We start from the raw sequence: 115,343 nt of genomic DNA, 5'->3' as shown, positions 1-115,343 counted from the left end.
TAAAGGTTATGAAGGTTAAAGAGCTTATATACAGTGAACAAGTAAAAGATATTACTGAAGGAGTTAAGAAAGTTGGGATAAGTAGAAGTGCTTATTATAAATATAGGGATGCAATATACCCAATGAATGAGCCTATTAATAGCAGAAAAGTTATATTAAATATATTGCTTTCTCATGAAGCAGGAGCCTTATCTAGAGTATTAGATCTTATAGCTGAATATAAGGGAAATATACTTACGATAAATCAAGATATACCTATAAATTTAACTGCCAATGTAACAATAACTGTGGATGTATCCAATATAACTATAAAAGCAAAAACCTTACTTGAAAGTATAGATGCGCTTCCTAATGTTGTTAAAACCAGAGTTTTGTTTGTAGAATAGTATGCTATAATTAAGTTAAGTATTAAAGAGGCAAAGGAGATAAGTTATGAAGGCAGAAGTTTTTATAAAAAATAGAGAGAATTTATTTAAAGCTGTGGAAGAAAATAGTGCGGTAATATTATTTGCAGGAAAAGCACCTAAAAAAACAGCTGATGAAGCATATAGCTTTACACCTAATAGAAATTTTTATTATTTAACTGGAATAGATGAAGAAGAAATAACTTTAATATTGGTAAAAAAGAAGGATGAGCAAAGAACAATATTATTTGTAAAAGAACCAGACTTAGAAATGGAAAAATGGGTTGGGAAAAGTATAAGAGCGAATGAAGCAAAAGAAAAAGGTGGATTTACAGAAGTTCTATATACTAAAGAATTTGAAGGAACTATACATGGACTTATATTTAAAGAAGAAATAGAGAAAGTATATTTTGATTTAGAAAAAGATGGTTTTTCTGAAAGAGAAACTTTAGTTGAAGAGTTTGCAAGAAATCTAAAGAATAAATATCCTCAAGTTTCAGTAAAAAATATATACAACAGTATAGCAGAACTTAGACTTGTAAAGTCTAGTGAAGAAGTAGAAAACATGCAAAAAGCTATAGATATTACCATTGAAGGGGTAGAAGATTTAATGAAGAATTCTAAACCAGGTATGATGGAATATGAACTTGAAGCATATTATGATTTTAATTGTAAGAGAAGAGGCGCAACAGACGCTGCATTTAAAACAATAGCAGCTGCTGGAGTTAATGCTACAATACTTCACTATGTTGATAATAATTCTATAATTAATGATGGCGACTTAATATTATTTGATTTAGGTTCACAATATGAATATTATAATGCAGACATAACAAGAACTTTTCCTGCAAATGGTAAGTTTACAGAAAGACAAAAACAAGTTTATGAAGCTGTACTTAGAGTAAACAAAAAGGTAATAGATGAGATTAAACCAGGCATTAATTGGGGAGACATAAACACTAAAGCTACAGATTGGGTTGCAGAAGAATGTATAGCTTTAGGATTAATAGACGATAAAAAAGATGTAAGAAAATACTATTGGCATTCTATAGGTCACAGCCTAGGATTAGATACTCATGATGTGGGTAAAAGAAATGTGGAGCTAAAACCTGGAATGGTATATACAGTAGAACCTGGGATTTATATAGCAGAAGAGGGGATAGGCGTAAGAATAGAAGACGATATATTAGTTACTGAAGATGGGAATGAAATATTAACTAAGGCAATGATTAAAGAAGTTAGTGAAATAGAAGAATTCTTCAGAAATCGTTAATTATTAAGTGTTTATTAATATTAGAGTAATATTAGAATTAAATGGTATAATAATATTAATAAGAATGTATGGGAGATGATTTAAATGATAAATGATCTTAAGAAATTGTTGTTAGCTGGAGTGGGTGCCGTAGCTACAACTTATGAAAAAGCATCTGAGGTTGTAGATGAGTTAGTTGAAAAAGGTAGATTAACTGTAGATGAAGGTAAAGAGCTTTCAGAAGAATTAAAAAGAAACTTCACTACAAAAGCTACAGAAAAAATCAATGAAATAAAGTCAGTAAACAAAGAGAGTTTAGAAAAGGTTATTTCAGAACTTGGATATGTTAAAAAAGAAGAGATAGATAAACTAAAAGTAAGAATAGAGTTTTTAGAAAATAAACTAGATCAAATGTAGACTAAAGGGTTTCCCTTTAGTCTATTTATTAATTATTGCTTAGTGACAGGGAAACAGGAGTGATTTATTTGAACAGAAGCACTTTTAATAGGTTTAGAGAGATAATTAGAGTACTTACCTATTATGGTTTTGGGTATTTTGTTGAAGAAAAAATACTAAATAAAAAACAGAAGGTTGAAAACTTTAGAAAAGCTTTTGAAGATTTAGGACCAACTTTCATAAAAATAGGGCAGATACTTAGTACTAGACCAGATATTATTTCAGAAGAATATATTGAAGAATTAAAAAAACTTCAAAATGATGTGGTTAAGGTTCCTATAGAGGATATTAAAAGAACTTTTCAAGAGGAACTAGGAAGAGATATAAATGAATGTTTTTTAGAATTTAATGAAGAACCTATAGCTTCTGCATCTGTTTCTCAAGTTCATGAAGGAGTTTTAAAAAGCGGAGTAAAGGTTGTAATAAAAGTTCAAAGACCAAACATAAAAGAACTTATGAGCCAAGACATGAGGATTTTAATGAGGCTTGCTAGAATGGCAAAAGGAAAGTTTAAAGAAACTTTAATTGATCCAATGGAAGCTTTAAAAGAAATACAGAACATTACAGAAAAAGAATTAGATTTTAGGATAGAAAAAGACAATTTAAAGAGATTTGAGAGAAATAATAGAGATGTAGTACCACTTCATGTTCCAGAAGTTTATGATGAATATTCAACTGCTAGAATTTTAATTATGGAGAAAATAGAAGGGTATAAGATAACAGATAAATATAGCTTAATTCAAGATAACTATGAACTAGAAGACATATCTAAAAAATTGGTATCTATATATTTTAAGCATATTTTTAAGGATGGTTTTTTCCACGGTGATCCCCATCCAGGTAATATTCTAGTATCTGACAACAAAATTTGCTTTATAGATTTTGGGATAATGGGAGAAATAAGCCCTTACCTAAGAGAATGGTTTAATAAGGTAATAATAGCTTTAGCTAAAAAAGATATAAATAAGCTAGTTGACTTTATATTAGCAATAGGAATAAAAAATGGAACTATTAATAAAAGCAACTTGTATGAAGATATAGAAGGGTTTTTAGATGTTTATTTAGGTACTTCATTAAAAAATATAAAAATATCTAGGATGCTTCAAGAAATAATGGCTATATCATCTAAAAACAATATTTTAATGCCAACAGACTTAGTAATATTAGCTAAAAGCATGGTAATATTTGAAGGGGTGATTGCAGAGTTATCTCCTGATTTAGACATATTAACTATGGTTATAGCTATAATGGGAAATGATAGTAAATTATTTTTCTTAAATGATTTAAGCAAAGAAGACATAGCATTAAAACTTTATAAATTCATTGAAAGTTCTATAGAGCTCCCCGAAAAAGCTGTTAGTTTTATGGATAGTGTAAAAGGCGGAAGGTCAAAGATTAATCTCCAGATAAATGACTTAGATAAATCAATGGATAGATTCAGTAAAATGGTGAATAGAATGGTGTTTTCCATGATAATCTCAGCTATGATAGTAGGTTCATCACTAATAATAGATTATAATGGGGCACCGCAATTTCATGGGGTATCAGTAATAGGTTTATTTGGATTTTTTATAGCTGCTATATTAGGAGTTTGGCTTGTTATAAGCATAATAAGATCTGGAAATATCTAAAATAATTCTTGATAAAATTTTTACTACAATGTATAATTCAATAAAAGTGAATATTTTAGAGATAGAGGCGCAAGGTTTAAAAGTATCTTCATGGAGCTAAGCACAGAGAAGTGAAGGGAAAGGAAACATTGCCGAAGTGTGTAGTTAATGCTTTAAAACTATACAACTGGTCTTATATAGAATATATATAAGATTGTCACAAATAATGTTTGTGGAGTGCTATCCAATGGAAACTGTTATTGATATTTTTCAGTACACACAGAGCCTTGGATTACTCCAAGGCTCTTTTTTATTCTTTAAAATATTGGGGAACACTTTTAGATAATAACAGCCTTAATTAATAAACATAAAAGAAAAGATGTGCAAGTGAAAAATAAAAAACTTGCATTTGTAAATAGAAATATATTTACATTACAACATTTTATGTTAGAATTGAAATTAGGCGGTAAATAAAAATTCATTTGGGGGTATATTTAATGTATAAAATTCCTAGTTCTATGATGACGCAACATCCAGATAACGTAGATACTTATGTATCTATACAACAAGAACCACAAGAAGCAATTGACGGTCTTACATTTCAGGAGAAAGGTGGACTTGGAATAAATGAGATAATGATTGACTTTGAAGGTAAGTTAACACCATATCATCAAACTTCTCAGGTGGCCTTAGGATTAATCTCTAATGGGATAACTCCAGGAAAGGATGTAGCTATAACGCCAAGAATTCCTAATGCGAATAAGGAATCAGTATTTAGACAATTAATGAGTATAATGTCAATAGTTGAAACTAATGTTCAAGCCTACCAACATACAGGAGTGCAGGCTATAAAAGAAGTTGTAGTACCTATGGTTGAGACTGGAGCAGAGGTTTGCCAATTCCAAGATAGAGTAAACTCTGTTATTGAACTTGGAAACAAAAACTATGATGTTAAATTTGATTTGAATAGTATAAGAATAATTCCACTAGTAGAAGGGGTTCCTTCATTAGTAAATATAGATACTATATTTGATGAGTTTTATCATACCTCAGAAGATAAAGGTGATAAGCTTGAATCTTTAAGGTTTATGCTAGCACGTTCAGATTCTGCTATGTCCTATGGATTAATATCAGGAGTATTATCTGTAGTACTTGCAATAGATACAGCTTATAAGTGGGGTAAAGAGCATGGAGTAGATGTATATCCAATCTTAGGTTGCGGTTCACTTCCATTTAGAGGACACTTTACTAACGATAATGTTGAAAGTATGATTAAAACTTACTCAGGTATTAAGACCTTTACACTACAATCAGCTTTAAGATATGACCATGGAAGAGATAAAGCAAAAGAAGTAGTAAACAAATTAAATGATAATATAGATAAATCAGTTCATAGAAACTTTAATCAAGAAGATATAGAACTTATGAAAGAATTCATAGGAATATTTTCAAAATATTATCTTCAAACCTTCTTAAAAATAATAAACACAGTAAGCTTTGTATCAGACTTTATCCCTAAAAACAGAGATAGACTTACTAAGAGTAAAACTGGGTTAGACTATACAAGGGATCTTCCAGAAATAGATAAAATAGCAAACTGGGTTAAAGATGAGAAATTAAAAAATGAATTATTATCAATAGACCTCAACGTAGAATATTCAGTGCCAAGAGCCATTTCTTACACTGGAGCTATGTACACTCTAGGAATACCACCAGAATTCGTAGGAATGGGTAGAGGTCTTAGAGAAATAAAAGAAAAGTATGGACAAGAAGGGATAGATAAACTAAAAGAATTCTATCCTCAAATAAAAAAAGACTTTAGATTTGCAGCTTTATTTGCTAATCCTAAAGTTTCAAAAAGAATAATAGATGAATCTGCAAGATTAGAATATGCGGAGGATCTAGAATTAGTAAATGAAATATTAGACTTAGGTATTGATTTTGAATACCTAAATGATAATGAATTCTACCATACATTACTTAAAACAACTCGTCCAATCATAATGCATCTAATAGGTTCAGAAGAAGATTTATTAGAAAACAAAACAGAAGAACTTAAGATTCTAAATGAGTGGATTATAAGAATGGGTAAATTAAGAGGAAGTATGGGTTAATAGAGAAATATGTAGGGCCTCGTTAACAGTGTTAACGAGGTTTTTTATATCTATGAATTAACAATAACTATAGCTATTTCCCCAGCACCAACTACTGCAACACGGTCATTATCTAGAATAGTTCCTAAGTTTACTGTATCGTTTATGTTATCAAATTTTTTAAAGAAGGTTTGATTACCATTAGCATCAATTATAGATAGACTTACAGAGGTGTTTTGGCTCACAAGTGTAGCTGTGGCCTTAATTTGTATATCATTTGTAATATCATATACCCCCTCTTTGTAAGTGTTTGATTCAGAAATTATTTTTGGTGTTTCAGTAAAATTCATAAAAGTTGATAAAATAATTGGTATTAATAAAGTTAGTTTCATAATATGCACCTCACTTTATATAGTTTCTTTAAGTTTTGATAGAAATATTCATGGATTAGTTTAGGAGTTTATTTTTCTTGAAAAAAGAACATATGTTTGCTATGCTTATAATAGCATATGTCATAGAAAGGAAAAGATACTAATGTTAACTATGAAGCAGAAAAAGGTCTTAGATATAATAAATGAGTATATAGAGAAAAATAAAATTTCACCTACAATTAGAGAGATTCAAGAGCTAGTTGGACTAAAGTCTACTTCTACTATCCACGAATATATTAAGAGACTAGAGAAAAAAGGGTATATATCCAGAATAGATGCATCACCAAGAAGTATTAAGGTTGAAAAGAGGGATTAGTAGATGAAAAATGTAATTTATTTTTCAGGAGAAGATGTAGAAGTAAATGGGATAGAAACTAAAATGTACTTACACTATAGGATAGACAAAGAAAATTTATATCACATAAATAAGGGGTTAGAGTTAAGCAAAGATGAAGCTATGGATTTAAGTATATATGATTATGGAAGGATGATATATAATCAATTAACAGGTACGATAACCATAGAATTAGATAAATATGAACAGAATTTTGATTACAAAGTAATTGAGACCTTATGGGCTAGAGATAAATTTTTTAGAGTTATTGCAGATATTGAATCTTAAAAGAATGGGAGCAAAATAAAAAGAGACTATTGAATTAGCAGACTAAAATTCTGTTATCCGATAGTCTTTTTTTAAAATACTATTTTCTAATGAATTAATTTAAGATTAAAATGTACAATAGCACTTTTTAATTATCTTCATCCAAATCCCCATCCGTATCTAAGGTTGGATTAAAATATTTATTAACTAAAACAGCTATAACAATTCCGATAGCAGTATCTATAATTCTATTTATTGCATAAAGATAGGTTACGCCACCTCTAATATTTATCATTATAGCTAGAAAAACAACACAACTAATAGATATAGAGGGCTGCTTTTTTAATATTACTCCCGTATATATTACAATTACTATTCCAAGGCTTATTAAAACAGATGTTGGAATAGGAATATAAGGTTCAATAAAAATGAAAATTATTCCGTGTAAACCACCAATCAAAGTTCCAATTAATCTATTTTTTCCTGCAAGCACAGAATTTTTAACAGAATCTCCTGTACAAATAACAGCAGCTATACAAGCATAAAAGGGAAGTTCTCTATTTAAAATCTCAAATAATAAAATACATGCTAATACAGAGAGAGCAGTTTTGAGATTTCTAAGTCCTATTTTAGGCAATTTATTTATCTTAAAGTTCATATTTACCTCCTAAAAAAGAAAATCATTAGTTACAAAGTTATAGTTAAATAATACTATAAATCCATATTAAAATACACCCTTGGGCTAAAGTGAAATCATAATGTTATAATATACTTAATGAATTTATTGGAAGTTAAAGAGGGTATATTGATGTTTAAAATAGGTGAGTTTTCAAAACTAACACAGGTTTCCATAAGAATGCTTAGATATTATGATGAAATAGGTATATTAAAACCAGCAGAAATAGATAGGGTTTCTTCTTATAGATTATACTCAATAGAACAGATACCTAAAGTTAATAAGATAATATTTCTAAGAGACTTAGGTTTTAGTATTGCTGAAATTACAACGGCTATTAATAAATGGGATGATAATTTTATAGCTAATGAGTTGCAACAGAAACAAAAAGAAATAATGGACATCATTGAGGTAGAGAGGGATAAACTGTCCAAAATTGAAATAGCCATGGAAGATATAAAAAAAGAAAAAATCCATATTAACTATAGTGTTTCAATTAAGAATATTCCTAGTTATAAGGTACTCTCCTTAAGGAAAGTTGTCCCAAACTATTATTCAGAAGGCGATATGTGGATTGAAATGTCTAACTTTGCAAAAGAAAACAATATATCAATATCTGAGAATACTTTTTCAATTTATCATGATACTGAATATAAAGAAAAAGAAGTAGATATTGAACTTTGTGCAGTTGTTGAAAAGTTTAGAGAAGATAAAGGTGGATTTGTATATAGACATACTGAAAAAGTTCCATTAATGGCTTCTACTATGGTATATGGAGATTTTAAAAACATTGGTAAAGCATACCTTTCTTTTGGGAATTGGCTTCAAGAACATAAAAAATATAAAATGACAGGAGAAAGTAGACAAATAGTCCATAGAGGTCCATGGAATGAGGAAAATCCTAAGGATTACTTAATAGAAATTCAAATCGCATTAGAAGAAAAAATATAAGTGTTTTTTATTGACTCTCACATAATGGTAGGTTATACACTGAACTTGTGATATAAATAAACATTATTTGGGAGGTATATATTATGAAATTATTTGAAGTGAATTCTATTGGGAAGGTTAAAGTAGGAGAAGAGGGGACATTTATAGAACTTGGCAAACAGTATGTTGAAGGGCTAAAAGCCTTAGAGGGATTTAGTCATATTGATGTTATATGGTGGTTTAGTGATTTTGATAATAAGGAAGCAAGATCCACTATTGAAACACAAAAACCTTATAAAAAATCACCAGACATTATGGGAGTATTCTCAACTAGATCCCCCCTTAGACCTAATCCGATTGCATTAACTGTAGTTAGTATTTTAAGCATTGACTATGAAAAAGGAATTATTAGAATTCCATATATTGATGCCTATGATGAAACTCCAGTTATAGACATAAAACCTTATACTCCAAGCCTTGATAGAGTAGAATCTCCAGAAGTACCTAAGTGGTGCTCGCACTGGCCAAAAAGTTTAGAAGAATCAGCATACTTTAACTGGGAAGAGGAGTTTAATTTTAAATAGCAATAAAATGTTAAGGGTTCAACCAAAAGGTTGAGCCTTTAATTATGTTTTGGTATGTAGAAATCGAGTGACAATATATGTAACAATATAGATTATTTAGGACAAATATGATAAAATTAGTAAAAAAAACTAATATAGAAATGAGGGGTATAATGGGGAATAAAAAGATTGAGATTTCTATATGTGATGATGAATCTATAATTCAAAATGCCGTTAAAAAGTTATGTGAAAAGTATTTGGATGAACATAATATGGATTATAGAATAGAGCTGTTTGATAATGGGACAAGGCTTATAAATTATGAAGGGGATGTAAATATATTATTTTTAGATGTTGAAATGCCTGGCATAAATGGGTTCCAGGTAGCAAAAGAGCTGAATAACAAACACAATAATATATTTATCATTTTTATAACGAGCCATTCAAACATGATTAAGGAAGCCTTTAAGGTTAAAGCTTTTAGATATCTTTATAAACCCTTAGATCATGAAGAATTTTTTGAGGCAATAGAAGAAGCCATAAAAGAATTTACTGAATCACAGAGCATTATCCTAAAACAGAGAGAAGAGAGTATTTTAATAGAGAAAAAAGATATTCTTTATATAGAATCATTGGGGGAAGGTTCAGCTATATATGTTAGAGACAATAGTTATGTAACTCCAAATTCTCTAAAAAAATGGAGAGAAGAATTAGGTGATAGACATTTCTTTCAATGTCATAAATCCTTTATAGTTAACTTTCAGAATGTAATAAAAATAGAGAATGGACATTTTCTATTAAAAAATAATAAGGAGACACCTGTATCTATTAGGAATAGAAAGGTAGCTAAAGATAGGTTTATTGAATATATTAGTCAAAATGCTAGATATGTTTAGGGAGATACAGCATGGGGAATTTTTATTGGATTATTTTATACATATTAGATTTTATAAAATTATATTTGATTATAGTTAAAATAATGGGTTATGAACATAAGAAAAATAATAAGATATTTATTGGGGGATTTCTAGGAACCATATTGGCAGTAACCTTTGCTAAATATTATGGGTTAGATACATGGATAACTTATATAGTTGGAACAATTGATATGATTACAATGACAGTATACTTAAAAAACTATAAGAATGTTTTTTTAGTAATTCTAATATTTCAAATAATATCTGTTATTGACCCATTGTTTGGAGGTATATATGCTTTATTAACAGGATATAGTGTAGAATTTATTTTAGATAATCGTATTCTTAATTCTTTAGTTAGTTTAATAAGTCTTGTTTTTTATTTAGTATTATATGGTGTAAAGAAGATGATTAAAATGGAAAGATTGGTTATTAGTAAAAGGTTCATAGGAGTCTTGTTGCTGGGTGTTATAGGAGTAGGCTTATATTTAGTACCAGTGCAAGCGTTAGGCTTAATGCATAAAAATGATACAATAAAAACATTCACTATAATAGGTATAAGTTTAAGTGGAATAGCTTTTATAACTATATGTGTATACTTAATAATATTAGATAAAAATAATAAATATTATCAAGAGTCTCTAATTATAAATGAGAAGTTGTTGGAGCAACAAAAAGATTATTACTCTATGTTAATTGAAAAAGATAAAGATACAAAGAGATTTAGACATGACATAACAAATCACTTTTATTGTATGAAGATATTGTTTGAGGACAAAAAGTATGATGAACTTTATTCTTATATGAATGATATTCAGGGCGCTATAGATAAGTTAAGTAATAGTACACAGACTGGTAATGATATAGTTAATATTGTAGTAGTCGATGTGTTAGGTAACAAAGTCAATAATGATATAAAGCTAAAGTGGAGAGGAAGGCTTCCCGATAAATTAAAAGTATCCAATATGGATTTATGTATTATTTTTTCTAATCTTCTTAAAAATTCAGTAGAAGCATTAAAAAAAATATCAGAGAATATAGAGAAAAAAATAGAAGTTGAGATAAAACAATTAGAAAATAACATTATAATTAAAGTAAAAAATCCTATTAGTGGAAAAGTTAATATAATTGATAACAAATTAAAAACTTCTAAATTAGATAAAAACAATCATGGGTTTGGTAGTTTAAATATTAAAGAAGCAGTAAATAAATATGGGGGGAATATTAAGTATAACATTTCGAAGGAAAACTTTTTAGTTGAAATTATATTTAGTGATATAATAAATTAACGTTTATCGTATTTTATTCGACGATTAACAGAAGAAATAAAAAAGCAATCTATGTGTATGGTATAAATTACACATAGATTGCTTTTTTATTATAAGGTAGGTGGAGAGAATGAGTACTATGAGCACAATGGGAATGAGTTGGATTTGGCATTTAATCAAAGGTTTAGGGTTATAAAATATCTTGAATGTATCGTCAAATTTATTAAATAACATTTTAGAATAGAAATTTAATATAGGTTATTAAGTAAGAGAGTAATACTAAACTAGAATATAAACAGTGTATGAATATTGATGTAAGTTAGTGTTTGATATTAAATTAATTCATAATAAGATACAGATAAGTCAAAACAGAAATATGAAAACCATATATTTTCAGATGAAATATAATTTGAGTAAAAATATATAAATTTATATAAATATTTAAATCAGCAAATTTAACCTAGTATAAAAGTATTCACATAATATTTGGGTCGCTAATGAACCCAAAAGGAGGTCTAAATGGAACAAAATATTTTATTGTCGTTAATAATTTCTCCTTTTAATGCTTTTGAAAAGATTATGAAATCAAATAAATATAAATTGATTTTTATACTGATAGTTAGTATATATTTTATAGAAGCTGTGTTTATATCTAAAGATTCACTTTTAAAAGCTGATTTAGGTAAAATAAATGCTAGTTTAGAATCAGAAGAAGTAGTAATTGTTTTTTCAATAATTTCAGCAACAATAGGTATTTTTACTTTTTTAGGAAACATACTTGTATCATCTATAATATATAATGTTGCTGGAAAGCTACTTGATTTTCAAATAGGTCTTAAAAAATTTTTTCTAGTAAGTATTATTTCGCAGATTAGTATATTATTTGGTAGAGCTTTGGATTTGTGCATCAAGAATTATAGTGGCATACCAATAACAAGTCTTGGACAAGTTGTATCGAAAATAGGTTTTAATTCAGATATCACACAACTATTAGCCAATATAGATGTTTTTTATATTTGGAATTTAAGTCTAATTACGATAGGTGTATCAGTGTTTTCAAAAAAAAGCATAAAAGATTCTTTAATGCTTGTAATTATAACTAATATTATAATTTTTTTAATAAGCCTATTAATTACAATAATATAAGGTATATAAAATCTTTTAGATTTTAATATAAATATCTTTGAAAGGAGGTAAAAAATCATGGTATCATTAATTTTAGGACAAATCACTGCCCTTACTGCTATGACGACTGCAGAAGCTACAATTGTTGTTAAAGCTATAGATGCGGGGATGGGTGTTGTTGCTGCATTAGGTATAGTTCTTGGTGGCGGAGTATCTGGTCTTCTTGTTGGAGCAATAAGAAAGGCTATAATGAAAGGCGTTGCGACAAAAGCACTAATAGCTCTATAAAATAATTAAGTAAGGAATTAGAGAAAAATAAGTATTGTTATTTTTCTCTAATTCCGGTATTTTTGTATTTCATAGCTATTTAGGGAGGAAATTAATTGAGAAAATTTTCTAAATTATTTATATGTAGCGGTATACTATATTTTATTGGAGTTTCATTAGGTATACTAATGGGGCTAAGTGTGAAACAAACAAGCACTGATATAGTTAATCAACCCAATATATTACCTAGTATATACTTTGCTATAGAGTTGATGAAGCATAATGGAATGGTAGCCATAATTGTTATGTTGGGAATATTCACATTTGCTGTCCCCACAGTAATACTTTTAGTTTCAAACGGATTCTCATTAGGTTATATTATAGCTAGAAATTATGTTAGAGGCGTATCAGTAGTGCAAATATGTTTAAGAATTTTACCTCATGGTACTACTGAGATAATTGCATTTATAGTTGCAGGAGTCATAGGGTTACAAGGGGTTACTTTTTATTTTAGCAAATTTAAGAAAATAAAATTTAATTTAAAGCTAGTTGCTGTAGTAAGTTTTTTAGTAGTTATATCAGCATTAATTGAAGGAATAGTAACGCCAATTTTAATAAATAGCTAAAATAAGGAGAATATTATGATAGTGAAGTGGATAAAATGGAAATTTTATATAAGACAAAAAGAAAGGTATAAGAACTCTCACTTTTCTTTTTTTAAAAAGAACTATAGTTTTTTTATGTTGGCGAGCATATTATTAAAAATAGTATCATTTTTCGGTATATATTCTATAGTTACCCTTTTGATGCCAGAGGCAATTAGAATTGTTAAGGTTAATATTTTATTGAACTTTTTATATATTATAATTATAGCGACTTCTATTTGGGAAGGAGTACTTTCATCTAACTATTATTTTTACTCTATAGACAGTAAATGGTTAGGTAGTAATGTGTTAAAAAATGAGACTATTATAAAAGTGATAGTTTATTTAGAAAATACAATATTCAAAATGGGAGATACAGTTATTTTAATATTTTCTATAATATTTCCAATATATTATTCAATATATCAGAGTTTTTTGATATCATTTTCTGTTTGTTTGTTGATTGTTCTAATATATTTATTTATTGCTATAGAAGTTGCATTTTTACATAATGGGTATGTATTATCTAAAGAAAAGTATATGAATTTAAATCTGCAACTATTAATATCGATTATATCTAAATTATTATTTGTTGTTATTACATTTATAATAGGATCTAAGCTATATAAATATATAAATTATATTTTCCTTATGATAAATCAAAATAACATAAATTATTATAACCTAATAAAAAGAGACATTTTACGGACCTATTCACATAATATTATGTCAATAATTGATAGTCAGTGGATAAACCATAAAAATATTTTTATATTACTAAGTGTATTGGCTATAAAAATTTTTATAATAATTGTTATTAGTAAGAAGCAATACAAAAGCAAGGTATCATCTACAGGAAACTATTTCACAGTTGCAGAGAAGATTTGTATGTATGCAAGCAGAAGAGGTATATTAAAAGATAAGATACTTATTGCATATATAAAAATATTTTTCAGAAATATTTTTACACAAAGAAATATTTCATGTATATTTGGCAATTTAAGTTATTGGATTACTGTTAGTTTTGTAAGTTCATTAATCATTAATACTGACAATGAAGTTATGTATTATTGCTTGATTGTATTATATTTATTTATTCCCATATATAATTTAGGATTCAATATGTTTGAAAAGTTAAGTCCAACAATTTCCTTAGAAAGTGATGGTAAAAAAATTTATATCCAATTATTGGCTGGGCAGAGTTTATGGAGAGTACTAAATAGAAAGATTAAATTGTTTTTGTGTATAATGATACCAATTATTTTTATAGGCGATTTGCTTATGTATATTTTAACTAAGATAAGTATCGTAGCATTGTTTTTAATATTTATGGGGCATGTTATGGTGATAATACTATCTTCACATCTATATTATCTACCTAGTGTGATTGCGCCACATTTTAATTTCACCAATATACAGGAACTAAATAGATATAAAGATAAGGAATTAATAAGTAACAATATTAATGCGTTTGTTAAACTATTCTTAAACACTTTAATTTTGGCGCCGTTAATATTATTTGTTACCAATAATATTGGTACAAATCAGTTCTTTATTATACAAGGGGCTACAATAATTTTGGTATGTATAATAGGTACTTTTGCGTTACGTGTTATTTTAAGGAAATTCCTCAAGAACAGTAAAATGCTAAATTCCCTATTTTAGATTGATTAAATAATTGCAAAAGGAGATTGTTTTAGTGCTTGATATTTTAGAAGTAAAAAATGTTACAAAAAAAATTGACGATAAAGTCATATTAGATAATATTTCTTTTAGCCTTCCTAAGGGCAAAATAATGGGATTTGTAGGACCTAATGGTGCTGGCAAAACCTCTACATTAAAAGTAATTTCAGGCTTGTCAAATTATGATAGTGGAGAAATAACTTTTTATAACAAAAAAATTGATGAAGCTAAAAAAGGTGAAATTATTTTTGTACAAGATGATCCTTTAATATATGAAGAGCTGACTGGCTATGAATATTTACATTTTATTATTGATTTATTCGATTTAAAAATAGAGAAAAAGGAACTAAATAAGCTAATAATAGATTTAATGTTTGAAGATTCTGTAGATAAAGAAATTAGAACATATTCATTAGGTATGAAGAAAAAAATAGCTCTGTTAGGAGTTCTGATAATAAATCCAAGACTTCTACTATTAGATGAATACCTTTCAGGAATAGATCCTATTAATTTATATGTAATAAAAAATACATTAAGAAACTTCACTGAAAGTGGAAACTCTATTTTTATATCCACCCATCAATTAGAGTTAGCAGAGAAATTTTGTGATATAATTATTAGCATAGAAGATGGAAAAATACTCGATAAATATATTGATATGGAAAGTATTTTGAAGGAAAATGGTTCATTAGAAGATTATTTTGTATCAAGTTTTAAAGGAGTGAGTAAATGAAAAGTGATATTGTAAAAAATATAGCTATCCTCGTTGGATTTGTGGGGTTGATAATTTGTAGCATTATAGTAAAAGCGTATATAGCGACATTAGTACTAATCATTTCTGGAGTAGTTTATTTTAGTATAAGCTCAAAATATTTATAAAAAATGAGTACTAAAATACAGGTGATTTATATCAAAAAATAGATATCAAACAACAAACTTCAATCTAAAAGATTCTTGAGCACAGATGTGGTATTTTAAATGACGTTATCTATTAGAGATTCCCTATCTAGAACTTTCGAACGTGTTTTAATCTAACAATAAATTTAAAAAAGATAAAAAGGGTTTAGTAAAGAAATGCTGAGCCTTAAAGTTTTATCATACCTTAATATCAAATGTATTTTTATTTTTCGCGGTTAAACTATCTGAGTAGAAGGATATGAAAGAGCCAGTTTTTCTAAATTTCGTCCTAAAGGGCTCAGTTAGGATGGCTGGGCACAGACATGCTACCTAAAAAGTGAATTATTCTCATGATAATTGAGAGATATTAATTGGATCTTTTAGTATATATATTTAGAGATTAAGGTTAATAACCACAGAGTTGCCATAAAGCAACTCTTATTTTTATACGATTAAGTAAGTTGCTGTATGATAAGAGGCCTCCTAGATTTATGGTATATATAATTTTTATAATAGTGGCACTACTTACAGCATTTATAGTATGGTCTACCAAGTCGGTAAAGACCTATGTAGTAAAAGGGCAGGGACTTATAACTACTAATGACAAGTTCAACATAATGAGTAAAGTATCTGGAGAAATAAAGGAAGTATATATAGAAGAAGGAAAAGAAGTTAAAGAGGGAGATATACTTCTAGTAATGAATGCTCCAGATGCAAAATATCAGATAGAGCAGGCACAAGGACAGATAGATTTATTAAATAAAAGAATAGAACTTCTTAAAAGGGCTGAAAAAGATTCTACTAATCTATCTAACAGTTTTAATAAAAACAATTCTGAGGAATTAGAATTTTTTAATAGATTACAAAATAATTATGCTAAGAGAAAAGACTATGATATTAATGAAGAAGATTTAAAGAAACAACAGTATACTGAGGATCAAATAAAACAATATAAAGATCAAGCTAAAACAAAACTTAATCAGCTTTATTATGAAACTATATTAAGCTTTACCACAGAAAAACAACAGTTGGAATTAGAAAAAAGTAAGTTAGAAACACAGAAAGCTGCTATAGATAATTCCACTAATGAGTATAAGTTACTTTCGCCTATAACAGGAAAAGTACATTTAAATACCCCACTTAATAAGGGAATGGTTCTTCAAGGAGGAAATCTTTTAGGAACTATAGCAAATGAAGAAAGTGAAAAAATAGTAGAAACCTTAATACCAGGAACAGACAGACCTAGAGTAAAGGTAGGAGATGAAGTATCCATGGCAGTAGGAGGACTAAATCAAGCAGAATACGGAACCGTAAAAGGTGAAGTAATAAGTATAGATGAAGATGCTACCATAGATAATGAAAAAGGAAACATATACTTTAAACTCAAGGTTAAACCAGAAAAAACCTACCTAGAAGATAAAAAAGGACAAGAAGTTAAGCTAACCTTAGGAATGGTAACAGAAACAAGGGTCAAATATGAAAAAATAACATATATGAAATACTTTATTGAACAGATAGGAATTAAATTAAGTTAGCAATTAGAAGTTGATGTAGTTGACTACAGTTAGCTCGAGATGGCTGGAAAAATTATAGAAACTTTTAATATAAATAATAATAAATTTGTGATAAAATGGGAGGAATAGAAAATGAACGCATTTGTTTTAAGAAGAGAATATGAATTACAATTACCAAACAACTTTGTGGATGTTGACATAGAGGAAATGGAGTATGTTGATGGAGGATCAACTGCTATGTCAACAGGAAGTGCAAAAAATTTGAAAGTTCTAGCTGGAACTTTGATGGCTAGTTGGTTTTCACTAGCAGGTGGATATACTTATGCGGCAGCTGTATCAGTAGCTAGTGCTCTTGGGATTGGAGCTGGAGTAATAGCAGGAATTGGCGCTTCATATTGTGCATTTGCAGGAAATGAATATCGTCAGGCATATAATTATTTTTCTTCAAAAAATCAAATTGTTACTAAAAGATATCAAATGACAACCACCTTCTTCTTGGGAGTTGTAACAGGCGTATCTTATGGAGTAGCATAGAATTAATTCGAAACTAATGGGATTAAATTATATTATAAAAACAGTCACTCTATTATAAAATAAATTTTATAATAGAGAGTGACTGTTTTAATAAATATAGAACAGGGTTATTTTAGTGTATTGAAAGGAGGAAATGTAATAATGAAAAAAATAATGTGGTTAGGGTTTCTCTTAGAAGCAATCGCCTTAGTAACAATTATATTATGTTTAATATTTCAAAAGCCAATACTAGAAGGAGGTTATATAGTATTTGTATTAGGGATGTTAACATGTATAATATCATCATTCTTTGTTAGAAGAGAAAATATAAAAGAAAACTATGATAAGCAAAACTTAAGTTTTAATAAGAAGAATTTATTTACCTGTGCAATATTATTAATACCTCTAATTATTCTTCTTATAATTACTAGAATTACTCATTAGATGTTAGTGATTTAGATATAAGATTAATAACTTAGAAATCTAGAATGAAAATGCTGGTCTACGTAGACTAGCTCGTGAATCGTAGGAGACTAATTATGTTGATTGAGTGAGAGATATCGATAATTTGTAATAAAATAGCGAATTAATTTGGCAGAAATATCCTCTCGAAGGTACTTGCTTAGGATATGTGTGTTTAGATATGCTATATTCAGAGTTTTTACAAAGCCTACACTTTATTGTTTCAGCAAGTGAATAGCAGCGACTAACATAGACAAATTCCCCATAGTAATTGAAAGATATCTATGGTTCTTTTATTATAAATACTTAAAACTTAAGATTAGTAATCACAGGGGTTGCCACAAAGCAACTCTTATTTTTACACGATTAAGAATGATTTTAATACGTTTACCACATAAGAAACATAAATGATAATTGATATGATATCATAAAGGAAATCAACTAAGGTTTTTATAGACAAAAATGAGCGCATTTGTTTTAAACAGAAATTAAGCACTACTGCCCTGTAGAGACTTCTTTTCAAGTCTCATAAGAATCCTTTTAACTGCTGACATGTAGAGACTTCTTCCCAAGTCTCATTAAATTCCTTCATTACAATTACTAAGTAGCTTTGTAGATATGGACAGAGATGAGATGGAGTATGTTGATGGGGGTTGGTCAATGAATCAGGTAGTGAAGAACATTACTGGACTAATCGCTGTATTTAGTATAGGATATGCTGGATCAGCATTGCAAAAATTTGCAGCAGCCAATAGAGGACTATCATTCTCACAATTTTCATATAGTGTAGCTGGGACTGTGTCTTCAGTTATATCTAGTGGGTTTACTGTTTTAATGTGGGCTCTTGATCCTGGGTCTGCTATATGTGAAATGATGTGCCAAAGAGCTGGTTATCCAAAAGATAATTATTGGGTACCTATTAACTAGAAATAAGAATATGTTAAAACTTTAAAATTTTAAATTTAAGTTCGACTTAATTATGATGAAATAAAACTACTATTGCAATTGGTATAAGTGTAGAAATTTATTAGAATATGATTTTTATATTTTAAAGGTTGACCTGTCAAGTGCATATAATGGTGTTGAACCTAAAATTATATAGAAAGTACTTTTGGGTGTACGTAACATGTTTGGTGAAGTTAGTAAATTTCCGATAGGAGGGGTAATTTGAGTTATTTGCAACCATTTATAGTAGCTATGGCAACTTTTTTATTTATGGATATAATATTTAGAAGGATGGATATAACAAGTAAATTATCTAATAAATTAATAAAAGAAAAGAACTTTAAAATTACAATTATAATAAGTATGGTTTTATTTGCAGTAGTTATGGAATTTGGTATAGATTTATCAAATCAAATATTTAGTGGAAGAAACTATATTAGTTTAATTTTTAGAGGTTTAGATATTTTTATAATCAAAGAGCTTTTTGCGATTTTATCTGAAAAAAGATTTAGACGATTTTAGGTTAGAGTATAATTTTAGTAGGCAGAGATGATGAAAAATACTATATAAATAAGAGGCTGTAAAGTTTTTTGTGTATTCTATTACTCTTCTTGAAAATAATTTCAGATTTTAGATTATCGACAAAGCTATATTTTTATCGAAAGATGGATATTTATAAGGTTTAAATTATTTATCCTATATGTATATTATTTCCAACTCTAAATAGCTTTGTAGATATGGACAGAGAGGATAGCAAGTAAGTAGCAAGCGCCTTACTATGTTGCCCGGGCACAGACATGCTTTCTTAAAGAAAGTAAATTATTCCGATAATAATTGAGAGATATTAATTGAATCTTTTAGTATATATATTTAGAGCTTAAGCTTAATAACCACAGGGGTTGCCACAAAGCAACTCTTATTTTTATACGATTAAACATATATTATCTACGTTTATTGCAGAAGTAACATAAGTGACAAAGTACATGATAAAATAATTTCAGAGAGTATTGGTTTAGAAAATAGGATTTAGATTAATAATTATTTTGATAGGAATGAATGAGAAGATGATTTATGTATCTTCTATAAGCAAATTGGCACTAAATTTTATAATACTAATTTTAGGAGTAGGTATTGTAATTATAAATCTAAAGATGCTGGTTGGTAAAAGTGAAGCATGAAGATAAATAAAAAATATATTTAATTATTGGAATTATATTAGGATTAATAGTTAAAAAAATTACTGGGAACTTCTTAATTGCATTAGGAGTCCTATTTTTAGTGATTGCTATATACTGATTTATAAACTATATAATTACAAGTAACCAAAAACGTAAAAAATAGTGAGAGTGAAAAGTAGAGATAGGCATAATTATGTACATAATAAGGGGTATTAAAGTATATGATAAGTAGTTTTTTAGATAATAATTATACTTTTTCATTAATGATTCCAATCTGGTACATTATGATATTTGTTTTAGTTTTTACTAAAGCTTATTATGATAAAAGTATAGCAAAGTTAGTTAGCATAATTGTAAGTATAATAATATTAGCAATAGTATGTTCATTATATATGTTTAATTTTAGTGAAACATATATAATGAACTGGATTTTTAAACCTATAGTCCCATTTATATTAATGTTATATTTACCTATGGAGAGAAAATTAATAGAAAGTTTGGATAAGAAAGATAAGTTTAGATTTTCTATAAGTATAATAATTGGTTTAGCGATAATGCTTATACCAGGTTCAAGGTGGTATACATTATTAATAAGTAATATTGAGCATAGAGAGGTTATAATATCAGAAGCATTAGTATATTTTTGTGGTGTAATAACGATATTTTTAAATAAATATGCTATTAATAAAATTTCAAAGATTAAGAAATGGGATATTAGGTTAAATAATCGGTAAACTTTTAAGTGAAAAACTTAAGTTGTTATAGTGAGGGACTATTTGTTATTGGGCAAGACTGGAGGTTAAGTAGTGGGTTGGATATTATTGATATTGTTGATCATATGCTTTATTGCGATATTTGGGCTTACATTTAAAAGTAACAAAAAATTAGATTTATATGAAGATAGCGATAAAATGATTGTAGAAACTAAAAAATTTCTACATATATTTATGATATTATCAGGGATTGGTACTATAATTGTTTTTATAATGATTGCATTGAGTTTTTTTACTAGCATCAATATGGAATAATTCAAATAACATTTATTTCTGGCATAGATTCTATAATATTTTCGCTTAAGTGATGTAAAGGAGATTATCATGAAGAGTAAGAGTTTAAATAAATTAGACCTGCTAATAATGTTAGTATTCATTTTTATACTAAGTTTTACATTATATATACGTCACCCTAATTTTGTAGAGTACTATTGGGTATTGTATATAGTTGCTGCTGTGTTAGCTGTATATATAGCCATTAGATTATATAATATGAAAAAGTAGTTAAGAGTTGCCACAAAGCAACTCTTATTTTTATACGATTAAACATATATTATCTATGTTTATTGCAGAAATAACATAAGTGACAAAGTACATGGTAAAATAATTTCAGAGAGTATTGGTTTAGAAAATAGGATTTGACTTTTAAAGGAGTATCAATATGGAGAAGTTGAGCAGAGTATTGGATATTTTTATTATTGTAATTAGTAGTATTGTAAATATACTATGCATGATTGCCATAACTAAAAATCCAGTATATGGACTAGCAAGTATTATAATACTATATTCTATATTTTATAAAGCAAAAATATTTAAAAATGAAATTTAAGATGGAGACATTTGCAATGGCACTTGTAATTCCATTATTAATACTAAGTGTTTTGATTGCAAAATATAGAGGGTAATGGTAGCTTTAATAATTCTTAAAATATATTTAGAATTATTTTTATAGAAGTTACAGTAATTCCAATATAAAAATTATTCTTATCACTCACCTTTATTAAGTATCATTAGATTTCCCAATTGATTTTCAGGAATATATAGATATCTATATAACTATATATAGTGTTTATGGGGCTTCAGGGATTTTATCAGTAAAAGTAATCGAAGTTTTACGATAATTATTTCTGTTTTTCTTTTTTAACGATTAATCGTAAATTTAATACGTTCACTACATAAGTAACTGAAAATACAAAGAACATGATAAAATATATTAAAGTTTGAAATAAGTCATGAGGTTGAGAAAAGATGGACACAGAGTATTTATAATTTTAAGAAAGAGAATTTTAAAGACGCGTATTCAATTTTATTAGTTGCAGGAATGGTAATAGGAATAATTTTCTTTATATTTTGGGTATTAGATATAAAAATATCTTTAAACATGATGGAAAAATATGAAGCATATTGGAATTCAATTACCATAGTTATTATGATAGTGAAATTAATTTTTGCATGGATAAGTTGAGTATTAGCTCAGTAAGTAGAAACGGAGAAAATATGAATAAGAAGATAAAGATATTAGCTATATTGAATATAATCAGTTACGTAGTAATGGGATTATTAACTTACATAACGATTACTGATTTGGGTAGGTACTTAGGTAATGAATTTAAATTTGTTTTAGGAAACATGCCTTTAGTATTAATTGTATGTACATCATTTATACTTGTAACAGACACATTTAAAGAGCTTAAAATTATTAAGATGGAAGCTATAGTGGATTGGGTTGTAAGAATAGCAGCCTTTGGAATTACCTTGATAAATACGGACAAGTACTATATAAAATTTCTAATATTAGTATCACTAGTAATTAACATTGTTATTGAATACAAAATGAATAAGAAATTAATAAACACTCATCAAGAGTTTGTTAAAGATGAACTTGTTTTGAGCGATGAAGAGAAGAAAAACTTTAGGAATTTTGCTTTAGCAATAAACTCAGGAATGTTTTCTATATTTGTCTTTGTAGGTGGAGCTTTGTTTTTACCTATTACTAAAAACATGGAAGGGACAACAAAGTTGAGTTTTGTACCTGTTGTTGTTTCGTTATTAGTATTTAGATGGTTTATAAAAACCGCTCATAAAAATTACGGGGCTTATTTTCTAGATAAAGAAAAAGGTAAAAGCATCTTTAAAAGAGATATTATATTTGTATCTATAGGATATCTAATATGTTTGATTCTCTCCTTTGTTCCTATGACTCAAGAGTTATATTCTCTAGTAACCTTTATTGGTATACTGTTTATGCTTCCTTATATAGAAACTATGCGAAGGAAATCTTTAAGATTAAGGGTTATAAGGGGTAGTTTAGATAGAGAAGTCTTTAATAGTTTACTATTGGGTGATGAAGAAGATTGATAATAAAGAATAGGTAATTAACAGAATAGTTGAGGGGCACATAGTGCCCCTTTTAATAATTAACTATTTAAGTCGTTTATTTCTTCTTTTGAAAGACCAGTAACAGAAACTATTTGATCTAATGGTAATCCGATGGTTAAGAGATTTTTAGCTGTTTCCAATTTAGCTTCCCTAATTCCTTCAATTTTGCCTTCTTTAAGTCCTTCTTTTCTAGCTTCTTCTCGAGCGCCTTCAAGCATTGATCTTTCATCAAGTATTTTTTTCATTCTAAGTTCTGCTAATCTAACCGTTTCTGGGTCATTACTTAAAGAGTCCAATACTTTAATAGCTTTGGATATTACAGGATCTTCTGTTAAGGTATTATCTTTTGGATTAGTTAAAAAAGTCAGCCATTTATGTAGATTAGTATCAATATTATTCTTATGATCTGCGGTATAATCTTTTTTATCACTCATTTTATAACTTCCCTTCATTAATATTATACCCAATTCTGTCTAATATTGCACTTATATAATTAAGGATAATGGATTTAGTATATTACAAAAGGGTTCAGCAAAAAATGCTGAGCCCTAATATTTTGTCAAATTTTGATATCGAAGGTTTTTTTGTTTTTCTCTGTTAAACTAGCTGAGTAGAATGATACAAATGATCCATTTTTACTCAAGAAAATATTCTCTTGTAAAATAACTGAAACTAATTCATATACTTCTTCATTAGTTAAATCACTTCTAACATCAGCAATAGTTATATTTGCCTTATCTCCACTTTCTGTTACGAAAGTTAAACTTAACGAGTAGTCCATGTTTTCACCACCTTTATAACAAATTTATTCATACTAATCCTCCTTGGATAATATAGAAAGCTCATCTAGCATATAGTCTTTGGTATCTGGAGCTAGTACCTTAGAAAGAGCTTCTGCAACTGCAAATATAGATTCATCTTTTGCATCGAGCTTAACATTGGATAAGGTCTTTTTTCTAAAGGTAGGTTTTCCATTTCCATCTGTACCAGATTGAATCTCTATTATTAAAGATTTTGTTTTAAGCTTTTTGTTAATGGACATTTCTGTATTCTCCTTTCAAAATAATTTGTTACATATATAACATATGAAAATAACAAAGAAACTGTGTGCAAAATACATATAATTTAAAATAAAGTGATGAAATATGTTAGATAAAGGCAGATTGTGGGAATAAGTAGATTAAGTTTAGAAGTTAAGAGGGATTGATGGAGCTTGGGAAGAATGAAATGAATCTAATGGAGCTGAGGGACGCTCCTACAGTATAAAAGTGTACAGATTAAAAGTAAGAAGGAATTTGATGGAGCTGAGGTACGCTCCTACAGTGCAGAAGTGATAAGGAATTGATGGAGCATTCCTGCGGAATCTCCTACAGTGCAGAAGTGCATACTTAATTATCTAAGTAAATAATTATCTAAGTAGATAATTAGATAATTGAATAATTAGATAAACAGGTAATTAGATAATTAAGTAATTAAGTAATTAGATACGCATATAATTAGGTAATTAGATAAACAGATAATTAGGTAATTATCTATGCACATAAGGGATTGGGGAGTAATAAAATAATTAGTAGATATTTAGGGGGTTACTATGAAGAGAAATATGGTTAGTAAGGAAAAAAACAATGAATATGAGGAAGTAATAAAGGATGAAAAGAAGGAATATCCTAAGGCTGGATTATTTACTGAAGGAGAAGTAACTGACGAGGTTATAGTAAAAAAGTTTGATATCGAGAATCTTTTGAATGATAAAAATATAGAAATTTCTAATGACGAGAAGGTTAGGACTACAGAAGAGGAGAAAATTCCTAACAATAGTTTGGAAAAGAAAAAGAGAGAAGCTTTTACGATTCAAAAGACGTTTACTATGAGAGAATCAACTGCAAAAATGTTAGTGAAGCTTAAGCTTGAACATCCTAATATAAATGTTAGGGTAAATGTTATTTTAGATAGGGCGGTTAGATATTATTATAAAAATGTTACGGAAAATGAACTATCCCAAGTGGGAGAAATATAATGATATTGATGATTTAAAAGGGGGTATATATAAATTGATTGATAATAATGAAGAGAAAGTTAGAAAAACCTATATAATAAAGGCATCAACTGTAAAGATGCTAAACGAACTAAAAGTAAATCACCCAAATGTTAATGTAAGAATTAGTAAATTAGTAGATGAGGCTATAAGACATTATTATGAACACATGAAGGAGAAAGAGGAGTGTTTAGAATAAGTTGTTTAAGCGGGTTTATATATTTAGAAGCTATGCACTATATATTTTTATTAGTGCATAGCTTTATTTATAAGGAAATTTAATTTTTTTATAGAATTAAAATATTAGAGATAAAAAATATGCATAGTTAATGACAGTTATTGAGGGATTAGAACGAACTATAGATAGGAGCTTCAATTTTGAAATTATTATGGAGGAGATATGGTAAATGAGATAAATGAAAAGGAAATTATAGAGGGAATTTTAAAAGGGGATAAAGAGAGACTAGATGAACTTATAAGCTTATATGGAAAGTTAGTTTATTATATTGCTAATAGTATACTTACTGAGTCACATGAGAAAAGATATATAGATGAGTGTTATGATGATGTTTTTATATCTCTATGGTTTAACATGGATTGTTTTGATAATGAGAGAGGTAGCCTAAAATCTTGGATTGTTTCTATAACTAAATATAAAGCAATAGATATTAAGAGAAAGATATCAAACCATAATAAGACTTTTGAATATAAAGATGAAATCACTCATATTGAAAATGATTTGTCTTTAGAGAATATAGAAAATAATGAATTAATAGAGCATCTTTTAAACACTTTAGATGATAAGGATAGAGAAATATTCTTGAAACGATATTTAAAAGGATTTTCTATAGACGAAATAGCTCAAGAATTAGGATATTCTAAAGACTATATTTATACACGGATATCTAGAGCCAGAAAGAAAATGAAAAAGATAGCAGGTGATATAAATGGATAGTAGGGAGATTTTAAAGGCACTAAATTCAATTGATTATAGTGAAGAGGAGTTAAAAGATTTAGAACATGAGGCAATGAAGGAGAAAAATAGAGTTTCTGTAGAATTGTATAAAATAAAAAATGATGTAATTTTAAGAAAGGTTACATTACTAGAGTTAGAGAAGAAGGTAAAAGCACAGCTTTCTAGTGATGAAGAAATAAAATATAAAATTATAGTATTACAAGGTTATTTAGAAAAGGATGTTCATATTAGATATGCAGGTGGCTTAGGGACTCCAGCTATAGTATATTTAGGGGTATTTGTTACCGATAAGAGAGTGTTTATATATAATTTAAGTAATTTTTATAAACTAATGGAGGGTGAATATATTAAGGATATAGGAAGTTTAAAAGGGTTCCTTGATGCTTGGGAGGAGTATGGCACTATAGGTTTAAAATTCAATGATGGCAGTGAATTTATGTTAAGGCCTGTAGGGGAATATAATACTAAGCTATTTTTAGAAATAATAAGGTATTTAAAGGAAGAGAGCAATTCGAATTTTCAGGATTTTAAGAGAGCTAAAATGGGCATAGTTGGATGGGTGTTATTTATTATTTTATTTATATTAATGTTTTCAGTTGCTTTTGGTGCTATAAAGGAAGCACTAAATAAAATTCCTTGATAATATAGGTATAGAGATATTAGACATTAAGGAAAATGGTGAGTTAGACCTTAAAATAGAAGAGCATTTTAAAGGATAGATTAGATAATATTTTTAAAAAGCAGAGTACGATAAGTTTTGGGCGTGCTCTGTTTTTTTCTTTTAAATATTTCTAACAATTATAGTGAGCGTTTAATATATTTAAACACTTAATATATTTGTTAAACACTAAGCAAATATACTGGAGAAAAAAGCCAATATAGCCATTATTAGTGTTTTGGCATGGGTATTGCGAGAGTTAAATATATAAAATAAAACAATATATTCATTTTGTAGGATATTTTAAAAATCATACTTGAAAGGGGTAATTTTATGAAATTTTTTAACAATCTAAAAATGGCACCTAAAATAGTAGCATTATTTATCACTGTGGCTATGTTCATAATTATTGTAGGATTTATAGGAATCAATAGTATGAGAGGGATAAATGATAATGCTTTAGCTATGTATAATAAAAATCTTAAATCCGTTGAAATGATTGAAGATTTAAGAGAAAAGATAGCTGATTTAAGAGCTAATACTATAATATTAGTATATCAAGATGATAAAGTAGAAACTGATGTGGAACTGGAAAATAAAATTATTAAGTTAATAGATGAAAGTAATGAAATTTTAGGTGAATATGAAAAAAGTTTTTTAGATAATCAAGATGAAAGAGATTTTTTTAGTAATCTCCAAAAAGATACTAGTACATATTATGATGGTCTAAAGACAGTTATAAAATATAATAAAGAAGAAAATAAGGAAGCTACAACTAAATCAATGGGAGAGTTAGCGGCTATAAGAGAGAGAACATATAGTAATCTAGATGAACTTGTAAACCACAACGTTGAAGAGGCTAAAGAAGCTAATGATAAAAATATGGATCAATTTACATATGCTACGAATATGAGTATAGGTGTAACTGTAATTGGTTTTATAGCAGCTATAATAATCGGTATAAGTATATCCTTATCTATTGCAAAGAGATTAACCAAGGTGGTTAATTTTGCTAAGGCTTTGGAAAATGGAGATTTAACCAATGAGATAATTGTAAGTTCACGAGATGAAATAGGAGAAATGGGTGAATCTTTAAATAAAGCAAAGGATAGTACTAAGTTACTAATTTCTGAAATAATGAATGGCTCTGAGGAAATTAGTTCTGGAAGTGAGGAATTGTCTGCTGTTAATGAAGTGACAGAAGCGATAGTAGATGCAGCCAAAGCTTCTCAAAGACAAGCTGAAATATCTCAAAATTTAAATGAACTATCACAAAAATTTACTATTTAGGTAAAAATGAATTTAAGTTTTGAAGTATTAAAAACAGAGGCTGATAAAGGTAGTTATTTAATTTATGAATATATTGATGATTTTATAAGTTTAATTATGAAAAATGAAGACGAAGTCTGTTTTTTAGAAACAGATGATAGGGATATTAATATCATAAGCAGTAGAGACACAATACATATAATATTTAATAGTATTAATGAAGGTTACAATATAAATAGCGATGAAATATTCTATAGACTAAATAAAATTTTAGATAAATATAAAAATAGGTTTCAAAAGCAAGTAATTACTTTTTGTGGTGAAGATGCATTAAATCATATTGAAGATATCATTAAGATAATAAATAGATTTAATCCTAAAGGTAGTAATATTGAATTTAATATTATGGGTAATGGTGTTTTACTAACAGATAGTGTAGTAGATGCTGTTATAACTACAAATGTTGAGGTTTATGTTGCTTTGGATGAAGAGGATTGTTATTATGAGCAAGTTAAAGATAATTTATTGAGATATAAAAAGAGATATTTAAGTAATAATAACATTAAAATAATGACCTCTTATGATTTTCATACTGATTTAGTGAAGATGAGTGATTTTTATGAAGAGAGTGGTTTATATGTAGCAATATTAAAAGAGAGATTTTTATATAATGAAACTAAGTCAGAAAAAATTTCCCAGGAGCTTATAGATAAATATTTAGAGGAGCATAAAATATTAGGAGGTAAATATAATAGAAATAATTTAAATGGGAGTTATTGCTCAAGCTTTTTAAAATTATTTTTTGGATAATAGATTTATTGAAAAGATTTTGAAAGAAAATGATTAAATCTAGTAAACTATTAATAAATATTGACAGAAAATTGATTTTAGAATAATATTATAATTAAATGCGAGGAAAAGAAGAGTAATAATATGGAAGGTTTATAGAGAACTGGGGTAGGTGAAAGCCAGTAGCTGAAAGTATTATGAAGATGGTCTTGGAGCGGGTTTTCTGAGCCTTAGGGTTAGGAGGATACGGTGGCAACCGTTATATTGCAAAGTATATTAAGTACTTAATGAGGTGCTATTTGGTAACAATGGCATAAAATAGAGTGGTAACACGTATAATACGTCTCTATATAGGGGATACCCTATGTAGAGGCTTTTTTTATTTATAAATTTTTATGTTTTTAATTTTTTAGGAGGAAGATTTTTATGTGCGAGAAAAAACCATATTATATCACTACACCAATATATTATCCATCTGCTAATTTACATATAGGTAATACTTATACAACAGTAGCAGCAGATGCATTAGCAAGATTTAAGAGATTAACTGATTATGATGTTATGTTCTTAACTGGTACAGATGAACATGGACAAAAGATTCAGCTTAAGGCAGAGGAGAAGGGTGTAACTCCAAAGGAATTTGTAGATGAAATAGTGGCTGGAATAAAGGATCTTTGGGAGCTTATGAATATCAGTTATGATAAATTTATAAGAACTACTGATGATTATCACATAAAGGCTGTACAGGATATATTTAAAAAACTTTACGATCAAGGAGACATATATAAGGATTCTTATGAAGGTTGGTATTGTACACCTTGTGAGTCTTTCTGGACTGAAACTCAATTAGTTAATGGAAATTGTCCAGACTGCGGAAGACCAGTTGAAAAGGCTAAGGAAGAAGCATATTTCTTTAAAATGAGTAAATATGCAGATAGATTAATAAAACACATAGAGGATAATCCACATTTCATTCAACCTGAATCAAGAAAAAATGAAATGTTAAATAATTTCTTAAAACCAGGGCTTCAAGATTTATGTGTATCAAGAACAAGCTTTAACTGGGGAATTCCAGTTACTTTTGACGAAAAACATGTAGTTTATGTTTGGATTGATGCTTTATCTAACTATATTACAGCTTTAGGTTATGGAAGTGAAGATAATACAGAGCTTTACAAAAAGTACTGGCCAGCAGATGTTCATTTAATAGGTAAGGATATATTAAGATTCCACACTATTTATTGGCCAATTATGCTTATGGCTTTAGATGTTCCATTACCTAAACAGGTATTTGGTCATGGATGGCTTTTAGTTGATGGCGGTAAGATGTCTAAATCTAAAGGAAATGTAGTAGATCCAGTAGTTTTAGTTAACGAATTTGGGGTTGATGCTGTAAGATACTACTTATTAAGAGAGATTCCTTTTGGCGCTGATGGATTATTTAATAATGAAATATTTATAAAGAAGATAAATTCAGACCTTTGTAATGATTTAGGTAATCTTTTATCTAGAACTGTAGCTATGATTGAAAAATATTTTGGAGGAATGATTCCAGCACCTCTTGATAAAGAAGATGTTGATGATGAGCTTATTAAATTAGCGTTAGAAACTCCTATAAAAGTTGAGAGAGCTATAGATAATCTTAAGATTCCAGAAGCTTTAGAAGAAGTTTGGGAACTTGTAGGTAGAGCTAATAAATATATAGATGAAACAACTCCATGGATATTAGCTAAAGATGAAAGCAAAAAGGATAGATTAGGTACTGTATTATATAACTTATCTGAAAGTTTAAGATTTATAGCTGTACTTATATCACCATTTTTACCTGATACAGCTAACAAGATAAATGAGCAGATTAATACAGAAGTAACTACTTGGAACTCTTTATCAGCCTTTGATGGAACAGCTGCTGGAGCTAAGGTAGTTAAGGGAAATAACTTATTCCCAAGAATAGATGTTGAAGCTAAGCTTAAAGAGCTTGAAGCTTTAAAACCACAACCAGTTGTAGAAGAAGTTAAAGAAACTATGAAACCTATTAAAGAGGAAATAACTATAGAAGACTTTGAAAAAGTAGATTTAAGAGTAGTTAAGGTATTAAGTGCGGAAGCTATAAAAGGGGCTAAGAAGTTATTAAAACTTAAAGTAGATTTAAATGGTGAGGAAAGACAGGTAGTGTCAGGAATAGCTAAGTATTATAAACCAGAAGATTTAGTTGGAAAGTATGTAGTACTTGTTGCTAATTTAAAACCTGTTAAATTAAGAGGAGAATTATCACAAGGTATGCTTTTAGCTGCTTCAAGTGATGATGATGCTCAATTATTTTTAGTAAATCCAGGTGAACTGCCAACTGGAAGTGAAGTTAGATAACCTTTAAAAATTAAAGGGGAAGGTTGTTGCAAATTAATTTGTGATGACCTTCTTTTTACATGAGGGTTAAAAGTTAAGAGAGAATAGTTAAGAGTTGTTGTAGAAATTCAGCACAGCTGAATTTCTTCATTTACTATTCACTTTTAACTATTAATTATTAACTCCTAAAAGTTACTAGAAAGCGAGGGGCAATATGAAAGTAGTAATAGGTAATGCATGGCCTTATGCAAATGGATCATTACATGTTGGGAGATTATCTTCTTTAATGCCAGGTGATATTTTGGCAAGATACCATAGACTAATGGGTGATGAAGTTATTTTTGTATCTGGAAGTGACTGTAACGGTACTCCTATATTAATTAAGGCAAAGGAAGAGGGAACAACTCCAGAGGTAATATCTGAAAAGTATCATAAAGAATTTAAGGAATGTTTTGAGAAGTTAGGTTTTTCCTATGATTTATTTGGAAAGACTAGCTCAGAACATCATCATGAAACTGTTAAGAAGTTTATTTTAGAACTTTATAATAATAAATTTATCTATGAGAAATTAGTTACTCAATATTATTGTGAGGAATGTGGGGAATTTTTAATAGATAAGCTTATTGAAGGTACATGTCCACATTGTCATGGAGCAGCTAGGGGAGATCAATGTGAAGAGTGTGCAGAAATATTAGATCCAGAGGACCTTATAGATAAGAAGTGTAAAAACTGTGGCAAGGAACCAGAAGTTAAGGAGATTAAGCACTTATTTTTCTCTTTATCAAAGTTTGAAAATGATGTAAGAAGGATATGGATAAAGCAAGATGGTTGGAGAGATAATGCTATAAAGTTAACTAAGAGATATTTAGATGAAGGTCTTAGAGATAGGGCAGTAACTAGAAATATTTCTTGGGGAGTTGATGTTCCTTTAGAGGGATATGAGGATAAGAGGATATATGTTTGGATAGAGGCTGTTATGTCCTATATTACAGCTAGTATAAAGGTATGTGAAGAAAGAGGAGAGGATTGGAGAGAATACTGGGAAGATGAAGATTCGAGAGTATACTTTATCCATGGAAAAGATAATATTCCTTTCCACACTGTAATATTCCCTGCCTTATTAAGTGGAATAGGCATTAAAAATCCTAACTTAAGAATGATTTCTTCAGAATACATGAACCTTGAAGGTAAAAAGTTTTCAACTACTAAAAATTGGGCAGTATGGATGCCTTATATGATAGAAAATTATAACCCCGATGCTATAAGATATTATTTAACTATAAATGGGCCAGAGAAAAAAGATTCTGATTTTTCATGGAGGGGATTTATAAATTCAACTAATAATGATCTTCTCGGAAGTTTTGGGAATTTTGTCAACAGGTCTTTAGTATTTATCCACAAATACTTTGATGGAAGTCTACCTAATTGTGGATTAAATCCTAGATGGAAAAAAGATTTTTTTGATTTATATGTAGAGGTTGGAGATAAAATCGAGGCAGGAGAGTTTAAGGATGCCTTAGAGGATATATTTATATTCATCAAAAAAGTAAATAAGTTTTTTGATGATGAAAAACCGTGGATTACTGTAGAGAAAGATAAAAATAAGTGTATAGAAACTTTATACACCTGTGTTCAAATAATAGCTAATTTATCTAATCTACTTGAACCTTTTATTCCATACTCTTGTGATAAGATAAAGGGTTTTTTAGGAATTGAGGAGAGAACTTGGAGTTTTATTGAGATTAAAAATCCTAAAATAGGAGACTTAGAAATACTTTTTGAAAGAATTGATAAGAAAAAGGCTGTGGAAGAGGTTATAAAACTTAAAGAAGAAAAAATATAAAAAGAAAAGACCCTTGTTTATCTTAGTCAAAGGGGGACGAGATAACAACAAGGGCCTTTTACATGATGGTTTTTAGGGGTAAATAATAATGCTTTAACAACTTTACAAGATTAAGTATATAGAACCAATATGTCAGTTCTATGACAAAATACGAAACAAATTATAAACATTATTAAAAAGAAATTAATTAAGCATTATCTTTTATTTCTTCTAAATCTAAAATAATTATTTTAGATCTGTCATAATCAATTAATCCATCTTTCTTCATATTAATAAGCTCACGAGACAAGGATGGACGTTGAACCCCTAATTTATCAGCCCAATCTTTTTTAGACATATTTAGGTTTATCTCTAAGGACTTATCTTTTTTATATAATGATAAAATATAATTACATATCATCTGCCTTAAGGACTTCATACTTACTTGCTTAAGTTTGGAACTTAAAGCCATTGCTTTATTGGATAAGATTCTTAAAAAAATTACAAGAAACTCATGATTTTTTTGAAGCAAGGTCTCCACATAAGATTTATGTATATGTAAAACTGTGGATGAATTTTTACAAACAACTGACATGGGATAAAAGTGTCTATCTCCAAAAAGAAGATTTTCTCCAAAAACATTTCCCTTCTCTAAACTGGCAACTATTAATATATTGCCATCAGCATCAAGCTTTTGGATTTCTATAACACCGTCTAACACCACACTAAGATAATCACAAGATTCATCCTGCATAAATAAAATATCTCCAGCTGAATATGTTTTAGTTGAATTATTTTTAGCATTAAACAATTCAGAGGCTTCATCATCAGAAAAAGATTTAAATAACTTACACATTCTAATTCCTTCAAGAGCATGAGAATTATTCATAAAAAACACCGCCTTTAAATTATTATCCTTAATATTTATTGAAAAAGCAATATGGTAAATTTATAATGAGATTTAGTATAGACTACATATATTATCAGGAGGAGATAAAATGAATTTAGTAATAAGTATAGTAATAGGAGCAGTAATCGGATATATAACCAACTGGTTAGCTATAAAGATGCTTTTTAGACCATATACGGAAAAAAGAATTGGCAGGTTTAAATTACCCTTTACACCAGGACTTATACCAAAGGAAAGAGATAGAATAGCAAAAAGTGTTGGAGATACTGTTGGTCGTCATCTGGTAACTGGAGAAAATATGATGGAAGCTATGGAATCTCAAGAGATGAAAAGCTATTTACATGATATATTTATAAAAAAAGTTAAGACTGCAAGAGAATCTAATAAAAATATAAAAACATTAGGACAAGAATTATTAGAAGGAAAATATGAGACTTTTACATATTCTATAAAAGAAAAATCATCTACATATTTAATTGACAAAATTTCAAGCGAAGATATGATTGATAAAGTAACTAAAGAAATACAACTAGTATTAAAAGATATGCTCAAAAAAAGTCCTGTAGATGTTTTTAATAAACTTCCTATAAAAGATATATTAGATAAAACTTTGAAGTCTGAAGCTTTGAAAAATGATATAGGTACTGTATTAAACTATGGTATAGATAGTTTAGGACAAGAAGGTAAAACATTAAATGACGTAATACCAAAAGGATTTTTTCAAGGGATAGAAGTGTATACATATAATGAAAGAAATGAAATTTCTTTTTATTTAAGACGTTTATTAAGACAGGAAGAAGCTGCTAATAAAATAAAAGATATAATAGAGAAAAATGTTATTAGTAATATGAATCCTTTAGTTTCTATGTTTATGAGTACTGAGTCTCTTTATGCAAAATTTACTACTATAGTAGATGATTATTTAAATAAAGAAGAAAATAAACAAGAAATAGCTATGATGATTGGAAATATGATAAAAAACTTTGGCAACAAAGAAATAAGTTCTATGGTTCAAGGAATACCTCAGCACGCTAAAGATGAAATAATAAAAGATTTACAGAAAAAAATAGTAGATTTATTAAATGGAGAAGAGTTTACTAATAAAATAATAAACTTTACAAATGGAAAGTTAGAAAAATTCACTACTATAGATGAGTTATTAACCTTCTTTAATCCAGATTATGAATCTAAAATATCCATAGAAGTTAAAGGCGCAATTAAGGCTTTAGTAAATAGTGAATCCTTAAAGGAAAAAGTACAAGAAATTATAGATGAATTGGTGGTTTCTGTAGAAAATAAAAGATTAAAAGAAGTAATGCCAGAGGGTAATAATGAGAGCTTAGATGCCATATTTAACAAACTTCAAGAGTTAGCAGGAAATCTTTTAAAAAGCAGTGGAGGAGATTTTATAGAGAAGCTAAATATAGCTAAAATAGTTGAGAAGCAAATAATGTCTTTCCCTGTTGAATATGCAGAGGAATTGATTATAGAAATTGCCAATAAAGAACTTAAAGCTATTACTTGGCTGGGCGCTTTACTCGGTGGAATTATGGGGATTCTAGCCCCTGTATTATCAACCTTGTTTAAATAATATTACATTATGTGAATAAAATGTAAAAAATATGCAATAATTTATAGATAAGAGGTGGAAGTATTGGGTAACAAATATAACATAATAGATTCTCATGCTCATTATGATGATGAGTCTTTTAATGAGGATAGAGATGCAGTAATAAAACAGATACAAGAAAATGGAGTAACGGGAGTTTTGAATTGTGGTTCTTCTTATGAGGGGTTAGTTGGCTCCTATGAATTAGCCAATAAATATGAGTTTTTTTATGCGGCTTTAGGAATCCATCCATCTAACGCTAATGAGCTAACTGATGAGGTAATAGACTTCATAAGAGAGAAAAGCAAAAATCCTAAAGTTAAGGCCATAGGCGAAATAGGACTGGATTATTATTGGGAAGAAAATCCGCCTAGAGAGGTTCAAAAAAAGGTGTTCAGACAACAGATGAAGTTAGCTGAAGAACTGAATTTACCTGTAGTAATTCATGACAGAGATGCACATGGAGATACTTTAGATATACTAAAAGAATTTCCAAAGGTTACAGGGGTAGTACATTGTTTTTCTGGTAGTGTGGAATTTGCAAGAGAATGTTTAAAATTAGGATATTACATAGGTTTTACTGGAGTAGTAACCTTCAAAAATGCTAAAAAGATTCTTGAAGTAGCAAAAGATGTACCTTTAGATAGAATGTTAGTAGAAACGGATTGTCCATATATGGCACCAACACCTTATAGAGGAAAACGAAACAAATCAGACTATATAGAGTATATAATAGAAAAATTAGCAGAAATCAAGGAAATCGACCCTTTTGAGGCAAATAAGAAGATTAATGATAATATAATAAGGTTGTTTAATATGGTAAAATAAGGTAAAATAATTCTTGCAAGTTTATTTTGGTGGTTTACAACAAAGGATAGTTAAGAATTAGGATAAGAGTCAGAAAACATATTCCCAGTAGTGACTGTTAATGGATTAAAGCTATCATTCAATATAATTATAACTTATGCCAAGTGAGCATTTCGTAACAGTTACAAAAAATGCAGGAGATGTCAATTTGACAAGCTTTAATATTTTGTTTATAATGCAAAAGACACTCTTGCCAAAGGAGGGAATAAAATGGTAGAAAAATTCAAACAGCATTTTAAAAGAGTTTTTTCTAATGGTCCTAAGGCAAAAATCGTGTTGTGTTCAATAGTAACATCAGTGCTAATACTTACAATTTACAACATGAGAACGACAGTGATTGTTCGAATAGATAATGAAGAACAAAGAATAGTGACATACAAAGGGACTGTTAAAGGGGCGTTGCAAAGTAACGACATAACTCTAGGTGAAAAGGATAAGGTATCCCCTCAATTAGAAGATAGAATTAATGATGATGATATCATTTCAATTAAAAGAGCTGTGCCTATTGAGGTCTATGTAGATGGTGAGACCCTAGAGATACAAACTGCAGAGAGCAACATAGAGGATATGCTAGAAGCTGAAAACATCACTCTTAATGAGGATGACAAGTTAAGCATTTCAGCAGATACCCTAATAACAGAAGATTTAAAACTTAAAGTAACAAGAGTGGAAACAAAAGATATTGTTGAAACTCAGGCATTAGATTATCAAACTGTTGTTAAAAATGATGATAGTATGGATAAGGGGATGTCAAAAGTTGTTCAGGAGGGTACTCAAGGAGAAAAAGAAGTTACAGTAAAGGTGATATATGAAGATGGCGTAGAAGTTGAGAGAAAAGTTGTTGGTGAAAAGATAACTAAGGAACCTACTAGTAAAGTGGTTCATCAGGGAACTCTTAGCTACGTTGCTCTCTCCAGAGGTGGAGATTCCAAACTTTACTATAAACAAGCTCTTTCTGTTAAAGCGAGTGCTTATGCTGGTGATGGTATAACTGCAACAGGAACAGTGCCTAAGAGAAATCCATCTGGATTGAGTACTATAGCTGTTGACCCAAGGGTCATTCCTTTAGGAACAAAGGTCTATGTTGAAGGCTATGGTTACGCAGTTGCAGAGGATACAGGCGGTGCAATAAAGAATAACAAAATAGATATTTTTATGAATTCCACAAGAGAGTGTTATCAATGGGGAGTAAGAACAGTTAATCTTTATGTTGTAGCCTATCCAGGACAGTGGTAAAATAAGAAGGTGACTCAGATAATGAGTCATCTTTTTATCGTTTAGGGAAGAGTATTATTTAGATTACATATATGAGTATAATGTGAAAGGAAGAAAAGTTTGTGATAAAGGAAGTTATTGTAGTTGAGGGTAGAGATGATGTTACTGCTGTTAAGAAAGCAGTTGATTCAGAGGTAATACCTGTTGGCGGTTTTGGAATTAATAATAAAGTAATAAAAAGAATTAAAGAGGCTCAGAAAAGACAAGGGGTTATAGTATTAACTGATCCTGATTTTGCTGGAGAGCGTATAAGAAATATAATAGCTAAAAGAGTTCCAGGGATAAAACATGCTTATATAGGACGAGATGAAGGTACAAAAGACGGGGACATAGGGGTTGAAAATGCTACACCAGAGTCTATATTAAGAGCATTAAACAGGGCTAAGGCAACAGTTACAGAGAGAAGGGACTTTTTTAATGTAGAAGATATGCTCTTTTTTAAACTTACAGCAGATATAAAGTCTAAAGAGAGAAGACATCTTTTAGGAAAAGAATTAGGAGTAGGGTATGGTAACACAAATCAATTAATATCAAGGTTGAATAATTATGGAATATCTAGAGAAGAATTTATACATGCTGTAAAAAATGTAGAGAAAATCATGGAGAGTGAAGAATAATATTATGGATGTAAAAACACAGGAGTTAGTAAAAAAATATAATTTTAGGTTTTCTAAAAGTTTAGGTCAGAACTTTTTAATAGATGATAGCGTACTTGAAGATATAGTGGAAGGTGCAGAGGTATCTGAGGAGGACTTAGTAATAGAAATAGGTCCAGGGGTAGGGACGTTAACTAGAGAGCTCATTAAGAAGGCAAAGAGAGTAGTAGCTATAGAATTAGATTCAAATTTAATACCTATACTTACTGAGGAATTAGGAGATGAAGAGAAGTTTTCTCTAATACATAATGATGCGCTAAAAGTAAATTTTGATGAAATAATGGCTGGTGAGAAAAGCGTTAAACTAGTAGCAAACTTACCTTATTATGTTACTACACCTATTATAGCTAAGCTTTTAAATGAAGGTTATAAATTTAAGTCTCTTACTATAATGATTCAAAAAGAAGTTGCAGAAAGGATGAACTCTGAGCCAAACTGCAAGGAGTATGGTTCAATATCTGTTTTAGTTCAATATTTCTGCACAACCAAAATTATAAGAAAAGTAGCACCTTCAAGTTTTATGCCTAGACCTAAGGTTGATTCTATAGTTATAAGACTAGATAGATTAGAGCAACCTAGAGTAGAACTAAAAGACGAAAAACTATTTTTTGATATAGTTAGAAATTCTTTTAATATGAGAAGAAAAACCTTATGGAATGCTTTAAAATCTTTTGGATTAGATAAGGAAAGTATGGAAGGTGTCTTTAAAGATGCGGGTATAGATCAAAAGAGAAGAGGAGAAACCTTAAGCATAGAAGAGTTTGGTTCTTTGGCAAATTCTCTGTATGAAAAACTTAATAGATAATTATTTCAAAAAAAAGTGGCTTAGGCCACTTTTTTATTTCGTCTAAAGGAAATTCTTTTGAACATATTTTAACTATTTAATCATATAATGTAACGAATAAATATAAGTGGAGGGACCGTAGAGTTGGCGCATGGAAAATTATATAGAAACTTTATAATATTACAAGAGGATGAAAGGGGACACTCAACAGCTCAAGATAAACCTCTATCAGGCTATGCAAAGGTTGAGGCTAAAGACGATAAATGTAAAATATCTTTTTACGCACAGAATCTTAAAAAAGATGAACATAAACACTTCATGATGATAGTGAGTGCAAAAAAAGACATGAGACAGCTTATGAATTTAGGAGAAGTGAACATAACTGATATAGGAAAGGTAGATGGTTATAAGGAATTTAGCGTTAATAACATTGGAGGTATGGGACTAGGTTATGACAAAATATCAGGGGCAGCTATAGTAAAAAAAGTTGGGGATAAGTTAGAATTTTTAATAAGTGGCTTTATGAGTAATGAAATGCCAAAGGATGATTGGAAACAGTACCCTGTGGTTAATAGTGTTGATTTAGGTAAGTTTACAGGTTCAACCCTATATTCACAAATTACATCACCAACAGCTGCACAAGCTCCTACACAAACACCAGGAGCAATGCAATCACCAACTGCAATGCAATCACCAGGAGCAATGACAGAAGAAAATGGATTTATAAATGGAACAACACCTGAAGTCGGAAATGGTATTTATGAAACTCCATATGATGGTATGGGAGAGGCGCCTTTATATGAAGATGCAGTTCCTACCATGGGAGCAGGAACTACAATGAATGTTCCAGGAAGCACCATGGGAGGCCAAGGAGGAATGACAACTGGGCAAGTAGGTACTATGGGAAACCAAGGTGGTATGATGAATGGCACAGGAAATATGCAAAATCAGCCAATATATAGTACACCAGGAACTCAAGGTGGGAATATGTATAACACTACTTCACCACGAAATGTAGAAATTGATAATAAACCTTTATATGATAGTTCTTATACCACAATAGGAAGAAATATTGGAGGGGCTAAGCCGCCGATAGTTGAAGAGGATACTATTGAGGTAAGAAGTGAGTTTGACGAATATGAGAACAAGATAGTAGATGATTATAGTGAAGAAGACTTCAAGATTAGAGGATCTGTTGGAGAATTTTTTGAATCTTTGGCTGAAGACTTTGAACTTGATAGACACAAAAACAAAAAGAAGGATATAAAACATTGTAAATGGTATAAAGTACCTGTAGATAATCTAGATGAGATGTGTAATATAGCTGATTATAATAAGTATACAGTAATATACTATCCAATGATAAATTATTATCCTTACTTTAAAAAACATAAACATTATTGTATAGGCTATAAATGTAATGATAAAGGAAAGATGAAATATATAGTATATGGAATTCCAGGTAAAAAGGATAAGGGAGATCAACCATATGGAGGAAAGACAGGTTTTGTAACATGGATGGAAGATGAAACCCTAGGAGATGGAATGGGTTATTGGTTAATGTTCTATGATTTCAGAAACTCTGTTATTGTAATACCAGCAGAAAGATAAGATACGATCCTAGAAGTATGTATTTATTTCTAGGATCATAATTTATTTATAAATCTTTAATCATAGATTTATGTTAAAGAGAGTATAAATAAATTATTAAGGATTATCTAGGAGGTTTTTATGAATAGAAAGCAGTTAGGCGTTACTATAGTACTTATATGTTTAATGGGGCTATTGTTTGTAGGACAAAGGATATTCAATGAAAGATTTCAGTCGATTTCATTAATGAATAATAATATAACAGATTTCACAGAGTATACAGACAAGGATAAGGAAATTTCTTTTAAGTTACCTAGTCAATGGGAAAACAGTGATAGAAGCTTACCAGGGAATTATATAACATATTATAAGAGTTTTTCTGACAGTTCTTTAGGTATTACAGGATATGTGCAGTTAATAAACTATAAGGGGGATGAAAAAGCTCTTATAGAAAAAGATAAGGAATATATAGAAGGGGAGATCGGGAACTATAGTTTAGATAGTTATCAAAGTAAAAACTATAAGGGTTATAAGGCTTCTTTTATAGTTACGGGTGAAAATAAAAGAGAGGCATTTTATGATGTATATTATCTAAAGATAAAAGGTGAAAAATTAGTTAAGCTTAGCTTTATGGTAGATGGCAAGTATTACAAAACTAATTATCAAGATATTTTTAAGGTTTTGGTGGATTCAGTGAAATAAATTTGATATAAAAAGTATTAAGTATTATAATTTATTTATGATAAGGGGAAGCTTAGCTTCTCCTTATTTAGAATTATGTTTATTGTTACGATTAACATAATTAAATAAGTTAAGAGGGAGAAAGTTTAGGTATGGGAAAGTCTATCACGAAGTTTAGTTTGTTAATGTTAGCAATATTAACCCTATTTACGGGGTGTTCTATAGTAGATAAAGGGAAACTTAAATTAGGGCTTAAAAATGAGGACTTCGAGTATATAAAAAATGATGAGGTTGATAAAATAGTAATACAAAGTACTAGGGATAAGGGTTTTAGATTCGTAGTAACAGATGATAAAACTATTAAGGATGTATATAATCTACTTTCTTCTGCAAAAGCGATGAGTGAAAAGGTGGACCTTGAATCAGATTACATTTTTGAAATATATGTAGGTGAAGAGGTAAAAAAGTTTAACTATGTAGTAGGGGTAGACGAAAAATCTAAAGGGAATTTTTATGATGAGAATAAAGTATATTATGTTTCTAGTAGAATCGATAATGACATAATTCAAAATCTATCTTTTGTAAGAAAACCAAGAGATTTTAGCACCATATATTATGGAAGCATATTGAAAGTTCTTGAAGAGAAGAAGAGTTATTTAAATGATGGCAACAAAAAAATAGGTATAGATATATTGGGAGATGTAGAGTGTACTAAATACATATTATCTAGGGATATAGAGTCCTTTAATAGCGATATGGCTAAGATAACTAATAATGTTAAAATAATAAATGGGAATAAACAGGATTTTGATGTGATAATAACCGTTAGAAATCAAGGGTATACATCAAAAAAATTCAAAACTAACATAACTATTGAAAATAAGAATGACCATAGCTATGAGATTTATTATGTTTGGGGAGATTATGACCTTAAAGCATGGAGCATTCAAACAAGCACTACAAAACCGAAAGATTGGTAGTATATAGACTAAGGAGGAGTTTTTTTATGTCAAGTTGTTCAAGTTGTGCAAGCAAGGATAGTTGCAATACAAAAGACAAAGGATGTGGAACAAATACAGTGAGTATGAAAGTATTACCTAAATATGGAGAAGTAAAGAATATTATTGGAGTGATAAGTGGTAAAGGTGGAGTAGGTAAATCTACAGTTACAGGACTTATAGCAACTCAGTTAGCCAATAGAGGATATAAGGTTGGTGTTTTAGATGGAGATATAACAGGACCATCTATGCCAAGATTTTTTGGTATAAATGATAAAAGAGCAGAGATGATTCCGTTAGATAATAATTCAAACTTTAAGTTTAAGCCTGTAGAGAGTAAGTTAGGTATAAAGGTTATATCTATGAATTTACTTACCCCAGTAGAAGATCAACCAGTTATTTGGAGGGGGCCTGTTATAACGGGAGTATTAAACCAAATGTATACTGATACAGAGTGGGGAGATTTAGATTATCTACTTATAGATATGCCTCCAGGAACAGGGGATATAGCATTAACTGTAATGCAAAGTTTCCCATTAAAAGAACTTATAATCGTATCTACGCCTCAGGATATGGTTTCTATGATAGTTAAGAAGGTAGTTATTATGGCACAAAAGATGGGAATTAGTATAAGGGGAGTAGTAGAGAATATGTCTTATATTAATTGTGATAGTTGTGATCATAAAATAAAAATATTTAGCAAAAAATCTGCTGAAGAACATGCAGAATATTTAGGTTTACCACTTTTAGCTGAGCTTCCTATTAATTTAGATTTAACAGAGGCATTAGAGAATGGTACAGCTGAAGAGTACGTTAAGGAAGATCCACTTTATACATCAGCATTCCAAGGATTATATTAAAATTATTGAATAATATTTCCTTTATGATGACATACTAATTTTGTTAGTAATATCACAGGAGGGAAAAATATGAATGCTATAGTAGATAAGGATACTTGTATAGGTTGTGGATTATGTCCATCAATTTGTCCAGAAGTTTTTGATATGGAGGATGATGGAAAGGCAGGAGTTATCTCAGATCCAGTTCCAGAAGGTGCGGAAGATAGCGCAAAAGAAGCTGAAGAAAGTTGTCCAGTTAATGCAATTAGCATAGAATAATAAAAAAGCAACCGTAAGGTTGCTTTTTTGCTATTCTAAGCTAGGTAGTTTTTGTTAGTTGCTTTTACTATTCTGTCTATAGGTAAAAATTTTATTATAACTAAACATATAATACCTTCTACCCCTACTAGTAGTCCATTTACAAAAAGTGAATAGACTATTGGAGACATTCCCTCTGGAGCAAAGCTTCCAAAGAAAGCAACGCCAGATATAAAGTGACATATAAACCTGCCAAATATGGCGACAGAGGTTCCGAGTAGCTTATTTTGCTTAAAGAATCCAGCTAGTCCTAGGGCTAAAAATGGAAGTGGATAGTCAAATAGGACTTGTACAGGATGTAGGATATATGGATCCATAAACAAGGTTATTATTCCATATAAGAAACCAGTCAAAAATCCTACTAAAGGACCATACATAAAGGCTATTATTAATATTGGAACCATACTTCCTAAGGTTACGCTACCTCCTTGAGGGAAGTGATAAAGCCTAAATACCTTAAGTACAGTTGCAAGAGCCAAGGCTATTCCAATCCTTGTTATCAATTGTGTAGTTATTTCGATTTTTTTAGCCTTCATAAGTACTATCAAAATAATTACACACCCTATAAGTGCAACTAAAGATAGCGGATGTTTAACTATCTCGCTAGTATTTGCTGGTAGATTAATAAAAATTTCTGCCAAGCTTTGAAAAAATTCTGTAAATACATCTTTAACATAAGTTAAAGCATCAGATAAATAATTCATAAAAACCTCCTTCTTTTTGTGCTTAAAGCGAAGAAGCAAAAAACCGCAACCAAATAAGGTTGCGGCATATTATACTTTAGATACTATCGCTTCCCTACGCTGGTATTAACCAGATCAGGTAAAAGGGTTAATGCAGGACATCTCTCAGCCATTAAGGCACCCCTAGCACATGTTATTTTATTATATGCTTATAATATACTAGAAATTAGAAAAAATCAACTAACTTATCATTACTTATTTTATTTTGAGATACAGTACTTTCCTCTATGCCGTAAATGGTTGATGGATCTAGGTTAACTTCAGAACCAACTCTGCTTCCGTAAGGAAGATGAGAAATTGATACATTAACGCTTGTGCCATCTTCAAGTAAAATTGCAGCATCATTGGAACTCATATCAATAATTTTACATTTCATAATAAAAGCCTCCTAAAATAAGAATATACATTTAATATTCTTTATCTTAGGAGACTTTTATATACATTTAATATAAATCTGAGTAAATTATTTTAAATACTTTTAAAGCTTCTTGAATTTTGGGCTTAAGCAATTCTTTTCTTTCTAAAAACTCTGACTCGCCTAAAGGGGTAAGGGTATATATCTTTTGAAATTTCTTTTTTGGATCATCCCATTTACCCTCTATAAGACCTTCTTTTTCGAACTTTTTTAATATTGGATATATTCCTCCGGTTGATGGAACCCATAAACCTTTTGTTTTGTCACCAATCTTATGAGATATATCATTTCCGTTAGAAGGAGATTCGCTTAAGATGTATAGTACATAGATAGGTAAAAGGCCTTTAGTAAAAACTTGCCCAACAGCATTATTTTCTTTATGCACTTTTTTTAATTCAGCTAGCTTTTGTTTATACTCATTATAGAGCCGTTTTTCTTCTGCTCTAATATCTTCTTTAGTATTAAAGCTTGAATTTTTCATTAAATTATTCCTTTTCCAAAGTTATTCCTATAAGACAAGGTCTGATAGTTGAAAGTTTTATATATGTAAGATACGTTTTCTGCAATTCTTTTTTAATAATATTATATAGATATTCTAGGGAAATGTCTAACCTATATAGAAAATCTTTATATTTATAAGCTCTTATAAATGTAAAAGTTATTCATAAATTCTGGATTAATAATTGTTAAAAATTGTGGAATTTTTTATAGTAAACTAAATAAACTCCTAATAATTAAGGAGTTTATGATAAAAAATTATTCAATTGGGATAGTGACATCGTTAGAAATTATATGCCATATAGTATTACCTTTTGAAAGAGGAATTTCTGTATTGTTTGAATCTAAAAGCATAGTTTTAGAAGAATCTTTCCTCCAAGTACCCTTTACTATTTTTCCTTTAGAAAGTACATAAGCTTCACCTGAGCCATCTAATTTTATATTTAAGCGACCATCTTCCCTAGTTACTATATTAGTTTTTTGTATCACTATATTAGTAAATTTTAAAGCTTGATTTGTATTTGTATCTATAGCTTCTGTTCCATCCATTGATTTTACATAGTAGCCATCTTTAAAAACATAAGATGTGGAATAGTATTTATTTAATTTCAAAATTATCCTATCAAGTGGGTCTAAAAGGGAGTTATCCCAATATTCGTTGCTAAAAACAAGACTATTATTTGGAGTGTAGGATAATTTTTTATCGTTTATATATTTTAAGAGTTTTTCTGAGGAGGTATATAAATTGTGAGGTGCTTTTCTCTTGTTGTCTCTACTGAAATAAGAGCCTTGAGCCATTTCGTTTATGCTCATATAGGTGGAGTCTTTAGCTATGGTATCTAGTGCTTCTTGACTTCCTCCACAATGAGCAAATGGGAGATTAATATCTTTTGCAATAGAAATAAAATAAGGTCGTGCACTTCTTACTGGTCCTATTTTTTCGACAGAATTTTTATGGAATAGGGCTATGAATCTAGGGATTCCCCCTTCTGCCATGGTTTCGTATATTATATCAGCGCCACTTAATCCACTTTGGGGTCTTGAGGAAGATGAATTTTCTACGATAACCATATAGGGTTTATTATTTAAAACTTGTTCTGATACTTCTTCACCTGTATATGGAGAGTAGTATTTTTGCTCAGCAACTACAGGGTCAGTAGAAGTATTTTCTTCTTCAACTTTTTTAGGTGATGAATTGGAACACGCTGTAAGTGGAATAATGACTATTAATATTAGTGGTAACAATTTTTTAATCATAGTACTCTCCTTATAACAATGCATTTACATAATCTATATTACAATAATATTGTAATTATATTTATTTATGCATAGGTAGAGTGGGGATTTTAATTTTATAGGATACTTTTCGAGTATGTGTAGTGTGGTATAAAAGAAAAATGTTTCATATTTTGCTAGCATTTACTCTCATAATTTTAAAATGTCAATGTGTGAAAAACTATAAAAAAACTTAAAAAAGAGAGTAAATAGAATATAGTAAATGCTATAACCTAAAAAGGGTAAATTTTAAAATTGTAAATAAATTTTTCCTAATATATAATAAACCAGGTACAAGATATAGTGTAACGGGGGTATAAAGAATGCTAGATGTTGTGAAAAGAGACGGTAGAGAAGTGAAATTCAATACTGAGAAGATATCTAATGCGATTAAGAGAGCGGCTGAAGAACTAGGAAGCCCATTAAGGGAAGGTCAAGTTATAGATCTTATTCAAAAGGTTATAACTTACATAGAAATGTCACAACAAGAAAAGGTAACTGTTGAAGAAATACAAAATCTTGTGGAAAGAGCACTAAAGGATAGTGGACTTCAAGATATAGCAAGTATTTATTCAACTTATAGAAATGAAAGAACTAAAGTTAGAGAAATAAAATCAGATTTAATGAATGCTATAAAAAGAATAGGAATAGAAACTGATAGAGATAATGCTAATGTTGGTAATAACTTTTCCTCTAAGCTTCTTAGGATTGCTTCAGAATCTAACAAGTGGCATAATCTTTCAAACATGCCTAAGCATTTAGCTAAGGCTCATGAAAATGGAGATGTTTATTATCATGATTTAGATTCATATAATTTAACTACAAACTGTCTTCATATTCCTACAAGGGAAATGCTTGAAAATGGTTTCAACACTGGGTATGGAACTATTAATAAACCAAGAAGAATAGAGACAGCTGCAGAACTTTCATGTATATTATTACAATCAACTCAAAATGATATGTTTGGAGGCCAATCACATCCAGACTTTGATAACGATATGTCTATTTTTGTCGACCCTACAAGACAAGAAATTAAAGAAGAGCTGATGGGATATGGTTTAGAAGGGGATAAGTTAGCAGAGGTTACTGAGGAGAAACTTAAGGAAAGAGTACATCAAGCTATGCAAGGTGTTGTATATAACTTAAATACAATGCATTCAAGAGCTGGTTCACAAGTACCTTTCTCATCAATAAACTTAGGAATACCTGTTAATCATGATGCAGCATTAGTTTGTGAAATCTTCTTATTAGAATATGAAAAAGGATTAGGTAAGGGAGAACAACCTATATTCCCTAATATAATATTTAGAGTTAAAGAAGGCGTAAATAGGGAGAAAAATGATCCTTATCACTATTTATATGAAGTAGCTTGTAGAGTTGCAGCTAAGAGAATGAATCCTACTTTTATGAATATAGATGCAGACTTTAATAAAGAATATTATGATAAAGGACATATGCCTGCTACTATGGGATGTAGAACTTATCTAATGAAGAATGTAAATGGAGAACCAGGTTGTAAAGGAAGAGGAAATATAGCACCTACTACAATTAATCTTCCTAGAATAGGAATTCTTGCTAAAGGTGATGTAGATAAATTCTTTGAAATATTCGATGCACGTATGGAGTTAGCTAAGGAATCTCTTCTTCATAGATATAATGTATTAAAACACCTAAAGGTTAAAGATCTACCTTTTGTAGCTGGTCAAAACCTAATGAAAGGTGCAGAAGGATTAGCACCAGATGATTCTATAGAACCTATACTAAAACAAGGAACTTGGGGAATTGGATTTATAGGTTTAGCTGAAACACTTATAGCATTAACAGGGAAACATCATGGAGAAAGTGAAGAAGCTAGAGAGCTTGGAGTTAAAATAATAACTCACTTAAGAGAAACTGTAGATAGATATTGTGAAGAATATAAATTAAACTGGAGTGCTTATGCAACACCTGCTGAGGGACTAAGTGGTAAATTTATAAAACAAGATCAAAAAGTATTTGGTAAGATAAAGGGTGTTACAGATAAGGATTATTATACTAACAGTTATCATGTACCTGTTTATCATCCTATTTCTATAAAATCTAAAATAGATATAGAAGCTCCATACCATAAGCTTTGTAATGGGGGACATATAAGTTATCTTGAAGTTGATGATTGTCCGACTGGAGAAGCTATTATGGATATACTTGATTATGCTTATAAAAACACTAATATAAGTTATCTAGGAATTAACTTTCATATAAGATATTGTAAGAGCTGTGGAACTTATCTTCATAGTAATGAGGGAGCATGTACTAAATGTGGTTCAACTGATATTCAAGGAGTATCTAGAGTTACAGGTTACTTGAGCCTAGATGAAAGATTTGGTCCTGGAAAATATGATGAAAGAGAAGACAGAATAACCCATACAGAAAAACATAACAAGAACTATCATCGAGTATAGTGGATTTAAAAGGCTAAATGTACATTTATGTAGATTTAGCCTTTTGTTATTATAATAAGTTAAGTATATTATTATAAAAAAATTAAAATTCGTGCACATAAAAATTCTAATGGCTGAAAGAAATAAATGAAAACTTGCAAAAAAAATGAAGTTGTTTATTATTAAAAAACTATAAACAATGCTTGAAAACGTTGAAAACAAAGGCTTTGGGGCGAAAATAAAAAATCTTGTTATTGATTATTAGTTATGATAGAATTGAATATAATGAAAGAAAAAGTATATTTATTGCATTTGGAAAACTGGAAATTACATTATTTACAAATTTGGGGTTTAGTAATTATTTAAAAGAGGGGGATTAAAATGCCTATTAAAGATCCAAGGACAGGAAAAGAGATTATTGTTGTTGACACTACATTACGTGATGGAGAGCAAACAGCAGGAGTGGTTTTTTCTAATCATGAAAAGATAGCTATTGCCGATTTATTAGATGAAATCGGAGTAGATCAGTTAGAAGTAGGAATTCCTACTATGGGTGGAGATGAAAAAGCTGCCATAAAGAAAATAGCACAAAGAGGCTTAAAAGCTTCTATTATGGCTTGGAATAGAGCTGTTGTATCAGATATAGAGCAATCTATTGATTGTGGAGCTGATGCAGTAGCAATTTCTATCTCCGTTTCTGATATTCATATTGAGCATAAGCTTAAAACCTCTAGAGAATGGGTTTTAGAAAGTATGCTTAAATCTGTAGAATATGCAAAGAAAAATGGTGTATATGTATCCGTAAATGGAGAAGATGCTTCAAGAGCTGACAGAGACTTTTTGGTTCAATTTATAACTGAGGCTAAAAAGGCGGGAGCAGATAGATTTAGATATTGTGATACTGTAGGAATAATGGAGCCATTTAAAATAAATAATGTAATAAAAGACTTAAGAGAAACTACAAACTTTGATATAGAAATGCATACTCACAATGACTTTGGTATGGCAACTGCTAATGCTATTGCAGGAATTCTTGGAGGCGCTACTCATGTAGGGGTTACTGTTAATGGACTTGGGGAAAGGGCTGGTAATGCTGCATTAGAAGAAGTATTTATGGCACTTAAACATGTTTATGGATATGAATTAGATGTAGATACTAAGAGATTTAGAGAGCTTTCAGAGTATGTATCAAGAGCTTCAGGAAGAGAACTTCCATCATGGAAGGCTATAGTTGGTACTAATATGTTTGCTCATGAATCAGGAATACATGCAGATGGAGCGATAAAGAATCCTAAGAACTATGAAGCTTTTTCACCAGATGAAGTAGGTCTTGCAAGACAATTAGTAATAGGTAAACATTCAGGTAGAGCTAGTATATTAAAGAAGTTTGAAGAGTATGGTGAAGAGCTTGACAATAAAGCTGCTGATTGGCTTTTAGAAAAGGTAAGAGAAACTTCTGTTAATCTTAAGAGAAGTCTTTTTGATAAGGAGTTAGTTCAGCTTTATAGAGAATACAAAAAAGTCGTAAAATAGCAATAAGCAAGGAGGAATTAAAATGGGGGACAATTTAGTTTATAAAATCCTAAAATCTCATTTAGTAGAAGGAAATTTAGTAGTAGGTGAACCGATAGGTCTTAAAATAGATCAAACATTAACTCAAGACTCAACAGGAACTATGGCATATCTTCAATTAGAAGCTATGGGTATTGATAAGGTAAAAACTAAAAGAAGCGTTGCTTTTATAGATCATAATATGCTTCAACAAGGTTTTGAAAATGCAGATGATCATGCATTTATACAAACAGTAGCTTCAAAATATGGAGTTCATTTCTCAAAACCTGGTAATGGTATATGTCATCAAGTATTTTTAGAGAGATTTTCAACACCAGGAGAAACTCTAACAGGTTCAGATTCTCATACACCAACAGCAGGTGGAGTAGGGATGCTTGCTATGGGGGCTGGTGGATTAGATGTAGCTTTAGCTATGGGTGGCGGAGCTTATTATATAAACACTCCTAAAGTATGTAAGATAAATTTAGTAGGAAAGAGAAACCCAATGGTTGCAGCTAAAGATATCATATTAGAAGTACTTAGAAAACTTACTGTAAAAGGTGGAGTTGGAAGAGTATTTGAATATGCTGGAGAAGGCGTTAAAAACTTATCTGTTCCAGAAAGAGCAACTATAACTAATATGGGAGCTGAACTTGGAGCAACAACCTCTATATTCCCAAGTGATGAGAGAACTTTAGAGTATTTCAAAGCTCAAGGAAGAGAAGAAGATTGGATAGAATTTAAACCAGACGAGGATGCAGTTTATGATGAAGAAGTAACTATTAATTTAGATGAACTTAAGCCACTTGCAGCTAAACCTCATTCACCAGATAATGTTGAAGAAGTTGAAACTATAGGGAAAATAAAAGTAGACCAAGTAGCTATAGGAAGCTGTACAAACTCTTCTTATGAAGATTTAATGAAAGTAGCTAAGATTCTTAAGGGTAAAAAAGTTCATCCAGAAGTCAGTTTAGTAATAGCTCCAGGTTCAAGACAAGTTATGGAGATGCTTGCTAGAAATGGTGCTTTAGGAGATATAATAAGTGCAGGAGCTAGAATTCTTGAAAATTCTTGTGGACCATGTATAGGTATGGGGCAAGCGCCAGGAACTAATGGGGTTTCTTTAAGAACCTTTAACAGAAACTTCTATGGAAGAAGTGGAACCTTAACAGCAAAAGTATATCTAGTATCACCTGAAACAGCTGCTGTATCAGCTATAGAAGGATATTTAACAGATCCTTCAACTTATGATGTAGATATAAATGTAGAATTACCAGAAAGATTTTTAATAGATGACAGCATGATAATACCACCAGCAGAGGATGGAAGTAAGGTTGAGATTTTAAGAGGACCTAATATTAAACCATTCCCAGTTAATAAACCACTAGGAGAAGCTTTAGAAGGAAAGGCTATATTAAAGGTTGAAGATAATATCACAACTGATCATATTATGCCATCAAACTCTAAACTGCTTCCATATAGATCTAATATTCCATATTTAGCAGACTACTGCTTTAATACAGTAGATGAAAACTTCCCTAAATATGCGAAAGAAAACAATGGTGGATTTATAGTAGGTGGAAGTAACTATGGTCAAGGTTCTTCTAGAGAACATGCTGCGTTAGCGCCACTTTATCTAGGGGTAAAAGGAGTTTTAGTTAAGAGTTTTGCTAGAATTCATAAAGCTAACTTAATAAATAACGGAATAGTTCCTATGACTTTTATTAATGAAGAGGATTATGATAAAATAAACCACTTTGATGAATTTGTTATACAAAATGTTAAAGAAGGATTAAAATCCGGAGTACTAGAGATCACTAATAAAACTGGAGATTATAGCTTTAAAGTTAATGTAGAGTTAACTCCAAAGGAAATAGAAGTAATTGAAGCAGGCGGAAGACTTAACTACGTAAAAATGAGTTCATAGAAGTGGGGGATAAATTAATGACAAAGATAGCTATGATAACTCCATTAGTTGAGATGGATGGAGATGAAATGACAAGAATCATATGGAAGATGATAAAGGATGAACTTTTACTTCCATTTATAGATTTAAAGACAGAATACTATGATTTAGGTTTAGAATATAGAAATGAAACTGATGATAAGGTAACAGTAGATGCTGCTGAAGCTATAAAAAAACATGGCGTAGGAGTTAAATGTGCAACAATAACTCCTAATGCAGCTAGAGTTAAGGAATATAACTTAAAGGAAATGTGGAAGAGTCCAAATGGAACTATAAGAGCTATTTTAGATGGAACAGTATTTAGAAGTCCTATAATAGTTGATTCTATAAAACCCTTCGTAAGAACTTGGGAAAAACCTATAACTATAGCTAGACATGCTTATGGAGATGTTTATAAAAGCGTTGAAATAAAGGCAGAAGGAAAAGGAACAGCTGAACTAGTATTTACATCTGAAGATGGAAAGGTGACTAAAGAAGTAATTCATACCTTCAAAGGACCTGGAGTTCTTCAAGGAATGCACAACACTAATGAATCTATAGAAAGTTTTGCAAGAGCATGCTTTAACTATGCTTTAGATAGAAAAGAAGATTTATGGTTTGCAAGTAAAGACACTATATCTAAAAAATATGATCATACTTTTAAAGATATATTTGAGGAGATTTATGAAGCAGAGTATAAAGCTAAATTTGAAGAAACAGGGATAGAATATTTCTATACACTAATAGATGATGCAGTTGCAAGAGTAATGAAATCAGAAGGTGGATTTATCTGGGCTTGTAAAAACTATGATGGAGATGTTATGAGTGACATGGTAGCTACAGCTTTTGGTTCTTTAGCTATGATGACTTCAGTTTTATTATCACCAGAAGGTTATTATGAATATGAAGCAGCTCATGGAACTGTTCAAAGACATTACTACAGCCACTTAAAAGGACAACAAACATCAACAAACTCTATGGCTACCTTATACGCTTGGACCGGAGCTTTAAGAAAAAGAGGAGAACTTGATAATATTCCAGAGCTAATAAGTTTTGCAAATAAACTTGAGGAAGCCTCAATAAAAACTATAGAAGAAGGAGTAATGACTAAGGATTTAGCATCATTATCTTCTATAGAAAACATAAAAACAGTAAACACAGAAGAATTTATAAAAGAAGTAAGAGCTAGATTAGAAGCGCTGCTTTAATATTTAAGAAGAACTTAGAGAAATCTAGGTTCTTTTGTTTTGAAATATAGTATAATATTGGTAGTGTTGTTTTTAGAGGGGAATATAATTATGAGGGGGATTTTTAGTGGGTAAAAGAATGAGGTTGATATGTGTAATTATATTAGTATTTATTACTGGTATAATTGTAGGAAGTTATATTGGCGCTAAGAATAATGAGGTAGTTACTTATAATTTTGATGTAATAGGAGAAGATTTAATACTTAGGAACTTTACCTTAGTTACATTTGAAAATAAGTATTATATTACGAGTGATACTAGAATAGAGAAGAGAAGTGCGTCAAAAAGTGAAATAAATAATTGTATTTTAGAGATATCTCGAGATGCTGAAGTATTAATGAGTTCAGGTTTCAGTTTCCAAAAAGAAAATGTAGTGATGACTTATATAAAACGTGGAGACGATTATTATGAATTGTTTAGCGATAAATTATCATCAACAAAAGAAAAAATAACTAAAGCCAAAGAAATTCAAGTGAAATTTAATTACACCATAGACGGCGTAGAAAAAGAGGATATACAAACCGTAGAGTTAGATAAGCATATAGATAAGAAACTTTAAGATAATTAAGGGAATGCCAAAACTAAAATTTCTAGGGTATTCTCTTTTCTATTTAAATTTATGCTAAAATTAAATAATACAATTTAGAGCATGGAGTGAAGAAAATGGATAAAAACATAAGATTATCAGGCATAGCCTACGAGTCATTAGTTAATGGTCCTGGGATTAGAAGAGTATTCTTTTCACAGGGGTGCATACATAATTGTAAGGGGTGTTTTAACCCAGATACTCATCCTTTCACAGGTGGAGAACTTAGAGATATGGATGAACTTATACAAGATGTAAAAGAGAACCCTATGATAAAAGGAATTACATTCTCAGGGGGAGATCCTTTTGAGCAAGCAGATAAATTTTCATATATGGCTAAGGAATTCAGAGATTTAGGATTAAATATATGGTCTTATACGGGCTATAAATTTGAATACATATTAGCCCACTTAGATAGGAGAGAAGGGTGGAGAGATTTAATTAACTGTTTAGATGTGCTTGTAGATGGAAGGTTTGAACTTGAGAATAAGAAAGATGGGTTACGATTTAAAGGGTCATCTAATCAAAGGATAATAGATGTGAAAAAAAGCTTAAAGATAGGTGAGATAATAGAGATAGAAATATAGGACTAATTAGGAGGAGATATTGTGTTAAAGTGGGGCAGAGGGCTAGCAGGATTTTTTGCATGTATAATTATTGTTGCGGTAGTGCTGGTTCAAATAAATATACATAAGTTTAATAATGCATTTGAAGTAAATAATGTAGCTAAAAATACAGAAGAGTTATCAAAATTAGAAACTAATGAAGATAAGGTTAAATATATAGAAAATTATTTTGAAAAGTTAGGCACCTCTCCTGGTGGTGAGGAAGGGACTTATGTTCAAAATTTTAATACAATGATTCCAGTATATAATTCTACACCATCACTTTATATAAAAAATAATGATTCTGTAGTTAGAAGTTTTGTGTATGGTGAGGATTTTAGGGAATCTTTATTAGGGTTTGGTGGAAATGGAGATGTTAGTGGGAAAATATATTTACTTGAAGATAATATGTCTTCATTGTCTAAAGATATATTAAAAAATAACATAATCCTTAGTAGTAGAGCGCTAACAGATGAAGATATAGATTATGCTGTTAATAATGGATGTAAAGCAATAATGATGATAGATCCAGATGTAAGTAAAAAAGAGAGTGTGGATACAAGGTTAAAGCAAGCCAAGTCTACTATTATTTATAGAGTATCACAAAGATTATTTAGTGAGCTTAGTAGTAACTATATAAATAATTTAGATGCTCACTTAAAAGTTGATGTTTCTTTTAAGATGGAGAGTACTCCTAATATTCTCTCTAAAATTCAAGGAAAGAGCAAAGGTGCTGGATATAGTATAATATCAGCTCATATATCTGATGATAATTCAGGGATAGCATTATTAATGGAATATGCAAGAGTACTTAAGATGCAGGATAATACTCCTGAGAAAACTATTGTTTTTGCTGTTTGGAATAGCTTTGATGAAGGAATGAAAGGCTCTAATTATTATGTAGAAAATCCAATATATCCATTAAAGGAAACAGAAGTATTTGTTTTAGATGATGTTGCTTCACTTAACAGTAGAGTAATGAATATCTCAACTTATGGGAAAGCCGGACAATTCATAATGAACAAATTATCAGATTATGCAATGCATAGGGGAATTAGACCCAATGTGACAAATGACATATTATATAATGATAGCAAGACTTTTTTATTAAAAGATACTCCAGCTGTTCTTATAAATGGAGATAGATCAGGTGGACAAGTTAGTAGTTATGAATTTTTTCAGCAAGGAGACTTCGCAGATGCAGGACAAGTACTTTTAAACTATATTCAAAGAGATATATATAAAGATTGGTCACAGGGAATGATTCAAAGCAGAGAAAAAAGCTATATAATAGCATTTGGGATAGTTTTTTTAATAATGTACCTATTTAAATCTGTATATAAAACTAAGCCCTCAATCAAGTTATTAGGAATAAGTGCAGAGAACATTTATTATTCGAGTATATTTAATGTTATAGATAAAATAGTAAATGGGGCTGCTCTAGTAGGGGTAATAATATTTATAACTGCATTTATTGTTTATATTCCAAGTAGCTTTGATTTGGTTAAATACAATGGGAGCTATATATCAAATCATTCTATATATTTTTCTTTTGAAAATACTATTGAATATATAAGAAATTTTTTTGAAAAAGGTTTAGGAAAAACAGATAGTGGTTTTTCTGTAGCATTTATCATCAGCTTTTCAATAATAAAAAGTATAGGTTTAATATTAAGTTCGGTAATATTAGCTTTTATAGTTGGAACTTCCATAGGGATAATAAGTTCTTTTAAAAACAAAAAAAGAGGAAATATAAGTTTTATAGGCCCAATAGCAATGTTGTCTTTACCTGATGTTTTAATAGCTATATCTGTTCAGCTTTTATTTATAATACTTCGTCAGAACAACATACTGCACTCAGGTAGTAGTGAGATAACTAAATTTTTACTTCCATTTATATCTTTAGCAATAATTCCAACAGCATATATATCGAGAATTGCTCAGATTGCAGTAAAGGAAGAAATAACTAAAGATTATATAATGGCAGCTAGGGCGAAAGGTCTATCAACTTTTAATATTCTAAAGGATCATTTGTTAATAAGTGTAGCTATAAAGGTTGTTGAGACTTTACCTTCAGTATTAAATATCATAGTATCAAATGTAATAATTGTTGAGTATGTATTTTCATATCCAGGAATAGTATATCAGTTATTTAGTTATTTTAAGGATTATGATATTAGGACTTGCGTTGGATTAATAATTGGAATAGGAGTTGTCTATTTTATTCTAACTGCTATATTTAAAGGTTTGTCTATAATAATTAATCCATTTAAAAGACGTGCTATGATTGGAGGTAAGCAAAATGAAAAAGCGTAATCTACCTCTTATATTTGGAGGTTTTATAATAGTAATTTTAGCAGTAGTAGTAATATTTCCAAGATGGTTTACAAGTGACAATCCTTATGTAATGGAAGGCGTTAGGGCTACTATACAAAAAAATGTAGGATTATCATTACAAGGAGCACCTTTTGCACCATCTAAAGAAAATCTATTAGGAACAGATCAGCTTGGAAGGGACATACTTAGTCTTATAATATATGGAACAAGACTAACTTTAGAATTAGGATTTTTTATAGTATTAGGAAGATTTTTAGTTGCAATACCATTAGGAATAGCAGCTGGATTTGGCAATAACTTATGCAAATCCATAATAAATTTCTTTAGCTTAATATTTAGTGCTATACCGGCATTAATTATAAGTCTTTTTGTCCTTAATATAAGTTTCTTTAAATCTTTAGATAAAAATCAGTCAATATTAGCCTTTGTAGTAGTTCTTACTATTGTTGGTTTTGGTAAGTTAGCTGAACTTATAAGAGAAAGAGTACAAGGAATATTGTCAAAATCATTTATAGATGGAGAGAAAGCTATAGGTAAAAGCAATTTAGCTATAGCTATGAAAAATGTTTTACCCCATCTTTCAGCAGAGATAATGGTCCTAGTATTTATGGAAATGGCATTGGCCCTATCAATGATAATGGAGCTTGGTTACTTTGGAATATATGTAGGAAATTTAAGAGTATTTCAGGATACAAATGTACCTATAAATATAAGCTTTGAGCCAGAATGGGCAAGCATGCTATCAACTTCTTTACCATATATAACCAAATTCCCTTGGATGGTAATTTCACCAGCATTAACATTCTTTATAAGTATATTTGGATTTAATCTCTTTGGAGAGGGTCTTAGGGAAAAACTTCAAGGAAAAAATTCTAAAGTTGGGATAAGAAATATTCCTAAGAAAGTTTATAAACCTATAGCAGCATTTATGGCAGCAATATTAATAGTAGGTATATTTAATTTTGGAGTTAATACTTATAAAACTGGAAAGGTTAAAAAACAACTTTCATCTATTATGGATTGGGAGTTTAAGGATCAGGTAGTTATAGGAAGTGAAGAAGCGGAGTATACAGCTAATAATCTTAAAAATTCCCTACAAGAAATAGGATTAAGTCCGGTGGGTGAAGAGTATATAAGTAAATATGATATTGATAAGTTAAAAGTTATAGATAGTTACTCTTTTAAAGTAGATTCAGATAGTCTTGTATTAGGAAAAGATTTTTCTGTCATTTCCAATAAAGACTTTTCAATAGAAGGAAAAGTTTATAAAGATGAGGCACTAGACTTATTTACTATAAAAGATTTTAGCATATTTGATGGAAAGCTATTAGTTTTAGATGAGGATGTTTATTCGAGAGAAACTATAGCAGATTTTTCAAACATAATTAAAGAAAAGTCAAAGGCATTAGGGGTAATAGATGTAATATCAAAAAATGAAAAATTACCGAATTCTATTACTGGAGAAGAAAGTAAAGATAACGTGATATATTTAACTAAGGATTCAGGAGAAAAGCTAAAACATGATAGTAATGTTTCTATATCTATAAAAACTAAAACTTTAGAAGGCTCTGGAAAAAATGTTTTAGCAATGATTCCAGGAAGTAATAAAAATCTTTCTGAGCAGGTAATAATTATTAGCATGGGTTATAATTATTTAGCTTCTGATAAGGAGTCCTCAACTAAAAAAATAGACATGATGCTAGAGATTGCTAAAAGACTATATGATAATAAAGAGAATCAAGGAAGAAGTATAATGTTTGCCTTTTGGGATGGTAATTTAACAGAAGAATATTCTGGAGTAAAGAAGTATGTAGCAAAACCAGCTCAATCTTTAGGATTTGCAAATATTAATGTTGATTTAACCAATATGGATGTAAAAGGAGATACACTAACCTTTGATGAAGCTCAGGTTCCAGTAACTAAGTATTCTTCATGGGGATTTAACCATCAATTCCAATTAAATCTTAAGGAAAAAGGATTTAATATTAATCAATATGTCAATAAGAAAAAGGTAGCTGAAATTGTTAAAAATCCTAATTCTCAGCAGGTAATGTATTATGTGGGGGCAGTACCTACAATATCAATGTTAGGCAGTGAAGAGAATAATGCAAACAAGAATCTTATAGAGAAAAAATTTGTAGATGTATTAGTATCTTCAATTTCGAAAACAAATTATTAGTTGGGGGTGAGAATATGGAGAATAATTCAGCACTTAATATAAAAGATTTAAAGGTATCCTTTAGAAATAATGGAGGATTTCTTCAAGTAATAAGAGGTGTAGATATAGAACTTAATGAAGGAGAAATACTTGGAATATTAGGAGAATCAGGTAGTGGAAAGACAGTAACTGCTTCTACTATATTAAGGTTAATAGAGGATGATACCTATAGAATAGATTCAGGAAGCATAGTGTTTAATAATAAAGAACTTATTGGGTTAAATGATAAAGAGATGAGAGATATAAGAGGAAAAAAGATATCTTATGTTTTTCAAGACCCAACTGGCGCATTAAATCCTTATAAGAGTATAGGAAAGCAGTTAAAAGAGGTGCTAAAAGTTCATGGAGAAAGTTTTAGTAAGGAGAAAATTATCCAGGGGTTAAAAAAAGTTGGAATTGATAATGGAGAAGTTATCTATAATATGTATCCATGGCAGTTAAGCGGAGGTCTTTGTCAAAGAGTTGTTATAGCCATGAGTACCTTATGTTCTCCAGAAATAATTATTGCAGATGAACCTACAGCAGCTATTGATGCTTCTCTTCAAAAAAAGGTATTAGACTTATTTAAGGATATACACAAAAAGAATAATACCTCTATTATAATAATAACCCATGATTTTGATGTAGTTAAATATACATGTAATAAAGTGGTTATAATGTATGGGGGATTGGTTATGGAAGAAGGAGAAACAGAAGAGGTTTTAAAATCTCCTAAACATCCTTATACTAAGGAATTAATTAAGTGTGTAGAGTCACTAAATAAAAATGATAAAGACTTATACTCTCTTGATGGTAAAGCTCCATCGCCAGAGGAATTTAAGAATCAATGTCCTTTTTATGATAGATGTAAGTATAGAAATGATAAGTGCTTAGAAAAGATACCAGATTTTAAAATAGTAGGGAATAGAAAGTTCAGATGTGTTTTAGAGAAGGTTGGTGAAGATTTTGAATAAAGATGTACTTATAGAAGTTAAAAATCTTTCTAAGCATTATGTGGTAAAGAAAAATATTTTCTCTAAAAGCACTGTAATTAAAGCTGTTGATAATATAAGCTTTAATATTAAAAAAGGTGAGGCTTTAGGGTTAATAGGAGAAAGTGGATGTGGAAAAACTACTACAGCTTCTTTAATTCTAAATCTTGTAAAAGCTGATGAAGGAAGTATATTTTATAAAGAAAAAAATCTAATAGACCTAAAAGAATATGAGATGAGAAATTTAAGAAAAGAACTTCAAATAATTTTTCAACATAATCAAGGAGCTTTGGATCCAAAGAGGACAATAGAAGAACTACTAAAAGAACCACTGAAACTTCATAAAGTTGTTGATAACAGCAAATTGGATCAGGAGGTTAAAAGACTTTTAGGTTTAGTAGAAATGGCTGAAAGTACTAAGAAAAAACTTCCCCATGAGTTAAGTGGAGGTCAAAGACAAAGAATAGGTATTGCTAGAGCAATCTCAACAAGGCCAAGCTTCATAGTTTGTGATGAGCCTGTTTCTGCCCTAGATGTTTCTATTCAAGGTCAAATATTAAATCTTTTAATGGATTTAAGAAAAGAATTGAATCTCACATATCTATTTATATCTCATGATCTTAAAGTTGTTAAACATATATGTGATAGAATTGGAGTTATGTATAAGGGAAGCTTAATGGAAATTGAGGAAACCTCAAAGATTTTAAATAATCCTAAGGAAGAATATACAAAATCTTTAGTAAGTTCTCAACTTTTATAACTTTATAACTTTTTATAATTATATAACTTTATAAATAAACAGTTATACAAATTTATAACTGTTTATTTTAATTTGGATAGCAATTAGTATTTAATTAAGAAATGTGCTATATTGTAAGTATTAATTGGGGAAAATTATAGAAGTATTAAAAATAACGAGGTGATAAAATGAACATAACATTAAAAGGATTTACCTGCCAAGAAGCAGATTTAGTTATAATACCGCTTTTTGAAGAAAAGGCAGAGGTACATCATGAAGAAACTAATAATTATATACAAAGTATGAAATCTAAAGGTCAATTTAAAGGTGCTAAAGGCGAGATTTTCAGTTTTATTAGAAAAACAAATAGCAGTCTTCAAGATGTTGTTATTGTGGGGCTAGGAAAAGAAAAAGAGCTAAATGAAGAAGTTGTAAGAGTAGCTTTAGCTAGTGGGGTTAAAAAGGCAAAGGAATTAAAATGCAAAAAGATATTTGTAAGATTGCCACTAAATGAGGAAATCAGTCCATATGATACTACTAGAGCACTAGTAGAGGGTTTAGGATTAGGTTGTTACTCTTTTGATAAATATAAAAGTGACAGCAAAACTGAATGTTTAACATTTTCTATAGGAGGCTCTTTAATAAATGAAGAAAATTCAAGTCAGATTAAAGAAGCTTTAGAAGAAGGGTCGCTTTTAGTTGAAGCTACTATTATCGCTAGAGATTTAGTTAATGAACCATCAAATGTTATATATCCTGAAACTTTAGCAAAGGCTGCTAAAGAGGTTGGAGAAAAGTATGGATTTGAGGTTGAGGTTAAAGAAGAAAAAGAAATAAGAGCTTTAGGCATGGAAGCTTTTTTACAAGTTGCTAAAGCATCAGTAAATAAACCTAGATTAATAGTTATGAGATACTTTGGAAACAAAGAGGATAAGGATAATATCTTCGGACTTGTAGGTAAGGGACTAACTTATGATTCAGGCGGATACTCTATTAAACCTAATGATGGTATGGTAACTATGAAATCAGATATGGGTGGTTCAGCCGCTGTTATAGGAGCTTTAGCTGCTATCTCAAAAAGTAAGCTTAAAATAAATGTAGTCGGAGTAGTTGCAGCCTGCGAAAACTTAATATCTGGAGATGCATATAAACCAGGAGAAATAATAGGTTCTATGGCTGGAAAGAAAATTGAGGTATTAAACACAGATGCAGAAGGAAGATTAACTTTAGCTGATGCAGTAACTTATATTATAAGAGAAGAAAAAGCTAAAGAAGTTATAGATTTAGCAACTTTAACTGGAGCTGCTTTAGTAGCATTAGGTGGAACAACTACAGCTGTAATCACTAACAATCAAGAGTTTTATAAAGAGTTAGAAGAGGCATCTAAATACACTGGGGAAAGAGTATGGAACTTACCAAGCTTCCCAGAATATAAGAAGCTTATAAAGTCAGATATAGCTGATTTAAAGAACACTGGCGGAAGAATGGCTGGTACTATAACAGCAGGATTATTTATAGGCGAATTTGTAGAAGATAAACCGTGGTTACACATGGATATAGCTGGAACAGCATGGTGTGATTCACCTAGAGAATATTCTCCAAAAGGTGGTACAGGAGAGCCAGTAAGAACGATATATGAATTAATCAAAAGAAGAAGTACAGAGAAAAAATAATTTTTTATAAACATGGTAGCTTTTTTGTAGTTGCCATGTTCTTTTTAGTTATTAACTGTTATAATGAATGTGGAAAAAAGAGAGGAGGTAGTTATTATGATAAACATATATAGAACTACTAATGAAACTAATACAACCCTAAGAGCCTTAGAAAATATAGAACCAGGATGCTGGATTAATGTGGTAGCTCCCACGGAGCAAGAAATAATACTATTGGCTAAGAAAACTGGGGTACCTCTTGAATTTTTTAAGGCGCCTCTAGATGATGAGGAGACTTCAAGAATTGATATAATAGATAATAATATTTTAGTTATAGTGGATATACCTTTTACGGAGATGGAAGATAATTCTCTAACCTATGATACTTATCCATTAGGAATAATTCATACAGAAAAAGAAATCATAACAGTTTGTTTAAAGAATTCAAAAATATTAACTGATTTTGCTAAAGGTGATATTAGAAGTTTTTATACCTTTAAAAGATCTAGATTTATACTTCAAATATTAAATAGAATATCAACATATTATTTACTTTACTTAAGACAAATAGATAAAAAGAGTGTAATGGTAGAAAAGAAACTTCATAAATCCATGAAAAATAAAGAACTTATTCAGTTACTATCTTTAGAGAAGTCATTGGTTTACTTCTCAACTTCATTAAAGTCTAATGAAATAACTCTAGAAAAAATGCTTAAGATGCAGATCATGCAGAAGTATCCTGAGGATAATGATGTTTTAGAGGATGTTATTATAGAAAATAAACAGGCAATAGAGATGTCAGGTATATATAGTGATATATTAGCAGGAACCATGGATGCATTTGCATCAGTAATTGCTAATAATCTTAACATAGTTATGAAGGTGTTAGCCTCTGTAACAATAGTAATGTCAATACCTAATATGATATCAGGAATATTCGGAATGAACGTAGGGGGGAATCCTCTTCTAGAAAGTCCATATGGTCTTTTATCTGTGGTGTTGTTTATTGTTCTTCTATGTGTAGGTTCAACTTTATACTTAAAGAAAAAAGATATGTTTTAATAAAAAAAGAGGCTTGGCCTCTTTTTATTTTTGTATGTTAAATTGTTTTTCAAGATGTATATATTTATTATTTAAATAATAACCTAAGTAGCCGCCAGTAATCCCTAGTATAAAGGCAGCTAGTCCGCCTAGAATATAAACTATGAAAGTAATCATAGTGTTATGAAATCTAATTGTTAAAGCAGAGGTAACTAATAAGGAAAATACTACAGAGTATAAAGGGTAAAAACCGATACTTATAATTTTTTGCTTATCTTTTCCATATCCCTTAAACATTAAATAACTAGTCAAATCAGTAAAAACTCCAGAAAGAATTATTGCTAAAGTCATTAATGGACTAAATACAGATAGAATAAGGCCTAATACTATAGATAAAGTAGTTAAAGTTCCAATATCACTACATCTAAGAATAAGTAAATATAAAAGAATACTAAAATAAAGCGACATTAGAAGTATTTTAATTATTTGTGAACCACCTAAAAGGTAGCTAACTGAGTAGATAACTCCACCCCCAACTATGAGTAGAGCTATAGTTATAGCGATTAATGTAAGCTTTTGCGCTTGATTTTTCATTAATACCTCCCAATTAAGAATTATTATTACTTATACTTTAAAGAAATTATTGCTTTATGTCAAAGTATTTATTAAGGAATTTAAGGCTGTATTTAACTATGATATACTTTATAGGTAGAGAAGATTTTAATTATATAAGAGGAGGAGAACTTATGAGAAATAAAATAGCATTTTTTGATATAGATGGAACATTAGTTGAACATAAAGAAAATGTTTTAATAATGCCAGAAAGTACAAAACTAGCTATAAAAAAATTCAGAGAAAAAGGAAATTTAGCTTTTATATGCAGTGGAAGACAAATACGATTTATAAATGATAAGTTTGGAACAGATATGTTTGATGGATATATATCTGGAAATGGAACAGAGATATTTTTTAAGGGAGAGAAGGTCTATGGGAGAAATTTATCTCAAGATATGTTAACATCTCTTATGAAATCCTTTGATGAACTAGGGGTTTCTTGTAATTTTGCTGGAGGACATAAAGGCTATTCCTATAAGATGGATAGAAGAAGAATTGATAGATATAATTCACAATTCCCAGGAGAAGCATACATTTTAGAAGAGTGGAAGTTAGAAGATGTAGAAGCAAGTTCTTTAGATATATTTTATAAGGATGATTCAGTATTAGAAAAATGCCGTGAATATTTTAAGGACATGCTAATCTTTAATGCTCATGGAGCTGATATGTCAGCAGACGTATCTCTTAAGGACTGGGGAAAAGCTGAAGCTATAGAGTATATAACCAAACATTTAGAAATACCTATGGAAAACACCTATGCCTTTGGAGATGGACATAATGACGTAGAGATGATAAAGAAGGTAAACACAGGAATAGCAATGGGAAATGCAGTAGAAGAACTTAAGGAAGTAGCTGACTACATAACTTCAAATATATTTGATGATGGAATTTATAATGCTATGAAGGCTTTTGAGTTAATATAGTAAATAGTATATAAGCACTGAGCTATTAAATGGCATCAGTGCTATTTTTTATCCATAAATTCATTGGAGAGTTGTCCTATAGGACTTCATTAGAATCCTGCTAAACTTTAGCTGTAAAGTCTACTAACTGTATAATGGAACAACCATAAAGTGGAATAGCCGTAAAGTCGACTAACCATAAAGTAGAACAACCATAAAGTAGAATAGCCATAAAGTCAACTAACCATATAGTAGAATAACCATACACTACTATTCTGTAGAAGCGTTCCGCAGCTTCATCAAATCCTTTTAGCTACTATTATGTAGAAGCGTTCCGTAGCTTCATCAAATTAGTTTAAAGTATTATATATTAATTCAGAACAAAAAAGAGAAATAGCTAAAATATAAAGCTACTCCTCTTATTATTTTCAGGTTGTGTTATTTTACTAAAATTTAAAGATATATTCATTACATATATCCTTAAAATAAGCCACTTCTAAGGCATTATACTATTAGAAGTCCGCTTGCCCTGTAGTTCTTGGGAATGGTATTACGTCTCTTATGTTAGACATTCCTGTTATATACATTATAAGTCTTTCGAAGCCTAAACCAAATCCAGCATGAGGAGTTTCACCGTATTTTCTAAGTTCTAAATACCACCAGTAATCTTCCTCGTGTAAATTAAGTTCAGACATTCTGTTCTTAAGAGCTTCTAATCTTTCTTCTCTTTGAGAACCACCTATTATTTCTCCTATTCCAGGAACTAAACAGTCCATAGCTGCAACAGTTTTTCCATCATCATTAAGTCTCATGTAGAAGGCTTTTATTTCCTTAGGATAATCTGTTACAAATACAGGTCTCTTGAAGATTTCTTCAGTTAAATATCTTTCATGTTCAGTTTGAAGATCTATTCCCCACTTAACTGGGTATTCAAATTTCTTATCAGATTTTTGTAGTAATTCCACAGCTTCTGTGTAAGTAACTTTACCAAAATCAGAATTTACAACATGATTTAATCTCTCTAATAAACCTTTATCTATAAATTGATTAAAGAATTCAATTTCTTCTGGACATTCATTCATTACGTAGCTAATAACATATTTAAGCATATCTTCAGCAAGTTCCATATCATCTTTAAGGTCTGCAAAAGATATTTCTGGTTCAATCATCCAGAACTCTGCTGCATGTCTTGCAGTGTTAGAGTTTTCTGCTCTAAAAGTTGGTCCAAAGGTATATATATTTCTAAAAGCTAAAGCATAAGCTTCACCATTTAATTGACCTGATACTGTAAGATTAGATTCTTTTCCGAAGAAGTCATTTGAGTAATCTATTTTACCTTCTTCTGTCTTAGGTACGTTATGTAAATCTAAAGTAGTAACTTTAAACATTTCTCCAGCACCTTCAGCATCAGAACCAGTTATTATTGGAGTGTGAGTGTATACAAAGTTTCTTTCTTGGAAGAACTTGTGTATAGCATAAGCTGCTACAGAACGAACTCTAAATACAGCCGAAAAAGCATTACTTCTAGGTCTTAAATGAGCTATAGTTCTTAGGTACTCAAACGTGTGTCTTTTCTTTTGTAGTGGATAATCAGAAGAACTCATACCCTCAATCGTTATCACTTCAGCTTGAATTTCAAAAGGTTGTTTAGCCTCTGGTGTTTCTATTAAGGTACCGGTAACGGATATTGATGAACTTATAGGTAGTTTTGCTATTTCTTTAAAGTTCTCAAGTTTAGTAGCATCTAAAACTACTTGTAAGTTTTTAAAAAAAGAACCATCATTAAGTTCAATAAAGCCAAATGCATTAGAAGATCTAAGGGTTCTTACCCATCCGCTTACTGTAACTTGCTTGTTAATAAATTCATGTGAATCTCTATATAAAGATTTCACTAAAACATCTTTATTCATAAGGAACCTCCTTAATATTTTAAAATAAAAAAAGCCTTCATCAAAAATGATGAAAGAATAATTTCCAAATTATAATAAACTCATAATGATTCTACCGCAAAAATTTAATATTTGCAAACATTATCTCATAATAATGTATATGGACATACAGTTATTTTAAGGAGGGAGAGGATATTGACGAATCAAGATATTGTACAGGAGTTATTAAAGGAAGTAGAACTTATAAAAGCAATGCTAATGGTTGCTCCTGATTCTAGGGAAGTAATCATGGAGTTATTAGAAATGAGATTAAATGATCTTGAAGAAATGAAGAATAAAATATAGACAAAAAATAGAGAATTGATATAAGGTATCAATTCTCTATAATCCATTTATTCATTTCCAGTTTCAAAGGTATATATAAGCTGAGAAGGGAATTTTAATATTTCCATATCTTTAATAATACGCTTATATTCATAAGGAACTTCTTTAAACTTTACTGTAGGTTTACTGCCATTTTCAAGTTCAAGTATTGCATAAGTTGCATTAGGATTGCCTATTTTAGGTTTTCCAACAGAACCACCATTTATAAATAACTTATCTCCAAACTCTTTATAGGATGGGATGTGAGTATGAGCACACACTAGAATGTCTCCATCAAAAGTTTCCATAATCTCTTTGGTGTTTTCACCATCTTGTAATAGATATTCATTTATTTTTCTTGGACTTCCATGTACAAAAGTTATTTTCTTGCCTTCAAATTCCATACTCATAGATAAAGGTAGATTATTTAAATAGTGCCTATTGGAGGCCCTAAGTTCATCTACAGTCCAAGGGAGTGAAAATGAATTTATTGAGGTGTTTCTTATATAACTATATTCATTGTCTACTACAGAAGCATCATAGTTTCCTTTTAGACAAGGAATCCTTTTTCTTTTCATTAAAGCTATAACCTCGTTAGGATGAGGACCATACCCCACAAGATCTCCTAAACACATTATAAAATCTATATTTTCGCTATCAATTTCTTCTAAAACTTTCATTAGTGCATAAATATTCCCATGTATATCGGATATAACTGCTATTCTCATTTATATTAATCCTCCTAATCTAGCTAATAATATTATTATAACACCCAGTCAGGTTTATAATGACAAAATATTATGTGTTTTTGATTTTTATTTCATGTAGTAGTAATATGGAAACATCAGAGAAAATAATTAAGGAGGAAAGTCCATGAAAGATAGTAGATTAAAAAAGATTCTTATGGAGATGAGTGCTGAAGGATTAGAGCAGATGGTAATTTCATCACCAGCAGCAATATTTTATTTAACTGGTAAGTGGTTTGAACCAGGGGAAAGAATGATTGCTCTTTACATTAGTACAAAATCATCACCTAAACTTATTATAAATGAATTGTTTCCAGTTAATGAGGACTTAGGTTTAGATATAGTTTGGTATAAGGATGTAGAAAATCCTGTGCTTTTATTAAGTAAATTTATCAACAAAAATAGCGCAGTTGGAATAGATAAAAATTGGCCAGCTCATTTTTTAATTAAGCTTATGGAGTTAGGTGGAGGTAAAGCATTTGTTAATGGCTCCTTAATCATAGATAAGGCTAGAGCAGTTAAGGATTTAGAAGAAATTGAATTAATGAGAAAAGCAAGTGAATTAAATGATAGAGCTATGAAAGAAATATGGAGAAGTGTTGGAGAGGTTAAAACAGAAAAAGAAATGTGTAGTCTTTTAGGAGAACTTTATGAAAAGGAAGGAGCAGATGGGTTTTCTTTTTCTCCAATTATAGCTTATGGAGCTAACGCTGCTGACCCTCACCATGAACCTGATAGATCCTTTTTAAAGAAAGGGGAAGGGGTTGTAATAGATATAGGATGTCTGTATAAACATTATTGTTCTGACATGACTAGAACAGTATTTTATGGAGAACCAAGCGTTAAGGGAAGAGAAGTATATAACATAGTAAAAGAGGCAAATGAAAAAGGAATAAAGGCTGTAAAGCCAGGAGCACTTTTCAGTGAGGTTGACAGAGGTGCTAGAAGTACAATCGAATCTTATGGATATGGACAATATTTTACCCATAGAACAGGGCACTCAATAGGTATAGAAGTTCATGATTACGGTGATGTTAGTTCTGTAAACAATGATAAGTTACAAGTAGGAAATATATTTTCAGTAGAACCAGGTATATATTTATCTGGAGATGTAGGCGTGAGAATAGAAGATTTAGTTTTAGTAACTGAAAATGGAGTAGAGGTTTTAAATAAGGTTACTAAGGAACTCGTGGTTTTATAAACCTCTGTGCCGTAGAGATTAACAGGATTAGATTGACACTGAAGAAGAAAAGTTTCTACAGAGCAGTAGTTAAAAGGAATTTAATAAAGCTGAGGAACGCTTCTATAGAATAGTAGTGCACCTTATTACTGTAGAGGCTTCTTCTCAAGCCTCATTAGATTCATTCTTGTTAAAAAGTTAAACACCTTATTACTGTAGAGGCTTCTTCTCAAGCCTCATTAAAGTCATTCTTGTTAAAAAGTTAAAAAGTTAAAAAGTTAAAAAGTTAAAAAGTTAAAAAGTTAAAAAGTTAAAAAGTTAAAAAGTTAAAAATTCCTATGTAAAAATACGGCGTCTCATAAATGAGACGCCGTATTTTTACCTATAAATCTAGAAAACAAAAAGCTACTACAAAATTGTAATAGCTTATAATTGGCTGCCAGAGTAGGATTCGAACCCACACGTGCAGAGTCAGAGTCTGCTGTCCTACCCTTAGACGATCTGGCATTAAATTTCCACATAAAAATATTATAAATTCATATGTGGAAAATTGCAAATGTTTTAAATTGTTTTTATTATATTATTCATTAAAGTTATAAATTTACTTTTTACATTTTCAGATGTTTCCATAACTTCTTCATGACTTAATGGTTGATCTAATATACCAGCAGCCATATTTGTCATACATGATATTCCTAAAACCTTCATACCTTGATGCTTAGCAACTATAACTTCAGGAGCTGTTGACATTCCAGCAGCATCTCCGCCAAGAATTCTAATCATTCTAATTTCAGCAGGAGTTTCATAAGTTGGACCACTCATCATACAATAAACTCCTTCTTTAAGATCTATTCCTAAGTCAATAGCTATTTGTTTAACTGTATTTCTTAAGTCTACATCATAGGCAGAAGACATATCTGGGAATCTAGTTCCGAAGTCTTTAAGATTTCTTCCTATTAAAGGATTATCTCCAGATAGATTAATGTGATCTGTGATTAACATTAAATCTCCAGGAGTAAAGGATGTATTAACAGCACCAGCAGCATTTGTAACAATTAGTTTTTTTACTGATAATAAATGCATTACTCTTACTGGAAAAGTAACATCGTGCATCTTATAACCTTCATAAAAGTGGAATCTTCCTTGCATAGCTAATACGTCTTTACCTTGAAGTTTTCCTATTACTAGTCTTCCAGCGTGACCTTCTACTGTTGAAACAGGAAAGTGAGGTATATCATTGTAGTCATAGTATTCAGCATCTTCTATATCGTCAGCTATTGCACCGAGTCCTGAACCAAGAATAAGACCAATTTCAGGTTTATATTTACTTTTTGATAATATATATTCAGCGGCTTCCTTTATTCTTAAATCTAAATCCATCTTAACATCTCCCTATTATTTTAAAATTTCACCAAGGAAACTATCCCCGTTTATTATTTTTTCACTATTAAAGATATCACAAATAGTTTGCCCCATATTGAAGAATCCTACTTTAGTTCCTAAATTATAGCCTTTTTTAAGTGGTTCTCCATAAGCTAAGAAAGGTACATATTCTCTGGTGTGGTCTGTTCCAGGATATGTTGGGTCACATCCATGGTCTGCTGTTATAAATAGTATATCATCAGATTCCATGTTTTGCATGATTTCCTTAAGTCTAACATCGAAATCTTCTAGACCTTTACCATAAGACTTAGGGTCATTTCTATGTCCCCATTTCATATCAAAATCAACTAAGTTAGTGAAAATAAGCCCCTCTTTTTCAGTTTTCATATAATCAAGGGTTTTATCTACGCCATCCATATTGTCTTTGGTATGAACAGCAGAGTAAATACCTTTGCCAGAGAAGATATCTTCAATTTTACCTACAGCCATTACTTTAACTCCAGCTTCTTGTAACTTATCTAAAGCAGTAGCATGAGGTGGTAGTAGAGCATAGTCTTTCCTGTTTGAAGTTCTGATAAAGTTTCCAGGTTCGCCTAGATATGGTCTAGCAATAACACGAGCTACAGCATTATCACCAGTAAGCATTTCTCTAGCGATTTCACAATATTTATATAGTTCTTCAATAGGAATTATATCTTCATGAGCAGCTATTTGAAAAACAGAATCAGCAGAAGTATAAACTATTAGTGAGCCAGTTTTTAATTGCTCTTCTCCTAATTCATCTAATATTTCTGTACCAGAAGCTGGTTTATTACCTATTACTTTTCTACCTGTCTTTTCTTCAAATTCTTTAATGATTTCAGCTGGAAATCCATTTGGATAAGTAGGTAGTGGAATTTCCGATTTTACTCCAACCATTTCCCAATGACCTGTTACAGTATCTTTACCATTAGATGCTTCATAGAATTTACCATAACAGCCTAAAGCATCACTAACTTTATTTATATTTTGTATTCCTTCAATTAAGCCTAGTCCTATAGATTCCATGTTAGGAAGCTTTAAACCACCATTAAATTTAGCAACATGACCTATGGTATCTGCACCTACATCGCCATATTTATCAGCATCTGGAAGTGCTCCCATTCCTACGCTGTCTAGGATTATTAGAATAACTCTTTTTATCATAAAATACCTCCGTAAGTTTTTATTTTTTTATGGAAACGCTTTACTGTTTTTCTAAAAAGAAAAGAGAATAAATCTCTATTTTTTAATTAGCTTCTCTGATCCTTTTAAAATTAAAGTTGGTGTTAGAGTAATTTTTTTCTCTTCTTTATTATTATATTCAGAATTTAGAAATTCTAATAGTAAACTCATACCAATTTCACCTAATTCGGTGCTTGGCCCATCTACATAACTTATATTTAACCCCAATATATTAAAAATATCAACTTTATCAAAAGCAATTAAAGAAATATCTTCAGGGGTTTTAAGATTATGTTCTGACAAGGCTTTAAGAGCACCTACTGTCATTTGATTTGATGAAGTGAATATAGCTGTAGGTTTATCTTTCATTGAAAGTATGTCTTTAGTTAAATTATAACCAGATTCTAGGCTATAGTCACCATATAATATGTAATTTTTGTTTATGGAGATATTGTTTTCTAAAAGTGCTCTTTCATAACCTTCAAGTCTTTCTTGAGCTGTTTTAGAATTCATTCTACCTGTAATTATGGCTATTTTTTTGTGATGTTCTCTAATTAAAGCATTTACAGCATCGTAGCTTCCTTGAATGTTGTCCACAAATATACCGCTAAAGTTAGAATATTTTAAATGACCATCTATTAAAACTACTGGAATTCCTAAGTTTTCTAGATTTTTAATGCATTCAGCATTTCTATCATCTTCGGAAGAAGTTGGTGTAATTAATATTCCTCTAATTCTATGTTCTCTAAGGGCTTGAATGCTTTTAATTTCTCTCTCTACTGATTCATGAGAATCCCATAAAAGTATATTTAATCCGTGCTCTTCTGCCACTTTTGTAATTCCACGTATCATCTCGCCATAAAAGGGATTAGTGATATCAGGAACAATTACTCCTATAGTATTAGTTTGTTTTTTTGATAAACTTCTAGCTATAGCAGATGGTGTATAGTTGTAATCTTTAATGGCTTTAAGTATTTTTTCTTTCGTTTCCTCTTTAACATATCCAGAATTGTTCAAAACTCTTGATACGGTAGCTAAAGAAACTCCTGCTGCCTTAGCTATATCACTAATTGTTGCTGCCATCTAAACTCCTCCTAAGTTTTGACCATGGAAAAATGGTTTTATTTTAAATTCAATTTACAATAGTTCTATGTAAAAATCAATAGATATTATGATATTCCTTAAAAATTAAGTATAATTAAATGGTAACAATTAACCAGCATAAAAAATAATATTTATTGAGGAGAACTTTATGAGGAAGAGAATTTTTAAAATGATTGGATCTTTAATAGTTCTATTGATTTTAACTGAAACCTTTATATTCTCAACAGACTATTTTAATAAACCACAAAAAAGCGATGCTATTATAGTTTTAGGTTGCAAAGTTAATGGAGAAAATCCTACTAGATTTTTATATGAAAGAACTATGTTAGCAAGTAGGCTTTATAAAGAGGGATACTCAGAGTATATAATCCTTTCTGGTGGTAAAGGCGAAGGTGAGAATATATCAGAAGCTGAATGTATGAGAAGAATACTTATAAATGAAGGAATAGATGATGAGAAACTTATATTAGAAGATAAATCTACAAATACTTATGAAAATTTGGTTAATTCAAAGAAGATAATAGAGGATAAAAATTTTAAAGATGTTCTTATTGTATCTAACAAGTTCCATCTTAGAAGAGCAAAGTTAATTAGTGATAAATTAGGTTTGAAAGCAAGTTTCTCAGGCATTTTTGTAAAAGATAAGTGGTATACTGAAATTTATGGTGGATTGAGAGAAATATTAGGGTTAATGAAAGATATTTTTAAATAATAAAACAGCTGTATGAAAACAGCTGTTTTATTATTTAAGGGTTATTCATTTAAAAACATTTCTCCTACTTGGACTACATCTCCTGCACCTACAGTTAAAAGAAGATCTTTATCTTTTACTATAGTTTTAACATAATCTAAAGCTTCTTTATGAGAAGATACATTGGTACACTTTATACCTTTTTCTCTTAAAGCATCACCTAGGATTTTAGAACTTATTTCTCCTAGATCTTTTTCTCTAGCAGCATAGATGTCCATTAATATTACTTCGTCAGCATGGTCGAAGCATTCTGTGAATTCCTTAAATAATGTTTTTGTTCTAGTATAAGTATGTGGTTGGAAAACACAGTAGGTTTTATTATGAGGAATTTTAGTTGCTGTGCTTAAGGTAGCTTGTATTTCTACTGGGTGATGAGCATAGTCATCTATTACAGTAACTCCATCTTTAACACCTTTATATTCAAATCTCTTATGGGCACCCCCAAAAGCTTTTAAACCATTTATGATTGCATCATCTGATAAGTTGAATATTAGACCTACAGCTACGGTTGAAAGGGCATTTAACACATTGTGTCTCCCAGGAACACTTAAAGATAAAGTGAATAATTTAGTATCATTTTTATAAACATCAAATGTTCCACAACCTTTATTATCATAGCTGATGTTTTTAGCTAAAATATCTCCATTGTCAATTCCATAACCTATAACATTACATTCAGCTTTAGACATTGCCTTTTTTACTCTCTCATCATCTGCATTACCAATTATATAACCGTCATTTGGTATAATATCTATAAATTTTTCGAAAGTTTCTTGAATGTGATTTATATCTCTATAGTAATCTAAATGGTCAGCATCAATATTCAATATTATTCCTATATAAGGATAAAAACTTAAAAATGATTCCTTGTATTCACATGCTTCTGTGATGAAGTATTCGGAATTTCCCACTTTATAATTACCATTTATGATGTCCAATTCTCCGCCGACTAAAATTGTTGGATCCAAGTTACCTTCTAATGTAATGTGAGATATCATAGATGTAGTTGTAGTCTTACCGTGTGTTCCAGCTACAGCTACATTATATTTATGACCATTCATTATATGCCCTAAGAACTCAGCTCTATCCATTAAAGGTATATTTTTTGATATGCTCTCTAGTAATTCAGGGTTATCCTTTGGGATAGCAGCTGTATAAACAACTAGGTCAGCATCTTTAATGTTATCACTATTGTGGCCTATGTATACTTCTGCGCCTTTACTCTTTAATGACTCAGTTATCTTAGATGCTTTTGCATCAGAACCAGATACTCTATATCCTCCGTTTAAAAGTACTGCAGCTAAACCACTCATACTTATTCCGCCTATACCTATAAAATGCACTTTCATATGCTTATCCTTTAAAAAATCAAAAGACACTAATATCAACTCCTTTTGTTAACTACATTATTTAATTATATACATTTTTACAGAATTGAACACACCTTTACATGTATTTATATGCAAAATCCATGAAAAAAGTTCGTCTCTGTTTCGTGGAAGCTTTCTTTTTAGTTATTTGGAATAAATTCTTATATGAGAAAGTATTAACATATACCTATGAAAAATAATCACATTAAAAGAAATTTTATATAAATTATGAAATATCCATAATAATTGATTAAATTGTATTGATTAAGGTTATAATATGGAATAAAATATGAATATTAAGAGTGTTTAAGAGAGAGAAAATTCGTTAATTATATTAAAAATTGTAGGTGATTAGAGTGGAAAAATTAAGTAGAAATAGTAGAGTTGTAGCTATTACTAAATCGTTAATAGAAAATCCTAATAAAGTGATAGGACTTAATAAATTTTCGGATTTATTAAATGCTGCCAAGTCGACTATCAGTGAGGATATAGTAATAGTTAGAGAGGTTCTAGAAAAGTTACACATGGGTAGAGTGGAGACTATTTCAGGAGCAGCTGGTGGAATAAGATTTATAAATGGAATCAGTGAAGAAAATAAGGACAACTTCGGAGAACAATTATGTGAACTTTTAAGAGATCCATCTAGAATTGTTCCAGGTAATTTTATATACATGACAGATCTTATGTATAATCCACAGATTATAGGTAAGGCAGGGGTTATATTATCAGAGTATTTAGGAAAAGAAAAAGTTGATTATGTTGTGACTGTTGAAACTAAGGGGATTCCTTTAGCATATGAAGTTGCTAAAAATTTAGGCGTTGAATTAGTAATAGCTAGAAGAGATAACAATAAAGTCACAGAAGGACCAACAGTTACCATAAATTATGTTTCTGGAAGCAGTGGCAAAATTCAACAAATGTCTCTTTCTAAAAAATCGTTAAAGAAAGAAAGTAGATGTATTTTTGTAGACGATTTTCTAAAAGGTGGAGGAACTGCAAAAGGAATTAATGATTTGCTTAAGGAGTTTGACTGTGAGCTTGTTGGTATTGGGGTACTAGTTGATCATATTGGTGCTGAAACAAAGCTTGTAGAAAACTATTATTCGATTATAGATTTAAAAAATGTAGACAAAAATGGCGTGGTTGATTTACAACCCTCGACTAATAAAAATATATAAATAGAAAAATTAAAATTAAAGTTAAAAAAATATTAATTTTTCTACAAAAAAGAGGATTTTACTAACTTTTATAGAATATTAACTACAATAAACAACTGGAGGTGTAGTGAAGTGCAAATCACAGACGTAAGAATAAGAAAAATAGCTGCTGAAGGCAAAATGAAAGCTATAGTTTCTGTGACCTTTGATAATGAGTTTGTTGTACATGACATTAAAGTTATTGAAGGCCAAAATGGTCTATTTATTGCAATGCCTAGTAGAAAGACTCCGGATGGAGAATTTAAGGATATAGCGCATCCAATAAATACAGATACCAGAGAAAAGATCCAAAACGCTATTTTAGATGAATATGAAAAAGCTAAAGTAGAAGAAATCGTAGAGGAATAATTACGTGTAAAAAAGGAGGCAGTGCTTCCTTTTTTTACTGTGTGGTTTGTTATTGAAAATTCAGAAAATTAGGGATAATTCTAATTATATTTATTAGGTTGAAATAGTAGTTTTAATACCCTATAATGTAATAGATGCATTTAGAAATTATTAAAATTTTATTTTAATATGCAAAAATTGTTGAGGTGGAATGGATGTTTAAAAGTGCTTTAATATTAGCAGCAGGACAAGGAAAGCGAATAAAATCAAATCTTCCTAAGGTACTTCATAAAGTATGTGGTAAAGAGATGATTAATCACGTTATAGACACCATGAGAGAAGCAAACATTGAAGATGTAAATATAATTATAGGTAAAGGTGCTGAATTAGTACAAAAAGCTACTGAAAGTAGAAATGTATCGTATTCACTACAAGAAGAACAATTAGGTACAGGTCATGCGGTAAAGTGTGCTAAAGAATTCTTGAAGGACAAGGATGGAGTAGTTGCAATATTTACTGGAGACGCACCTCTAATAAGAAAAGAAACAGTAAAAAAACTTTTAGATAATCACATAGAAAATGGGAATACTGGAACCTTATTAACTTCATTAATACAAAATCCAACAGGATATGGAAGAATAATAAGAAATGGAAATGAAATTGAGAGAATAGTTGAACATAAGGATTGTAACGAAGATGAGATTAAGGTAAATGAGATAAATGCGGGTATGTATTGTTTCGATATTAAAGCCCTTTTAGGAGCTTTAGAAAAGTTATCTAATAATAATGCTCAAGGGGAATATTATTTAACAGATGTAATCTCAATATTAAAGTCTGAAGGTAAAAAACTTGGAGCAGTTATTACTGAATTCGATGAGACTCTTGGAGTTAATTCAAGAGCTGAGTTAGCTCAAGCAGAAGTAATTATGAGAAAAGTAATTAATAAAAAACATTTAGATAATGGAGTTACTATAATAGACCCTAGTAATACATATATAGGAGTAGACGTTGTTATTGGACAGGATACAATAATATATCCAGGCAATGTTTTAGAAGGAAAGTCTGAAATAGGTACGGATTGTGTGCTTTATCCGAATTCTAGAATAGATTCTTCAATTATTGGTAATGAAGTTGAAATACAAAGTTCAGTTATTTTACAAAGTAAAATAGGAGACAATACTACTGTAGGACCTTTTGCCTATGTAAGACCTGAATCAAATATCGGTGATAAAGTTAGAATAGGTGACTTTGTTGAAATAAAGAAATCTACAATTGGAAACAATACTAAGGTATCTCACCTAACATATATAGGAGATGCTGAGGTTGGTGAAAACTGCAACTTTGGTTGTGGAACAGTTGTGGTTAATTATGATGGAAAAAATAAGAATAAAACTATAATTGGAGATAATTCATTTATAGGCTGTAATACAAATCTAGTATCACCTGTTGAGGTGAAAGATAATACTTACATAGCGGCTGGATCTACTATAACTAAAGAAGTTCCAGAAGGTAGCTTGGCTATTGCAAGAGCAAAACAAGTAAATATCGAAGGTTGGGTCAATAAAAAGGGCTTAAAAAAGTAACATAAAACAGCACTTTTTGAAATAAATTGAGGTATTCTAATTAAATAAGGAGGTTTTCTAAAAAATGATTACCCATGGAAGAAATATTAAAATTTTCACTGGAAACTCGCATCCAAAATTAGCCAAAGAAATAGCAGACATATTAGGGGTCCCAGTGGGTAGTGCGAAGGTAGGAACCTTCAGTGATGGAGAAATATCAGTAGATATTAATGAAACAGTAAGAGGACAAGAGGTTTTTATTATTCAATCAACTAATTCTCCAGTTAATAATAACCTTATGGAATTATTAATAATGATTGATGCTTTAAAAAGAGCTTCAGCAGGTAGAATAACGGCTGTTATTCCTTACTATGGATATGCAAGACAAGATAGAAAAGCAAAATCTAGAGATCCAATAACTGCAAAACTTGTTGCTGATATTTTAACTACAGCAGGAGCTGATAGGGTATTAACAATGGACCTACACGCAGCACAAATACAAGGATACTTCGATATCCCAGTTGATCATTTATTAGGTGCACCTATTTTAGCAAACTATTTTGTTGAACAAGGCTTTGATGAGAGAGAAGACGTAGTGGTAGTATCTCCAGATTTAGGTAGTGTAACTAGAGCAAGAAAATTTGCAGATAGATTGCATGCGCCAATAGCTATAATTGACAAAAGAAGACCTAAAGCAAATGTTTCAGAAATCATGAACATAATAGGTGATGTTGAAGGTAAAGTTTGCATACTTATCGATGACATGATAGATACAGCTGGAACTATAGCTAATGCTGCAAATGCATTAAAAGATTTAGGTGCTAAAAATGTATATGCATGCTGTACACATGGAGTTCTTTCAGGACCAGCTTTAGATAGAATTAATTCTAGTGCAATTGAAGAATTAGTAATGTTAAATACAATAGAATTACCTGAAAGAGATGACTTACATAAATTCAAATCTTTATCAGTAGCTGCTTTATTTGCAGAAGCAATAAAGAGAATATACGATGAAGAGCCATTAAGCAAATTATTTGAAGTATAAAATCAATCCCCTTAGAAGAAAGTTTCTAAGGGGATTTTTTCTAACATCATTAAATAATTGTAACTTTTATTAAAATCTATATTTAATTATTTTAGCTTGTGGTAAATTAATAATATGAAAGGAGTGTTTTTTTATGGAAGGAACAATAGGTAAAATTTTAATTGTCGATGATGATGAAAATATTTGCGAAGTTATAAGAATGTATTTAAATAGTTCAAATTATGATAATAGAATAATAAACAATGGGAAAGATGTGGAGAATGCTTTTATGGAGTATAAGCCAGATCTAGTACTACTAGATATTATGCTACCTAATGTAGATGGCATAGATGTTCTTAAGTGGATAAGAAAAGAAAGTGAAGTGCCAGTAATAATGCTTACAGCAAAAGGTGATACTTTTGATAAAGTTTTGGCTTTAGAACTTGGAGCAGATGATTACATAGTTAAGCCATTTGAACCTAAGGAATTATTAGCTAGGGTAAAGGCTGTAATGAGAAGGTACAACACTGACTCAACAAATAAAGAAGTAATTGATTATAGTGATTTAAATGTTGACGCTAATTCTTATAACGTTCTTTATAGAGGAGAAGAGATAAAAATGCCTCCTAAGGAATTTGAATTATTATATTATTTAGCATCAAATAAAAATAAGGTTTTTACAAGAGAACAGTTATTGTGTGAAGTTTGGGGATATGATTATCCAGGAGATTCTAGAACTGTAGATGTTCATATAAAAAGATTAAGAGAAAAACTTCCAGAGGGTATTAATTGGCAGATAGAAACTGTTTGGGGGGTTGGCTATAAATTCGAGGTGAAATAATTGATGAAGAAAAATAGTTTAGTATCTAAACTACTTGTGACAGTAACTTTAATTGTAGCATTATCCTTTACAATAATTGCGGCAGTTTTATCCTTTTGGTTTAAAGGATATTATTTTGATCAACGAAAGGACTTGTTAGATAAGCAAGCGCAACGTATATCATCAGCTGTTACAGATTATTATGCAAATAATAAAACAGATTCTGTGAACAATTTAAATTATGCTATTACTAATGTTTCAGATACTTTGTCAATAGACATAATTTTAGTTGATAGTTTAGGCTATATTTATAAGGTTTCAAACGATAATTATATCAATATGAAGTATCAACAGATGTATTTATCATCAGAAGAGATTGAACAATTAAAGCAAGGAGATTCTATTGAGGATAGAACTAATTCTAACAAATTTCTCGATGTTTCAGATTATATTTATTATAAGCCAATAATAAGTAATAACTATTATTATGGGTTTATTGCAATGGTAACACCTTTGGAGAAAATAAAAGCTCCACTAAATAGGTTCTATTTTATAATTTGGTTATCTGCAATAATAGCAGTAACCGTATCAGCAATTGTCATAAATATGTTAGCACAGAAAATATTAATAGATCCATTGGATGAAATAAATAGAGCAGCAAAAAGACTAGCAAAAGGCGAGGTTGGACAGCGAGTTGATATAAGGTCTAAAGATGAGATGCAGGAACTTGCCGAATCTTTCAATTTTATGGCTGAGTCTTTAGAAAAGGTTGATAATAATAGAAGAGAATTTATTTCTAATGTTTCTCATGAACTTAGATCACCTATAACCTCAATAAAGGGATTTATAGCTGGGATTTTAGATGGAGTAATACCTAAAGATAAAGAAAACTATTATCTTAGGATTGTTTATGATGAAATACAAAGACTTACAAGATTAGTAAATGAGCTCTTAGATTTATCAGCAATGGAAGCAGGAAAGATGGAACTTAAAATACGAGAAATTGAGATTAATGATATTATAAAAACTGTAGTCATGAATCTTGAAAGTAAGATTTTGGAGAAGAAGGTTAAAGTTGAAGTTGTTTTTGAAGGAAAAAGAGATTTCGTTTTAGGCGATTTAGATAGGATTATTCAAGTTATAACTAACATTGTTGATAATGCAATAAAGTATGCTAATGAAGGTGGAAATATTAAAATTACTACTAGAAGTAAAGGAAATAAAATCTATATAAGTGTAGCGAATGAAGGTATTGTATTAAAAGATTCAGAGATACATAATATATGGAATAGATTTTATAAGGCTGATAAATCTAGAACTAATAAAATGAGTACAGGGCTTGGATTATCTATTGTAAGAGAAATAATCACTCAACATGGTCAAGATATATGGGTGGAAAATGAAAAAGATAATTCTGGTGTAGTTTTTACTTTTACACTATCAAAATCTAATTAAAGTGAGGTGCTAAATGTCTAAAGATGAAAAATATTCACATACTTATACTAATAAGAATGATGAAGCACCTATAAGTTTCAAAAGAAATAAAAAGAAGCATACAATACAATTACTTTCTAAAAGTGCAGCTCTTGTAGCTGTTTCTATAGCAACAGGAATTATTACATCGAATGTGATAGTTGATAAAAAAATTGAGGAATTAGGATTAACTAGTTCAATTAAAAAGGATATTACAGTAGAAGAACAAAACTTAAATTATGTTTATTTATCTGAAATAATATCTAAGGTTGGACCATCTTTAGTTAGCATATCGGACGATACTGATAAATTGAAGAAAAATGGCTATAATCAACAAAATATTACTGGAGTTATTATAGATAATGAGGGGTATATAGTCACAAGCTATAGTTCTATAAAAAGTTTTAGTAACATATATGTTAAACTTTCTTCAGTGGCTTCTAGCACACAAGTGGCTAAGTTAATTGGTTCTTATGAACAATTAGATATAGCAGTTATTAAAATTGAAGGCGGTAATTATCCAGTTAGTAAATTTGCAAATGATAAGGATATAAGAGCAGGAGACAGGGTAGTTTCCCTTGGAAATGCTAGTGCAAATGATTATGTAGGATTTGTTAGCTCTGGAATAATTAATTCAACCAGCTTAACTCTAGATACATCAAGTAGTAGCAAAGAACAAAAGATATTTAAAAGTATCCAGAATAACACAATTGTAAATGAAGAGAATAATGGAGGTCCCCTTTGTAACTTAAATGGTGACATAATAGGGATTAATTCTTTGGACTTTATAGATAAACATTCAAAGTATGGATTAAGTGTTGTAGTTGGAGGAAGCGAACTAGAATCTATAGTAAGATCTATAATTGATACTGGTAACGCTGAAAAAATGGATTTAGGCTTTATTGGAGGAGCAACTAGTTCATTAAATGAAGAAGGAATTAATGGAATATATGTTGAATGGGTATATCCCGAAAGTAGTGTTGCTAATGCAGGGATAAGACCAACTGACATAATAATAGAGCTAGATAATCAAAAAATAAGAAGTATTGATGATATAGACAATATAATAAAAAAACATAATATTGGAGATAATATTAGCTGTAGAGTATTAAGAGGTGCTGAGAACATGGATTTGGTGCTCACACTTGTAAAATACAAATTAGTTTTATGAGAGACTTTGAATGAAGTCTCTTTATTATTATCTGTGAATATTATATTATAGATATAGTTGATTTTTTATTTTGGAGGATATTTACATGTATTTAATAGTTGGATTAGGTAATCCAGGAGCAGAATATAGAAATACAAGACATAATATTGGATTTAATGCTATAGATTATTTAGGAGAAAAGTATAATATAGAGATTAATAGGAAAAAATTTAAAGGTGAGTATGGGGAAGGTAGGATATCTGGAGAAAAGGTTATACTTTTAAAACCTAGTACTTACATGAATTTAAGTGGAGAGAGTATTAGAGAAGTAGTAGATTTTTATAAGATATCTAATGAACAGGTAATAGTGATATATGATGATATAAGTCTTGAAGTTGGGAGAGTCAGAATAAGAGGAAAAGGTAGCGCTGGTGGGCATAATGGGATAAAGAGCATAGTTGCACACCTAAATAGTGATGTATTCCCAAGAATTAAAATAGGTGTAGGACAACCTAAAGGAGATTTAGTATCTCATGTATTAGGAAAGTTTTCTCAAGAAGAGATGGAGAAATTACAAAAAGTCATAGAAGTATCAGCTTTAGCAACTGAAGAAATAATTAAAAACGACGAAGTTGAAGCTATGAACAAATATAATAGTTTTTCTATATAGAAGTATTTGAATGGTGGTGTAGTGACATGCGATTAGGGGGGTTAATGGAACCTCTGAAATCCTATAAGGATTTTCAAGGTATTATAAAAAGTATAGAGAAAGATATTTATCCTATAGGAGTATATGGATTAGGAGAATCAGGAAAAAGTTATTTTATTAATGGAATATATGAAACTCAAGATAAGCCACTATTAGTGGTAACACATTCCGATATTGAAGCTAGAAACTTATATGAAGACTTGAATCTTTTTCAACTGGATGTGTTTTATTTACCTGCAAAAGAAGTAGTTTTTTATAATATAGATGCTATTTCAGGAGACTTAAGGTGGGCAAGGCTCAAGGTTATAAAAGAGATGTTAGATAGCAAAAAGAAAATCATAGTAACATCTGTGGATAGTCTTGCTGCTTTGTATACTCCAAAGGAACTATATTTAAAACATTTTATTAAACTAAAAACCTCAGAGGAAGTAAATACAGATGAGCTAGTAAACCTTTTAATTGAAAGTGGTTATGAAAGAGTAGATATAGTAGAAGGAAAAGGGCAGTTCTCATTAAGAGGAGGAATATTAGATATATTTCCACCTCAATATGGAATCCCCTATAGAGTAGAGTTTTTTGGCGATGAGATAGAATCTATAAGAAGCTTTAATATAGAAACGCAAAGAAGTATTTCTAAGGTTAAAGAGATAGAAGTATTTCCTGCTAAAGAGATAATTGTGAATTCAGAAGTCTTAAATAGTGCTGTTGAGGCTATTGAGACAGAGTTTAAAAGTGTTGTAGAAAATAGAAAAGAAGAAAAGGATATAGTAAAGAAATTAACAGGAATAATTAGAAGTAATCTTGAGAGTTTAAAGGAAGCTTATAGTTTTGAGACTATTGAGAGTTATTTACCCTTTTTATATGAAAAACCGTGGAATCTATTCCAATATGCTGAAGATTATTTAATTATTATGGACGATACTCAGAGATGTGAAGGTAAATTAGAAAGTTTATATTTTGAGTTTAAAGAGAATTATGAAGGGTTCTTGTATAGAGGAGATATATTACCATCACAAGGGAATTTACTGTTAGGAAAAGATATCCTTAATAGCATGATTGAAAATAGTAAAGTTGTTACTATAGATGCTTTAACTAAAGGAAGAACATTTTTGGCGCCTTTAGATATAAAAAATATTTCACAGATTACACTTCACAATTATCAAGGGCAATTAGATTTTTTAATTGAAGATATAAAAGATAAAAAACAAAAAGGATATAAAACAGTTATTTTATCAGGTACAAGAAGTAGAGGAGAACGTTTGGTACAAACTCTTAGAGATAGAGGGATAGAGAGTGTATACAAAGATGATATATCTTCTATAGAATTTGGTGAAGTTGTTATAACCTTTGGAAATCTTATAAAAGGTTTTGAATATCCTGACCTTAGAATATGTGTTATATCTGATAAAGAAGTATTTGGAGAGGCTAAAAGAAAACTTACCAAAAGACCTTCTAAACAAAAAGGTATAGGCAAAATAAAAAGTTTTGCTGATTTAAAACCAGGAGATTATGTAGTTCACGTAAATCATGGTATTGGTGTATATAAGGGAATCAAACAAATAGAAGTAGGTGGTCATAAAAGGGATTACTTAGATATACTTTATGACAAAGGTGACAAGTTATATGTTCCTGTAGATCAATTAGATATGATACAAAAGTATATCGGTAGTGAAGGTAAATCTCCTAAGGTAAATAAATTAGGGGGAAATGAGTGGCAAAAAGCTAAAGCTAAGGTTAAAAATTCAATTAATGATATAGCACAAGAATTAGTAAAACTTTATGCTGCAAGATCTACCCTTAAGGGATACAAGTATTCTAAAGATACACAGTGGCAAAATCAATTTGAAGAAGAATTTCCATATGAGGAAACACCTGACCAATTAACATCATTACAAGAGATAAAGAAGGATATGGAATCAGATAAGCCTATGGACAGACTTCTTTGCGGTGATGTTGGATATGGGAAAACAGAAGTAGCTATAAGAGCAGCGTTTAAAGCGGTTATGGATGGGAAACAAGTTGCTTTTTTAGTTCCTACAACAATTTTAGCAGATCAACATTATAATAATATGAAGAGAAGGTTTTCGGATTTTCCTATAAAGATTGATATGGTAAGCAGATTTAGAACTACAAAGCAACAAAAGGAAACCTTAAAGGCTTTAAAAGAAGGAAATGTAGATATATTAATAGGTACTCACAGACTTGTTTCTAAAGATATAGAGTTTAAAGACTTAGGTTTATTAATAGTAGATGAAGAGCAGAGATTTGGTGTTACCCAAAAAGAAAAAATTAAAAATGTGAAGAAAAATGTTGATGTATTAACTTTAAGTGCAACTCCAATTCCAAGAACACTTCACATGTCTTTAACTGGAGTAAGAGATATATCTGTTATAGAGACACCTCCTGAGGAGAGATATCCTATTCAGACTTATGTAGTTGAACAAAATGATCAGTTAATCAGAGATGCTATACTTAGAGAAATAAATAGAGAAGGGCAAGTTTTCTTTGTTTATAATAGAGTTGAAGATATATCAAAAATGGCTAAATATATAGCTGATCTTGTGCCGGAAGGCAAGGTGACAATAATTCATGGACAGATGACAGAGAAAGAATTAGAAAAAGAAATGGTTGCTTTCATGAATAGAGAATATGATATACTTTTGTGTACTACAATTATTGAAACAGGAATTGATATACCAAATGTAAATACCATGATAGTATATGATTCAGATAAAATGGGTTTATCGCAGCTTTATCAGTTAAGAGGAAGAGTTGGAAGAAGTAATAGAATAGCTTATGCTTATTTTACTTATAAAAAGGATAAAGTATTAACTGAGGTGGCAGAAAAGAGATTAAAAGCGTTAAAAGACTTTACAGAATTAGGTTCAGGCTTTAAGATTGCAATGAGAGATTTAGAGATAAGAGGAGCTGGAAACATGATGGGGTCAGCTCAGCATGGTCATATGGCATCAGTTGGATATGATTTATATTGCAGAATGCTTGAAGATACTATAAAGTTAATTAAGGGCGATATAGAACAAGAGCCTATTGAAACAACCGTAGATGTGAAGGTTGATGCTTTTATATCAGGAGAATATATAGAGGATGAGATACAAAAGATATCTATATATAAGAAAATAGCAGCTATAGAAAATCAAGAGGATTATGATGATATTAAAGAAGAACTAGAGGATAGATATTCAGCTATTCCACAACCCGTATATAATTTAATGGATATAGCATATATAAAAAGCAAAGCTAAATCTTTAGGGGTTGAAGAAGTTAAGGAAAAAAATGAAGATATTCATTTCATGTTCCAAAACAGAGATAGGATTAAAAGTTCAGTTTACAAAAGAATACTTGATAATTACAAAAAAGAAGTTTATATACGCTTAGGAGAAAAACCATCTTTTGTGTATAAAGTTAATGAAGCTAAAAATGAAAATATGTTGTTAGATATAAAAGAGTTATTAAATTCATTAACTGAAGATTTAGGATAAAGAAATATTTTCTTATTGTTTTGAATTTGACACATAATATTGTTATACTAAGGTTATGTTTACTTTAACTTATATAATGAAAGGTGAGGGAGAAGTTGAAAAAATTCAGAAAAATATTAGGACTTTTAATAGTAGGAGTTATAGGTGTATCTGTAGCTGGATGCAGCATGATACAGAAAACACCAGAGGCTATAAAGAAGACAGTTGTAGCAAAAGTAGGAAGTGAAAAGATAACACTAGGGGATGTAGATCAGCAAATTCAATCTGTAATCACTCAACTTAAAGAACAGTATGGGGATGATTATGAAAACAATGAAACTGCTAAAAGTACTTTAACTGAACAAAGAAAAAGTGCATTAGAGCAATTAGTTCAACAAAAAATTCTATTAAATAAGGCTAATGAACTAGGTGTTGCTCCAACAGAAGATGAATTAAATAAAGTGGTAGATGAGCAATTAGAACAATATAAAGAAGTTTATGGTGGAGAAGATAAATTAAACGAAGCTCTTACAGCTTATGGACTTGATATGGATGCTCTTAAGAAAATGATTAAAGAAAATGAAACAATGAATAAGGTTTATGATGAGATAACTAAAGATGTAAAAGTAACTGAAGATGATGCTAAAGTATACTATGAAGCAAATAAAGCAACTTATACACAAGGTGCTGGAGCTACTGTAGCTCATATATTAGCTAAGTTTAATGATGCTAGTACAGAAGCAACAGCTGAGGAAGACTCAAAAGCTAAGGCAAAAATAGATGAAATAAAGTCTAAGCTTAATGGCGGCGCAAACTTTGAGGAGCTTGCAAAAGCTGAATCAGATGACACTGGCTCAGCAACGTCAGGTGGAAGTTTAGGTCATATTGATTATTCTTCAACTCAATATGTTAAAGAATTTATGGATGGATTTAAGAACTTAAAAGAAGGAGAAATATCAGCTCCTGTTAAGAGTCAATTTGGATATCATATAATAAAAGTAACTGATGTTCAAAGCGAAGATAAAGTTCAAGAATTTGATACAGTAAAAGATAAGATAACAGAAACATTAACTCAACAAAAACAAAATGAAGCATACAATACTAAGTTAGAAGATTGGAAAAAAGAACTTAATGTAAAAACTTACGAAGATAAAGTATAAAATTAATAAAAAAGAGCTCATTGCAATTATTTGCATGGGCTCTTTAATTATGCCTTTTTTTATATTCCATAATTGACAAAATTCAATGAGCACTGTAAATAAAAATAAATATAACCATTTTTACGTATAAAAATCTCATTTAGAAAAATAATAGTATTGTAAATAAAAAATATAAATATAAATAGGAGGGACGCTAAGGATGAAAGCTACAGGCATAGTTAGAAGAATTGACGATTTAGGTAGAGTAGTTATTCCAAAAGAAATAAGAAGGACTTTGAGAATAAGAGAGGGAGACCCTCTTGAAATTTTCACAGATAGAGAAGGTGGGGTAATATTAAAAAAATATTCTCCTATTGGCGAACTAACAGACTTCTCAAAGGAATACGCAGAATCACTACAACAATCTATAGGTCATATAATACTTATCGCTGACAAGGATGCTTTTATATCAGTTAGTGGTAGTTCAAAGAAAGAATATGTAGAAAAGAAAATATCTAATGATTTAGAAAAAGTCATGGAAGATAGAAAACCAGTTCTATTAGGAGAAGGAGGAGGTAAGGTAATACCACTTTATAATGACGAAGAAGAAGGCAAATATAATTATCAAGTTATATCTCCTATAATTGCTGAGGGAGATGCTATTGGGGCCGTAATCATTCTTTCTAAAGATAGTTCTGAAAAACTAGGAGATTTAGAAATGAAACTTGCAGAAACAGCTGCATCGTTTTTAGGAAAACAAATGGAACAATAGAAAAATTGATTTTATTTATGTTAAAGTAGAATAATACCTCCACCATTGAAATAAAAATTATTAGTAACAGTATCAATGTGGAGGTTTTTATATGAAGAAACAATCCCTTATAAAAGGAAGTATTATTTTAGGCATGGCAGGGATATTAGCAAAGTTTTTAGGAATATTTTTTAGATGGCCATTAATTATGTTAATAGGAGATGAAGGGGTAGGATATTATCAAATGTCATATCCTTTATATATGTTTTTTATAGCAGTAGCGTCGGGTGTACCTGTTGCTATATCTAAAATGGTTTCTGAGAATAATGCACTTGGAAATGATAAGGCAGCCTTTGAGATTATAAAGGAAGCCTTTTTGTTAATGATAATTTTAGGGGTTGGTACTAGTTTATTTTTATTCTTTGGAGCGAAACCTCTTATAACATTGTTAAAATGGGAAGATAATGCCTACTACTCTTTAATGGGAATAGCATTTGCACCTATGGCGATGTCTTTTATGACAATATACAGAGGGTTTTTCCAAGGGCTTCAGAATATGACCCCATCAGCAATATCACAATTAATAGAACAAATCACTAGAATCCTAGTTGGAGTTGGACTAGCTATATTGTTACTTCCTAGAGGAATAGAGTACTCTGCAGGTGGAGCAGCATTTGGAGCCACAGCTGGAGGGATATTAGGGGGAGGATACTTATTCTTTAAATATAGAAAGATTAGGAAAGAAAGTGGAGTAAAAAAGGTTAACTTTAATCCAGAGATATTAACAAGACTACTAAAGATATCTATTCCTATATCTCTTGGGGCAACTGTAGGAAGCGTGATGGGCTTAATAGACTCTGTATTAGTGCCACAGAGGTTATTAGAGGCAGGATTTGATAAAAAGGGTGCTACCATATTATATGCACAGTTAACGGGCAAGGCTGCTGTATTAACCAATATACCATTAACCTTATCTGTAGCCTTATGTGCCTCTTTAGTTCCAATCATAGCAGAAAATTTTATTCTTAAAAATAAGAGAGAAGTTGAATCGAAAGTAAACATGTCATTAAAGCTATCTTTTGCAATTGGACTACCGTGTTTTGCAGGATTATTTTTTTTAGCGCAGCCAATAATGCAGATTTTGTTTCCAGGAAAATATGAAGGTTATGAGATATTAAAATATCTTTCTATATCAATACCATTTATTATTTTAGCACAGACAACAACAGCCATATTACAAGGGATAGGGAAATATATATTGCCTGTAATTAATTTATTCATAGGATGTGTTATTAAAATAGTAATAACAAATACCTTGGTTTCTATAAATGAAATAAATATATATGGAGCGGTTATTGCAAGTGTATCTGCATATTTAATATCCTCTATATTAAACTTAATTACATTAAAGACAAGTATGTCAGTCAAAATTCCATTCTATGAGATATTGGTAAAACCAGCATTTGCAACCATCATAATGAGTGTTGGAGTAATGGGAAGTTATATCCCTTTAGCATATATTTTAAAGAGTTCTTCTCTCGCTTGCTTAATTTCAATATTTTTAGGTATTATTATATATATAACACTAATAATTATTTTTGGAGTATTTAATTATGATATTATTAGGAGTAGATTAAATAGAAATACCTAAGTTATAATTTAATATATACAGGGAAAAGAGGAGATTATTTAATGATAACAATAGTTGGATTAGGGCCTGGGGCACCAGAAGCTTTAACATTAGGGACATTAGATGTGCTAGAAAATTGTAATAGAATATTTCTAAGGACGGAAAAGCATCCTACAGTAGAATACTTAAGTAAAAGAAATTTTTTGTTTGAAACCTATGATTCAAAATATGAAGAAGGATCATCTTTTGATGAAGTATACGAAAATATAGCTAAAGATTTAATAGAAGAGCATGATAAAATTGGAGATTTAGTTTATGCAGTGCCAGGGCATCCATTAGTTGCAGAAAAGTCCGTATTTAATATTATAAATATTTGTGAAGAAAGAAATATTGAATACAAGATTATACCAGCAGTAAGCTTTGTTGACGTTATGATGGAGGCATTAAAGATAGATCCAATAGAAGGTTTAAAAATTCTTGATGCCTTTGAACTTGATAGCCAAATTCTTGACAAGAGAATAGGGACCATAATAACTCAAGTATATAACCCGTTTATAGCTTCAGAGGTTAAATTAAAACTTTCTGAGTATTATAATGATGATACTCAGATATTCTTTGTAAGAGCTGCTGGAATTAAGGGTATGGAGAGTATAAGAAAAATGCCTTTATACGAATTAGATAGGCAGGAAGATATAGACTATTTGACTTCAATATATATACCAAAAGATTTAGGCAACAAAAAAGATTTTTATGATTTAGTAAACATAATAGAAACTTTAAGAGGTGAGGATGGATGTCCTTGGGATAGAGAACAAACTCATGAAAGTTTAAAATCTGCACTAATAGAGGAAAGTTATGAAGTTATAGATGCAATAGAAAGCGAAGATGATGATGCTATTATAGAAGAATTAGGAGATGTGCTTCTTCAAGTAGTTTTCCACGCAAGTATAGGAAAGGAAGAAGAGTTTTTCTCTATAAATGATGTTATAGAAGGAATTTGTAATAAAATGATATACAGACACCCTCATGTATTTGGAGGAGAAAGTATAAATACTTCTAGCAAGGTTTTAGAGAATTGGGATGAACTAAAGAAGAAAGAAAAAGGAATAGATAGTATTACAGAAGAGATGAGAGCTATAGCCAGAAGTCTACCAGCATTAATTAGAGCTAATAAAGTTCAAAAGAAAGCTAAAAAAGTTGGTTTTGACTGGGATGAAGTTGAAGAAGCAATGGATAAAGTAATTGAAGAATTAAATGAAATAAAAGAAGTATATAATGGGCAAAATAAGGAAATAATAACAGAAGAAGTGGGAGATTTAATATTTGCTTGTGTAAATATATGTAGATTCCTTGATATAGACGGAGAACTTGCATTAAATAAAACCACAGAAAAGTTCATTAAAAGATTCTCTTTTATAGAAGAAAAAGCTAAAGAACTCAACAAAGATATGAAAGAAATGTCTTTAGATGAAATGAATAAGTTGTGGGAAGATGCAAAAAAACTAAAAAAGTAGTATAATAGTGAAGGAAAACCGCCTTTTAAGGAGAATATATATATTAAAATAAATAAATGTATTGCTACTTAATCATAAATATGCCTTTTTTGTATTAAATATCTATTATTCTATAGACTAGGTATAAAACTAGGTATATAATATGATAATGTAGTATTGTACATAAAAAAGACTACAGTAATAATTAAATATCTCTATGTTTAAGGAGGATGTAATCGTGAATAAAGCAGAATTAATCACTAGTATTTCAGAAAAAAGCAAACTAACTAAGAAAGATGCAGAAGCAGCTTTAAAGGGATTCATAGAAAGTGTTCAAGAAGCATTAGCTAACGGAGAAAAAGTCCAATTAGTTGGATTTGGAACTTTTGAAACAAGGGAAAGAGCTGCAAGAGAAGGAAGAAATCCTAGAACTAAGGAAACTATCCAAATCCCAGCTTCTACAGTTCCTGTTTTCAAAGCTGGAAAAGAATTTAAAGATACAGTTAGCAAATAGTAGTTTGTGAACCCGAGAATTTCTCGGGTTTTTGTATTATAGGAGGAATTTAATTTTGAGATTAGACAAATATTTAAAGGTTTCTAGAATAATTAAAAGAAGAACAGTTGCAAAGGAAGCTTGTGAAAGTGGAAGAGTTTCTATTAATGGAAAAGTAGCTAAACCATCTACTGACATAAAAGAAGGAGATATTATAGAAATAACTTTTGCAAATAAAAAGTTAAAAGCTAAAATATTGAATGTTTCTGAACATGTAAAAAAAGATGAAGCAAGAGATTTGTATGAGATATTAGAAGGTGAAGAAGATAAAGAATAAAATTATAGACTGAGTACTGACTTCATATAAAGTTAGTATTCGGTCATTTTTTTTATTTTTTATAAATTTTCACATATAAAAGATGACTATAATAGAATATACACTAGATGAAAGTCATATATTCTTATAGAAATATTATGAAGAGGAGAAATTATGGAAAGTAGAAAAGATTTAAATCTTGAAGAAAATAAGAATTCTATACATCTTGAAAATAGAAAAAGATTAGATTTGACAGGGGTAATGGAAGTATTAAGCTTTGATGAAGAAAAAATAGAGCTAAATACGAACGGGGGAATGTTAATTATAAAAGGACAAGGACTTAAAATGAATAAACTTGATGTACAAAATGGGGATGTAATGATAATAGGGTTAGTTTATAGTATAGTATATTCAAGTAAAGAGGCAAAAAAAGAAAAGGAAGCCTTATTAAAAAGGCTTTTTAAGTAGGAGGAGATCATGTTATTACCTACTAGTATCCAATATAATATAGTTTTATTTAGTATATTGGGCGGAATTTTAACTGGAGTATTATTTGATGGATATAGGCTAATAAGAGGAGTTGGGGCTCCTAGGGCTATTGTGATTATAGAAGATGTACTTTTTGGAGGGCTTTGTGGATTAATAGTATTCACCTTTTTGTTATATACAAATTATGCCTTCCTAGGATTATATGTATATATAGGTATTGTATTGGGGTTTATAGTGTATATGAAAACCTTAAGCTCATATATATTGAAAGTCGAGAGAAGTAGCGCAAGAAAAGCTGGTAAAGGCTCGAGAGTAATTATAAAAAATTTCATATATATTTGTAAGATAATTATTTATAAAATATTTGAAAAAAGTAAATAAATTTAAAAATAGCTTGAATATATACCTCATTGTATTTAAAATAGAGTATAAGATTCATTATTATTTTAAATCGGGGGAATATGTATGGCAAAACGAATTACCCTTAAAAACATAGTAATAGTTTTTTTGCTTGCTATATTTTGTTTTAGTGTAGTAAGACAAGAAAATGCTATTAAAAAACTAAGTAAACAGGTATCTGAGAGACAGAATAAGCTTGAAGCTTTAGAAAAAGAGAATGAATTACTTCAACAAAAAGTGGATAGTATAAATACAGATGAATTTGCAGAAAAATTGGCACGAGAAAGACTAGGATTAGTTAAAGATGGAGAAAAAGTTGTCAATAATAGTAATGGAAGTTCAAGCTCAAAATAAAGGTTATTATTTTATAACATATATATAATTTTAAGGAGGAGTCTTTTAAACATGACCTTAGTGGCAGGAAACATTTTAGAAGGTACAGTAGTAAACATCACAAACTTTGGCGCATTTGTTGAGGTGGAGGGAAAAACAGGATTAGTTCATATATCAGAAGTAGCTGATTCTTTTGTAAAAGACATTAGACAACATCTAAAAGAACAAGATAAAGTTAAAGTTAAAGTTATTTCAATTGATGATAATGGAAAAATTAGCTTATCTATTAAGCAAGCTAATCCTCAAAAGAAAAGTGTAAAACCAGTAGAAATTGATTGGGTGTCAGATAAAAAGAAGCCATCTCAATCTACTGAAAACTTTGAAGATATTATGTCAAAGTTTTTAAAGGATAGCGAAGAAAGGCTTCAAGACGTTAAGAAAAATCAAGAATTCAAAGGTAGAGGAAGAAAAAATTCAGGTTAAATAGTATTGTTTAAATTAGGCTTCTAGGTGCACTAGAAGCCTTTGTTTATGCCATAATAACATGTGAATTAAATTTTTTGCGAAAAGTGTTGACATAAATCATATCCTAGATTATAATTAATTTTGTTGTCCCGGCTGAATGGCTTAGGACAATATAGGCTGAAGTGGCGGAACTGGCAGACGCACAGGACTTAAAATCCTGCGGTGCTTAAACACCGTACCGGTTCGATTCCGGTCTTCAGCACCAATATCGCGGGGTGGAGCAGTTGGTAGCTCGTCGGGCTCATAACCCGAAGGTCGTAGGTTCAAGTCCTGCCCCCGCAACCATAATACGGCGGGATAGCTCAGTTGGCTAGAGCATTCGGTTCATACCCGAAGTGTCGCAGGTTCGACTCCTGTTCCCGCTACCATACAAACTATATAAAATAAAATGCTGAAGTGGCGGAACTGGCAGACGCACAGGACTTAAAATCCTGCGGTGCTTAAACACCGTACCGGTTCGATTCCGGTCTTCAGCACCAATATCGCGGGGTGGAGCAGTTGGTAGCTCGTCGGGCTCATAACCCGAAGGTCATAGGTTCAAGTCCTGTCCCCGCAACCATTTAATTTATATAATGAGTAATGGGATAGTTTTGAGTAAACTGAATATAATATCGCGGGGTGGAGCAGTTGGTAGCTCGTCGGGCTCATAACCCGAAGGTCGTAGGTTCAAGTCCTGCCCCCGCAACCATAATGTGGCGGGATAGCTCAGTTGGCTAGAGCATTCGGTTCATACCCGAAGTGTCGCAGGTTCGACTCCTGTTCCCGCTACCACGCAAAACTATATAACATGCTGAAGTGGCGGAACTGGCAGACGCACAGGACTTAAAATCCTGCGGTGCTTAAACACCGTACCGGTTCGATTCCGGTCTTCAGCACCAAAAACCTACAATATATTGTAGGTTTTTTTGTTTGTATTACTATAGAAACTTAATCAATTAGATTCCTTTCATCTGCCTAAATATGATTTATTCCTAAATTCGTATGATATAAATATTCAAATATAATAAAAACACGACAAAAAATTAAATCTTTTCAAAAGAGAAAATAATCTTTGAAAATCCAGTCTTTCTAAGGAATAAAACAATCCACAAGTCTTTAAATATTATCCACAGATTTTTGCTGAGTTTATATAAATAATGTGAATTATAAGTAATTTTGTCCAACGAAAATCATTATGTAGAACACATAATGACACAAATTGCAAAAAAATCTTGCTATAATCTAATTACATTTATTGGAAAAATAGGATGGAGGGGTAGACGTGCAGTATGGACTAGAAGTAGATACTTATAAAAGAATAGAGAACAAGAATAAAAACAAAAAAGATTTAAGAGTTGTATATTCTCCCTTAAAGTTAGGGATATTTTTTTCGGTTGGGATATTACTTAGTAGAATATCCTTGGTGTTAAATCTCTCTACGTTAGAAAGTATAGCTCCTTTTGGAATTGCATATATATTAGCACTACAAAGTAGTAAAGATAAAATGTATAAATTATTAGGGTCTTCAGGAGTTATATTAGGGTACCTAACTTTAGTATATAGGGTTGAAGATGTTTCGATGTATATAATAACATCATGTATATTGGTATCCACAGATTTAGTTAACATAAAGATAGGTGGTAAAAGTGAGGGGATAAGAAGAGGGGTTGTTTTATTTCTTTCAATGATGATCTTTAAATATTTTATTGACGGAAATGGGATAATAAGTTCAATTGTTTTATCAGGAGTATTAACAATAATAATCGAAGGTATATCGTATATAGTAAAGTATAGCGTAAGCTGCTTGGAAGAATTTAATACAAATCATATATTTATTTCAGAGGAACTTATAAGCATAAGTATATTAATTTCTTTATCTGTTGCTGGAATAGGGGGAATGTCTATACTTAACATAAGTATAAGAAATATAATTGCCCTTGTATTTATTTTAATTATAGCCTATACATCTCAGGGAGCCTTGGGGGCAGCAATGGGTATAAGTATGGGACTTATAATAGGAATAACCATGGATAAGATGCTGCTTTATGTAACTCTATATGGAGTATGTGGATTGGTGGTTGGAGTATTTAAGGATATAGGAAAAATATTTTCAGCAGTATGTTTTGTGATAATGTATTCTATATTAAATCTCTATGCTCAAGTATTTGATGTATATATGATTGTGGAGGCTTTAATCTCTGTTTTCATATTTTTAGCTATACCAAATACTTTTATAAATAAATTGATGTTAGAAATAGATGCAGAGAAAAAAGAAGATAAGTATACAGAGTTTCACTTGTCAAAAATAAAGGAGGAATTTACAAGAAGATTTAGAGATTTTACGCAACTATTAGGAGATATGTCAGAGGTGATGCAGGGTTTTGGTGATAATAATAAATTGTTATTAAAAAATAAAAGTGCTGCATTAATAGAAAATTTAGCAGATAGAGTTTGTAGTAATTGTGACATGAAATACATGTGTTGGAAAAGAGAACTATATAGTACCTATGGAAGTTTCTCAGAATTAATTAAGTCATCAGAAGAAGGTGTTTTAGTATTTCCAGAAGAATTAGAAAAGAAATGTGTAAAAAAACATGCACTTATTAAAAGTACTGAAGAAATAGTAGAAAAGCATATATTAAATGAAATGTGGAAAAAAAGATTAGAGGAAGGAAGGATGCTTTTAGCAAATCATATAGGAAATATGGCGGATACTGTTGATGAGATTTTGACAGACTTAGACAGAGATATGGAACTCTGTGGTGAGTTCGAAAGAAGTTTAAAAAGGACACTTAACAGAAATAACTTTAAATACCTAGATTTGTTTTGTTATGAAGATAAAAAAGGAAGAATTAACATAAAAATCACTTTAGAGAATTGTCATGGAGCACAGTATTGTGTTAAGGAAGCTTTACCAATAATAAATAAGGTAATAGGAAGACCGATGAGTATAGGAGGGGATGGATGTAGTATTGACCCAAAGAGTAATCAATGTAAGGTGCTGATAGAAGAAACACCTAAATATCATATAGCAAGTTATGTAGCTTTAAGTTGTAAGGAGGGAGAAAAGTACACAGGGGATAGCCATTCTTTCAATAAAACAAAAGATGGTTGTTATATGACCTTAGTTAGTGACGGAATGGGGTCAGGACCAGGTGCAGGAGAGGAATCAAAGGCAGCTGTGGAACTTATAGAGAAATTTACTGAAGCAGGATTTAACAATATGACAGCAATAAATGCTGTTAACTCTATAATGAATATGAAATTCGCAGAAGATGAGAAATATGCGACATTAGATATGAATACTGTTGATTTATACTCTGGAGATATAAGTTTTATGAAGATAGGAGCTGTTGCTAGTTTTATAAAGAGTGGAGATAGTGTAGAAGAAATAAGTTCTAAAACATTGCCATTTGGAGTGCTAGATAAGGTTGATGTTGATATTATAAATAGGAAGGTTAAGAGCGGAGATATAATAATAACCTTAAGTGATGGTATATTAGAAATAAATAAGGATCAGAGTGGAAGCACTGGATGGCTTGTAAACTATCTACGAGAGTGTAAGTCTACTAATCCTAAAGAGATGGTTCATGATATATTAGAAAAGGCAAAAGAGCTATCTGGAGGCAAAAGTAAAGATGATATGACAGTTGTGGCTTCAAAAGTATATTCTTTATATTAAGTTATTGAATAAAAAACTTGGCTAACACCAGGTTTTTTATTTATGCACCTTGATAAATATTAGCTCCTCCACTTAAAAAAACAGCATAAATTAGTTAGTTCACATTATTATATATAGTTGATTTTAATAATTGTAAATGTTAAATTGTAGAAGTATAATAAGATTGATTAATACATTGAGGTGGATTTGAATTTGAAAGATAAGATAATTAAATATATTGAAGATAAAGAGCTTATTAAATCTGGTGATAGGATTTTAGTTGCTCTTTCTGGCGGTCCCGACTCAATTTTTTTGACTAATATTTTAATAGAGATTAGTGAAAACTATAATCTTAAGATAGCAGCTGCACACATAAATCATATGCTTAGAGGAAAAGAAGCAGATGAGGATGAAGCTTATGTTAGAAGTTTTTGTGAAAAGGCTGGTATAGATTGTTTTGTAAAAAGAGTTGATATTAATAGGATTGTTAAAGAGCGAGGAATAAGCTCTGAGATGGCTGGTAGAGAAGAAAGGTATAAATTCTTTGAGGAATTAAAAAAAGAACACTCCTATGATAAAATAGCCTTAGCCCATAATTTAAATGATCAGGCAGAGACTATTTTAATGAGGCTTATGAGAGGAACTGGGTTAGAAGGTTTAGTTGGTATAAAAGCTAAACGTGATGATATTTACATAAGACCTATATTGTGTATAGAAAGAAATGAGATAGAGAAATATTGCTTAGAAAAAAATTTAAAGCCAAGAATTGATAAAACTAATTTAGAAAATATATATTCTAGGAATAAGGTAAGATTAGAATTGATACCATATATTAAGGAGAATTTTAATTCTGATATTATAAATACTATTAACAGATTAGGTATACTTTTGAGTAAGGATGAAGAATTTATAAATGAATATGTTGAAAAGAGCTTGGATAAATATTGTGATTTTAAAGATGAACTAAAAATAGGTGAAAAATTATTTTTAGAAAAGGAAGCATTACTTACAAGGACACTAAAATCAGCATTAGTAGTATTTTCAAAAAAACATTTTGATTTTGAAATGAAACATATTTATGATATTATAACATTACAAAGAAATAAAACTGGAACAAGATTATCACTTCCTCATAATTTGGAAGCTGTAAATGTATATAAGAATGTAATAATTAGATTTGTAAATACTTATAATGAAGAGAAAAGTAAAAAAGCAAATATATTGTTGAAAAAGGAAGAGTTGAATAATAGTATCATAAGTTTTAATGAATATGATATGGAGTTTACTGTTTCTAGTAATGAAGGAAATTTGATATTTTCAGATGATTCCCTTGTAAAATATTTTGATTATGATAAAATATCTAAAAATATAGAAGTGAGGCTCAGAAAAGATGGGGATAGAATGAAGCCATTAGGAATGAGCGGAAGAAAAAAAATAAAAGATATTTTTATAGATTTTAAGATACCTAAAGATAATAGAGATTTTATTCCTATAGTTTGTTTTGATGATGAAATAGCATGGGTTGTTGGAATCAAAACTTCTGAAGAATTTAAAATTAATAAAAGTACAAAAAAAATATTAAAAATTAAATTGATTAGAAAGGAACAGTAAGAATGAGGGACGATGTAAAAGAGATTTTATTTAGTGAGGAGGCTATCACTAAAAGAGTAAAGGAACTTGCTGATGAGATAAATAATGATTATAAAGGAAAAGAATTAGTTGTGGTAGGAGTTTTAAAAGGTTCAGTTTTATTTGCATCAGAGCTTATAAAAAACATTGAAATACCATGTGAAATAGACTTTATGGCAGTTTCATCCTATGGCAATTCCACTGAAACATCTGGGGTTGTTAGAATATTAAAGGATTTAGACCATGGAATTGAAGGAAAAAACATCTTAATAGTTGAAGATATAGTAGATACAGGAATAACTTTAAATTACTTGTCTAAGTATTTACAAGGGAGAGGAGCTAATAGTATAAGCATAGCGACGCTTCTTAATAAACCAGCTAGAAGAGCAGTTGACGTGGATGTTAAGTATGAAGGTTTTATAGTTCCGGATGAATTTATAGTGGGATATGGTATAGATTATGCTGAGAAGTATAGGAATCTTCCGTTCATAGGCATTCTTGATCCAAAGGTATATAGAAAGTAATATAAGTATATATACCATAATACTATTGATTAGATACAATTAAATGTGATAAAATTTTTAATAACTAGAAAGAGAGGGGGGCCTTGAATGAAAAAATTTTCTGGCACTGCAACTTGGTTAATAATAACTGTTATGGTCATGATAACCTCATTTGCCCTATGGGAAGGCGGTAAAAATAAGGATACAATTCACTATAGTGATTTTAAACAAAGTTATATTAAAGATGAAGTAAAATCAATAAGAGTTAAACAAGATAATATAACAATAGAAGGTACTTTAAATGATGGAAAGGCGTTTGTTGTATACGCGCCATTAACTATTCTTAATGGATTAATTACAGAAAATCCTAAGCAAAATGTAGATATATTATTTGATCAGCCAACAAGTACAAAAGAGTGGGTTCAATTAATCCCTACAGTATTACTTATAGTAGTATTTTTAATTTTCTTATTCATAATAATGCAGCAATCACAAAGCGGAGGCGGAAATAGAGGAGTAATGAATTTTGGTAAAAGTAAAGCTAAAATGGCAGCTCCAGATAAAAAGAAGGTTACGTTTAAAGATGTGGCAGGAGCTGAAGAAGAAAAAGAGGAATTAGCAGAAATAGTTGATTTCTTAAAAGATCCTAAAAAATATACAGATATGGGCGCTAGAATTCCAAAGGGAGTCTTATTAGTTGGACCTCCAGGAACAGGTAAAACTTTATTAGCAAGAGCTATTGCTGGTGAAGCTGGAGTACCTTTCTTAAGCATATCGGGATCTGACTTTGTTGAAATGTTTGTAGGAGTAGGTGCATCTAGAGTTAGAGACTTATTTGAGCAAGCAAAGAAATACCCAGCATGTATAATATTTATTGATGAAATAGATGCTGTAGGTAGACAAAGAGGAGCAGGTCTTGGCGGAGGTCATGATGAAAGAGAACAAACACTTAATCAGTTATTAGTTGAAATGGATGGCTTCGGACTTAATGAAGGAATAATAATGATAGCTGCGACTAACAGACCAGACATATTAGATCCAGCATTATTAAGACCAGGTAGATTTGATAGACAAATCATGGTTGGAGCACCTGATGTTAAGGGAAGAGAAGATATATTAAAAGTTCATACAAGAAATAAACCATTATCAGATGATATAAAATTAGATGTTTTAGCAAAAAGAACTCCTGGATTTACTGGAGCTGATATAGAAAATCTTACTAATGAAGCTGCACTGCTTTCAGTAAGAAAATCTAAAAAGAGAATCACCATGGAAGAAATGGAAGAGGCTATAACAAGAGTAATTGCTGGTCCTGAAAAGAAGAGCAGAGTTATTAGTGAACATGATAAAAAACTTACAGCTTATCATGAAGCAGGTCATGCAGTAGTAGCTATGTATCTAGAAAATTCAGACCCAGTTCACCAAATAAGTATAATACCAAGAGGTATGGCAGGTGGATATACAATGCATTTACCTAAGGAAGATAGATCATATACATCAAAATCAAAATTAAAAGATGATATGGTAAGTCTTTTAGGAGGAAGAGTAGCTGAAAAGTTAATTCTTGGAGATATAAGTACTGGAGCTAAAAATGATATTGATAGAGTTTCTAACATAGCAAGAGCAATGGTTATGGAATATGGTATGAGTGATAACTTAGGACCTATAAGCTATGGAACAGATCAAAATGAAGTCTTCTTAGGAAGAGATTTAGGGAGATCTAGAAACTTTAGTGAAGAAATTGGTTCTAGAATAGATAGAGAAATAAAAGAATTAGTAGATGAAGCATATAAGAGAACAGAAAAGTTATTAACAGAAAATATTCATAAGCTTCATGCAGTAGCTTTAGCCCTTCTTGAAAAAGAAAGACTTGAAGCAAATGAATTCCAAGAAGTATTTGCGAATGCATAATTAGTATTAAAAAGCCGTATTATATACGGCTTTTTTTATTGTTAATTCGTAATGAGACGAAAAATATTCTTAAAATTGCAATAAAGCTTCAAAAAAATATTTTTAATGATATAATATAGATGAATTATAGAGTGTTTATTAATATAAGAAAGAGGTGTTTACTTATGAAAAGTGATATTGAAATAGCACAAGAAGCAAAAATGCTACCAATAGTTAAAATAGCTCAGGATTTAAATTTAAGTGAGGATGATATAGAGTTATACGGCAAATATAAATGCAAAATTTCCTTAGATATATTAAATAAATCAGATAATAAAGATGGAAAGCTTGTTTTAGTAACAGCGATAAATCCAACTCCAGCAGGGGAAGGGAAGTCTACTGTTACAGTAGGATTGGGTCAAGGGCTTTGTAAATTAGGGAAAAAAGCTGTAATAGCATTAAGAGAACCTTCTTTAGGACCAGTTTTTGGAATAAAAGGCGGGGCAGCTGGTGGTGGATATGCTCAAGTAGTTCCTATGGAAGATATAAATCTTCACTTCACTGGAGATATGCATGCTATAACTTCAGCTAATAATTTACTATCAGCGGCTATAGATAATCATATACACCAAGGTAATGATTTAAGAATAGATTCAAGAAGGATATTATTCAAAAGAGTCATGGACATGAATGATAGAGCTTTAAGGGATATAGTCGTTGGTATGGGCGGAAAAGCCAATGGTTTTGTACGTGAAGATGGTTTTATGATAACTGTTGCTTCAGAAATTATGGCTATATTATGTTTAGCTAAAGATTTAGCTGATCTTAAAGAAAGAATGGGAAATATACTAGTAGCGTATAATTTAGATGGTGAAGCTGTTTATGCTAAAGATTTAAATGTACATGGAGCTATGACATTATTAATGAAAGATGCTATTAAACCTAATCTAGTGCAAACATTAGAGAATACTCCAGCAATAATCCATGGGGGGCCTTTTGCTAATATTGCACATGGATGTAATTCTATAATAGCTACTAAAACTGCGTTAAAATTAGGAGATATAGTTGTTACTGAAGCAGGATTTGGGGCTGATCTTGGAGCAGAAAAATTCTTCGATATAAAATGTAGATATGGTGAACTTAAACCAAACTGTGTAGTTTTAGTTGCGACTATTAGAGCATTAAAACATCATGGTGGAGTAGCTAAGGATAAATTAAATGTTGAAGATATAGAAGCATTAAATAAAGGTATTGAGAACCTAGGAAAACATATAGAAAATATAAAAAAATATGGTGTTCCTATGATTGTTGCTATAAATAAATTTGTAACTGATACTGAAGATGAAATAAAGGCAATAAAAGAGTATTGTCATTCCATTGGTGTTAAGGTATCACTTTCAGAAGTATGGGCAAAAGGTGGAGATGGAGCCATAGAACTTGGAAATGAAGTTCTAGATATAATAGAAAAAGAAGAATCTAAATTTGATGTATTATATGATGTAGAAGATTCAATTGAAGATAAAATATCTAAAATAGCTAAAGAGATATATGGAGCGAATGGTGTTAATTTTACGACTCAAGCTTTAAATCAAATTAGAGAATTAGAAAGAATAGGATGCGATAAACTTCCTATATGTATGGCGAAAACTCAATATTCATTATCTGATAATCCTAAATTACTAGGAAGAGCAAGTAATTTTGATATTACAGTTAGAGAAATTAAAGTTTCTAAAGGTGCGGGATTTATAGTAGCTTTAACTGGTGATATAATGACAATGCCGGGATTACCTAAAGTTCCAGCAGCTGCTAGAATGGATATATTAGAAAATGGAGAAATACTAGGATTGTTTTAAAAAATAAAAGAAGAAAAACCTGAGTACTTGAGTACCTGAGCACTCAAGTACTCAAGTACTCAGGTACTCAGATATTTGGATGTATAAATATGATCTACAGATTTAACTTCTCTATTAAGTTGAGAAGTTAAATTTTTTTATAATTTTTTGTTAAAAAAGTTTTTAAAATGTAATTCTTTGTTAATATAAAAACAATGTTAAAAACTTGACAAATCAAAATTAATTGCTAAAATTAAATTGTTAAATTGTAAAAGTATCTAAGAATCTTAGTAGCTTCAAAGCTACTTTTAATTATATTAAGGCGGTGCAATTATGATACTATTAATAGATGTGGGGAATACCAACATTGTATTAGGGGTTAGTAAAGAGGAGAAATTTATAGCTAGCTGGAGGATATCTACAGATGCTAATAAAACCTCAGATGAATATGGAATACAAGTTATGCAGCTATTTAATCAAAACTCTTTAGATCCTAAAGAAGTAAGCGGAATAATTATATCTTCTGTAGTTCCTAATATAATGTATTCTTTGGAGCATATGATAAGAAAGTGTTTTAATACTGAAGCACTTGTTGTAGGTCCTGGAATAAAAACAGGTATTAATATCAAGTATGATAATCCAAAAGAAGTTGGTGCAGATAGAATAGTAAATGCTGTAGCAGCACATGAAAAGTATAAAAGACCTTTAATAATTATAGACTTTGGAACAGCAACAACTTTTTGTGCTATAACTAAACGAGGAAATTATTTAGGTGGGAATATTGTTCCAGGAATAAAAATATCCTCAGAGGCTTTGTTTGAAAGAGCAGCTAAGTTGCCTAGAGTTGAGCTTGAGAAACCTAAAAGTATAATTTGTAAGAATACAATTACAAGTATGCAAGCAGGAATAATCTATGGATACATAGGTCAAGTTGAATATATAGTAAATATGATGAAAAATGAAATGAAAGAACTAGATGAAGAAGAGCCATTTGTTATAGCAACAGGAGGACTAGCTTCACTTATTTCAGAAGGAACAAATATTATAGATAAAATAGAATCTCAACTTACTCTTGAAGGACTAAAGATAATCTATGAAAAAAATAAGGAGTAGATAGTAGTGAATATAGGAAAAATGAGTTTCGAAAATCCTGTATTTTTAGCACCTATGGCAGGGGTAACAGATATATCCTTTAGGGGCCTGTGTAAAGAGATGGGTTGCGAACTTGTTTATACAGAAATGGTAAGCGCTAAAGCTCTTTATTATGGTAGTGAAAATACAAAGAAACTTTTGAGAATAGCAGAAGAAGAAATGCCTGCAGCAGTACAGATATTTGGAAGAGAACCAAATATAATGGCAGAAGTAGTAGACAAGTATTTAAATAATAGAGATGACATATGTATAATAGATATAAATATGGGATGTCCGGCTCCTAAAATAGTTAAAAATGGAGAGGGCTCAGCACTTATGAAAGAGCCTAAACTAGCAGCAGAGATAGTAAAGGCGGTTAAAAAGAGTTCCAAGAACCCTGTTACAGTTAAGTTTAGAAAAGGCTTTGATGATGGGAATGTTAATGCCGTTGAGTTCGCTAAATGGATGGAGGATGCAGGTGCAGATACTATAGCAGTTCATGGTAGGACAAGAACTCAAATGTATGAAGGTAAGGCTGATTGGGATATAATATCTAAGGTAAAAAAAGCAGTATCTATTCCTGTTATAGGGAATGGGGATGTATTTACTCCGGAAGATGCTATGAACCTTAAAAAGATAAGTAACTGCGATGGTATAATGGTTGCAAGAGGAAGCATGGGGAATCCATGGATATTTAAACTTATTTCTCAGAAGCTAAAAGGAGAAGAGGTAACTTACCCTAAAGCTAGTGAAAAGATAGAAATGTGCATTAGGCACTATAAGATAGCGTTGAAATATGAAGGTGAATATAAAGCTATACGCGAAATGAGAAAACATTCAGCATGGTATATAAAAGGTTTGCCTCATTGTACGGACATAAAAGACAAAATAAATACTGTGGAAAGTTCCAATGAAGCTATAGCTATATTAGAAGATTATATAAAAATACTCGAAATTGCAGGTATTTAAAGTAAAAGTTTAGAATAATATACTTTAAGAGTATTTGTAATTGAGGGTGGCGTTCATTTATGAAACCTATCTTAGACATAAGGCTTAGAGAAGGAGATCCATACTTTAAGTATAACTCTATAAATAAGATACTAGATCAATTGAAAACAAAAACATATATTCCTAAAAAGTTAGGTTTATTAGATAAAGAAATAACTCGAGTAAGTATTCCGCCTAATTATAATAAGGATGCTTACTCTTATAATATATTGAGAGTTATAGGGGGAGCGAGATGGAGCTCAGTTAGTGTTAGAGGCAATAGATTATACGATTTAGATTACCTAGATAGTTTTCAAAAAAATGTACTTTCATTTTGTATTGTTAGATCTATGTCTATAATACTAATTAATAATAAAAAAACTGTAAAAAATTCCGTTATAGCAATTGAAGATGGTGGAAATACTAATAATCTATCACTTATTGAGGAATGTGCAAAATATACCAAGAGAATAGTATTAGTTACTAGGAATTTCAAAAATGTCAATAATATAAGAAGCCACATACTGCTTAATTATGGAGTTTCACCTGAATTCACAACTAATATTAATGATACTAAAGGTATAGATTTTATTATAAGTGATAAAGCTAAAAGTTATGGTAATATAGGAGTTTGGTATTTAGATAGTTTTTATGAGCCGGAACAATTCAGTAACTTAGCGGTTAATGATGTGTTACTATCAATAAATGATTATGAAGAAAGGGTTTCACCTGAACTTCTAGGAGCATTGCTTAAATCAGATATTAATATTAGTAAGAGAGTAGAAGATTTTTTTGACAGTAATAAAATTAATATAGAAGAGATTAGATTTGGCAAAAAAGAAATTGATATCAACTCTTATTGACATGTAATAGCGTAAGCTTTATAATATTTTAAATAATCATATAGGAAAAACTATTAAATTAAAGATAAAATATGATATATTATATGATGAACCATATAGAAGGGGAGAAAGACATGAGCGAACAAAAAAAAGTTATATTAACTTATGAAGGTGTAAAAAAATTAGAAGAGGAATTAGAGTTTCTTAAAACTGTAAAAAGAAAAGAAATAACTGAAAAAATAAAAGTTGCACTAGGATATGGGGATCTAAGTGAGAATTCAGAATACGATGAAGCTAAAAATGAGCAGGCTTTTACAGAAGGAAGAATTCTTCAATTAGAAAACATGTTAAAAAATGCAGTTGTTGTAGATGAGTCTGAAATATCAACAGATAGAGTATCAATAGGGTCTAAAGTTAAAATAAAAGACTATGAATTTGATGAAGAAGTTGAGTATGTAATAGTAGGATCAGCTGAAGCAGATCCAATAAATTATAAAATTTCAAATGAATCTCCTGTAGGAGCTGGGCTTTTAGGTAAAAAAGTTGGAGATGTTGTTGAAATCACAGTACCTGAAGGGGTAAATAAGTTTGAAGTATTAGGAATTAGAAGAGATTAATGGAGGATCACCAATGTCAAATGAAGAGATAAGTATAAACCAGTTGGAAGCTCAATTTAATGAGCAGGAAAGATTAAGAAGACAAAAACTTGTAGAACTACAAGAGGCAGGAAAAGATCCTTTTGATGTATATAAAGTTGAAAGAACTCATACTTCAGTTCAAGTAAAGGATAATTTTGAGACTCTTGAAGGAAAAACTGTAACTATTGCTGGACGTTTAATGTCTAAAAGAGGGCAAGGAAAAGTTGTTTTTGCAGATATCCATGATAGAGATGGGAAAATGCAATTATTTATTAAATTAGATGCTGTTGGAGAAGAAAATCTTAAGGAGTTTAAAACTTATGATTTAGGAGATTGGATAGCAGCAGAAGGTGAAGTATTTAGAACTAAGGCAGGAGAAATTTCTGTTAAGGTTAATGCCTTCCAACTTATATCGAAGTCATTAAAACCACTTCCAGAAAAATGGCATGGATTAAAAGATCCAGATTTAAGATATAGACAAAGAGAACTTGACTTAATTACAAATCAAGAAGTAAGAGAAACATTTATAAAAAGATCAAAAATAGTTTCTGGAATAAGAGAATTCTTAGACCAAAAGGGCTATTTAGAAGTGGATACTCCAATGTTACAAACAAGTGCAGGTGGAGCAGCTGCTAGACCATTCACAACTCATCATAATACTTTAGATATAGACATGTATCTAAGAATAGCTACAGAACTACATTTAAAAAGATGTATAGTAGGTGGATTTGAAAAAGTTTATGATATGGGAAGAATCTTCAGAAATGAAGGGATGTCAGTAAAACATAATCCAGAGTTCACAACTATAGAACTATATGAAGCTTATGCTGACTATAACGATATGATGGAACTAACTGAAAACTTAGTTGCTTACGTTTGTCAAAAGGTTAATGGAACAACTAAGGTAAATTACCAAGGAACAGAAATAGAATTTATGCCACCTTGGAGAAGAGTAACTATGGTTGATATAGTAAAAGAGCATACTGGCTTTGACTATAATGCTGTAGCTACAAACGAAGAAGCTCAAGCTATAGCTAAAGAAAAACACTTAGAGTTTAAGAAGCCATTAGATAAAGTTACTAAGGGTGAAGTTCTTAATGCTCTTTATGAAGAATTCTGTGAAGAAAAATTAATACAACCAACTTTTGTTATAGATTATCCAGTAGAAAATTCTCCTCTTACTAAAAAGAAGAGAGGAAATGATGAATTTACTGAAAGATTTGAAGGATTTGTATTTGGAAGAGAGATATGTAATGCATACTCTGAATTAAACGATCCTATCGTTCAAAGAGACAGATTTAAACAACAAGAACAAGAAAGAGAGCTTGGAGATGACGAAGCATACATGATAGATGAAGAGTTCATGAGTGCTTTAGAAACAGGCATGCCTCCAACTGGTGGATTAGGAATAGGTATAGATAGACTTATAATGTTCTTAACAGATTCAGCATCTATAAGAGACGTAATTTTATTCCCAACAATGAAACCACTACAATAAATTGTAAATTAATAAATCGCCGTATTAACGGCGGTTTTTTAATTAAATTTATTAAAAAACCTTAAAATTTTTCAAAAAAGCTATTGATTTTTATAAATAACTTGATATAATAATACTTGTGATTAATGTTCCGTGGTAGCTCAATGGTGGAGCACTCGGCTGTTAACCGATAGGTTGGAGGTTCGAGCCCTCTCCACGGAGCCAATTTTTCTAAATAGTAGCTATAGGCTGCTTTTTTTTATTTCAGATTTAAATTGACAATAAAGTATTATCTGATAAAATTATTATATAATTAAATATGCATGATGATAAAGAAGAGTATTCTTAATTATGTTTTAGAGAGATAGCGGGTGGTGGAAGCTATTATGTGGTTAAGATGAAGGGAGCTTTTGAGTGCTTAAAATTTGAAAGTAGGGCTATTGCCAAGAAGGGTGGAACCGCGGAAAGATATTTTCGTCCCTTTATGGTAAGAGGTCTTTTTTTATTATAAAAAATTATTTGGAGGTATTAAAATGGCAGTAGAAAAGACTATGGATAAAATAGTGGCTCTTTGTAAAAATAGAGGATTTATATTCCCAGGCTCTGATATATATGGAGGACTTGCGAATTCATGGGATTACGGTCCTTTAGGAGTTGAATTTAAAAACAATGTAAAAAAAGCATGGTGGAAAAAATTCGTTCAAGAAAGTCCATACAATGTAGGAGTAGACTGTGCAATTTTAATGAACAGAGAAGTTTGGGTTGCATCAGGTCACGTTGGTGGATTCTCAGATCCTTTAATGGATTGTAAAGATTGTAAATCAAGATTCAGAGCAGATAAAATAATAGAAGATCATATGACTGAAAATGGAGCAGAAGTTGCTACGGCTGATGGATGGAGCAATGAAGAACTTAAAGATTATATAGATAAAAACAATATAGTTTGTCCTAAATGTGGAAAGAAAAACTTTACTGATATAAGAAAATTTAATCTTATGTTTAAAACCTTCCAAGGTGTAACAGAAGATGCTAAATCAGAAATATTTTTAAGACCAGAAACAGCTCAAGGTATATTTGTAAACTTTAAAGCTGTTCAAAGATCTTCAAGAAAGAAAGTACCTTTTGGAATAGCTCAAATAGGTAAATCTTTCAGAAATGAAATAACACCAGGAAACTTCGTATTTAGAACAAGAGAATTCGAACAAATGGAGTTAGAATTTTTCTGTAAGCCAGGAACAGATTTAGAATGGTTTAGTTACTGGAGAGAATATTGTTGGAAATTCTTATTAAACTTAGGTGTAAATGAAGGTAATTTAAGAATGAGAGATCATGAAGCAGAAGAACTTTCTTTCTACTCAAATGCAACCTCTGATATAGAATATTTATTCCCATTTGGATGGGGAGAATTATGGGGAATAGCTGATAGAACTGACTATGACCTTAAAAAACACCAAGAACATTCTGGTCAAGATATGAATTATTTAGATCCAATTACTAATGAAAAATACGTACCATATTGTATAGAACCTTCATTAGGAGCAGATAGAGTTGCATTAGCATTTTTAATCGATGCATATGATGAGGAGGAATTAGATGGTGGAGATGTAAGATCAGTATTAAGATTACATCCAGCACTAGCACCATTTAAAGCTGCTGTACTTCCATTATCTAAAAAGTTATCAGAAAAAGCAGATGAAGTATATGCAAAACTTGCTAAAAACTTTAATATAGAATACGATGAAGCAGGAAGTATAGGAAAGAGATATAGAAGACAAGATGAAATAGGTACTCCATTATGTATAACAGTTGATTTTGATACTATGGAAGATGAATCAGTAACTGTTAGAGATAGAGATACAATGAATCAAATCAGAATCAAAATAGATGAACTAGAAGCATATATAAGCAAAAAATTAGAATTTTAATAAAAATCACCTGGGATTTATTTACCCGGGTGATTTTTTTCTATATCTAGTAAATAAGTTTTTTTATCAATTCCCAAAGCAAAACCTACTAGTGAACCATTAGAACCAATAACTCTATGACAAGGAACAACTATAAATAATGGATTCTTATTTACGGCACCGCCAACTGCTCTGGAAGCATTAGGATTTCCAAGAGAGACAGCAACATCTTTATAACTAGCAGTTTTACCATAAGGGATTTTTAATAGTTCATTCCATACACTTTTTTGAAATTTTGTACCATTAAATTCTAAAGGTAGTGTAAATTCTCTTCTCTGATTCATAAAATATTCATTGAGTTGAGTTTTGCATAAATCAGTTATGATGTTAGGAGTGGCTATGATGTCAGCTTGAGTTATAAGAGAAAGAGAAACAAGAGCTGACTCAGAAGCAGTTATTTTGATTAAACCCATGGGGCTTTCTAAGAAATCATAATAATACATGTAAAATCTCCTTTTCAAATTAGTATCGTCCTAAGTAGAATTATAATATAACCAATGTTATAATTAAAAGCAAATGGGCAAAGATTTAAAGTAGAGTATAGTTTTGGAGGCATATTTAATGAAAAGTGATTTTAATGAATTTAAAGTTTTTATAAAGGGTAAAAAAGTAGGAGTTTTAGGAATAGGTGTTAGTAATATACCATTAATAAATTTTTTGTTAGAATTAGGGGCTGAAGTAACGGCTTTTGATAAAAAAGATGAAACACAATTAGGGGATATAGGGAAAGATTTCATAAATAAAGGGGTTAAGCTTTCTTTGGGAGAAGACTATTTAAGTAGACTAAAAGGTTTTGATGTTATATTTAAAACACCAGGCATGAGAATAGACTTACCTGAACTTGTAAATGCAAAGAGTGAAGGTACTCACATAACATCAGAAATGGAAGAGTTCGTAAAATATTGTCCTGCTAAGATTTATGGAATAACAGGAAGCGATGGAAAAACTACAACTACAACTATTGTGTCTAAACTTCTAATTGAGGAAGGGTTTAAGACATGGGTAGGTGGTAATATAGGTTCTCCGCTTTTTTCTAATATAGAAGAGATTACTACTAAAGATAGAGTAGTATTAGAACTTTCTTCTTTTCAGCTTATGACAATGAAAGAAAAGATAGATAAAGTAATAGTAACTAATATAACTCCCAACCATTTAGATATGCATAAGGGTATGGATGAGTATGTTGATGCTAAAAAGAATATATTTAAATACCAGGAAAAAGAAGATCTATTAGTATTAAATATAGATAATGAAATTACAAAAAGCTTTATAGGTGAAGCTAAAGGGCATGTAAAAACTTTTTCTTCTAAAGAAGAATTAAAAGATGGAGCTTATTTAAGAGATGGATATCTTTATATAAGGGATAAAAAAATCATAAATAAAGATGAAATTGTGATAAAGGGAACTCATAATATAGAAAACTATCTTGCAGCTTTTTTAGTGACTGAAGATGAGGTATCTATTGAAAGTATGATAAATGTTGCAAGAAACTTCAAGGGAGTAGCACATAGATGTGAGCTAATAAGAGAAGTTGAAGGTGTTAAATACTATAATGATTCAATAGCATCTAGCCCAACTAGAACATTAGCGGGGTTGAAGGCTTTTGATGAAAAAGTAATATTAATTGCAGGTGGGTATGATAAACATATACCATTTGAACCACTTGCTCAAGAAGGACATGAGTATATCAAGGAATTGATATTATTAGGAGCAACAAAATATAAAATAAAAGAAGTTTTTGATAAGATAAAAGAGGATAAAGGAATAGACATTCCAGTAAATATAGTAGAGTCCTTAGAAGAGGCAGTAAAAAAGGCTAAAGATATAGCTAAGGATGGAGATATAGTAACATTATCACCTGCTTGTGCGAGTTTTGATATGTTTACTAACTTTGAAATAAGAGGCAATAAGTTTAGAGATATTGTTAATAGTATATAAAGTAAAATACCCCAAAGTTCTTTAATATTGAACTTTGGGGTGTTTATATTTAAAGCTAATAAAACTTTTATTTATAAGCATTCTCTATCCTATGTATTTCAGAATCAGTAGAAAGGCTTCTCTTATAAAAAATAGAGTTTTCAAAAAGATAATAATCCACTACTGAATCTTTGGATATTTTAGTGGAAGAGAATTTTAATTCACCAGTTTCACTTAAACTGTAAAGATAATTAAGGTCATTTTTGTTTATAAAGAAAACAGTATTATTGATTGAATGTAGATCTTGAGCTGTTACATCAAGAATCTTTTTTTCTTCTGACTTATCTATAAGAAGCAAATATAGACTATCGTTATCTGAGGAATTTACAAATATAATATTATTTTTATATAAAGCAAAAGATTCTACAGATGAATTAGATAATTTAGTTTTAGAAGTTCCATCTGATTTTACTCCATATATTCTAGAGGAATCAGAGACGTTTTGATATAATATCCAATCCCCAACTATAATGAATTTCCCTGTAAAATCCTGAGTTAAAGCCGTTTTTGTATTGTTTTTAAGATTATATTTAGTAATTACATTGTTATTATTTTTATTTATGTAATATAAATCATCACCAGATAAAATAAGATTATAAGCATAATCATCAGATAATTTAGTGGAACTTTTTAAATCTTGAGATGTAGTATGTAGACTTCCAACATTATCGCTGTAAATTATTTTGTCGCCATAAACAGCTATTGAAGACGAAGAAGATGTTATGTTATATGTATTTTCATTTTTTAAATTAGGAAACATATCTTTAGTAAGAGCTTTAGGGAAAGTTGCTAATTTATTTCCATCTCTCCAATCAACAAATATATTTTTATCTAAAAAAGGATAAAATATATTTGGCGATAAAGAAGTGTCTCCTAAAAATACTATACTGTTTTGATTTGATTGTGGAGACTTTATGGTTATAGTATTACTGTTATTTTGAGTAGTATTATCTGAATTGGTTGATTTATTACTGCAAGATAACAAAGTAATAGAAAAAGAACATAATAAAAAGAGCATAAGTTTTTTTATCAAAGTAAATACCTCCAGTAAGTTATGTAATTATTATGATTATATTATAGTTAATTATCGAGCAAATAACAAATAGATTAATATAAACATTACCTAGTGTATCTTTAATAGGAAAATTAAGAAATTAAAAGAAAGATTAAGAAATATAAAGTTAAAATAGAATAATAATATAATTATAGAGAGTTACAATATAAATATCGTGTTACTATTTTATTCGTCGCTAAGACAAAAAACAGTTGAAAAAAACATGTTGACATAAAGATGTTGATAGTGTTAAACTGTGAAAGCAAGTTTTATTAGATCTTTGAAAATTAAACAGAGGAAACTTAAGAAGTTTTGAATAAAACTTACACAACGAAAGTTGTGAAGTAAGTAATTGTGACAAATGTAAATTTGAAACAACTACTTATAGTCAACGTAATTCTTAGAGTAAGATTAAACTAAAATTTGTGCACTTAATTATTTAAGCGTCACTTAAATTGAGAGTTTGATCCTGGCTCAGGACGAACGCTGGCGGCGTGCTTAACACATGCAAGTCGAGCGAGGAAATTGCTTCGGTAATTTCCTAGCGGCGGACGGGTGAGTAACACGTGGGCAACCTGCCTGATAGAGGGGGATAGCCTCCCGAAAGGGAGATTAATACCGCATGAAGTCAAATGAAGGCATCTTCAAATGACCAAAGGAGTAATCCGCTATCAGATGGGCCCGCGGCGCATTAGCTA

Annotated in this window: 112 protein-coding genes, 10 tRNA genes, 1 rRNA gene, 2 riboswitches and 2 other annotated features (1 of these 127 running past the window's edge); of the genes, 102 read left to right on the top strand and 21 right to left on the bottom strand. The window is 30.2% G+C overall.

Annotation, left to right across the window (positions count from 1 at the left end; all coding sequences use genetic code 11):
- The 5 genes from L1S49_RS07160 to ppcA form a co-directional block, all read left to right on the top strand.
- Positions 1-386: the 3' portion of an ACT domain-containing protein gene (locus L1S49_RS07160; protein ID WP_073020360.1), read on the top strand. It extends 55 nt beyond the left edge of the window; 386 of the gene's 441 nt are visible here — the last part of the coding sequence; its start codon lies off the left edge, out of view; its stop codon occupies positions 384-386.
- 46 nt (positions 387-432) lie between these two features.
- On the top strand, positions 433-1,677 hold the full coding sequence (locus L1S49_RS07155) for an aminopeptidase P family protein (protein WP_238903287.1): 1,245 nt from the start codon (positions 433-435) through the stop codon (positions 1,675-1,677).
- 84 nt (positions 1,678-1,761) lie between these two features.
- Complete coding sequence (locus L1S49_RS07150; RefSeq protein WP_073020364.1) at positions 1,762-2,073, top strand: phasin family protein; 312 nt, start codon at positions 1,762-1,764, stop codon at positions 2,071-2,073.
- A 68-nt stretch (positions 2,074-2,141) separates the two neighbouring features.
- Positions 2,142-3,743 (top strand): AarF/UbiB family protein, encoded by a 1,602-nt coding sequence (locus L1S49_RS07145; RefSeq protein WP_238903286.1) that lies wholly within the window; start codon positions 2,142-2,144, stop codon positions 3,741-3,743.
- Between the two features lie 54 nt (positions 3,744-3,797).
- Positions 3,798-3,973, top strand: a riboswitch (Lysine riboswitch).
- Between the two features lie 246 nt (positions 3,974-4,219).
- Positions 4,220-5,836, top strand: a complete 1,617-nt coding sequence (gene ppcA, locus L1S49_RS07140) for a phosphoenolpyruvate carboxylase (RefSeq protein WP_238903285.1) — start codon at positions 4,220-4,222, stop codon at positions 5,834-5,836.
- 50 nt (positions 5,837-5,886) lie between these two features.
- Here ppcA and L1S49_RS07135 read toward each other — a convergent pair whose 3' ends face one another.
- Complete coding sequence (locus tag L1S49_RS07135; protein ID WP_238903284.1) at positions 5,887-6,207, bottom strand: hypothetical protein; 321 nt, start codon at positions 6,205-6,207, stop codon at positions 5,887-5,889.
- Between the two features lie 142 nt (positions 6,208-6,349).
- On the opposite strand from L1S49_RS07135, the gene L1S49_RS07130 reads away from it, so the two are divergent.
- Positions 6,350-6,562 (top strand): winged helix-turn-helix transcriptional regulator, encoded by a 213-nt coding sequence (locus tag L1S49_RS07130; protein WP_238903283.1) that lies wholly within the window; start codon positions 6,350-6,352, stop codon positions 6,560-6,562.
- Positions 6,563-6,565: 3 nt separating this feature from the next.
- Positions 6,566-6,868, top strand: a complete 303-nt coding sequence (locus tag L1S49_RS07125; RefSeq protein WP_073020378.1) for a hypothetical protein — start codon at positions 6,566-6,568, stop codon at positions 6,866-6,868.
- Positions 6,869-6,995: 127 nt separating this feature from the next.
- On the opposite strand, the gene L1S49_RS07120 is transcribed toward L1S49_RS07125, so the two are convergent.
- Positions 6,996-7,505, bottom strand: coding sequence for an aromatic acid exporter family protein (locus L1S49_RS07120; protein WP_073020380.1), 510 nt, complete (start codon positions 7,503-7,505; stop codon positions 6,996-6,998).
- A gap of 150 nt (positions 7,506-7,655) precedes the next feature.
- Between L1S49_RS07120 and L1S49_RS07115 the strand changes: the two genes are divergently transcribed.
- The 20 genes from L1S49_RS07115 to L1S49_RS07020 all read left to right on the top strand — a co-directional run bounded on the left by L1S49_RS07115 (position 7,656) and on the right by L1S49_RS07020 (position 23,560).
- A complete protein-coding gene (locus L1S49_RS07115; RefSeq protein WP_238903327.1) occupies positions 7,656-8,474 on the top strand; it encodes an effector binding domain-containing protein in 819 nt (272 codons plus the stop codon).
- 83 nt (positions 8,475-8,557) lie between these two features.
- Positions 8,558-9,037: a tRNA (N6-threonylcarbamoyladenosine(37)-N6)-methyltransferase TrmO gene (gene tsaA, locus L1S49_RS07110; RefSeq protein ID WP_238903282.1), complete on the top strand. Its 480-nt coding sequence runs from the start codon at positions 8,558-8,560 to the stop codon at positions 9,035-9,037.
- A gap of 152 nt (positions 9,038-9,189) precedes the next feature.
- Complete coding sequence (locus tag L1S49_RS07105) at positions 9,190-9,912, top strand: LytTR family DNA-binding domain-containing protein (protein WP_238903281.1); 723 nt, start codon at positions 9,190-9,192, stop codon at positions 9,910-9,912.
- A gap of 11 nt (positions 9,913-9,923) precedes the next feature.
- Complete coding sequence (locus L1S49_RS07100; protein WP_238903280.1) at positions 9,924-11,222, top strand: GHKL domain-containing protein; 1,299 nt, start codon at positions 9,924-9,926, stop codon at positions 11,220-11,222.
- A gap of 498 nt (positions 11,223-11,720) precedes the next feature.
- The gene (locus L1S49_RS07095; RefSeq protein WP_238903279.1) at positions 11,721-12,347 is read left to right on the top strand and encodes a YIP1 family protein; all 627 of its coding nucleotides are present in this window, start codon (positions 11,721-11,723) and stop codon (positions 12,345-12,347) included.
- Between the two features lie 57 nt (positions 12,348-12,404).
- Positions 12,405-12,614, top strand: a complete 210-nt coding sequence (locus L1S49_RS07090) for a hypothetical protein (RefSeq protein ID WP_238903278.1) — start codon at positions 12,405-12,407, stop codon at positions 12,612-12,614.
- A 95-nt stretch (positions 12,615-12,709) separates the two neighbouring features.
- On the top strand, positions 12,710-13,219 hold the full coding sequence (locus tag L1S49_RS07085; RefSeq protein ID WP_238903277.1) for a stage II sporulation protein M: 510 nt from the start codon (positions 12,710-12,712) through the stop codon (positions 13,217-13,219).
- A gap of 15 nt (positions 13,220-13,234) precedes the next feature.
- A complete protein-coding gene (locus L1S49_RS07080) occupies positions 13,235-14,902 on the top strand; it encodes a hypothetical protein (RefSeq protein ID WP_238903276.1) in 1,668 nt (555 codons plus the stop codon).
- A 34-nt stretch (positions 14,903-14,936) separates the two neighbouring features.
- On the top strand, positions 14,937-15,653 hold the full coding sequence (locus L1S49_RS07075) for an ABC transporter ATP-binding protein (RefSeq protein ID WP_238903275.1): 717 nt from the start codon (positions 14,937-14,939) through the stop codon (positions 15,651-15,653).
- Positions 15,650-15,799, top strand: coding sequence for a hypothetical protein (locus L1S49_RS07070; RefSeq protein ID WP_238903274.1), 150 nt, complete (start codon positions 15,650-15,652; stop codon positions 15,797-15,799). Before L1S49_RS07075 ends, L1S49_RS07070 begins: the two co-directional genes overlap by 4 nt.
- 509 nt (positions 15,800-16,308) lie before the next feature.
- Positions 16,309-17,352, top strand: coding sequence for an HlyD family efflux transporter periplasmic adaptor subunit (locus L1S49_RS07065; protein ID WP_238903273.1), 1,044 nt, complete (start codon positions 16,309-16,311; stop codon positions 17,350-17,352).
- A gap of 111 nt (positions 17,353-17,463) precedes the next feature.
- Positions 17,464-17,865, top strand: a complete 402-nt coding sequence (locus tag L1S49_RS07060; RefSeq protein WP_238903272.1) for a hypothetical protein — start codon at positions 17,464-17,466, stop codon at positions 17,863-17,865.
- A gap of 141 nt (positions 17,866-18,006) precedes the next feature.
- Positions 18,007-18,288 (top strand): hypothetical protein, encoded by a 282-nt coding sequence (locus tag L1S49_RS07055; RefSeq protein WP_238903271.1) that lies wholly within the window; start codon positions 18,007-18,009, stop codon positions 18,286-18,288.
- A gap of 678 nt (positions 18,289-18,966) precedes the next feature.
- A complete protein-coding gene (locus tag L1S49_RS07050) occupies positions 18,967-19,233 on the top strand; it encodes a hypothetical protein (protein WP_238903270.1) in 267 nt (88 codons plus the stop codon).
- A 240-nt stretch (positions 19,234-19,473) separates the two neighbouring features.
- On the top strand, positions 19,474-19,773 hold the full coding sequence (locus L1S49_RS07045; RefSeq protein WP_238903269.1) for a hypothetical protein: 300 nt from the start codon (positions 19,474-19,476) through the stop codon (positions 19,771-19,773).
- A gap of 877 nt (positions 19,774-20,650) precedes the next feature.
- Complete coding sequence (locus tag L1S49_RS07040; RefSeq protein ID WP_238903268.1) at positions 20,651-21,163, top strand: hypothetical protein; 513 nt, start codon at positions 20,651-20,653, stop codon at positions 21,161-21,163.
- Positions 21,164-21,235: 72 nt separating this feature from the next.
- Positions 21,236-21,457, top strand: coding sequence for a hypothetical protein (locus L1S49_RS07035; RefSeq protein ID WP_238903267.1), 222 nt, complete (start codon positions 21,236-21,238; stop codon positions 21,455-21,457).
- A gap of 69 nt (positions 21,458-21,526) precedes the next feature.
- Positions 21,527-21,706 (top strand): hypothetical protein, encoded by a 180-nt coding sequence (locus L1S49_RS07030; protein WP_238903266.1) that lies wholly within the window; start codon positions 21,527-21,529, stop codon positions 21,704-21,706.
- Positions 21,707-21,863: 157 nt separating this feature from the next.
- Positions 21,864-22,031, top strand: a complete 168-nt coding sequence (locus L1S49_RS07025) for a hypothetical protein (protein WP_238903265.1) — start codon at positions 21,864-21,866, stop codon at positions 22,029-22,031.
- Between the two features lie 623 nt (positions 22,032-22,654).
- Positions 22,655-23,560: a hypothetical protein gene (locus L1S49_RS07020; RefSeq protein ID WP_238903264.1), complete on the top strand. Its 906-nt coding sequence runs from the start codon at positions 22,655-22,657 to the stop codon at positions 23,558-23,560.
- A 59-nt stretch (positions 23,561-23,619) separates the two neighbouring features.
- On the opposite strand, the gene L1S49_RS07015 is transcribed toward L1S49_RS07020, so the two are convergent.
- The 3 genes from L1S49_RS07015 to L1S49_RS07005 form a co-directional block, all read right to left on the bottom strand.
- A complete protein-coding gene (locus L1S49_RS07015; protein ID WP_238903263.1) occupies positions 23,620-24,015 on the bottom strand; it encodes an Rpn family recombination-promoting nuclease/putative transposase in 396 nt (131 codons plus the stop codon).
- 125 nt (positions 24,016-24,140) lie between these two features.
- Complete coding sequence (locus L1S49_RS07010) at positions 24,141-24,362, bottom strand: DUF2922 domain-containing protein (RefSeq protein WP_238903262.1); 222 nt, start codon at positions 24,360-24,362, stop codon at positions 24,141-24,143.
- A 33-nt stretch (positions 24,363-24,395) separates the two neighbouring features.
- A complete protein-coding gene (locus tag L1S49_RS07005) occupies positions 24,396-24,623 on the bottom strand; it encodes a DUF1659 domain-containing protein (RefSeq protein ID WP_238903261.1) in 228 nt (75 codons plus the stop codon).
- 549 nt (positions 24,624-25,172) lie between these two features.
- Between L1S49_RS07005 and L1S49_RS07000 the strand changes: the two genes are divergently transcribed.
- The 8 genes from L1S49_RS07000 (at position 25,173) to metG (L1S49_RS06965) (ending at position 33,497) form a co-directional block, all read left to right on the top strand.
- Positions 25,173-25,598, top strand: coding sequence for a hypothetical protein (locus tag L1S49_RS07000; protein WP_238903260.1), 426 nt, complete (start codon positions 25,173-25,175; stop codon positions 25,596-25,598).
- Between the two features lie 34 nt (positions 25,599-25,632).
- Positions 25,633-25,815, top strand: a complete 183-nt coding sequence (locus tag L1S49_RS06995; protein WP_238903259.1) for a hypothetical protein — start codon at positions 25,633-25,635, stop codon at positions 25,813-25,815.
- A gap of 201 nt (positions 25,816-26,016) precedes the next feature.
- Positions 26,017-26,571, top strand: a complete 555-nt coding sequence (locus tag L1S49_RS06990; RefSeq protein WP_238903258.1) for a sigma-70 family RNA polymerase sigma factor — start codon at positions 26,017-26,019, stop codon at positions 26,569-26,571.
- The gene (locus tag L1S49_RS06985) at positions 26,564-27,232 is read left to right on the top strand and encodes a hypothetical protein (protein ID WP_238903257.1); all 669 of its coding nucleotides are present in this window, start codon (positions 26,564-26,566) and stop codon (positions 27,230-27,232) included. Before L1S49_RS06990 ends, L1S49_RS06985 begins: the two co-directional genes overlap by 8 nt.
- Positions 27,233-27,583: 351 nt before the next feature.
- Positions 27,584-28,540: an MCP four helix bundle domain-containing protein gene (locus L1S49_RS06980; RefSeq protein ID WP_238903256.1), complete on the top strand. Its 957-nt coding sequence runs from the start codon at positions 27,584-27,586 to the stop codon at positions 28,538-28,540.
- Positions 28,541-28,546: 6 nt separating this feature from the next.
- Positions 28,547-29,329 carry a hypothetical protein gene (locus L1S49_RS06975; RefSeq protein ID WP_238903255.1) on the top strand — a complete coding sequence of 261 codons (783 nt, stop codon included), beginning with the start codon at positions 28,547-28,549 and terminating at the stop codon, positions 29,327-29,329.
- A gap of 94 nt (positions 29,330-29,423) precedes the next feature.
- Positions 29,424-29,659: a binding site (T-box leader), on the top strand.
- 75 nt (positions 29,660-29,734) lie between these two features.
- Complete coding sequence (metG, locus tag L1S49_RS06970) at positions 29,735-31,675, top strand: methionine--tRNA ligase (RefSeq protein WP_238903254.1); 1,941 nt, start codon at positions 29,735-29,737, stop codon at positions 31,673-31,675.
- Positions 31,676-31,868: 193 nt separating this feature from the next.
- The gene (gene metG, locus L1S49_RS06965) at positions 31,869-33,497 is read left to right on the top strand and encodes a methionine--tRNA ligase (protein WP_238903253.1); all 1,629 of its coding nucleotides are present in this window, start codon (positions 31,869-31,871) and stop codon (positions 33,495-33,497) included.
- A gap of 187 nt (positions 33,498-33,684) precedes the next feature.
- Here metG (L1S49_RS06965) and L1S49_RS06960 read toward each other — a convergent pair whose 3' ends face one another.
- Positions 33,685-34,365, bottom strand: a complete 681-nt coding sequence (locus L1S49_RS06960; RefSeq protein ID WP_238903252.1) for a Crp/Fnr family transcriptional regulator — start codon at positions 34,363-34,365, stop codon at positions 33,685-33,687.
- A 109-nt stretch (positions 34,366-34,474) separates the two neighbouring features.
- On the opposite strand from L1S49_RS06960, the gene L1S49_RS06955 reads away from it, so the two are divergent.
- The 10 genes from L1S49_RS06955 to L1S49_RS06910 all read left to right on the top strand — a co-directional run bounded on the left by L1S49_RS06955 (position 34,475) and on the right by L1S49_RS06910 (position 43,964).
- Positions 34,475-35,977: a DUF445 domain-containing protein gene (locus L1S49_RS06955; protein ID WP_238903251.1), complete on the top strand. Its 1,503-nt coding sequence runs from the start codon at positions 34,475-34,477 to the stop codon at positions 35,975-35,977.
- Positions 35,978-36,040: 63 nt separating this feature from the next.
- A complete protein-coding gene (locus L1S49_RS06950; protein WP_238903250.1) occupies positions 36,041-36,823 on the top strand; it encodes a TatD family hydrolase in 783 nt (260 codons plus the stop codon).
- A gap of 249 nt (positions 36,824-37,072) precedes the next feature.
- The gene (locus tag L1S49_RS06945) at positions 37,073-38,098 is read left to right on the top strand and encodes a ubiquitin-like domain-containing protein (RefSeq protein WP_073020517.1); all 1,026 of its coding nucleotides are present in this window, start codon (positions 37,073-37,075) and stop codon (positions 38,096-38,098) included.
- A gap of 101 nt (positions 38,099-38,199) precedes the next feature.
- The gene (rnmV, locus tag L1S49_RS06940) at positions 38,200-38,754 is read left to right on the top strand and encodes a ribonuclease M5 (protein ID WP_021804367.1); all 555 of its coding nucleotides are present in this window, start codon (positions 38,200-38,202) and stop codon (positions 38,752-38,754) included.
- Positions 38,755-38,758: 4 nt separating this feature from the next.
- On the top strand, positions 38,759-39,598 hold the full coding sequence (rsmA, locus tag L1S49_RS06935; RefSeq protein WP_238903249.1) for a 16S rRNA (adenine(1518)-N(6)/adenine(1519)-N(6))-dimethyltransferase RsmA: 840 nt from the start codon (positions 38,759-38,761) through the stop codon (positions 39,596-39,598).
- Between the two features lie 123 nt (positions 39,599-39,721).
- On the top strand, positions 39,722-41,188 hold the full coding sequence (locus L1S49_RS06930; RefSeq protein ID WP_238903248.1) for a hypothetical protein: 1,467 nt from the start codon (positions 39,722-39,724) through the stop codon (positions 41,186-41,188).
- Positions 41,189-41,308: 120 nt separating this feature from the next.
- The gene (locus tag L1S49_RS06925) at positions 41,309-41,869 is read left to right on the top strand and encodes a hypothetical protein (protein ID WP_238903247.1); all 561 of its coding nucleotides are present in this window, start codon (positions 41,309-41,311) and stop codon (positions 41,867-41,869) included.
- 131 nt (positions 41,870-42,000) lie between these two features.
- Entirely contained in the window at positions 42,001-42,828 is an 828-nt protein-coding gene (locus tag L1S49_RS06920) for a hypothetical protein (protein ID WP_238903246.1), read from the top strand.
- 26 nt (positions 42,829-42,854) lie between these two features.
- Positions 42,855-43,706 (top strand): Mrp/NBP35 family ATP-binding protein, encoded by an 852-nt coding sequence (locus L1S49_RS06915; protein WP_181601672.1) that lies wholly within the window; start codon positions 42,855-42,857, stop codon positions 43,704-43,706.
- A gap of 69 nt (positions 43,707-43,775) precedes the next feature.
- A complete protein-coding gene (locus L1S49_RS06910) occupies positions 43,776-43,964 on the top strand; it encodes a ferredoxin (RefSeq protein WP_073020505.1) in 189 nt (62 codons plus the stop codon).
- A gap of 35 nt (positions 43,965-43,999) precedes the next feature.
- Here L1S49_RS06910 and thiT read toward each other — a convergent pair whose 3' ends face one another.
- The 4 genes from thiT to L1S49_RS06890 form a co-directional block, all read right to left on the bottom strand.
- Positions 44,000-44,707 (bottom strand): energy-coupled thiamine transporter ThiT, encoded by a 708-nt coding sequence (gene thiT, locus L1S49_RS06905; RefSeq protein ID WP_238903245.1) that lies wholly within the window; start codon positions 44,705-44,707, stop codon positions 44,000-44,002.
- Positions 44,708-44,781: 74 nt separating this feature from the next.
- A riboswitch (TPP riboswitch) is annotated at positions 44,782-44,881 on the bottom strand.
- A 31-nt stretch (positions 44,882-44,912) separates the two neighbouring features.
- Positions 44,913-45,122, bottom strand: a complete 210-nt coding sequence (locus L1S49_RS06900; protein WP_238903244.1) for a hypothetical protein — start codon at positions 45,120-45,122, stop codon at positions 44,913-44,915.
- Between the two features lie 67 nt (positions 45,123-45,189).
- Positions 45,190-45,642 carry a PadR family transcriptional regulator gene (locus L1S49_RS06895; protein WP_238903243.1) on the bottom strand — a complete coding sequence of 151 codons (453 nt, stop codon included), beginning with the start codon at positions 45,640-45,642 and terminating at the stop codon, positions 45,190-45,192.
- A gap of 275 nt (positions 45,643-45,917) precedes the next feature.
- Entirely contained in the window at positions 45,918-46,916 is a 999-nt protein-coding gene (locus L1S49_RS06890; protein WP_238903242.1) for a DUF3048 domain-containing protein, read from the bottom strand.
- 341 nt (positions 46,917-47,257) lie between these two features.
- Here L1S49_RS06890 and L1S49_RS06885 point away from each other — a divergent pair, with 341 nt between their 5' ends.
- The 12 genes from L1S49_RS06885 (at position 47,258) to L1S49_RS06830 (ending at position 64,267) form a co-directional block, all read left to right on the top strand.
- The gene (locus L1S49_RS06885; RefSeq protein WP_238903241.1) at positions 47,258-49,375 is read left to right on the top strand and encodes an anaerobic ribonucleoside triphosphate reductase; all 2,118 of its coding nucleotides are present in this window, start codon (positions 47,258-47,260) and stop codon (positions 49,373-49,375) included.
- Between the two features lie 360 nt (positions 49,376-49,735).
- Positions 49,736-50,887, top strand: coding sequence for a homocitrate synthase (gene nifV, locus L1S49_RS06880; RefSeq protein WP_238903240.1), 1,152 nt, complete (start codon positions 49,736-49,738; stop codon positions 50,885-50,887).
- Positions 50,888-50,909: 22 nt separating this feature from the next.
- Positions 50,910-52,832 carry an aconitate hydratase gene (locus L1S49_RS06875; RefSeq protein ID WP_238903239.1) on the top strand — a complete coding sequence of 641 codons (1,923 nt, stop codon included), beginning with the start codon at positions 50,910-50,912 and terminating at the stop codon, positions 52,830-52,832.
- Positions 52,833-52,849: 17 nt separating this feature from the next.
- Positions 52,850-54,058 carry an NADP-dependent isocitrate dehydrogenase gene (locus tag L1S49_RS06870; RefSeq protein ID WP_238903238.1) on the top strand — a complete coding sequence of 403 codons (1,209 nt, stop codon included), beginning with the start codon at positions 52,850-52,852 and terminating at the stop codon, positions 54,056-54,058.
- Positions 54,059-54,164: 106 nt separating this feature from the next.
- On the top strand, positions 54,165-54,656 hold the full coding sequence (locus tag L1S49_RS06865) for a hypothetical protein (protein ID WP_238903237.1): 492 nt from the start codon (positions 54,165-54,167) through the stop codon (positions 54,654-54,656).
- 104 nt (positions 54,657-54,760) lie between these two features.
- Positions 54,761-55,270 carry an anaerobic ribonucleoside-triphosphate reductase activating protein gene (gene nrdG / locus L1S49_RS06860; RefSeq protein WP_238903236.1) on the top strand — a complete coding sequence of 170 codons (510 nt, stop codon included), beginning with the start codon at positions 54,761-54,763 and terminating at the stop codon, positions 55,268-55,270.
- A gap of 21 nt (positions 55,271-55,291) precedes the next feature.
- A complete protein-coding gene (locus L1S49_RS06855; RefSeq protein ID WP_238903235.1) occupies positions 55,292-57,604 on the top strand; it encodes an ABC transporter permease subunit in 2,313 nt (770 codons plus the stop codon).
- Positions 57,591-59,804, top strand: a complete 2,214-nt coding sequence (locus L1S49_RS06850; RefSeq protein ID WP_238903234.1) for an ABC transporter permease subunit — start codon at positions 57,591-57,593, stop codon at positions 59,802-59,804. The genes L1S49_RS06855 and L1S49_RS06850 overlap by 14 nt, the downstream gene beginning before the upstream one ends.
- 14 nt (positions 59,805-59,818) lie before the next feature.
- Complete coding sequence (locus L1S49_RS06845) at positions 59,819-60,796, top strand: ABC transporter ATP-binding protein (RefSeq protein ID WP_073020487.1); 978 nt, start codon at positions 59,819-59,821, stop codon at positions 60,794-60,796.
- Positions 60,789-61,574, top strand: coding sequence for an ATP-binding cassette domain-containing protein (locus L1S49_RS06840; protein WP_238903233.1), 786 nt, complete (start codon positions 60,789-60,791; stop codon positions 61,572-61,574). Before L1S49_RS06845 ends, L1S49_RS06840 begins: the two co-directional genes overlap by 8 nt.
- A 167-nt stretch (positions 61,575-61,741) precedes the next feature.
- Complete coding sequence (locus L1S49_RS06835; RefSeq protein WP_238903232.1) at positions 61,742-63,226, top strand: leucyl aminopeptidase; 1,485 nt, start codon at positions 61,742-61,744, stop codon at positions 63,224-63,226.
- Positions 63,227-63,322: 96 nt separating this feature from the next.
- Positions 63,323-64,267 (top strand): magnesium transporter CorA family protein, encoded by a 945-nt coding sequence (locus L1S49_RS06830; protein WP_021804389.1) that lies wholly within the window; start codon positions 63,323-63,325, stop codon positions 64,265-64,267.
- A 24-nt stretch (positions 64,268-64,291) separates the two neighbouring features.
- Here the strand turns inward: L1S49_RS06830 and L1S49_RS06825 are convergent, their stop codons facing one another.
- Positions 64,292-64,840, bottom strand: a complete 549-nt coding sequence (locus tag L1S49_RS06825; protein ID WP_238903231.1) for a hypothetical protein — start codon at positions 64,838-64,840, stop codon at positions 64,292-64,294.
- A gap of 152 nt (positions 64,841-64,992) precedes the next feature.
- On the opposite strand from L1S49_RS06825, the gene L1S49_RS06820 reads away from it, so the two are divergent.
- Positions 64,993-65,784: a Cof-type HAD-IIB family hydrolase gene (locus tag L1S49_RS06820; RefSeq protein ID WP_021804391.1), complete on the top strand. Its 792-nt coding sequence runs from the start codon at positions 64,993-64,995 to the stop codon at positions 65,782-65,784.
- A 100-nt stretch (positions 65,785-65,884) separates the two neighbouring features.
- Here the strand turns inward: L1S49_RS06820 and L1S49_RS06815 are convergent, their stop codons facing one another.
- Positions 65,885-66,031 (bottom strand): hypothetical protein, encoded by a 147-nt coding sequence (locus tag L1S49_RS06815; RefSeq protein WP_238903230.1) that lies wholly within the window; start codon positions 66,029-66,031, stop codon positions 65,885-65,887.
- A gap of 244 nt (positions 66,032-66,275) precedes the next feature.
- Positions 66,276-67,673: an asparagine--tRNA ligase gene (asnS, locus tag L1S49_RS06810; protein ID WP_238903229.1), complete on the bottom strand. Its 1,398-nt coding sequence runs from the start codon at positions 67,671-67,673 to the stop codon at positions 66,276-66,278.
- Positions 67,674-67,847: 174 nt separating this feature from the next.
- Between asnS and L1S49_RS06805 the strand changes: the two genes are divergently transcribed.
- Positions 67,848-67,997 carry a hypothetical protein gene (locus L1S49_RS06805; protein WP_156337883.1) on the top strand — a complete coding sequence of 50 codons (150 nt, stop codon included), beginning with the start codon at positions 67,848-67,850 and terminating at the stop codon, positions 67,995-67,997.
- 47 nt (positions 67,998-68,044) lie between these two features.
- On the opposite strand, the gene L1S49_RS06800 is transcribed toward L1S49_RS06805, so the two are convergent.
- Entirely contained in the window at positions 68,045-68,743 is a 699-nt protein-coding gene (locus L1S49_RS06800) for a metallophosphoesterase family protein (RefSeq protein WP_238903228.1), read from the bottom strand.
- A gap of 145 nt (positions 68,744-68,888) precedes the next feature.
- On the opposite strand from L1S49_RS06800, the gene L1S49_RS06795 reads away from it, so the two are divergent.
- Entirely contained in the window at positions 68,889-69,962 is a 1,074-nt protein-coding gene (locus L1S49_RS06795; RefSeq protein ID WP_238903227.1) for a Xaa-Pro peptidase family protein, read from the top strand.
- A 412-nt stretch (positions 69,963-70,374) separates the two neighbouring features.
- Here L1S49_RS06795 and L1S49_RS06790 read toward each other — a convergent pair.
- From L1S49_RS06790 to L1S49_RS06775, 4 genes are all read right to left on the bottom strand, one after another.
- Positions 70,375-70,448, bottom strand: a tRNA-Gln gene (locus tag L1S49_RS06790).
- A 54-nt stretch (positions 70,449-70,502) separates the two neighbouring features.
- Positions 70,503-71,321 (bottom strand): purine-nucleoside phosphorylase, encoded by an 819-nt coding sequence (locus tag L1S49_RS06785; RefSeq protein ID WP_238903226.1) that lies wholly within the window; start codon positions 71,319-71,321, stop codon positions 70,503-70,505.
- 15 nt (positions 71,322-71,336) lie between these two features.
- Positions 71,337-72,509, bottom strand: a complete 1,173-nt coding sequence (locus L1S49_RS06780) for a phosphopentomutase (RefSeq protein ID WP_238903225.1) — start codon at positions 72,507-72,509, stop codon at positions 71,337-71,339.
- 75 nt (positions 72,510-72,584) lie between these two features.
- On the bottom strand, positions 72,585-73,610 hold the full coding sequence (locus L1S49_RS06775; RefSeq protein WP_073020466.1) for a LacI family DNA-binding transcriptional regulator: 1,026 nt from the start codon (positions 73,608-73,610) through the stop codon (positions 72,585-72,587).
- A 169-nt stretch (positions 73,611-73,779) separates the two neighbouring features.
- Between L1S49_RS06775 and L1S49_RS06770 the strand changes: the two genes are divergently transcribed.
- Positions 73,780-74,343 carry a YdcF family protein gene (locus L1S49_RS06770; protein ID WP_073020464.1) on the top strand — a complete coding sequence of 188 codons (564 nt, stop codon included), beginning with the start codon at positions 73,780-73,782 and terminating at the stop codon, positions 74,341-74,343.
- Positions 74,344-74,384: 41 nt separating this feature from the next.
- On the opposite strand, the gene murC is transcribed toward L1S49_RS06770, so the two are convergent.
- A complete protein-coding gene (gene murC / locus L1S49_RS06765) occupies positions 74,385-75,761 on the bottom strand; it encodes a UDP-N-acetylmuramate--L-alanine ligase (protein WP_238903224.1) in 1,377 nt (458 codons plus the stop codon).
- A gap of 347 nt (positions 75,762-76,108) precedes the next feature.
- Here murC and purR point away from each other — a divergent pair, with 347 nt between their 5' ends.
- The 39 genes from purR to L1S49_RS06570 all read left to right on the top strand — a co-directional run bounded on the left by purR (position 76,109) and on the right by L1S49_RS06570 (position 111,575).
- Entirely contained in the window at positions 76,109-76,930 is an 822-nt protein-coding gene (purR, locus tag L1S49_RS06760) for a pur operon repressor (RefSeq protein WP_073020462.1), read from the top strand.
- Between the two features lie 111 nt (positions 76,931-77,041).
- Entirely contained in the window at positions 77,042-77,317 is a 276-nt protein-coding gene (gene spoVG, locus L1S49_RS06755) for a septation regulator SpoVG (protein WP_021804406.1), read from the top strand.
- Between the two features lie 194 nt (positions 77,318-77,511).
- The gene (gene glmU / locus L1S49_RS06750; protein WP_238903223.1) at positions 77,512-78,879 is read left to right on the top strand and encodes a bifunctional UDP-N-acetylglucosamine diphosphorylase/glucosamine-1-phosphate N-acetyltransferase GlmU; all 1,368 of its coding nucleotides are present in this window, start codon (positions 77,512-77,514) and stop codon (positions 78,877-78,879) included.
- A 64-nt stretch (positions 78,880-78,943) separates the two neighbouring features.
- Positions 78,944-79,903: a ribose-phosphate diphosphokinase gene (locus tag L1S49_RS06745; RefSeq protein ID WP_073020460.1), complete on the top strand. Its 960-nt coding sequence runs from the start codon at positions 78,944-78,946 to the stop codon at positions 79,901-79,903.
- A 133-nt stretch (positions 79,904-80,036) separates the two neighbouring features.
- Positions 80,037-80,723 (top strand): response regulator transcription factor, encoded by a 687-nt coding sequence (locus tag L1S49_RS06740; RefSeq protein WP_073020459.1) that lies wholly within the window; start codon positions 80,037-80,039, stop codon positions 80,721-80,723.
- Between the two features lie 3 nt (positions 80,724-80,726).
- Positions 80,727-82,157, top strand: coding sequence for a HAMP domain-containing sensor histidine kinase (locus tag L1S49_RS06735; protein ID WP_238903222.1), 1,431 nt, complete (start codon positions 80,727-80,729; stop codon positions 82,155-82,157).
- 13 nt (positions 82,158-82,170) lie between these two features.
- Positions 82,171-83,346: a S1C family serine protease gene (locus L1S49_RS06730; protein WP_073020457.1), complete on the top strand. Its 1,176-nt coding sequence runs from the start codon at positions 82,171-82,173 to the stop codon at positions 83,344-83,346.
- Between the two features lie 85 nt (positions 83,347-83,431).
- Entirely contained in the window at positions 83,432-83,995 is a 564-nt protein-coding gene (gene pth / locus L1S49_RS06725) for an aminoacyl-tRNA hydrolase (RefSeq protein WP_073020456.1), read from the top strand.
- Between the two features lie 26 nt (positions 83,996-84,021).
- Positions 84,022-87,534, top strand: a complete 3,513-nt coding sequence (gene mfd / locus L1S49_RS06720; RefSeq protein WP_238903221.1) for a transcription-repair coupling factor — start codon at positions 84,022-84,024, stop codon at positions 87,532-87,534.
- Positions 87,535-87,629: 95 nt separating this feature from the next.
- Positions 87,630-88,673 (top strand): peptidylprolyl isomerase, encoded by a 1,044-nt coding sequence (locus L1S49_RS06715; protein WP_238903220.1) that lies wholly within the window; start codon positions 87,630-87,632, stop codon positions 88,671-88,673.
- A gap of 199 nt (positions 88,674-88,872) precedes the next feature.
- A complete protein-coding gene (spoVT, locus tag L1S49_RS06710; RefSeq protein WP_073020451.1) occupies positions 88,873-89,424 on the top strand; it encodes a stage V sporulation protein T in 552 nt (183 codons plus the stop codon).
- A 91-nt stretch (positions 89,425-89,515) separates the two neighbouring features.
- Positions 89,516-91,054 carry a polysaccharide biosynthesis protein gene (locus L1S49_RS06705; protein ID WP_238903219.1) on the top strand — a complete coding sequence of 513 codons (1,539 nt, stop codon included), beginning with the start codon at positions 89,516-89,518 and terminating at the stop codon, positions 91,052-91,054.
- Positions 91,055-91,095: 41 nt separating this feature from the next.
- A complete protein-coding gene (gene mazG / locus L1S49_RS06700; RefSeq protein ID WP_238903218.1) occupies positions 91,096-92,547 on the top strand; it encodes a nucleoside triphosphate pyrophosphohydrolase in 1,452 nt (483 codons plus the stop codon).
- 217 nt (positions 92,548-92,764) lie between these two features.
- A complete protein-coding gene (locus L1S49_RS06695; protein ID WP_021804417.1) occupies positions 92,765-93,040 on the top strand; it encodes an HU family DNA-binding protein in 276 nt (91 codons plus the stop codon).
- Between the two features lie 55 nt (positions 93,041-93,095).
- Positions 93,096-93,356 (top strand): RNA-binding S4 domain-containing protein, encoded by a 261-nt coding sequence (locus tag L1S49_RS06690; RefSeq protein ID WP_073020445.1) that lies wholly within the window; start codon positions 93,096-93,098, stop codon positions 93,354-93,356.
- A 153-nt stretch (positions 93,357-93,509) separates the two neighbouring features.
- Positions 93,510-93,803, top strand: coding sequence for a sporulation protein YabP (gene yabP / locus L1S49_RS06685; RefSeq protein WP_073020443.1), 294 nt, complete (start codon positions 93,510-93,512; stop codon positions 93,801-93,803).
- 9 nt (positions 93,804-93,812) lie between these two features.
- A complete protein-coding gene (gene yabQ / locus L1S49_RS06680; protein ID WP_073020441.1) occupies positions 93,813-94,205 on the top strand; it encodes a spore cortex biosynthesis protein YabQ in 393 nt (130 codons plus the stop codon).
- Positions 94,206-94,289: 84 nt separating this feature from the next.
- Entirely contained in the window at positions 94,290-94,577 is a 288-nt protein-coding gene (locus L1S49_RS06675) for a septum formation initiator family protein (RefSeq protein ID WP_238903217.1), read from the top strand.
- A 51-nt stretch (positions 94,578-94,628) separates the two neighbouring features.
- The gene (locus L1S49_RS06670; RefSeq protein ID WP_073020437.1) at positions 94,629-95,039 is read left to right on the top strand and encodes a S1 domain-containing RNA-binding protein; all 411 of its coding nucleotides are present in this window, start codon (positions 94,629-94,631) and stop codon (positions 95,037-95,039) included.
- A 158-nt stretch (positions 95,040-95,197) separates the two neighbouring features.
- Positions 95,198-95,286: transfer RNA gene (locus L1S49_RS06665), tRNA-Leu, on the top strand.
- Positions 95,287-95,290: 4 nt separating this feature from the next.
- A tRNA-Met gene (locus L1S49_RS06660) sits at positions 95,291-95,366 on the top strand.
- Between the two features lie 6 nt (positions 95,367-95,372).
- Positions 95,373-95,449: transfer RNA gene (locus L1S49_RS06655), tRNA-Met, on the top strand.
- Positions 95,450-95,471: 22 nt separating this feature from the next.
- Positions 95,472-95,560 (top strand) — tRNA-Leu (locus tag L1S49_RS06650).
- Between the two features lie 4 nt (positions 95,561-95,564).
- Positions 95,565-95,640, top strand: a tRNA-Met gene (locus L1S49_RS06645).
- 53 nt (positions 95,641-95,693) lie between these two features.
- A tRNA-Met gene (locus L1S49_RS06640) sits at positions 95,694-95,769 on the top strand.
- 6 nt (positions 95,770-95,775) lie between these two features.
- Positions 95,776-95,852, top strand: a tRNA-Met gene (locus L1S49_RS06635).
- A gap of 18 nt (positions 95,853-95,870) precedes the next feature.
- A tRNA-Leu gene (locus L1S49_RS06630) sits at positions 95,871-95,959 on the top strand.
- A 383-nt stretch (positions 95,960-96,342) separates the two neighbouring features.
- Positions 96,343-98,742 (top strand): stage II sporulation protein E, encoded by a 2,400-nt coding sequence (spoIIE, locus tag L1S49_RS06625; protein WP_238903216.1) that lies wholly within the window; start codon positions 96,343-96,345, stop codon positions 98,740-98,742.
- Between the two features lie 192 nt (positions 98,743-98,934).
- A complete protein-coding gene (gene tilS, locus L1S49_RS06620) occupies positions 98,935-100,332 on the top strand; it encodes a tRNA lysidine(34) synthetase TilS (RefSeq protein WP_238903215.1) in 1,398 nt (465 codons plus the stop codon).
- A 2-nt stretch (positions 100,333-100,334) separates the two neighbouring features.
- Entirely contained in the window at positions 100,335-100,874 is a 540-nt protein-coding gene (hpt, locus tag L1S49_RS06615; protein WP_021804434.1) for a hypoxanthine phosphoribosyltransferase, read from the top strand.
- 87 nt (positions 100,875-100,961) lie between these two features.
- A complete protein-coding gene (ftsH, locus tag L1S49_RS06610) occupies positions 100,962-102,764 on the top strand; it encodes an ATP-dependent zinc metalloprotease FtsH (RefSeq protein ID WP_073020431.1) in 1,803 nt (600 codons plus the stop codon).
- Positions 102,765-102,928: 164 nt separating this feature from the next.
- Positions 102,929-104,596: a formate--tetrahydrofolate ligase gene (locus L1S49_RS06605; RefSeq protein WP_073020429.1), complete on the top strand. Its 1,668-nt coding sequence runs from the start codon at positions 102,929-102,931 to the stop codon at positions 104,594-104,596.
- 312 nt (positions 104,597-104,908) lie between these two features.
- Positions 104,909-105,688 carry a type III pantothenate kinase gene (locus L1S49_RS06600; RefSeq protein WP_238903214.1) on the top strand — a complete coding sequence of 260 codons (780 nt, stop codon included), beginning with the start codon at positions 104,909-104,911 and terminating at the stop codon, positions 105,686-105,688.
- Positions 105,689-105,694: 6 nt separating this feature from the next.
- On the top strand, positions 105,695-106,675 hold the full coding sequence (gene dusB / locus L1S49_RS06595) for a tRNA dihydrouridine synthase DusB (RefSeq protein WP_238903213.1): 981 nt from the start codon (positions 105,695-105,697) through the stop codon (positions 106,673-106,675).
- 59 nt (positions 106,676-106,734) lie between these two features.
- The gene (locus L1S49_RS06590) at positions 106,735-107,556 is read left to right on the top strand and encodes a hypothetical protein (RefSeq protein WP_238903212.1); all 822 of its coding nucleotides are present in this window, start codon (positions 106,735-106,737) and stop codon (positions 107,554-107,556) included.
- Between the two features lie 113 nt (positions 107,557-107,669).
- Positions 107,670-108,152: a transcription elongation factor GreA gene (gene greA / locus L1S49_RS06585; protein WP_073020421.1), complete on the top strand. Its 483-nt coding sequence runs from the start codon at positions 107,670-107,672 to the stop codon at positions 108,150-108,152.
- A 13-nt stretch (positions 108,153-108,165) separates the two neighbouring features.
- Positions 108,166-109,671, top strand: coding sequence for a lysine--tRNA ligase (gene lysS, locus L1S49_RS06580; RefSeq protein WP_238903211.1), 1,506 nt, complete (start codon positions 108,166-108,168; stop codon positions 109,669-109,671).
- Positions 109,672-109,800: 129 nt separating this feature from the next.
- Positions 109,801-109,875, top strand: a tRNA-Asn gene (locus L1S49_RS06575).
- Positions 109,876-109,967: 92 nt separating this feature from the next.
- Positions 109,968-110,135: a binding site (T-box leader), on the top strand.
- A gap of 48 nt (positions 110,136-110,183) precedes the next feature.
- A complete protein-coding gene (locus L1S49_RS06570; protein ID WP_073020568.1) occupies positions 110,184-111,575 on the top strand; it encodes a glycine--tRNA ligase in 1,392 nt (463 codons plus the stop codon).
- 17 nt (positions 111,576-111,592) lie between these two features.
- Here L1S49_RS06570 and L1S49_RS06565 read toward each other — a convergent pair whose 3' ends face one another.
- Complete coding sequence (locus tag L1S49_RS06565) at positions 111,593-112,057, bottom strand: methylated-DNA--[protein]-cysteine S-methyltransferase (protein WP_238903210.1); 465 nt, start codon at positions 112,055-112,057, stop codon at positions 111,593-111,595.
- 118 nt (positions 112,058-112,175) lie between these two features.
- On the opposite strand from L1S49_RS06565, the gene murD reads away from it, so the two are divergent.
- Positions 112,176-113,552, top strand: coding sequence for a UDP-N-acetylmuramoyl-L-alanine--D-glutamate ligase (gene murD, locus L1S49_RS06560; RefSeq protein WP_238903209.1), 1,377 nt, complete (start codon positions 112,176-112,178; stop codon positions 113,550-113,552).
- A gap of 67 nt (positions 113,553-113,619) precedes the next feature.
- Here the strand turns inward: murD and L1S49_RS06555 are convergent, their stop codons facing one another.
- Positions 113,620-114,624 (bottom strand): DUF5050 domain-containing protein, encoded by a 1,005-nt coding sequence (locus tag L1S49_RS06555; RefSeq protein WP_238903208.1) that lies wholly within the window; start codon positions 114,622-114,624, stop codon positions 113,620-113,622.
- 472 nt (positions 114,625-115,096) lie between these two features.
- Between L1S49_RS06555 and L1S49_RS06550 the strand changes: the two genes are divergently transcribed.
- Positions 115,097-115,343, top strand: a 16S ribosomal RNA gene (locus L1S49_RS06550); the annotation flags it as partial.

Source organism: Clostridium sp. YIM B02506, assembly GCF_022324845.1.
In the GTDB taxonomy this organism is placed as follows: Bacteria; Bacillota; Clostridia; order Clostridiales; family Clostridiaceae; genus Clostridium_T; species Clostridium_T intestinale.
This window is presented reverse-complemented; position numbering and strand designations above follow the sequence as displayed.

What these genes read in the sequence shown, in the direction of transcription:
- L1S49_RS06875 (WP_238903239.1), top strand. Translation starts at nt 50,910, where the DNA reads ATGGGGGACAATTTAGTTTATAAAATCCTAAAATCTCATTTAGTAGAA.
- tsaA (WP_238903282.1), top strand. Translation starts at nt 8,558, where the DNA reads ATGAAATTATTTGAAGTGAATTCTATTGGGAAGGTTAAAGTAGGAGAA.
- L1S49_RS06795 (WP_238903227.1), top strand. Translation starts at nt 68,889, where the DNA reads ATGAAAGATAGTAGATTAAAAAAGATTCTTATGGAGATGAGTGCTGAA.
- L1S49_RS07020 (WP_238903264.1), top strand. Translation starts at nt 22,655, where the DNA reads ATGGATAAGTTGAGTATTAGCTCAGTAAGTAGAAACGGAGAAAATATG.
- L1S49_RS06780 (WP_238903225.1), bottom strand. Translation starts at nt 72,509, where the DNA reads ATGATAAAAAGAGTTATTCTAATAATCCTAGACAGCGTAGGAATGGGA.
- L1S49_RS06565 (WP_238903210.1), bottom strand. Translation starts at nt 112,057, where the DNA reads ATGTATTATTATGATTTCTTAGAAAGCCCCATGGGTTTAATCAAAATA.
- metG (WP_238903253.1), top strand. Translation starts at nt 31,869, where the DNA reads ATGAAAGTAGTAATAGGTAATGCATGGCCTTATGCAAATGGATCATTA.
- nifV (WP_238903240.1), top strand. Translation starts at nt 49,736, where the DNA reads ATGCCTATTAAAGATCCAAGGACAGGAAAAGAGATTATTGTTGTTGAC.
- L1S49_RS07155 (WP_238903287.1), top strand. Translation starts at nt 433, where the DNA reads ATGAAGGCAGAAGTTTTTATAAAAAATAGAGAGAATTTATTTAAAGCT.
- L1S49_RS06730 (WP_073020457.1), top strand. Translation starts at nt 82,171, where the DNA reads ATGTCTAAAGATGAAAAATATTCACATACTTATACTAATAAGAATGAT.
- L1S49_RS07060 (WP_238903272.1), top strand. Translation starts at nt 17,464, where the DNA reads ATGAACGCATTTGTTTTAAGAAGAGAATATGAATTACAATTACCAAAC.
- L1S49_RS06675 (WP_238903217.1), top strand. Translation starts at nt 94,290, where the DNA reads ATGGCAAAACGAATTACCCTTAAAAACATAGTAATAGTTTTTTTGCTT.
- L1S49_RS06945 (WP_073020517.1), top strand. Translation starts at nt 37,073, where the DNA reads ATGGTAGAAAAATTCAAACAGCATTTTAAAAGAGTTTTTTCTAATGGT.
- hpt (WP_021804434.1), top strand. Translation starts at nt 100,335, where the DNA reads ATGAGGGACGATGTAAAAGAGATTTTATTTAGTGAGGAGGCTATCACT.
- L1S49_RS07125 (WP_073020378.1), top strand. Translation starts at nt 6,566, where the DNA reads ATGAAAAATGTAATTTATTTTTCAGGAGAAGATGTAGAAGTAAATGGG.
- L1S49_RS07015 (WP_238903263.1), bottom strand. Translation starts at nt 24,015, where the DNA reads ATGAGTGATAAAAAAGATTATACCGCAGATCATAAGAATAATATTGAT.
- L1S49_RS06830 (WP_021804389.1), top strand. Translation starts at nt 63,323, where the DNA reads ATGATAAACATATATAGAACTACTAATGAAACTAATACAACCCTAAGA.
- L1S49_RS07090 (WP_238903278.1), top strand. Translation starts at nt 12,405, where the DNA reads ATGGTATCATTAATTTTAGGACAAATCACTGCCCTTACTGCTATGACG.
- L1S49_RS06895 (WP_238903243.1), bottom strand. Translation starts at nt 45,642, where the DNA reads ATGAAAAATTCAAGCTTTAATACTAAAGAAGATATTAGAGCAGAAGAA.
- yabQ (WP_073020441.1), top strand. Translation starts at nt 93,813, where the DNA reads ATGTTATTACCTACTAGTATCCAATATAATATAGTTTTATTTAGTATA.
- L1S49_RS06850 (WP_238903234.1), top strand. Translation starts at nt 57,591, where the DNA reads ATGAAAAAGCGTAATCTACCTCTTATATTTGGAGGTTTTATAATAGTA.
- L1S49_RS07025 (WP_238903265.1), top strand. Translation starts at nt 21,864, where the DNA reads ATGGAGAAGTTGAGCAGAGTATTGGATATTTTTATTATTGTAATTAGT.
- L1S49_RS06670 (WP_073020437.1), top strand. Translation starts at nt 94,629, where the DNA reads ATGACCTTAGTGGCAGGAAACATTTTAGAAGGTACAGTAGTAAACATC.
- L1S49_RS06885 (WP_238903241.1), top strand. Translation starts at nt 47,258, where the DNA reads ATGCTAGATGTTGTGAAAAGAGACGGTAGAGAAGTGAAATTCAATACT.
- L1S49_RS07000 (WP_238903260.1), top strand. Translation starts at nt 25,173, where the DNA reads ATGAAGAGAAATATGGTTAGTAAGGAAAAAAACAATGAATATGAGGAA.
- L1S49_RS06835 (WP_238903232.1), top strand. Translation starts at nt 61,742, where the DNA reads ATGAACATAACATTAAAAGGATTTACCTGCCAAGAAGCAGATTTAGTT.
- L1S49_RS06785 (WP_238903226.1), bottom strand. Translation starts at nt 71,321, where the DNA reads ATGGATTTAGATTTAAGAATAAAGGAAGCCGCTGAATATATATTATCA.
- L1S49_RS07115 (WP_238903327.1), top strand. Translation starts at nt 7,656, where the DNA reads ATGTTTAAAATAGGTGAGTTTTCAAAACTAACACAGGTTTCCATAAGA.
- L1S49_RS06705 (WP_238903219.1), top strand. Translation starts at nt 89,516, where the DNA reads ATGAAGAAACAATCCCTTATAAAAGGAAGTATTATTTTAGGCATGGCA.
- L1S49_RS07105 (WP_238903281.1), top strand. Translation starts at nt 9,190, where the DNA reads ATGGGGAATAAAAAGATTGAGATTTCTATATGTGATGATGAATCTATA.
- L1S49_RS07030 (WP_238903266.1), top strand. Translation starts at nt 21,527, where the DNA reads ATGAAGAGTAAGAGTTTAAATAAATTAGACCTGCTAATAATGTTAGTA.
- spoVT (WP_073020451.1), top strand. Translation starts at nt 88,873, where the DNA reads ATGAAAGCTACAGGCATAGTTAGAAGAATTGACGATTTAGGTAGAGTA.
- glmU (WP_238903223.1), top strand. Translation starts at nt 77,512, where the DNA reads ATGTTTAAAAGTGCTTTAATATTAGCAGCAGGACAAGGAAAGCGAATA.
- L1S49_RS07135 (WP_238903284.1), bottom strand. Translation starts at nt 6,207, where the DNA reads ATGAAACTAACTTTATTAATACCAATTATTTTATCAACTTTTATGAAT.
- L1S49_RS06740 (WP_073020459.1), top strand. Translation starts at nt 80,037, where the DNA reads ATGGAAGGAACAATAGGTAAAATTTTAATTGTCGATGATGATGAAAAT.
- nrdG (WP_238903236.1), top strand. Translation starts at nt 54,761, where the DNA reads ATGGATAAAAACATAAGATTATCAGGCATAGCCTACGAGTCATTAGTT.
- L1S49_RS07100 (WP_238903280.1), top strand. Translation starts at nt 9,924, where the DNA reads ATGGGGAATTTTTATTGGATTATTTTATACATATTAGATTTTATAAAA.
- murD (WP_238903209.1), top strand. Translation starts at nt 112,176, where the DNA reads ATGAAAAGTGATTTTAATGAATTTAAAGTTTTTATAAAGGGTAAAAAA.
- L1S49_RS06980 (WP_238903256.1), top strand. Translation starts at nt 27,584, where the DNA reads ATGAAATTTTTTAACAATCTAAAAATGGCACCTAAAATAGTAGCATTA.
- L1S49_RS07070 (WP_238903274.1), top strand. Translation starts at nt 15,650, where the DNA reads ATGAAAAGTGATATTGTAAAAAATATAGCTATCCTCGTTGGATTTGTG.
- L1S49_RS06975 (WP_238903255.1), top strand. Translation starts at nt 28,547, where the DNA reads ATGAATTTAAGTTTTGAAGTATTAAAAACAGAGGCTGATAAAGGTAGT.
- L1S49_RS06570 (WP_073020568.1), top strand. Translation starts at nt 110,184, where the DNA reads ATGGCAGTAGAAAAGACTATGGATAAAATAGTGGCTCTTTGTAAAAAT.
- L1S49_RS07065 (WP_238903273.1), top strand. Translation starts at nt 16,309, where the DNA reads ATGGTATATATAATTTTTATAATAGTGGCACTACTTACAGCATTTATA.
- yabP (WP_073020443.1), top strand. Translation starts at nt 93,510, where the DNA reads ATGGAAAGTAGAAAAGATTTAAATCTTGAAGAAAATAAGAATTCTATA.
- L1S49_RS07005 (WP_238903261.1), bottom strand. Translation starts at nt 24,623, where the DNA reads ATGTCCATTAACAAAAAGCTTAAAACAAAATCTTTAATAATAGAGATT.
- ppcA (WP_238903285.1), top strand. Translation starts at nt 4,220, where the DNA reads ATGTATAAAATTCCTAGTTCTATGATGACGCAACATCCAGATAACGTA.
- L1S49_RS07095 (WP_238903279.1), top strand. Translation starts at nt 11,721, where the DNA reads ATGGAACAAAATATTTTATTGTCGTTAATAATTTCTCCTTTTAATGCT.
- L1S49_RS06745 (WP_073020460.1), top strand. Translation starts at nt 78,944, where the DNA reads ATGATTACCCATGGAAGAAATATTAAAATTTTCACTGGAAACTCGCAT.
- L1S49_RS06890 (WP_238903242.1), bottom strand. Translation starts at nt 46,916, where the DNA reads ATGATTAAAAAATTGTTACCACTAATATTAATAGTCATTATTCCACTT.
- L1S49_RS06820 (WP_021804391.1), top strand. Translation starts at nt 64,993, where the DNA reads ATGAGAAATAAAATAGCATTTTTTGATATAGATGGAACATTAGTTGAA.
- L1S49_RS06985 (WP_238903257.1), top strand. Translation starts at nt 26,564, where the DNA reads ATGGATAGTAGGGAGATTTTAAAGGCACTAAATTCAATTGATTATAGT.
- metG (WP_238903254.1), top strand. Translation starts at nt 29,735, where the DNA reads ATGTGCGAGAAAAAACCATATTATATCACTACACCAATATATTATCCA.
- L1S49_RS06900 (WP_238903244.1), bottom strand. Translation starts at nt 45,122, where the DNA reads ATGAAATGTAAAATTATTGATATGAGTTCCAATGATGCTGCAATTTTA.
- L1S49_RS07040 (WP_238903268.1), top strand. Translation starts at nt 20,651, where the DNA reads ATGATAAGTAGTTTTTTAGATAATAATTATACTTTTTCATTAATGATT.
- L1S49_RS07130 (WP_238903283.1), top strand. Translation starts at nt 6,350, where the DNA reads ATGTTAACTATGAAGCAGAAAAAGGTCTTAGATATAATAAATGAGTAT.
- L1S49_RS06590 (WP_238903212.1), top strand. Translation starts at nt 106,735, where the DNA reads ATGAAACCTATCTTAGACATAAGGCTTAGAGAAGGAGATCCATACTTT.
- L1S49_RS06845 (WP_073020487.1), top strand. Translation starts at nt 59,819, where the DNA reads ATGGAGAATAATTCAGCACTTAATATAAAAGATTTAAAGGTATCCTTT.
- L1S49_RS07055 (WP_238903271.1), top strand. Translation starts at nt 18,007, where the DNA reads ATGAAAAAAATAATGTGGTTAGGGTTTCTCTTAGAAGCAATCGCCTTA.
- L1S49_RS06825 (WP_238903231.1), bottom strand. Translation starts at nt 64,840, where the DNA reads ATGAAAAATCAAGCGCAAAAGCTTACATTAATCGCTATAACTATAGCT.
- L1S49_RS06910 (WP_073020505.1), top strand. Translation starts at nt 43,776, where the DNA reads ATGAATGCTATAGTAGATAAGGATACTTGTATAGGTTGTGGATTATGT.
- L1S49_RS06770 (WP_073020464.1), top strand. Translation starts at nt 73,780, where the DNA reads ATGAGGAAGAGAATTTTTAAAATGATTGGATCTTTAATAGTTCTATTG.
- ftsH (WP_073020431.1), top strand. Translation starts at nt 100,962, where the DNA reads ATGAAAAAATTTTCTGGCACTGCAACTTGGTTAATAATAACTGTTATG.
- greA (WP_073020421.1), top strand. Translation starts at nt 107,670, where the DNA reads ATGAGCGAACAAAAAAAAGTTATATTAACTTATGAAGGTGTAAAAAAA.
- rsmA (WP_238903249.1), top strand. Translation starts at nt 38,759, where the DNA reads ATGGATGTAAAAACACAGGAGTTAGTAAAAAAATATAATTTTAGGTTT.
- L1S49_RS07150 (WP_073020364.1), top strand. Translation starts at nt 1,762, where the DNA reads ATGATAAATGATCTTAAGAAATTGTTGTTAGCTGGAGTGGGTGCCGTA.
- L1S49_RS07120 (WP_073020380.1), bottom strand. Translation starts at nt 7,505, where the DNA reads ATGAACTTTAAGATAAATAAATTGCCTAAAATAGGACTTAGAAATCTC.
- L1S49_RS06600 (WP_238903214.1), top strand. Translation starts at nt 104,909, where the DNA reads ATGATACTATTAATAGATGTGGGGAATACCAACATTGTATTAGGGGTT.
- L1S49_RS07050 (WP_238903270.1), top strand. Translation starts at nt 18,967, where the DNA reads ATGAATCAGGTAGTGAAGAACATTACTGGACTAATCGCTGTATTTAGT.
- L1S49_RS06800 (WP_238903228.1), bottom strand. Translation starts at nt 68,743, where the DNA reads ATGAGAATAGCAGTTATATCCGATATACATGGGAATATTTATGCACTA.
- L1S49_RS06915 (WP_181601672.1), top strand. Translation starts at nt 42,855, where the DNA reads ATGTCAAGTTGTTCAAGTTGTGCAAGCAAGGATAGTTGCAATACAAAA.
- mazG (WP_238903218.1), top strand. Translation starts at nt 91,096, where the DNA reads ATGATAACAATAGTTGGATTAGGGCCTGGGGCACCAGAAGCTTTAACA.
- L1S49_RS06920 (WP_238903246.1), top strand. Translation starts at nt 42,001, where the DNA reads ATGGGAAAGTCTATCACGAAGTTTAGTTTGTTAATGTTAGCAATATTA.
- L1S49_RS07010 (WP_238903262.1), bottom strand. Translation starts at nt 24,362, where the DNA reads ATGGACTACTCGTTAAGTTTAACTTTCGTAACAGAAAGTGGAGATAAG.
- L1S49_RS06775 (WP_073020466.1), bottom strand. Translation starts at nt 73,610, where the DNA reads ATGGCAGCAACAATTAGTGATATAGCTAAGGCAGCAGGAGTTTCTTTA.
- L1S49_RS06605 (WP_073020429.1), top strand. Translation starts at nt 102,929, where the DNA reads ATGAAAAGTGATATTGAAATAGCACAAGAAGCAAAAATGCTACCAATA.
- L1S49_RS06960 (WP_238903252.1), bottom strand. Translation starts at nt 34,365, where the DNA reads ATGAATAATTCTCATGCTCTTGAAGGAATTAGAATGTGTAAGTTATTT.
- L1S49_RS06925 (WP_238903247.1), top strand. Translation starts at nt 41,309, where the DNA reads ATGAATAGAAAGCAGTTAGGCGTTACTATAGTACTTATATGTTTAATG.
- L1S49_RS06870 (WP_238903238.1), top strand. Translation starts at nt 52,850, where the DNA reads ATGACAAAGATAGCTATGATAACTCCATTAGTTGAGATGGATGGAGAT.
- pth (WP_073020456.1), top strand. Translation starts at nt 83,432, where the DNA reads ATGTATTTAATAGTTGGATTAGGTAATCCAGGAGCAGAATATAGAAAT.
- lysS (WP_238903211.1), top strand. Translation starts at nt 108,166, where the DNA reads ATGTCAAATGAAGAGATAAGTATAAACCAGTTGGAAGCTCAATTTAAT.
- L1S49_RS06735 (WP_238903222.1), top strand. Translation starts at nt 80,727, where the DNA reads ATGAAGAAAAATAGTTTAGTATCTAAACTACTTGTGACAGTAACTTTA.
- thiT (WP_238903245.1), bottom strand. Translation starts at nt 44,707, where the DNA reads ATGAATTATTTATCTGATGCTTTAACTTATGTTAAAGATGTATTTACA.
- L1S49_RS06990 (WP_238903258.1), top strand. Translation starts at nt 26,017, where the DNA reads ATGGTAAATGAGATAAATGAAAAGGAAATTATAGAGGGAATTTTAAAA.
- L1S49_RS06955 (WP_238903251.1), top strand. Translation starts at nt 34,475, where the DNA reads ATGAATTTAGTAATAAGTATAGTAATAGGAGCAGTAATCGGATATATA.
- asnS (WP_238903229.1), bottom strand. Translation starts at nt 67,673, where the DNA reads ATGAATAAAGATGTTTTAGTGAAATCTTTATATAGAGATTCACATGAA.
- L1S49_RS07080 (WP_238903276.1), top strand. Translation starts at nt 13,235, where the DNA reads ATGATAGTGAAGTGGATAAAATGGAAATTTTATATAAGACAAAAAGAA.
- mfd (WP_238903221.1), top strand. Translation starts at nt 84,022, where the DNA reads ATGCGATTAGGGGGGTTAATGGAACCTCTGAAATCCTATAAGGATTTT.